Here is a 111339-nt window from a genome sequence, read left to right as displayed (position 1 = left end):
CGTGTCTCCTCCCTGAACCTTGGCCACTCCGTGCGATACCGCACGGGGTGGTTTTTTTATGCGCGCGCTATCACTCTGCTGCCGCGGCGATGGGCGGGCCGAGCGCCTCGTCGGTCAACGCCGCCAGCATTCGCCGCAACAGCGCGACGGTTGCGGCAAAACCGGTACCCGGCGCGTCGAGCCGTGCGTCGAGATAGAGCGACCGATCGAATTCCAGCTGGATCGCATGGATGTCCCCTTGCGGGTCGGCATGGCGCTCGAGGATATGCCCCCCGGCATAGGGCGCGTTGAGCGTGGTGGCATGGCCTGCCGCGAGCCCCTCGGCCTCCAGCCGCGACACGAAGCGCGCGTCCGCGGTGTGGCCGAAGCGATCGCCGAGCACGATCCGCGCGGCGTCTCCCGGCGGGCCCAGCGGCGGCATCGAATGCACGTCGAGCAGCACCGCCACCCCGAACCGCGCGCGTGCCGCGGCCAGCGCCTGCGACAGCGCCGCGTGATAGGGGCGATGGTCGTCGGCGATGCGGCGGACCATGTCGGCGTCGGCGAATCGTCGCCCCCACAGGTCGCCCGCGCCCGATGCGCGCCGCGGCACCAGCCCCAGCCCGCTGCGCAGCTTGGCCGACTGGTGGATCGCCGCGCGGAGCGGTGCGCCCTCGTCGACCTTCGGGTCGCGCTCGTCCTCTCCGCGGTTGAGATCGATCCAGGCGCGCGCGCGGTCCTGCACGATCATCGTCTGGACCGTGCGCGCGGCGGTCGCGACCGCGTCGATATGCCGGTCCTCCAGCGGCAGCACCGCCGCCATCGGCACGCGCAGCGCCTGGCGCAGCGCCGGCGGATAGTCGCGTCCGGCATGCGGCACCGACAGCACCACCGGGCTGGCCGGCGGCATAGTCCCGATCCGCGTGAAGGAGGGACTCGGATCGGGGCTCTGGGCGAGGCTCGGGGCGGGGGGAAATACCACGCGAACACGCTAGGCTGCCGGGCGCGAGCGGGCAATGCGCTGGAAATCTTAACCGCTTTCGGGGTAGTGCGACGGCCAGGAACGATAGGGTACCGACACGAAATGTTGCGAATTCTGCTGGCGGAAGACGATCAGGTGATGCGCGAATATCTTACGCGCGCGCTGGAGCGGTCGGGCTATGCCGTCACCGCGGTCGATCGCGGCACCGCGGCGATCCCCTTGCTCGAGACCGAGCGATTCGACCTGCTGCTGACCGACATCGTGATGCCCGAGATGGACGGGATCGAGCTGGCGCAGCGCGCGAGCGAAATGTGCGCCGACCTGCGCGTGATGTTCATCACCGGTTTCGCCGCGGTGACGCTCAAGGCCGGCCGCACGATGCCGCAGGCGCGCGTGCTGTCGAAGCCGTTCCACCTGCGCGACCTGGTGATGGAGGTCGATCGCATGTTCGAGACGGATAATGTGGGCGGGACGTACTAACCCGCTTGCGGTTTGCGGAAACGACGCTAGAGACGCTGCAACGTGGGCGTGTAGCTCAGTGGTAGAGCACTGTGTTGACATCGCAGGGGTCGCAAGTTCAATCCTTGCCACGCCCACCATGAAAAGCCCTGGTAGCCCGAGCGGTTTCCAGGGCTTTTTTGCGTCTTGGCCAACCGCGGGGCTGCGCGCTACTGCGGCGGCGGAGATTGGCTCATGGCACTGCAACACCCCGCCGCCGGCGAACGGCGGATCGATCGCACCGGATCTCGCGCGACAAGGGCGCTGCTGGTGGTCGCCTGCGCGATCGGCGTGTCCGCGCATGCGCGTGCGTCCGCACAGGAGTTTGCGGCCCGCGAGGTCGGCGACTGGACGGTCGCGGCGAGCAGCGACGACACTGGCTGCTTCCTGACCAGGGCATATGACCGGCCGGGCGGGACGACGCTGATCCTCGGGCTCGACGGCGACGGCACCAACCATCTGTCGGTGCTCAATGCCAACTGGTCGATTAAGCCCAAGGACCAGCTGAGCCTGGATTTCCGGTTCTCCAAGGGCGGCTATGCCAAGCATGGCGCGATCGGGATGGCGGCGGACGGCAAGCGCGGGTTCGTGACCACCTTCGAAGCGAAGTTTCCCGCCTATTTCGCCGCGTCGAAGGTCCTCGAGATCTTCCGCGGCGACGTGCCGGTCGAACAGCTCGGCCTGGAGCAGAGCGGCGCGGCGGTCGCAGCGTTGCGCGACTGTGTCGCCGTCCGCTCGGCGCCCCGCGCTGCCGAACCGCCGGCGAAGGCGCGCGGCACGCGCATCCCGGTGGATCCGTTCGCGTCCGATCCGCCGCGCAAGCGGAAGCGCTGATCCGCGGTCGATGACGGATACCGTCGCTGAAACCTGGCGCTGAAACCTACCGGTCCGCCGCGGATGGCATCTGCTGGCCCCGCCAGAGGCACAGCCGGACCGAATGCGGATTGTCGAACCCGCCGCGCTCGGCTTGGGTTTGGCCGCGTAATTAGTGATTGGAAGAAAACGATGGTCTCATTTGCCTCGAAATTTACCCCTGCGATCGTCCTCCTGGTCGGGGCCGTCGGCCTTGGTGGCTGCGCCACGAAGTCCTTCGTGCGCGAGCAGATCGCGCCGGTGAGCCAGCGCGTCGACACGCTCGAGACCCGGCTGCAGGAGACCGACGGCACCGCCAAGGCGGCGCTCGCCGAGGCCCAGGCGGCATCGGGCCAGCTGCAGAACAGCGGCCAGCGCCTCGACCAGCTCAACGGTCGCGTCGACGGCATCGATCAGCGGCTGCAGGCGCAGGAGCGCAAGCCGGCCAAGCGCCCGCGCAACTGATCGCACCCGCGGGATCGCACCGATCCCCATTTCTGATGAGTCTTTCGGCCGTTCCTTTCCGGGACGGCCGATTTACGTTGGGCGTCCTTCCATGATCCAGGTGTTTCCCGCGTTGGCGGCCGTCGCGCTGCTGGTCCCGACGGCCGCGGGTGCGCGTCCTGCTGTACAGACCGCGGTGCCGGCCGAACCGGCCGAATCGGTCGAAGCGGAGGTTGCACCCGGCCCGTCTGAAGCGGCGGTGCGCGTCGTGGACTGGGTGGCGGCGACGGGGGACAATCACGCGCTGCCCTATGTCATCGTCGACAAGACGACCGCGTCGATGCTGATGTTCGATGGCAAAGGCAAGCCGCTCGGCCAAGTCCCGGTGCTGATCGGGATTGCCGTCGGCGACGACGCCACGCCCGGGGTCGGCACCAAGAATCTCGCCGAGATCGGCCCCGCCGAGAAGACGACGCCTTCGGGCCGCTATCTCGCCAGGTTCGGGCGGCCGATCGGCAAGGAGCGGATCCTGTGGGTCGACTATGCCACGTCGGTCGCGATCCACCCGATTCCGCCGGGCGCCAGCAAGAAGGAACGCCGTCGCCAGCGGATGCTGTCGCCGAGCGCGAGCGACAACCGCATCACCTTTGGCTGCATCAACGTGCCGATCGCGGCCTATGGCAAGACGATCCGCCCGCTGTTCCAGCGCAAGGGCGGCTATGTCTACATATTGCCGGACACCAAGCCGCTGGAAGAGGTCTTCCCGCGCATCCGCGTCCAGCCCTACCTGCACGCGGGCGGCGGGCTGTAGCGCAGCGAGGCGGGGGGACTGCACAAGACCGTCCGGTCGTTTATGGAACGCGCATGACTCGGACAGCTCTCATCCCGCTCCTCCTGCTCGCATCGACCCCGGCGGCGGCCGGTCCTGCGGTGCCGCCGGGGCGATGGGACGTGACCACCACGGTCGTTGATGCGGTCTTGCCGGGCGTGCCGGGCTTCTTCGTCCGGATGATGCGCGGCAAGTCCAGGGCCGAGCACAAGCGGCTGTCGGCAGGGCAGGGCGTGGAGGCGCTGATTGCGCCCGATCCCAAGGCGAAATGCCGGATCGACAGTCAATCGATCGCGGACGGCCGATACGCGCAGACGCTGTCCTGTCCGCAGAAAAAGGGCGAGCCGCTGCGCATATCGCGGGTCGGCAGCTATGACGGGCAGGGGATCGTCGGCACCGCCGCGGTGACCGGCACCTCGACCAAGGGACCGATGCGCATGACGCTGAGCCAGCGCGCGCGGCGGATCGGCGACTAGGCGCCCCGTCCGGTCGCCCGGTCGCCCGATCGATGGCCGGACCGCGCGCGTTCTGGCGCTGCGACCGCGCCGCCCTATATCGGGCGACCACGACAGCCGGAGGAACGGGTTATGAAAGCGGTTCGGATCTATCACTATGGCGGCCCCGATACGCTGACATACGAGGAGGACGTTCCGGAACCCGCGGTCGGTCCGGACACCGTGCTGGTCGAGACGACCGCGACGAGCGTCAATCCGATCGACTGGAAGGTGCGGTCCGGCGCGCGGCAGAAGGACTTCCCGCTCGACCTGCCGGCGATCCTCGGCCGGGACGTCAGCGGCGTCGTGGTTGCGGTCGGACGCGACGTGCGGAGCTGCAAGCCGGGCGACCGGGTGATCGCGCTGGCGGACGCGACCTATGCGACGCACGTCGCGGTGCCGAGTGCGCTGGTGACGCAGCTGCCCGACGGAGTCGATCCGGTCGACGCCGCGGCGATCCCGCTCGTGGCGCTGACCGGGGACCAGCTCGTCCGGCGTGCGACGCGCGCGGAGGCGGGGCAGACGATCCTGGTCAGCGGTGCGCTCGGCAGCGTCGGGCGGGCTGCGGTGCATGCCGCGTTGAAGCTCGGCGCGAAAGTGATCGTCGGCGTACGCGGCCGGCAGCTGGCGGAAGCGGAGGCGCTGGGCGCGCACGCCGCGGTGGCGCTCGACGACGACGATGCCCTGGCGCAGCTCGAGCCTGTCGACGGCGTCGCGGATACGGTCGGTGGTGCTATTGCGGCGAAGCTGCTCGGCAAGGTGAAGCCCGGCGGCCGGTTCGGCTACGCCTCGGTGCTGCCGGAGGAGGCGAAGGCGCCGTCCGTCACGATCAGCCGCGTGTTCGCAGAACCCGACCCCGTCACGTTGCGCGCGTTTGCCGAGGACGTCCGTGACGGAAAGTTCGTCCTGCCGATCAGCCAGCGCCTGCCATTGCAGGAGACGGCGAGCGCGCACGAGCGGCTAGAGAAGGGCGGGGGCGGCAAGATCGTGCTGATCCCGTAAGCCCTGCGGGCCCGGGATATCAGCGATCGGTACCGAAGCGCGTGCCAGTGCGTTTCGAGCAGGCTTGCGGTGGAGTTGGAGTGATCGATGGCGCGTATCATCTATGTCGAGGACGACGATCTGGCGGGCGAACTGGTGCGCGACGTCCTCACCCAAGCCGGCCATCTGGTCGGCGTGATCGGCCACGGCACGCTGGCGTACGAGACGATCGCGTTCAAGAAGCCCGATCTCGTCATCCTCGACCGGTCACTGCCCGGCATGCCGGGAATGGAGATCCTCAGGCGCCTGCGACAGACGCCCGAGACCTATCTGACCCCCATCCTGATGCTGACCGCGAAACGCGGCAATTCGCTGGCCGACGAGGCGATCGAGGCGGGTGCGGACGATTATCTGGTCAAGCCGTTCCAGCCGGAAGATCTGGTCCAGCGCGTCGAGGCGGCGCTGGTGTCGAAGAAGTTCACGGCCGACCGGCGAGTGCGCCGGCCCTAGGGTATGGCGGCTAGCGGACCGCCGCCCGGGCCTTGTGCTTGGTGAGCAGCTCCTCGACGCGGAAGACGAATTCCTCCGGGTCGAAGGGCTTGCGCATATAGTCGTCGGCCCCTGCGAACATCGCCAGTTCCTCGTCCTTCGCGCCGCGGCGACCCGTGAGCATCATCACGGGCAGGTCGGCGAGCCCGATGGTATTGCGCAACTCGCGCAGCACCAGCACGCCCGACAGGCCCGGCATGTTGCAGTCGAGCACCAGCAGGTCGGGCCGCTTCGCCTTCACCACGCGCAACGCGTCGGTCCCGTCGCCGACCAGTCCTGCGCCATGGCCATGCGCGACCAGTGCGTCGCAGGCGATCTGGCCCATGATCTCGTCGTCGTCCGCTATGATAATCCGCGCCACAAGTTGTACCTTTGTCGTCGATAGTCGAGGGACGCCAAGGCCCCGCGACATCAACGCGTCGGATCACGCTGCGTTGCGTAACAGGGCCGCACCGGCCACGATGCGCGCGGATCGTTCGTCCTCGGGCCAGTCGGACATTCCGTCCTCGAGCTCGCTGGCCCGGTCGCCGAGCGCGGTCTCGCCGAACATGCCAGCCGTGCCGGCGAGCTTGTGAAGCAGGCCTGCGGCGTCCTCCAGTTCGGCGTCGGTGAAGGTGCCGCGCCGGACCAGCGTGTCGATATGTTCGAGCGTGCGGGCGCGGTGTTCGGCATATTTGTCGCGGACCGCCGCGCTCGGCTGGAACTTGGCGGCGGGCGGGCAGGTCGGCTGCGTCGTGGCGGGGCGCGACCAGCGATCCACCGCGGCCAGCAACGCCTCCATCGACACCGGCTTGGCGACATGGTCGTCCATCCCGGCGGCGCGGCAGCTGTCGAGGTCGGCGGCAAAGGCATTGGCGGTCAGTGCCACGATCGGCAGCCGGCGCTGCCCCGCGGGCTCGGCCGCCCGGATCGCGCGCGTCGCCGCCAGGCCGTCCATCACCGGCATCTGCATGTCCATCAGCACGAGGTCGAACGGCGTGCCGGCCGCGACGCTCTCGCGCACCGCATCGACCGCCGCCTGGCCGTCCTGGACCAGCACGACGCTGTGGCCGCCATGCGCGAGCATCGCTCGGACCAGCAGCTGGTTGACCTCGTGATCCTCGGCAAGCAGCACGCGGCTCGGTGCGGCGCTGGTGTGGGGGGGCGTGCTGCTGTCCGGCGTCGGCGTCGGCTGGGTCCGCGCGATCGCGGCCGGCAGCATCAGCGTGACGGCGGTGCCTTGCCCGACGACGCTGTCGACGAGGATGCGGCCGCCCATCAGCGTCGCCAGCCGGTTGCTGATCGCGAGTCCCAGCCCGGTGCCGCCATAGCGGCGCGTGATCGAATGATCCGCCTGGACGAATTCCTCGAAGATCGCGCTCTGGCGATCGGGCGCGATGCCGATGCCGGTGTCGCGCACGGTGATCGCCAGCCATGGCTCGCCATGATCCTCGGTCAGTTCGACGCACAGCGCGACCGAGCCCTGCGCGGTGAACTTGATCGCGTTGCCGACCAGGTTGAGCACGACCTGCCGCACGCGCAGCCCGTCGCCGATCACGAAGCGCGGCACGTCGTCCGCTACCGTCACGTCGAACGCGAGATGCTTCTGCGCGGCACCGGGGGCGAGCAGCTTGCCGCACGCGCGCACCGCATGCGGCAGGTCGAACGGCTCGGCGACGACGTCGAGCTGCCCGGCCTCGATCTTCGACAGGTCGAGGATGTCGTTGAGCAGCTTCATCATCGTCTTGCCGCTGTCGGCGATCAGCCCCGCGTCGCGGCGTTGCCCGGGCGTCAGGTCGCTGGCGAGCAGCAGCTCGGCAAAGCCAATGACGCCGTTCATGGGCGTCCGGATCTCGTGGCTCATATTGGCGAGGAACCCGGCCTTGGCGACCGACGCGGCTTCCGCGGCGGCCTTGGCGGCGGTGAGTTCGGCCTCGATCGCGACCTGGTCCGACACGTCGCGCCATACGGTGATGACGCACGGCGCCCCGTCGACATCGGTCAGGCGCGAACTCGCCTCGATCCAGGCATAGTTCCCGTCCGCGCGGCACAGCCGGAACCGGACGGACGTCGGTGATCGGCCTGCGCTGGCGTGCAGCTTGATTCGATAGGCATCGATCGCCTCCTTGTCGTCGGGATGCATGCGCTCCTTGGGCCGCGTGCCGACCATGTCCTCGGGTGAGGTGCCGAGGATCGCGGTCGAGGCGGGGGACATGAACAGGATGACGCCGTCCAGGTCGATCAGCGCGATCATGTCGCTGGCCTGTTCGGTGATCAGGCGGAACCGCGCCTCGCTGTCGCGCCGTGCCGCTTCCGACAGCGCACGCTCGGTCACGTCCTGGAACACGCCGAACATCGCGACCATCTCGCCGGCGTCGTCGAGCTCGACCTGACCCTGCGCGACGACGTGCCGGGTGCGGCCGTCGGCGCCGATCAACCGCGCCTCCCATTCGAAGCCACGCTTCTCTGCGATCGCGGCGTTCAGCTCCGCCTCGATCCGGGCGCGATCGTCGGGATGGTAGAAGTCCACTGCTGCGGCGAGCGGCGGCGGCGTACCGACCGGCAGCCCGTGGATGTTGAACACCTCGTCCGACCAGATCACGTTGCCGCTCGCGATCTCGAACCGCCAATGCCCGATCGAGGCGATCGCGCCGGCCATGCCGAACAGCCTATTGGCCTCGCGAACCTGCAGGAACGCGGCGGCGGTGCGGGCTTCCAGCCGCTTGCGCTCGGTGACGTCGCGGATCGTGCCGTAGCTGCCGACGACCCGGTTGTCGCCGTCGCGCAGGATGCCGACATTGACTGCGGCCCAGCGCACGCCGTCGGCGTTCGCGAACTGCACCTCGGCATGGCCGATGGCGTCGGCAGAGGTCTGCGCGTCGCGGGCCGCCGCCTCCAGCTTCGGCCGGTCCGCCTCCAGCACGGCGAGGTTCGAGGGCTGGCCGAGGCTGTCGGCGATTTCGCGGCCCGTCAGGCGGACCCAGGCGTCGCTCAGGAACGTCCAGTTGCCCCGAACGTCGGTCTCGAAGACGACGTCCTGCGACCGCTCGACGATCCGCCGGTGCCGCGCCTCGCTCGATTCGAGCGCGAGCAGCAGCTTGCGGGTCTGCCCCAGCGACCCGGCGACGGGCAGCGACATCAGCACGGTGGCGGCGAGGTAGAGCTGGAAGAACTGGAAGCGACCGGCCTTGGTCAGCGACGTCATCATCACCGGGCCATGGCCGCTGGTCGTCGCGGCCCAGCCGATGATCGCGACCATGCCGATCGACAGCGCGGCACCGCGGCGCCCCAGCTTGAACGTCGCGAGCAACACCGGCAGCGCGGGCAGGAAGAGCAGCGGCAGGCTTTCCTGCATGAACACCGCCGCCGTCGTGACCGCGACCGCCAGCAACAGGATGCCGCCTTCGCCGACGAGCTGGTCCCCGAGCGCCGCCCGGGTGCCGCGCCGCGTCCGTTCGGTGAGCATCGCGACGATCGGCATCGCGATCAGCATGCCGAGCCCGCGCCCGACGACCCAGTCGATATAGATCGGCGCCCATGCCCGCCCGAAGGCCAGCCAGGCGGTCGCCGCCGCGATGACCCCGCTGGCCATCGGCGCGGCGATCCCCGCCACCGCCGCAAAGATGAGCACCGACTTGGACGAGGCGAAATAATCAGGGTCGGGAAGCAGGTAGCGCAGCACCGCGGCGGCCAGCACCGCCTCCAGGATGCTGGCGATGCCGAATATCGGCGACGCCCAGAGCACGGGGCCGAACAGCACGCTCGCCGCCATCGACGCGACGGCGGTCCACAGCAGCGCGGCGGGCCAGCGTGCGTACCGCGTCCGGCACAGATATGCGAGCAACGGCGCGTTCGCGACCCAGAGCAGCGCGACGCCGCCGTTGAACCGGGTCAGCATGATCGCGGCGGACGCCAGCACGAAAAAGCCGATCGCCAACCTGAATTCCTTGGCGTTTCTCACCGTCGCATACTCCCGTCCACAGAGCCCGGCGGTACCCATTAATAGTTAATATCGTTCAACCGTCTCGCCATCCGCGCTCGCGGGACGGTATGGCGGATGCGAACCGCGCGGCTGTACTGGGGCCGACGCTGCGACACGAAAGGCCGAGGATGACAGTGTACACGCTCGACGGACGGACGCCCGAACTTGCCGACCCGGCCAGCGTCTATGTCGCGCCCGGCGCGCATGTGATCGGGCAGGTGCGGTTGGGGCGCGACGCGTCGGTCTGGTTCGGCGCGGTGCTGCGCGGCGACAACGACCTGATCGCGATCGGCGACCGCAGCAACGTGCAGGACAATGCGGTGGTGCACGCCGATGCCGGCGCGCCGGTGACGATCGGGTCCGACTGCACGATCGGGCACCGCGCGATCGTCCACGGCGCGACCGTCGGTGACGGGACGCTGGTCGGGATGGGCGCGACTCTTCTCAACGGCGCGGTGATCGGGCGGAATTGCCTGGTCGGCGCGAACGCGCTGGTGACCGAGGGGAAGAGCTTTCCGGACGGCGCGCTGATCGTGGGGGCGCCCGCGCGGCTGGTGCGCATGCTCACCGAGACCGAGATCGCGGGGCTGCAAGTCTCGGCGGATATCTATGTCGCCAACGGGAAGCGCTTTGCGGCGGGCCTCGATGCCCGGTAACGGCCTGGTCGCAGCGCTGCAGGGCATCGTCGGCGCACGCCATGTCTTGACCGGCGCGGATCGGACCCGCCGCTACGTCCATGGCTATCGCTTCGGCAGCGGCGAGGCGATCGCAGTGGTCCAGCCGGGCAGCCTGGTCGAGCAATGGCGCGTGCTGAAGGCGTGCGTCGCCGCCGACGTCATCGTCATCCTGCAGGCGGCGAACACCGGTCTGACGGGGGGCTCGACCCCGCATGGCGACTATGACCGCGACGTCGTGGTGATCAGCACGACGCGGATGGTCGGCGCGCACCTGATCGACGAGGGCCGTCAGGTCGTGTGCCTGCCGGGCGCGACGCTCTACGATCTCGAACGCCAGCTGAAGCCGCTCGGGCGCGAGCCGCATTCGGTGATCGGGTCGTCGTGTATCGGCGCATCGGTGTTCGGCGGGGTCTGCAACAATTCGGGGGGCGCGCTGGTACGGCGGGGCCCCGTGTTCACCGAACTCGCGCTGTTCGCGCGGGTCGATGCCGACGGCGTGCTACGGCTGGTCAATCATCTCGGCATCGACCTGCCAGACGATCCCGAGGCGGCGCTGGCGGCGGTCGAGGCGCGTGGCTTCAGCGACGCCGACGTGCGGCACGATCCGGCCAAGCGCGCGTCCGACCATGACTATGGCCGCCATGTCCGCTGCATCGACGAGCCGACGCCGGCGCGCTTCAACGCCGATGCCGGGCGGCTGCACGAGGCGTCGGGGAGTGCGGGGCATCTGGCGCTGTTCGCTGTCCGGCTCGACACGTTCGAGCGCGAGCCCGAGACCGCGGTGTTCTACATCGGTACCAACGATCCCGCCGAGCTGACCGCGATCCGCCGCGACATCCTTGGCGGGTTCGACAGCCTGCCGGTCGCGGGCGAATATATGCACCGCACCGCGTTCGACATCGCGGAGGTCTACGGCAAGGACACGTTCCTCGCGATCACGCATTTCGGCACCGACCGGCTGCCGCGCTTCTTCGACTTGAAGGCGCGGTTCGATGGCGCGGCGGGCAAGCTGCCCTGGGTCGGGCAGGGGCTCAGCGACCGCGTGCTGCAACGACTGTCGCGGCTGTTCCCCAGCCATCTGCCCAAGCGGATGACCGACTATCGCGACCGCTTCGCGCATCACCTGATGCTGCGGATGGCAGGCCCGGGGATCGAGGAGGCGCGGCACTATTTCGCGCGCTTCCCGTCGGCGACTGGCGACGTCTTCGAATGTACGCCGGAGGAGGGGACCAAGGCGTTCCTGCACCGCTTCGCCGCGGCAGGTGCGGCTGTCCGCTACCGCGCGGTGCATGCCGACACCGTCGAGGACATCGTCGCGCTCGACATCGCGCTGCCGCGCAACGACCGCGACTGGTTCGAGACTCTACCCGCGGAGATCGAGGCGCCGATCCTCCACGCGCTGTATTACGGGCATTTCTTCTGCCACGTGTTCCACCAGGATTATATCGTCGCGAAGGGGACCGACCCGGTCGACCTGGAGCACCGCATGTTGGCGCTGCTCGACGCGCGCGGCGCGGAATATCCGGCCGAACATAATGTCGGGCATCTCTACAAGGCGAAGCCCGTGCTGGTCGATTTCTACCGGACGCTCGATCCGTGCAACCAGCTAAACCCGGGGATCGGCCAGACATCGCGCAAGAAGGGCTGGGGCTAGGGGGCGAGCTGCACGCCGGATCCCGGATCGCGCGTACAGAATCTATCGAAACGCGATCCGGGCACCGGAGAATCCTCCGGTGCCCGGTGCGGTTGGCGTTACGCTACTGCGGGCGTGCCTCGGACATGGCCCGATGCCAGGTCGAAGCGGTCAGCGTTCATGACCTTGGTCCAGGCCCAGACGAAGTCCTTGACGAACTTCGGACCCGCATCGGCCGAGGCATAGACCTCCGCCAGCGCGCGAAGCTGCGAGTTTGCGCCGAACACCAGGTCGGTGCGCGAGGCTGTCCACTTTTCCTCGCCGGTTTCGCGCAGCGTGCCGAGATATTCCTCGTCGCTGTCGTCGCTGATCTGCTTCCACGCGGTCTGCATGTCGAGCAGGTTCACGAAGAAGTCGTTGGTCAACTGGCCCTTGCGGTCGGTGAATACGCCGTGCTTCTCGGCCTTGGGGTGGTTGGCGCCGAGGACACGCAGGCCCCCGACCAGCGCCGCCATCTCGGGCGGGCTGAGGCCGAGCAACTGGGCCCGATCGACCAGCAGTTCCTCGGTCGGAACGCTGAACTTGACCGAGAGATAGTTGCGGAAGCCGTCGGCCTTGGGCTCGAGCACGTCGAAGCTCTCGGCATCTGTCTGCTCGGCCGATGCGTCGGTGCGACCCGGCGTGAACGGCACCTCGACCGGATGGCCTGCTGCCTTGGCAGCCGCCTCGATGCCGACAGACCCACCGAGCACGATCAGATCGGCGATCGACACCTTCTTGCCGCCAGACGCGTCGACACCGCCGCCACCCTTGCCGTCGAACTCGGCCTTGATGCCTTCATAGATACCGAGGACCTTGGCGAGCTGCTCGGGCTGATTGACCTCCCAGTCCTTCTGCGGGGCCAGGCGGATGCGTGCACCGTTGGCGCCGCCCCGATGGTCCGACCGACGATAGGTCGAGGCCGAGGCCCAGGCTGTCGTCACCAGCTCGGCAACCGAAAGCCCCGAATTGGCGATCGCCTGCTTGAGGGCGGGGACGTCGCTCTCGTCGATCTGCGCATAGTCGGCAGCGGGGATCGGATCCTGCCAGATCAGGTCTTCGGCCGGAACCTCGGGTCCGAGATACCGGACCTTGGGACCCATGTCGCGGTGAGTAAGCTTGAACCAGGCGCGGGCGAAGGCATCGGCGAACGCCGCCGGGTCCTTCTGGAACCGCTTGCTGATCTCGAGATACTTGGCGTCCTTCTTGAGTGCCATGTCCGCGGTCGTCATCATCGTCGGGACCTTGACGCCGGGCGTATGGGCCTTGGGCGCAAGCGTTTCCTCGGGATTGCCGACCGGCTGCCACTGGTGCGCACCTGCCGGGCTCTTCACGAGCTCGTACTCGTGGTCGAGCAGCATGTCCCAATAGGTCTGGTCCCAGGTGATCGGCGTCGGCGTCCAGGCGCCTTCGATCCCCGAAGTGATCGTGTCGTCGCCAAGGCCGGTGCCGTGCGTCGAGACCCAGCCCATGCCCTGGGTCGCGATGTCCGCGCCTTCGGGCTCGACACCGACGAGTGACGCATCACCCGCACCGTGCGCCTTGCCGAAGGTATGGCCACCGGCGGTCAGCGCGACGGTCTCCTCGTCGTTCATGCCCATGCGGGCGAACGTCTCGCGCATGTCGCGTGCCGAGCCGAGCGGGTTCGGGCAGCCGCCGGGACCCTCGGGATTGACGTAGATGAGGCCGAGCTGGATCGCGGCGAGCGGGTTCTCGAGCGCCTTGCCCGCTTCCTCGTCGATGCGGGTCTGGCCGAGCCATTCTTCCTCGGTGCCCCAGTAGATGTCCTTCATCGGCTCGAACACGTCCTCGCGTCCGCCACCGAAGCCGAACACCGGGCCGCCCATCGATTCGATCGCGACGTTGCCCGCCATGATGAACAGATCGGCCCAGCTGAGCTTCTGGCCGTACTTCGACTTGATCGGCCACAACAGGCGGCGCGCCTTGTCGAGATTGCCGTTGTCCGGCCACGAGTTGAGCGGCGCGAAGCGCTGCGAGCCCGAGGACGAGCCGCCGCGACCATCGCCGGTGCGATAGGTGCCGGCCGAGTGCCAAGCCATGCGGATGAAGAACGGGCCGTAATGCCCGTAATCGGCCGGCCACCAGGGCTGGCTGTCGGTCATCAGCGCGACCAGGTCCTGCTTCACGGCGGCATAGTCGAGGCTGTTGAACGCCGCGGCATAATCGAAGTCGTCGCCCATCGGATTGCCCGACAGGCCGTTCTGCTGAAGAATTTCGAGGCTCAGCTGGTTCGGCCACCAATCGCGGTTGGTGCGGCCGAGCAGCGTGCGCATCGCAGCGGGCTCCTTGCCGGGGTCGCTGAGCGGACTGCCTTCGGTGATTGCGTCCATGATCCTGTCTCCTGTCGTTCTGAACCTTTGGTATGGGCCATCTGACGTGACCTAGGAAACGACTTAAACTCGTCGGTCTAAGCGATGCAATCGATCAAGCGTCGATATCTTCCGGTTCCGGCCGCGGCGGATGGAGGCGCAGGCGATTGACGCGGCGCTCGTCGGCGTCCGTCACTTCCAGCATCCAGCCGCTGGGATGCGCGACGCATTCGCCAACCTGCGGGACATGCCCGGCGAGCAGCGCGGCGAGGCCCCCCAGCGTGTCGATATCGCCATCGACCTCGGCCAGGCGCGCGTCGATCAGCTCGGCGGCATCCTCCAATTCGGCGCGCGCATCGGCCTCCCAGGCACCGCCGTCGAGCGGGGTCATCAACACCTGCGGCGCGTCGTCATGCTCGTCCTCGACCTCGCCGACGATTTCCTCGATCAGGTCCTCGAAGGTGACGAGGCCCTCGGTCCCCGAATATTCGTCGAGCACGATCGTCAGGTGGACATGCTTCTGGCGCATGTCGGCCAGCAGATCGAGCGCACCGCGCGACATCGGCGCGTAGAGCGGCTCGCGGATCAGCCCGGCGATCGACGCGGGATGCTCCGCGCCGGTGGCCAGGATGTTGAAGACGTCCTTGATGTGGACCATGCCGATGATCGTATCGAGATTGTCGCGGTAGACCGGCAGGCGGCTATGCCCGGCATCGGCGAACAGCGCGACGAGGTCGGCGAACGGCGTCGCTTCCTCGACCGCGACGATGTCGGCGCGGGGGACGCCGACGTCGCCCGCGTCGCGTTCGCTGAAGTGGAGCAGGTTGCGGACCATCTGCCGCTCGAGCGGGGTCAGGTCGCCCTTCGCGTCGGGGGCGGGGTCGCCTTCGTGGCGGTCGATCGCATCCTCGAGCTGGTCGCGCAGCGATTCGTCCTGCGCACCGAAGATCAGGCTCTTCAGCCCGCGCCAGATACTGTCGTTACTGTCGCCGGGCGCGGCGTTGGGGGCTTCGGCCATTGCGGTCGTTCAGTCCTCGCGAATGAGATACGGGTCGTGCAGGCCAAGAGCGTTGAGCGCATCGCGTTCGATCTGCTCCATGCCATCGGCCTCGTCGTCGTCGATGTGATCATAGCCTAGCAGATGCAGCACGCCGTGCACTATCAGATGTGTCGCGTGATCCTCGACCGAGATGCCGCGCTCGACAGCTTCGGCGACGCAGACCCCGTGCGCGAGGACGATGTCGCCGAGCAGCACCTCGCCGTCGTCCGAATTCTGCGTGATGGTTTCGAGCAGGTCGGCCTGGACCATCGGGAAGCTGAGGACGTTGGTCGGCTTGTCCTTCTGGCGATACTGGTTGTTGAGCGTATGGACCTCGTCGTCCGAGGTCAGCCGGATCGAGATTTCCACCGTCGAGGGCAGGGTGAGCAACTGGCCATGCGGCGTGCGCTCGATCGCGGCGGTGGCGGCACGGAGCGCGAGCGCGTCCCAGTCGGTCGCGTCGGACCAGGGTGGGTCGAAGGAGAGTTCGATGGCGAGCATGGGGTTCCTTCAGGCCAAGTCGGTCAGGGCGAAATCGTCGCCCTTGTAGAGAAGTTCCGCGCCGTTCGTCTTGGCGCAGGCATAGGCGAAGCAATCGCCCATGTTTAGACGGGCGGGGTGGCGGCCCTTGCCGTAGCGATCATGCGCGTCGAGGGCGGCCTTGCCCTGGGCACCACCGATCCCGACATTCCCGATCGCATAGGTTTGCAAGAAGTCCGCGACCAGGCCTCGCGCTTCATCGAGATCGACGCCTCGCACATTCATCATTCCGCGAGACGCTTCCCATACGGCAATGGCCGATGTTCGCGGTTCGGGCTCCCATTCCAGCCGGTCTAACAGCGATCCAGCTTCGGGCTCGCGGGCTATGATCGCGACGATCGCCGACGCGTCGAGAAGCAGGCTCACACGTCGCCCGACAGTTCATCATAAAACGCTTTGTCGGCCTTCAACCCCGTGGGCAGCGGCAACGGATGCTCCGCCCAGAACTTCACCATACGCTCTGGTGCCTTTTTCCCCAGATCAAGGCGCAGCTCATAATCCTCGATCGCGAGCGCGACGATCTCTGCCATCGGCGTGCCGCGTTCGTCGGCGATCCGGGCGATCTTGCGTACGACCTCCTCGTCCTCGACGAGGAAGGGGGCGGACAGGGCCTGCGCCTGCGCGCGGGTGGTCGGACGGGAGGGGGCGTTCATGGCTGCTCCTTCAGGCCTCGTTCCCCTCATACGCCGCGACAATCCGGCCGACAATGGGATGGCGGACCACGTCGCCCGCGGTGAAGCGGCAGATCGAGAGGGCCTCGACGCCTTCCAGTCGGGTCACCGCGTCGTTGAGTCCCGAGGCGCCGACGCCGCCGGGGATATCGACCTGCTTGGGATCGCCGCAGATGACCATGCGGCTGTTCTCGCCGAAACGGGTCAGGAACATCTTCATCTGCGCCGGCGTGGTGTTCTGCGCTTCGTCGAGGATGATGAACGCATCCGCCAGCGTGCGGCCGCGCATGAACGCGATCGGGGCGATCTCGATCTCGCCGCTTGCGATGCGGCGCTCGACCTGCTCGGCGGGCAGGCAGTCGTTGAGCGCGTCGTACAGGGGGCGGAGATAGGGATCGACCTTCTCCTTCATGTCGCCGGGCAGGAAGCCCAGTTTCTCGCCCGCCTCGACCGCGGGGCGCGACAGGATCAGCCGCTGGATGCTGCCGGTGATGAGCTGCTGCACCGCCTGCGCGACGGCGATGTAGGTCTTGCCGGTGCCCGCGGGTCCGAGCGCGAAGATGATGTCGTTGTTGACCAGCTCGCGCATATAGTGCGCCTGTGCGGGCGTCCGCGGGACGATCGTCTTCTTGCGCGTGCGGATCATGATCGGGGGGGCGCCACCGCCCCCCGCATCGGCGCGGATGATCCCGGTGAGCGTCGGCTCGGTCGCCATCGCGATCGAGGCGTCGACGAGGCCGGTGTCGACATCCTCGCCGCGCTGGATCCGTGCGTAGAGGTCGTGAAGCACGTCGCGCGCCATCGCGACCTGTTCGGCGGTGCCCTCGAGACCGATCTTGTTGCCGCGCGCGGTGATGTAGACGCCGAGCCGGTTTTCGAGCGCGACCAGGTTCTGGTCGTACTGGCCGAAGAGACGGGAGAGGATCTGCGGCTTGTCGAACAGGAGTTCGACGCGGCTGCGTTCGCCGGACTGGGCGGGGACGGGCTTGCGGCTCATGCGGTCCTTTCGGGAGACGGGCGCGAATGTCGAGAATGTCGAGACGATAGCGGGGTTTGTGCGTCTGAGATGAGGGGCGCGGGCGACGCGTTCAACCGGCGCCCGTGGGCGCGGTGAAAAAGCTCGGAGTCGCGCGGGCGCAGCTGCATCGTGTGCGAGTCTGGCAGGTGGAAGGGGCGGAGGACAGGAAATTCTCGGCTGAGCGCACGGGTGTTCAATCCTCCCCCGCAAGGGGGAGGTGGCACGCGCAGCGTGACGGAGGGGGCGGTAGGGAAACGTGCGTTACGTGTCCTCCCCCTCCGTCGCCTTTGGCGCCACCTCCCCCTGGCGGGTGAGGATTGGGTTCTCGCTCAGGCCGCAGCGCGCATCGCCAGCACGCCCGCCAGGCTGTTCGGATCGGCGCGCATCAGATCGACCGAAACCAGATCGCCGATCGCCGCGTCGGTGATCAGGTGGACCGACTGCAGCCAGGGCGACTTGCCGATCAGCTGGCCGGGCAGTTTCCCCGGCCGTTCGAGCAGCACGTCGCAGGTCCGCCCGACGCTGGCCGCGTTAAACGCCTGCTGGTCGCGGTTGAGCGCCGCCTGGAGGCGCTGGAGGCGGTCGTCCATGACCGCTTCCGAAATCTCGTCGGTCATGGTCGCGGCGGGGGTGCCAGGGCGCGCGCTGTACTTGAAGCTGTACGCCTGCGCGTAGCCGACCGCGTCGACCAGGCTCAGCGTATCGGCGAAATCCTCTTCGGTCTCGCCGGGGAAGCCGACGATGAAGTCGCCCGACAGCGCGATGTCGGGACGCACCGCGCGGACGCGGTCGAGCAGGCGCAGATAGTCGTCGCGGCCGTGGCTGCGGTTCATCGCTTTCAGGATGCGCGTGCTGCCCGACTGCACCGGCAAATGGAGGAACGGCATCAGACTCTCGACGTCGCCATGCGCGTCGATCAGGCCCTGGCGCATGTCGTTGGGGTGGCTGGTGGTGTAGCGGATCCGGGCGAGGCCGGGGATGTGGTCGAGCGTGCGGATCAGGTTGTGCAGGCCCTTTCCGTCATCGTCCCACGCGTTAACGTTCTGGCCGAGCAGCGTGATCTCGCGCGCGCCGGCATCGACCAAGGCTTTCGCCTCGTCGACGATCGCCGCGAACGGACGGCTGACCTCGGCACCGCGGGTGTAGGGGACGACGCAATAGGTGCAGAACTTGTCACAGCCTTCCTGCACGGTCAGGAACGCCGACGGGCTGACCTTCCGACGCGCCGGCAGCGCCCCGAACTTCGACAGCACCGGCATGTCGGTGTCGAGCGAGGGCGTACCCTCCGCGGCCTTTGCCACGAGCGCGGGGAGGTTGTGATAGGCCTGCGGGCCGACCACGACGTCGACCTTGGCGCGCGCGAAGATCTCGGGCCCCTCGGCCTGCGCGACGCAGCCGGCGACCGCGATCATCGGCGTCTTGCCGTGCTTCCGCAGCCGGCCGATGTCCGAATAGACCTTCTCTGTCGCGCGCTCGCGGATGTGACACGTGTTGAGAACGACGAGATCGGCGTCGGCGGCGTCGGCCTGGGTAAGGCCGTCGGCGGCCATGAGCTCGGCCATCCGCTCGCCGTCATAGACGTTCATCTGGCAGCCGAAGGATTTGACGTGAAATGTTTTGGGGGCGGACATGGGGCCCCCTCTATCAAATCCTCCCCTGCAAGGGGAGGGGGACCAGCGAAGCTGGTGGAGGGGTGTCTCGCCATCGATAGGGCGACACCCCTCCGTCATCGCTACGCGATGCCACCTCCCCTTGCAGGGGAGGATTTAGATGCCCTCGATCCGTCGGCGTGCCTCCACGGCGATCGCCTTGCGGCTGCCATAGTCCTCGGGCGCGAAGGGGTCGCAGAAGTGGAGCGTCGCTGCGAAGCTCCCTTTGCGTCCCAGTACGCGCAGCGCATGGTCCTTGCCGTGTTCGTCACCGACCCAGGCGAGGTCTGTCGTCGCATCGCCGTAGTCGATGCGGACCGGCTGGACGCGGATGCCGGGCGGCGGCGGATCGAGTGCGGCGAGCAGCGACGCCTTGAACGGGGCGAGCGCGAGTCCGTCGCCGGTCGTGCCTTCGGGGAACAGCGTCACCGGCCAGTCGGCAGCCAGCGTGTCGCGGATCTGCGCGATCTGGTCGGCGACGCCCAGCCGGTCGCCGCGGCTCACGAAGATCGTGTGGTTCATGCGGCAGAGCCAGCCGACCAGCGGTACGGTCGCAAGCTCCGACTTTGCGATGAACGCCGTGCCGGTGCTGCCTGCGAGCAGGAGGATGTCGATCCAGCTCAGATGATTGGACACGATCACGACGCGGTGCGTCAGCGGCGTACCGACGATCCGCGGGCGAGCCCCGACGATGCGCGCGACGAGGCCGAGGAAACGCCGCGGCCAGGGCGAGCGACGGCCGAACAGCCGCCAGGCGTAATGGAGCGGGAGCGCGGCCAGCAGTGTCGTGAGCAGCGCGGTCAGGCGGAGAGCGAGGCGGATGCGTGCCATCACGCCCAAACTACGTCACCCCAGCGCAGGCTGGGGTCTCCCGGTTCGGGCCACGGCGATCCTTAACGGGAAGACCCCAGCCTTCGCTGGGGTGACGGGGAAGGGAACGCGCGTGACGGATGGGGAAGCCCGGGTGCCCGCCGGGGGCGTTGGAATGGCGGCATCCGCTCGCCGCCAGCATCGGGCGTCAGTCCTTGCGCGCGAGGCTGACGCCGTACAATTCCATCCGGTGGTCGACCAGGCGGAAGCCGAGCTTCTCGGCGATCGCCTTTTGCAGCTGTTCGAGTTCGGGATCGACGAACTCGATCACCTTGCCCGTCTCGACATCGATCAGATGGTCGTGATGCGCCTCGGGCGCGGGCTCGTAGCGCGCGCGGCCGTCGCCGAAATCGTGGCGGTCGAGGATCCCGGCCTCCTCGAACAGGCGGACGGTGCGATAGACGGTGGCGATCGAGATGCCGCGGTCGATCGCGCTGGCGCGCTCGTACACCTTTTCGACATCGGGATGATCCTCCGCCTCGGACAGGACGCGCGCGATGACGCGACGCTGTTCGGTGATGCGCAAGCCCTTCTGATTGCAGAGCGCTTCGAGGTCGATTTTACGTGGCATGATATTCCCTAACCGCCCCCCCATGTAGGCGCGAACGGCTGTTGCGAAAAGGGATACCGACTCGCAATAAGCCGGTACCGGGACGGTCAGGTCTAAAGCGAGCGCGAATAGGTGTGCGCGTCGTGCGCCTGGCCCGTCTTGCTGCGATAATAGGCGCGGCGCTCGCCGACCTTGGCGAAGCCGTTGCCGGTGTAGAGCCGGACCGCCTCGTTTCCTGCGCGCACCTCGAGATGCAGCGTCGCGACGCCCGCAGCGCGGCAGTCCGCCTCGACGCTCCGAAGGAGAGCGGAACCGACCCCGCGGCGGCGAAAGTCGGGGGCGACGCCGAGCAGCAGCAATTCGGCCTCGTCGGCGACGCTGCGCGTCATCGCGAACCCCGCGGGCGCGTCGTCGACGAGCGCGAGCGTCAGCCGGACGCCGGGCATCGCCATGACGCCCAGGCACTGGCTGCGCGTCCACGCCTCGCCGAAGCGCGGGTCGAACGCCGCCTGCATCAGCACGTCGACGAGCGCGATGTCGCGCGCGTCTCCGGCACGCAGCATGATGGTCCGGGTCGCCATCAGCGTATGGCGGCGGGCTTTGGCAGCGACGGCTTGGCGTCGGGCGCGCGGCCATAGATCGGGCGCGCGGGCAGCGCGGTGAGCGCGGCCGGCAGCAGGATGGCATCCGCGGCGTCGGGCAGAGTCTCCGTCACGCCGGAATCGGGTTCGGACGAATCGGCCAGCCAGCGCAGGCCGTTGCCGACCGCGGGGAGCGATCCGACTGCCACGCGCGCCGCGTCGGGCTTCAGCGACGCGAGGTCCGCGTGCGGCGACAGATCGGCGGAGAAGGCCTGCATGAAGACCTCGCCATGCCCGCCTTCCATGACCACTGCAATATCGGGATTATACGTGTCGGGATCCGCGTCGGGGCGGTTGCGGAACGCGGCGGCGGCGACGAGCGGGAGGGAGGAGTAGCCGCTGACGCTGACCCCCCAGCCGAGCGCGAGGCCGCGCGCGGCGGCGATGCCGACGCGGACGCCGGTGAAGCTGCCGGGGCCGACATCGACCAGGACATGGTCGGCGCGACCGCCGTCCGGCAGCGCGGCGATCATCGGGATCAGCCGTTCGGCATGGCCGCGGCCGACGATCTCGTGCGCGCGCGCGACGACCCGGCCGGAGTCGATCAGCGCGACCGAGCAGGCGGCGGTGGCGGTTTCGATGACGAGCGTGCGCATGGTATTTCCGTCACAGCAAAATCGGCCGACCGCAATGGCCGTTGTTCCGGCCCTTCGTCGCCCCAGCGAAGGCTGGCGTCTTCCCGTGGCGGGTGCTGCGGCCCGAACCGGGAGACCCCAGCCTTCGCTGGGGTGACGACGAGAGGGGTGTGCCCGGCGGGTAGCGTAAGGCGGCGGCGTTATGCGATCGTGTTGAACTTCTCGAAGGCCGGCCGCGGCAGGCGGTCGTAGACGCTCGCCGGGTCGCCGTGGCCGAGCGTCGAGATGAAGTTCGTGCGCACCGCCGGGGTGTCGTGGAAGAACGCGGCGTCGACCACGCCTGCGTCGAACCCCGACATCGGACCGGTGTCTAGCCCGAGCATCCGTGCCGCGATGATGAAATACGCGCCCTGCAGCGTCGAGTTGCGGAACGCCGACGCCGCGCGGAGTTCGGCATTGCCGTCGAACCAGGCCTTGGCGTCGGTGTGCGGGAACAGCTCGGGCAGATGCTCGTGGAAATTGGTGTCCATGCCGATGATCACCGACACCGGCGCGCTGAGAATCTTCGGCTTGTTCTGCGCGCTGCACGCCTCGGCGAGCTTCTGCTTGGCGGCATCGGTGGTCACCCAGACGAGCCGCGCGGGCAGCTGGTTCGCCGAGGTGGGGCCCCATTTCATCAGGTCCCAGATCGCGTGCAGCTCGGACTCGGCGACGGGCTGGTCGGTATAGCCATTATAGCTGCGAGCGGTGCGGAAGACGGTGTCCAGTGCGGTATCGTCAAGCATCAGACGGCTCTCACTTCGGTGACTTCGGGGACATAGTATTTCAGCAGCTGCTCGATGCCGTTCTTGAGCGTCGCGCTCGACGACGGGCAGCCGGCGCACGCGCCCTGGAGCTGCAGGAACACCTTGCCCTTGTCGAAGCCGCGATAGACGATGTCGCCGCCGTCATTGGCGACCGCGGGGCGGACGCGCGTGTCGATCAGTTCGCGGATCTGCGCGACGATGTCGGCATCGGCCGGGTCGTCGGAGAGCACGGGTTCGTCGCTCGGCACCGAGAAGCCGGCGGTTGCAGGCCGGAACAGCGGCATGCCGGCGGAGAAATGATCGAGCAGGATCGCGAGGATGTCAGGCTTGAGGTCCGACCAGGCCACGCCGGGCGCTGCGGTGACCGAGACGAAGTCGCGGCCGAAGAACACGCCGGTGACGTCGCCCAGCCCGAAGATCGCATCGGCGAGCGAACTCGCCTCGGCCTCTTCGGGGGTCGCGAAGTCGCGCGTCCCCGACTCCATGACGGTGCGTCCGGGCAGGAACTTCAGCGTCTGCGGGTTCGGGGTGGATTCTGTTTCGATCAGCATGACGGTCATGTGGCGCGGGCGCGCGGGCGGATCAAGCGCGGAAGGGGAAACGGTTTCTTTCCGGAGGGCAACGGGGGGCGATGTCTTCGGAAGACTCGCTGTCCGTCGCCCCCCTCCGCCGCCCCCGCCGCCCGCCGCCGCCCGCCGCCCGCCGCCCCGCCCGTCGCCCCGTCCGTCGCCTTGGTCCGTCGCCCCCCCTCACTTCCGTCACCCCAGCGAAGGCTGGGGTCTCTGTGGGGCAGGTGCCGCGACCCGAACCGGGAGACCCCAGCCTTCGCTGGGGTGACGGGAAAAGGCAGGGGGGAAGAAGGGAAAGGGAAAGGGGTAGGGCAGCGGCGGTGGCGAAGGCAGGCGCGTCGGACGCGAGCCCGCAACGCTGGCGGTTCGACCGCGCGCCCGCTACACAGCGGCGCATGGTGTCTTTCCCCCGCGCGCTCGGCGCTCCGCTGCTGTTCCCCCTCCTGCTAGGCCTGGCGATCCCCGCCATCGGGCAATCGGGCGGGCAATCCGGCACGCAGCTCGCCCCCGCGCCGGCGCCGGCGCCCGCCGCTCCCGCGCCGGCATCGGCGCCTGCCGCCGCCGCGAAGGAAGCGCCGACGCTGCCCGAGCTGGCGGGCATCGACACGACCGCCTGGCTCTACAAGGGCAGCGACCTGACACGCGATGCGGACTGGAAGTTCGGCACGCTGCCCAACGGCCTGCGCTTCGCGGTGCGCAAGAACGGCGTGCCCCCCGGCCAGGTGTCGGTGCGCGTGCGGATCGACGCGGGGTCGCTCAACGAGACCGACGACGAGCGCGGCTATGCGCATTTCATCGAACATCTGTCGTTCCGCGGCTCGCTCTACGTCCCCGACGGCGAGGCCAAGCGGGTGTGGCAGCGGTTCGGCGCGACCTTCGGGTCGGACACCAACGCCCAGACCACGCCGACCGCGACGACGTTCAAGCTCGACCTGCCGTCCGCGACCGAAACCGGGCTCGACGAGAGCCTGAAGATCATGTCGGGGATGATGGAACAGCCGGTGATCACCGACGCCGCGGTCGCCGCCGAGCGCCCGGTGGTGCTCGCCGAGCAGCGCGAGCAGCCCGGACCCCAGGTCCGCTATGGCGACGCGATCCGCAAGACGCTGTTCACCGGGCAGCGACTCGCCGACCGTTCGCCGATCGGCAACATCTCGACGCTGCAGGCCGCGACCGGCGCCAGCGTGAAGGCGTTCCACGACCGCTGGTACCGCCCCGAAAACGCCGTCGTGATCATCTCGGGCGACATGGACCCGGCGCTGTTCGGGCGGCTGATCGTCAAGAATTTCGCGAACTGGAAGGGCATCGGTCCCAAGGTCCCCGCGCCCGATTTTGGCAAGCCCGATCCCAAGGCCCCGACCTCGGGGACGATCGCGGAGGCGGCGATCCCCGCGGTGGTGACGATGGCCGTCGTCCGCCCGTGGGAATACAAGGACGACACCGTCAAGATGAACCAGGAGCGACTGGTCGACACGCTGGCGACGCGGCTGATCAGCCGGCGGCTCGAGACACGCGCGCGTGCCGGGGGCAGCTTCCTGCAGGCGAGCGTCTCGATCGACGACGTGTCGCGCTCGGCGAACCTGACGAGCGTCAACATCGTGCCGATCGGCGACGACTGGGCGGCGGCGTTGAAGGACGTCCGCGCGGTGATCGCCGACGCCGAGACGACCGCGCCGAGCCAAGCCGAAGTCGACCGCGAATATGCCGATTTCGACACGATCATGCGCACGTCCGTCGAGACCGCGCGCGTCGAGGCCGGGTCGAAACAGGCCGACGACATGGTCGGCGCGCTCGACATCCGCGAGACGGTGGCGTCCCCGCAGACCTCGTACGAGGTGTTGACGAGCGCGAAGGCGAAGGGGATGTTCACCCCGGCGACCTTGCTCGCCTCGACCAAGCGAATCTTCGAGGAGGGCGTGACGCGCGCGCTGGTCAACACCCGCGTCCCCGACGACGGCGCCGCGGCCAAGCTCGCGACCGCGCTCAGCGTCGATGTAAAGGGGCTGGCCGGCAAGCGGCGCGCCCAGGCCTCGGTCGACTTCTCGAAGCTGCCGGCGCTCGGCAAGCCCGGAGCGGTCGCGTCGCGCACCCCGATCCCGCAGTTCGGGATGGAACAGGTGCAGTTCGCGAACGGCACCCGGTTGCTGCTGTTCCCCAACGAGGGCGAGACCGGCCGCGTCTATGTCCGCGTGCGGTTCGGCGGCGGTTATTCCGCGCTGCCGTCGAACCGGCAGACGCCGGCCTGGGCGGCCGACCTCGCGCTGGTCGCGGGCGGCATCGGCAAGCTCGACCAGGGCGATCTCGATCAGCTGACCGCAGGACGGCGGATGGGGCTCGATTTCGACATCGACGACGACGCGTTCGTGCTCGCGGGGATGACCTCGCCGAAGGATTACGCCGACCAGCTGCGGCTGATGGCGGCGAAGCTCGCGGTGCCTGGCTGGGATCCGGCACCGGTGGCGCGCGCGCGGGCGGCCGCGCTCGCCGGGTTCGCCGGCTATGACTCGTCGCCCGACGGCGTGCTGTCGCGCGATCTCGAAGGGTTGCTGCGCGCGGGCGATCCGCGCTGGAGCACGCCGTCCAAGGCGACGGTCGAAGCGCTGAACGCCAAGGACTTCCGCGCCTTCTGGGAACCGCTGCTCAAGACCGGTCCGATCGAGGTGTCGGTGTTCGGCGACATCAAGAGCGAGGACGCGGTCGCGGCTGTGGCGAAGAGCTTCGGCGCCATGAAGCCGCGCGCCGCGACGCCGCTGATCTCGGCCCCGGTCGGCTTCCCCGCGCACAACGCGGCGCCGGTGATGCGCACGCATACCGGCCCCGAAAACCAGGCGGCGGCGGTGATCGCCTGGCCGACCGCAGGCGGCATCGACCAGATCGCCGAGAGCCGCCGGCTCGACCTGTTGGCTCGGGTGTTCAGCGACCGGCTGTTCGAGCGACTGCGCCAGGCGGCGGGCGCGAGCTACAGCCCCAACGTGGCGAGCCAGTGGCCGGTGGGGATGACGACCGGCGGACGGCTGATCGCGATCGGCCAGATCGCGCCGGACAAGGTCGGCTTCTTCTTCGAGATCGCGCGCAAGATCGCCGCCGAACTGGCGTCGCAGCCGATCCCGGCGGACGAGCTCGACCGCATCCGCAAGCCGATGGGCCAGTATATCATGCGCGCCTCGACCGCGAGCCCGTTCTGGCTGCAGCAGCTGGGCGGCGCGACCTATGATCCCAAGCGCTTCGACGCGACGCAGCGGATCGCCAGCGACCTGATCGCGACGACGCCGGCGGACCTGCAGGCGACCGCGGCCAAGTGGCTGCGGCCGGACAAGGACTGGACGATGGCGGTGGTACCGGCGGCGGTGCCGAAGAAGTAGGGGTAGCGGGGCGGCGTCGCGCGCCGTCTTGGGAGACCCCAGCCTGCGCTGGGGTGACGGGGTGTTGAACCGTCATGCCAGCGTAGGCTGGCATCTCCCGTTGCAGCACGATAGCTTCCCCGCATGGTGCACGGCGGCTGGACCTATATCATGGCGAGCAAGCCGCACGGCCTGCTCTACATCGGCGTCACCAACCACCTGGCTGCACGGGTCGACCAGCATCGCCGCGACGAAGGCTCCGCGTTCTGCCGGCGCTACGGGATCAGGATGCTGGTGTTCGCCGAGGCGCACGAGACGATTCAGGCGGCGATCTGGCGCGAGAAGGCTCTGAAGGCGTGGAACCGGGCGTGGAAAATCCGGCTGATCGAGGAGCTCAATCCGGAATGGCGGGATTTGTACGATACGCTGGCGTAGGACGGCGTGACCACATCACCCCCGCCCGTCATGCCAGCGCAGGCTGGCATCTCTCCTTCGTATCGGGCCGGTCGCCCCGAACCGGGAGACCCCAGCCTACGCTGGGGTGACGGGTGGCTTGGGCGGACGACCTTTCCCGCGCGCCCCACTCGTCATGCCAACGTAGGCTGGCATCTTTCGCTTGTGTTGGGCCGGCTGCCCCGAACCGAGAGACCCCAGCCTTCGCTGGGGTGACGAAGGGGAATGGAAAGCCGGGTGCGCAAGAAGGGCGTCTACCCCTTGTACAATGCGTCCAGCCGCTCTCCGTACACCTGCCGGATCACATGCCGCCGGATCTTGAGACTCGGCGTCAGCTGTTCGTTCTCGATCCCGAACGGCGCGTCGGCCAGCACGAAGCGGCGGATCCGTTCGGTCACGGTCAGGTCCTTGTTCACCCGCTCGATCGCGGCGCCGATTGCGGTGCGGTATTCACTGTTCTCGGCGAGGCGCGCGAAGCTGCAGGCGTCGCCGTTGGCGGCGCACCATTCCTGCGTCCATTCGGGGTCGGGCACGATCAGCGCGACCATGTAGGGGCGGCGGTCGCCGGCGATCATCGCCTGGACGATCTCGGGCTGCAGCGTCAGCATCCCCTCGACCTTCTGGGGCGCGACGTTCTCGCCCTTGTCGTTGATGATCAGGTCCTTCTTGCGGTCGGTGATGCGAATCCGGCCCTTCTCGTCGATCTCGCCGATGTCGCCGGTGTGCAGCCAGCCGTCCTGCAGCACGCGCGCGGTCTCCGCCTCGTTGCGCCAGTAGCCATGCATGACGAGCTCGCCCTTCACCAGGATCTCGCCATCCTCGGCGATCCGCACCTCGGTGTTGGCGAGCGCCGGGCCGACCGAATCCATCCGGATGCCGACGCTCGGGCGGTTGCACGAGATCACCGGCGCGGCCTCGGTCTGGCCATAGCCCTGGAGGAAGGTGAGCCCCAGCGATTCGAAGAACAGCCCGACCTCGGGGTTGAGCGGCGCGCCGCCCGAGATCATCGCCTTCATCCGGCCGCCGAACTTCTTGGCGATCTTGGGCTTGAACAGCGTCGCGACCGCGGCCTGCATCGGGCGGTCGACCAGCCGCAGCCGGCCTTTGTACCGCTTCGCGCCGATATCGAGCGCCTGCCGCAGCAGATACGCCGACGCACCGCCCTGTTTCTCGATCGTCTTCGAGATGCGTGTGCGCAGGACCTCGAACAGGCGAGGGACGACGAACATGATCGTCGGCCGCGTCTCCTCGATATTGGCGGCGAGCTTGTCGAGGCCTTCGGCATAATAGATCTGGCCGCCGAGGCTGATCGGGAAATGCTGCCCGCCGGTATGTTCATAGGCATGGCTGAGCGGGAGGAACGAAAGGAACACCTCGTCGTCCCAGCCGAAATCCTCCGAGATCACGCTCGCGCACCCGGCGCAATTGTGGAGGATCGCGCCGTGATGCTGCATCACGCCGCGCGGCGCGCCGCCGGTACCGCTGGTGTAGATGATGCAGGCGAGGTCGTCGCGGGTGAAGTCGGCGGCCGCCGCGGCGACGTCGGGCGCGGTCGGGTTGGCACCGATCAGCGTGCGCCAGTCGTGGAAGTCGATGCTGGCCGGCGACACGCGCATCACGTCGATCCCGATCACGGTCTGCGCCTGGTTCGATTTGAGGACGGCGGGCAGCAGCGTCTTGGCGAGCTTGGCGGTCGAGACGATGATCGCGCAGGCGCCCGAATTCTCGATGACGTGCGCGTGGTCGCGCTCGGTGTTGGTGACATAGGCGGGGACCGTGACGCAGCCCGCGGCCATGATCGCAAGGTCGGAGATCGCCCATTCCGGGCGGTTCTCGCTGACCAGCATCACCCGGTCGCCGCGGTTCAGCCCGCACGCCTTCAGACCGGCGGCAAGGCTCGCGACCTGATGCGCCGCCTCGGCCCAGCTGGTCGCGACCCAGCTGCCGCTCGTCTTGGTCCACAGGAACGGCGCGTCGCCCCGTTCGCGGGCCCGCGCGAAGAACATCGCCACGAGGTTCGGGAAATATTCGAGTTGGCGGGCCATCGTCTCTCCTCCACGCGCCCTGTACGGACGTCGTCTGTCTTTATTCGGGTGCGCGCTGCAATGCGCCGAAGCGCTGGATCGGTGCAACGCTGCCGTCCTGCGCCATCGCGACGCCTTCGCTGCGTGGATCGGCGCCGCCGACCCAGCGGTTGCCGACGCGTTCGATCGCATTGGCCTTCAGGCCCAGCGCCGACACCTGCACGGTCTCGCCGAGTGCGCGCAGTGCCGGCACCATCGCCTCGCGCTCGGTGCCCTTCTCCGCCGCGGCGACATGGCCGGGTGCATAGAGCAGGCCCATCGCGATCGCATCCTGCGCGGGCAGCTTCCAGTCGACCACGCCGATGATCGCCTTGGCGACCTGCGCGATGATCGTCGACCCGCCCGCCGCACCGACCGCGAGCCGGACCTTGCCGTCGGGGCCGTAGACGATCGTCGGCGCCATCGAGCTGCGCGGCCGCTTGCCGCCCTCGACGCGGTTGGCGACGACATAGCCGTCCTTGTCGGGGACGATGTCGAAATCGGTCAGCTGGTTGTTGAGCACGGTGCCGTCGACGGTCAGGCCCGAACCGAAATAGCCTTCCACCGTGGTGGTCACCTGGACGACGTTGCCGCGTGCGTCGACGACCGAGAGACTCGTGGTGCCGGCGACCTCACTGACCGGCGCGCGCTGGCGCTTCGGTGCGCCGGGGGGCGTGCCCGCGGTGACGCTGGCCATGGTGGTCGCAGGCGAGATCAGCGCGGAGCGCGATGCGAGATAGCCGGGGTCGAGCATGCCCTTGACCGGCACCGAGACGTGATCCGGATCGCCGACATACAGGTCGCGGTCGGCATAGGTGAGCCGCGAGGATTCGGCGAACAGGTGCCAGGCCTGCGCGCTGTCCTTGCCGAGCTTGGCCATGTCGAAGCGCTCGAGCTGCTTGAGGATCATCAGCACGGCGAGGCCGCCCGACGAGGGCGGGCCCATCCCGCAGACGCGGTAGACGCGGTATTTGACGCAGACCGGCGCGCGCGGCTTTGCATCGTAGGTCGCGAGGTCGCCGAGCGTCATCTTCGACGGGTTGCGCGCGGCGCCGTTGACGGTCGCGACGATCTTCTGCGCCTCGGGGCCGACATAGAAGCTGTCGGGGCCGCGCTTGGCGATGCGCTCGAGCAGGGCGGCCTGGGCCGGGTTCCTGACGGTGGCGCCGATCGGAAGCGGGCTGCCGTCGGGCGCGGAGAACAGCGCGCGCGTCTCGGGCGTGATGTGCCCGCCATAGCGCGCCATGCCGTTGCCGAGCCGCGGCGAGACCTTGAAGCCGTCGCGGGCGAGGCGGATCGCGGGCAGGAACAGCGTCGCCCAGGGGAGCTTGCCGCCGCTGCGGTGCGCGAGCGCCATGCCGCGCAGCGATCCGGGGACGCCGACGCTGCGGCCGCCCGGGACCGCGTCCTGGTGGCTCAGCGGCGTGCCGTCGGGCGCGTAGAACCAGCGCTCGTCGGCAGCGGCGGGCGCCTTCTCGCGGAAGTCGATCGTGCCGAGCGCGCCGTTCACGCCTTGCGACAGCCAGAAGCCGCCGCCGCCGATCCCCGAGCTCTGCGGCTCGACGACGTTGAGCGCGAGCATCGTCGCGATCGCGGCGTCGGTCGCGGTGCCGCCGGCGCGGAGCATCTCGACGCCCGCCGCCGCGGCGCGCGGGTCGGCGGCGCTGACCATGCCCTGGGCATTCGAAGTGGTCCTGGAAGGAGCTGCGGCAGGTTCCCGCGCCTGGGCGGCGACGGGGAGCAGGAGAGCGAACGCTAGGAGAGTCTTCATCGAAACCGAACCTAACGGGGTTCGAGGGCGAGGCAACCCATTACGCCCGCCAATGACCCCGCCGTACCGTCATCCCGGGCGCGGCCCGGGATCCAGGGTTACGGGCGGCGGCGTTCGTGGCTCTGGGTCCTGACTTTCGTCAGGATGACGGGAAGGCGTTCAGTCGACCCCGACCGCGGCCGCGACGGTTGCAAAACCATCGCGCGCGAGCAGCGCCGAGAGATCGCGAAGGATGCGCGCGGGCAGGCCGGGGCCTTCGTAGACCAGCGCCGAATAGAGCTGGACCAGGCTCGCGCCTGCACGGATGCGGGCATAGGCCTCTGCGCCGCTGTCGATCCCGCCGACCGATATCAGCGGGATCGCCGCCCCCGTCGCGGTCCGGAAATCGGCGAGCCGCGCCCGGGCGAGCGGCGCGAGCGGTGCGCCCGACAGGCCGCCCGTCTCCTGGGCATTGGCCGAGCGCAGGCCCGGGCGGCTGATCGTCGTGTTGCTGACGATCAGCGCGTCGATCCGCGCGTCCATCGCCGCACGCGCGATGTCGTCGATCGCGGCGGGGTCGAGATCGGGCGCGACCTTGAGGAAAATCGGCGTGGCCCCCTTCGCCGCGGTGCACGCCGTAAGCAGGTGGCGCAGCGCGGCACCGTGCTGCAGGTCGCGCAGGCCCGGCGTGTTGGGGGAGCTGATGTTGATCGTGATGTAGTCGGCGAGCGGGGCTGCGTGGGTGATGCCGTGGACGTAATCGGCGATCCGGTCGCTCGCATCCTTGTTGGCGCCGACGTTGATGCCGAGCACGCCCTTGCGCGCTGCTGCCTTCGCGCGCGGCAGGGCGCCGTCGAGCCCGCCATTGTTGAACCCCAGGCGGTTGATGATCGCGCGGTCCTCGACCAACCGGAAGATGCGTGGGCGGGGGTTGCCGGGCTGGGGCAGGGGGGTGAGCGTGCCGATCTCGACGCTGCCGAAGCCCAATCCGAAGAATCCGTCGATCGCGCGCCCGTCCTTGTCGACGCCCGCGGCGAGCCCCAGCGGGTTGGCGAAGTCGACACCTGCCACGGTGATCGGCAGGCGCGGAACGGCAGGGGCGGCGGGCGCTCCCGCCTTCGCCCAGGCGCCGAGCGCCGCAATCGTCAGGCCATGCGCACGTTCGGCGTCGAGGCGGAAGAGCAGGGGGTGGTAGAAGGCCATGGCGATCTCGCTCCCCTCCCTGGAAGGGAGGGGCTGGGGGTGGGTTGGTATGGGGCTGGCGCCGCGTTCCCACGAGAGCGACCCACCCCCGACCCCTCCCTTCCAGGGAGGGGAGTGTCAAGCGCTGGGCTTGCGAGTCGTTCGCAGCCAAATCGGGTTGACGTACCCCGTGGCGCGCACCATTTGCAATCGGACGAATTCGTTCCGATTGGAAACCATGCGCCTCTCCAGCCTAGCCGATTACGCCGTCGTGATGATGAGCGCAGCCGCGCGTCATTGCGGCGGGGTGGCGCGGCTGAACGCAACGTTGCTGAGCGAGGAGACCGGCGTGCCGCTCCCCACCGCGCAGAAGCTCGTCAGCCGGCTGTCCGCGGCCGGCCTGCTGGAAAGCGCGCGGGGTACCGGTGGCGGGTTCCGCCTGTCGCGGCCGCCATCCTCGATCAGCCTGGCCGACATCATCGAGGCGGTCGAGGGTCCGATCGCGCTGACCGCATGCGTCGACGGCGCGACGCAGGATTGCTGCATCGACCAGACGTGCAAGGTGAAGCCGCACTGGAACATCGTCAACGGCGCCGTCCGCGGTGCGTTGGCGAACGTGAGCCTCGCATCGCTTTCCACCCACCCCGGCGAAGGCCGGGGCCCGGATGGGGCTCGCGACTTGGCTGAGCCCGGCACCCCGTTACTGCAACCGTCCCACCTGGACCCCGGCCTCCGCCGGGGAACGAGAGAAACAGTATAATGGCTACCCGCAACGCAGAGGCCTATGCGGCCGCGAACAAGACGTACGAGTGGGGTTTCTCCTCGGACATCGAACAGGAATTCGCGCCCAAGGGGCTGAGCGAAGACACCGTGCGCTTCATCTCCGCGAAGAAGGGCGAGCCGCAGTGGATGCTTGACTGGCGGCTGAAGGCGTTCGCGTTGTGGCAGACGATGGAGGCGCCCGACTGGGCCAAGCTCAACGTGCCCCCGATCGATTACCAGGACGCCTATTATTACGCGGAGCCCAAGGCGAAGCCGAAGCTTGGCAGCCTCGACGAGGTCGATCCTGAGATCCTGCGCGTCTACGAGAAGCTCGGCATCCCGATCGGCGAGCAGAAGATGCTCGCCGGCGTGGTCGAGGATCCGCTCGACGCCGATGGCAACCCGAAGCGCCGCGTCGCGGTCGACGCGGTGTTCGACAGCGTCTCGGTCGCGACGACGTTCCGCAAGGAGCTCGAAGCTGCGGGCGTGATCTTCCGGTCGATCTCAGAGGCGATCAAGGAATATCCCGACCTCGTGCGGAAGTGGCTCGGCAAGGTCGTGCCGCAGCGTGACAACTACTTCGCGACGCTGAACTCCGCGGTCTTCTCCGACGGCACGTTCGTCTACATCCCTGAAGGCGTCCGCTGCCCGATGGAGCTGTCGACCTATTTTCGGATCAATGCCGAGAACACCGGGCAGTTCGAACGCACGCTGATCGTCGCCGACAAGGGGGCGTACGTCTCCTATCTTGAAGGCTGCACCGCGCCGATGCGCGACGAGAACCAGCTGCACGCAGCGGTCGTCGAACTGGTCGCGCTCGACGATGCCGAGATCAAGTACTCGACGGTGCAGAACTGGTATCCGGGCGACGAGAACGGCGTCGGCGGGATCTACAATTTCGTCACCAAGCGCGCACTGTGCCAGGGCAAGAACTCGAAGGTCAGCTGGACGCAGGTCGAGACCGGCAGCGCGATCACGTGGAAATATCCGTCGTGCGTGCTCGCGGGCGATGGCTCGGTCGGCGAATTCTATTCGGTCGCGGTGACGAACAATCGCCAGCAGGCCGATACCGGCACGAAGATGATCCACCTCGGTAAGAACACGCGCTCGACGATCGTATCGAAGGGGATTTCGGCGGGGCGCTCGGACAACACCTACCGAGGTTTGGTGCGCGTCGCGCCGACCGCGGAGGGCGTGCGCAACTTCACCCAGTGCGACAGCCTGCTGCTCGGCGACCAGTGCGGCGCACATACCGTGCCGTATATCGAGGTCCGCAACCCGTCCGCGCAGATCGAGCATGAGGCGACGACGTCGAAGATCTCCGAGGACCAGCTGTTCTACGCGATGTCGCGCGGCCTGGACCAAGAGGCGGCGGTCGCGCTGATCGTCAACGGCTTCGCGCGCGAGGTGCTGCAGCAGCTCCCGATGGAGTTCGCGGTCGAGGCGCAGAAGCTGCTGGGGATTTCGCTCGAAGGCTCGGTGGGGTGACAAACCCCGCCCCCCGTCATGCTGAACTCGGTTCAGCATCCACCGATCGTCGGGCGACAGCGCCCGGGGCCAGGTGGACCCTGAAACGAGTTCAGGGTGACGAACATGACAATGACGCGGATCGTGAAGAGAACTGAAATGCTGAAAATTGAAAACCTCCACGCCGAGATCGACGGCAAGGAAATCCTTAAGGGCCTGTCGCTCACCGTCAACGCGGGCGAAGTGCACGCGATCATGGGGCCGAACGGCGCGGGCAAGTCGACGCTGGGCTATGTGCTCGGCGGGCGGCCCGGCTACGAGGTCACGGCGGGTTCGGTGACGTTCGACGGTGTCGACCTGCTCGAGCTCGAGGCGCATGAGCGCGCCGCGGCGGGGGTGTTCCTCGGTTTCCAGTATCCAGTCGAGATTCCCGGCGTGTCGAACGTCCAGTTCCTGCGCGAGGCCTTGAACGCCCAGCGCGCGACGCGGGACGAGAAGGCCTTGTCTGGCGGCGAGTTCCTAAAGCTCGCGCGCGGGCAGGCGGACCTGCTCGGCATGGACTACGACATGCTCAAGCGGCCGGTGAACGTCGGCTTTTCGGGCGGCGAGAAGAAGCGCAACGAGATGGTGCAGATGGGCATCGTCAACCCGAAGTTCGCGATCCTCGACGAGACCGATTCCGGCCTCGACATCGACGCGCTGCGCGTCGTCGGCGACGGCATCAACCGCATCATGCGCGCGCCCGACAAGGCGGTGCTGCTGATCACGCATTACCAGCGGCTGCTCGATTATGTGGAGCCCGATTTCGTCCACGTCCTGGCCGACGGCCGGATCGTGCGCAGCGGCGGGGCGGAGCTCGCCAAGCAGCTGGAGTCCGAGGGTTATGTGGGAATCGCAGCGTGAGCGTATCTCATCGTCATGCTGAAATCGTTTCAGCATCCACGGCGCCTCAAGCGCTTGCGTTCGTGGAGGGTTGGACCCTGAATCAAGTTCAGGGTGACGGGCTGTGAGCGACTTGCTCGACCTTCCCTCGACCCGCGAGGAATCCTGGCGCTGGGCGGATCTGCCCACGCTCGTCGCGGCGACGCAGCTGCCGAAGACGGCAGCCGATGGCTTAGACCATTTCCTCGATCTGCCCGGCGCGCGGCTGGTGTTCGTCGACGGCGTGCTTGACGATAGCCGCAGCGACCTGCAGCGCGCGACGCTCGCGCATATCGAAGGCGGCGACCACGTGCTCGGGCGCAAGGCGGGCGGCAAGGGCTGGGCGCTGAAGCTCGACGCCGATGCCGCGGCGGACCCGGTGCAGGTCGTGCATGTCGCGACCGGTGGTGCGAACCAGCTGCCGTGCGAGATATCCCTTGCCGACGACGCGGTCGCGCAGGTCGTCGAGACCTATGTCGGCAGCGGCTGGAGCAACCGGCTCGCGCGGATCACGCTCGGCAAGGCGGCGCGGCTGATGCGCGCGGTGCGGATCCTGCAGGTCGACGGCTTCGTGTCGCTGCGCGAGGAAGTCGCGCTTCACGCGGGCGCGAGCCTGATCGCGACGTTCCTCGCGCTCGGCGGCGCGGGCGCGCGGATCGATGGCGCGGTGAGCGTCAATGGCGACGACGGCTATGCCGAGCTCGGCGGCGCGCTGCTGACCCGCGGCGACGAGAACAAGGAATGCGCGGTGCGGCTGCGCCACGACGCGCTCAACGGGCAGAGCCACCAATTGTGGCGCGCGGTGGCGGCCGACCGGTCGACCGTCAGCCTGGCGGCGGCGGTCGAGGTCGCACGGCATGCGCAGAAAACCGATGGCGAGCAGAGCTTGCGCGGTCTGCTGTTGCAGCGGACCGCGACGGTGAACCTCAAGCCCGAGCTCGAGATCTTCGCCGACGACGTGAAGTGCGCGCACGGTGCGACGGTCGGCGAGTTGGATGCTAAGGCGCTGTTCTACATGCAAAGCCGCGGGATCCCGAAGGCGCGCGCGCAAGCACTGCTGACGCGGGCGTTCGTGGGCGATGCGCTCGACCGGATCGGGAATGAGACCGTGCGCGATGCGTTCGTCGCGGACGCGGATGCGTGGCTGGAGACGGCGTTGTGACACGCACCTTCCGTCATGCTGAACTTGGTTCAGCATCCACCGTGTCGCAGACGGTAGCGTTCGTGGGTCGGTGGACCCTGAACCAAGTTCAGGGTGACGCGAGATGAGCATCTTGACCGCCACCCGCCCGCTCGACCGCGTCGCGGATTTCCCAGCGATTCCCGACGGCTGGGCCTATCTCGACACCGCCGCGACCGCGCAGAAGCCGCAGCCCGTCATCGACGCGATCACCCGCGCCTACGACACCACCTACGCGACCGTGCACCGCGGCGTGTACCAGCGCTCCGCCGACATGACGCTCGCCTATGAGGCCGCGCGCCGCACCGTCGCGCGCTTCATCGGCGCGGGGTCCGAGAACGAGATCGTCTTCGTCCGCGGCGCCACCGAGGCGATCAACCTCGTTGCGCAATGCTGGGCGGGCACGCAGCTGAAGGCCGGCGACCGCATCCTGCTGTCAATGCTCGAGCATCATTCGAATATCGTGCCGTGGCAGATGGTCGCCGAGCGGATCGGCGTCGCGATCGACGTGCTGCCGCTCACCGACGACCACCGCATCGACCTCGACGCGATGGAGCGGATCATCACGCCGGCGCACAAGCTGGTCGCGCTGGCGCATGTTTCGAACGTGCTCGGCTCGGTGCTCGACGCCCGCCGCGCGACCGAGATCGCGCATGCGGTCGGCGCGAAGATCCTGATCGATGGCTGCCAGTCGGTGCCGCGGATCGCGGTCGACGTGGCAGCGATCGGGTGCGACTTCTACGTCTTTTCGGGGCACAAGCTTTACGGCCCGACCGGCATCGGCGTGCTGTGGGCACGGCCCGACCTGCTCGAGGCGATGCCGCCCTATCAGGGTGGCGGGTCGATGATCGACAAGGTTTCGTTCAAGCGGACGACGTACGCGCCGCCGCCGGGGCGGTTCGAGGCCGGGACGCCGCATATCGTCGGTGCGCTGGGGCTCGCGGCGGGGATCAACTATGTCGAGAGCATCGGGCTGGGCGCGATCCACGCGCACGAGACCGCGCTGGTGACAGCCACGCGGGAGGCATTGTCTGGGATCAATTCGGTGCGGCTGTACGGCCCGGCGGACTCGGCGGGGATCGTCTCCTTCACGATCGAGGGGGTTCATCCCCACGACATCGGCACCATATTGGACGAGGAGCGGGTCGCGATCCGCGCCGGCCATCACTGCGCACAGCCGCTGATGGAGTCGCTGGGCGTCGACGCCACCGCGCGCGCGAGCTTCGGCGTGTATAACGGCCCGGCGGACGTCGAGGCGCTGGTACGCGGTATCGAGCGAGTAACGCGAATTTTTGGTTAGGGATTTTCGGATGAGCGACGGATTTCGCATCGAGGAAGTGGACGCGGTCGAGGCACCGCCCAAGGCGCGCGTCGTGTTGGAGACGGACTCCAACGCCGAGCGCAAGCGCGACTATCTCGAAGGCTTCCTCGCGCAGAAGCCGCAGGCCGATGCCGTGGGCGAACCCGGCGGCGTGGTCTACGACGGCATCATCGAGGCGCTGAAGGAGATCTACGATCCCGAGATCCCGGTGAACATCTACGACCTCGGGCTGATCTACGGCGTCGAGGTCACCGAGGACGGGCACGCGGTGGTCACGATGACGCTGACCACGCCCAACTGCCCGGTCGCCGAATCGATGCCGATGGAAGTCGAGATGCGCGTCGGCGCAGTGCCGGGCGTCGGCGTCGCCGAGGTCAATCTGGTGTGGGACCCCGCCTGGGATCCGCAAAAGATGTCCGACGAGGCGAAGCTCGAGTTGGGCATGCTGTGACCAAAAAGCCCCCGCCCGCTTGCGGGAGGGGAGTATCGGATCGGTCATGCCCCCGGCATGACCTGAACAGCGCGGGGCGCTGTTCATCCGATACTGGGGTGGGCTCGCGCTATCCCCACTTATCGCAGTTCGAGTGGCTGGCCGGGAGCCCACCCCCGGCCCCTCCCGCATGCGGGAGGGGGAAGAAGGAGGAAGATGATGGCGACCACACTTCGCGAACGCCCCGCGGCGCTGAACCTGACTGCTACCGCGCACGCGCGCATTGCGGACCTGATGGCGCGCGCGCCGGCCGACGCGATCGGCGTCAAGCTGTCGACGCCGCGCCGCGGCTGTTCGGGGCTCGCCTATTCGGTCGATTACGTCACCGATGCGAAGCCGTTCGACGAGCGGATCGAGACCCCCGGGGGCACGCTGTTCGTCGATGGCGGGTCGATCCTGTACCTGATCGGGTCGACGATGGACTGGGTCGAGGACGATTTTACCGCGGGCTTCGTGTTCGCCAACCCCAACGCCAAGGGCGCGTGCGGGTGCGGGGAGAGCTTCACAGTCTGATCTTTCCGTCATGCCGGGCTCGTCCCGGCATCCAGAGCCACGAACGCTGCCGTTCGTAACCCTGGATCCCGGGACAAGCCCGGGATGACGATGTAGGGACCATTGCCCGGCCGTCCCGTCCTGTGCCACTCACGCCCCCAGTAAAGGGGAAATGATGGCCAGCCTGTTCCGCAAGAAGATCGTCACCGCGCAGCCAGCGGGCCAGCAGCTCGCGCGTACGCTGTCGTGGCCGCACCTCGTCGCGATGGGCGTCGGCGGGATCGTCGGGACCGGCATCCTCACCCTCATCGGCGTCGGCGCGGGGCTCGCCGGCCCGGCGGTCATCCTCTCCTTCGTCATCGCCGGCGGGATCTGCGCCTGTGCCGCGCTCGCCTATGCCGAGATGGCGACGATGATCCCCGCGTCGGGCAGTGCCTATACCTACAGCTATGTCGTGCTCGGCGAGATCATCGCCTGGGTGATCGGATGGAGCCTGATCCTCGAATATTCGCTGGTCGTGTCGACCGTCGCGGTCGGCTGGTCGGGCTATGCAGCCCCACTGCTCGGCGCAGTCGGCTTCCCTGAGGCGCTGGTGAAGAGCCCCGAACTCGGCGGCATCCTCAACGTGCCTGCGATCGCGATCATCGCGGTCGTCGCCGGACTGCTGTCGTTCGGGACGCGCGAGAGCGCGACGCTCAACGCGGTGCTGGTCGCAGTCAAGATGATCGCGCTCGCCGTGTTCGTGTTCATCGCGCTCCACTATTTCGACGCGGCGAACCTGCACCCGTTCATGCCCTACGGCTTCCCGAAGGCGGTCGCGCCTGACGGGGCCGAGCGCGGGGTGATGGCGGCGGCGGCGATCATCTTCTTCGCCTTTTACGGCTTCGACGCAATCTCGACCGCGGCGGAGGAGACCAAGAACCCCGCGCGCGACCTCGCGATCGGGATCGTCGGGTCGATGGTCGCGTGCATCGCGATCTACATCCTGGTCGCGGTCGCCGCGGTCGGCGCGCTGTCCTACACGCGGTTCGCGAGCTCGGCCGAGCCGCTCGCGCTGATCCTGCGCGAGATCGGGCGGCCGGGGTTCGCGACGTTCCTCGGCGCCTCCGCGGTGATCGCGCTGCCGACGGTTCTGCTCGCCTTCCTGTTCGGGCAGAGCCGGATCTTCTTCACCATGGCGCGCGACGGATTGCTGCCCGCCAGCCTGGCGACCGTGTCGAAGCGCGGCGCGCCCGTGCGGATCACCTGGATCACCGCCGCGATCGTCGCGGTGATCGCCGGGCTGCTGCCGCTCGCAGAGATCGCCGCGCTCGCCAATGCGGGGACGCTCGCGGCGTTCGTCGCGGTCTGCGCGTGCATGCTGGTGATGCGTCGCCGGGCGCCCGACGCGGTGCGGAGCTTCCGGACGCCCGCCGCGACGCTGGTGGGCACGATCGGTATCCTCGGTTGCCTGTACCTGTTCGTCAGCCTGCCATCGAAGACGCAAGTGTATTTCGCGGCGTGGAACGTGCTCGGGCTGCTGATCTACTTCGCCTATGCCCGGCCGCGGGCGCACGCCGAATGAGCTGGACGATCGGGATCATCGGCGGCTCGGGGCTCTACGCGGTCGACGGGATCGAGGATGGCCGCTGGCAGACGGTGGAGACGCCGTGGGGTGCGCCCTCCGACGCGATCTTCACCGGCCGCGTCGGGCATGTCGGCGTCGCGTTCCTGCCGCGTCACGGGCGCGGGCACCGGATTGCGCCGTCCGAACTCAACGCACGCGCCAATATCGACGCGTTGAAGCGGCTTGGGGTCACCGACGTGCTCGCGGTGTCGTCGGTGGGTTCGCTCGCCGAGGATCGCCCGCCCGGCAGCTTCACGGTGGTGGACCAGTTCATCGATCGCACCAGGGGGCGGCCGTCGAGCTTCTTCGGCACCGGCCTCGTCGCGCATGTCTCGATGGCGGATCCAGTCTGCCCGCGACTGTCGGCGCTGGCGGTCGAGGCCGCGCGGGCGGCCGGCGCGGACGTCAACGACGGCGGCACTTATCTGGCGATGGAGGGCCCGCAATTCTCGAGCCGTGCGGAAAGCCGGCTCTACCGGCAATGGGGCTGCGACGTGATCGGCATGACCGCGATGCCCGAGGCCAAGCTCGCGCGCGAGGCGGAGCTGCCCTACGCGCTGGTCGGGATGGTCACCGACTATGACAGCTGGCGCGAGGACGAGGCCGGCGTCGATGTCGCGCAGGTGATCGCGCAGCTCGGCGCGAATGCGGCCAAGGCGCGGGCGATGGTGATGCACCTACTCCGGTCGTTGCCTGCGGAGAGGGCAGCGTCGCCGATCGATACGTGCCTCGATGCGGCGCTGATCACCGCGCCGGGGGCGCGGGATCCGGCTTTGGTGGAAAAGCTGGACGCGGTGGCGGGCAGGGCCCTTACGCCGTCACCCTGAACTTGTTTCAGGGTCCACTCATCCCGGGGCGATATCGCCAGTGGCGCGGTAGATGCTAAAACAAGTTCAGCATGACGTGGGACGCTACCGCGCCATACTCAAACGAGTTCAGCATGACGGGGGACGCTACCGCGCCGCCACGAGCGCCAGCAGCCGGGTCATCAGCCCCGAAAAGCGCAGCTCGCTGACCTGGTCGTCCGCGCGGTGCCAGTTGCCCGTCGCGGCGTACCAGCGGCCGTCCCTGGCCTGCACGACGAAGTTCAGCGCGATCACGCCGGGCTCGGACCCGCCCTTGTAGCCGATATAGCGGAACCGCCCCGCGGTCGCGCTATCGACCCCGGCGTTGACGCCGAGGATTGCACGGACCGGATTGTCTGCCTTGCGCAACCGGTCGAGGACGCCCGCCATCGCCAGCGGGCTCGCGAACCATTCGACGCTGTCGATCGCGACCGGCTTGCCGCCGAACACGCTGGCGTCGAGCGGCGCCGCGGCGATCTCGGCCTTGCGCGACTCGAGCAGCGCACGCCGGGCAGGGGGTGTCGCGGCGGTCCAGGCAGTGGTGAGCGCCGGATCGCTCTTCACCGCGAACGCCTCGCGCGTGGTCAGTACCGGCGCGCTGCCGCCGTTCGCTACCGCGCGCGCATCGATCGCGGCGCGGCCCAGCACCGCCATCAGCGTATCGGTCGCGGTGTTGTCACTGATCGAGACCATCATCGTCGCCAGCGTCTGCAGCGTCACCGGCGTCCCCGCGGGCCACCCCTGCAGGACGCCCGAGGGCAACGACCGCGTGCCGAGCGGCACGACCTCGGCCCAGTGCCGCGTGCCTGCCGCGACCTGCCGCGCCGTCTCGTCGAGCACCCACAGCTTGAACGCCGATCCGATCGGCGCGGCGGCGTCGGCGCGGTAGCCTGCGATCGGCGTCGGCGCGGCCTCGCCCAGCGCATAGAGCCCGAATCCGCTGGCGCCCGGCAGCGCGCGGAACGCGGCGGTCACCTTGTCGAGGGTGTCGTCGCGCATGCCGGTGCCGGTGACCAGCAACCCGGTCGCGAGATGCGGCGCGGCGGGGTCGAGCGCGAGCGTCACGGCCGCGGTGCCGCGTTCATAGCCGATGACCAGGTCGGCGGACCAGGCGGTGGTCGCCTTGAGCGACTCGACCGTCTGCGGCGCGCCGAGCGCGGCCCTGAGCTGCCCGGCGAGCGTCGCCAGCTGCTCGCGCGGGACCTTGGTGCGGAAGCTTTCGGCGAAATAGCGGTCATAGTCCCCGCCGGTCGCGAGGATGCCGACCAGCGCGTCGGCGCGGCGGAGCAGGATCGGGTCGGCCGTCACGCCTGGCGCCTGCGCTGCTGCCGCGATCGGCAGGAGAGCGAGGAGCAGCGCAACCAGCCGCGCGATCAATTCTTGAGTTTCCAGCCGCTCCGCAGCAGCGCGTAGCAGGCGCCCGCCAGTACGACGTCGATCACCAGGATCACCACGCCGCCCAGCATCACCGGCGAATCGGCGACGCCGAGGAACCCGTAGCGGAAGCCCGAGATGATGTAGAAGAACGGGTTGGCATGGCTGAACGCGCGGAATGCGGGCGCCAGCCGGTCGACCGAGTAGAACGTGCCCGACAGCAGCGACAGCGGCGCGATGACGAAATTGGTGACCGCGGCGGCATGGTCGAACTTCTCCGCCCAGATCGAAGTCAGCACGCCGAGCAGCGCGAGGAACACCGCGCCGAGCAACCCGAACCACAGGATCGCGAGCGGCGCGTGCGGCGTGACGTGCACGCCGGGATACAGCGCCATCGCCGCCCAGACGACCGTGCCGACGATCAGCGCGCGCGTGACTGCACCACCGACCAAGGCGGCGAGCAGCTCGGCCGACGACAGCGGCGGCTGCAGATAGTCGACGATCGTACCCTGGATCTTGCCGACCAGCAGCGAGAAGCTCGCATTGGCGAAGGCGGGGCCCATCATCCCCTGGCTGATGATCAGCCCGGGCGCGATGAAATCGGCGAACGGGATGATCGTGCCGCCGACATGGACCGGGCTTTTCGCCCCCGTCGCGATCGTGAAGACGATCAGGAAAAGCAGCGTCGTCATCGCCGGCGCCCATACCGTCTGGAGCTGGACCTTGAAGAACCGGCGCACCTCCTTGATATAGAGGGTTGCAAGGCCGCCCCAGTTCACGTTCCGGATCACCGGGACACCCGGGGCGGACCTGATTGCTGGATGGATTTCACCGATTGGGGGCTGGCTGCTCATGGGGGTTGCGGGTAATCGCTGCCGCTGCCGCCCGCAACCCGGCTGAACACAAGGAACGACTATGTCCTGGACCGACGAGCGAATCGACACGCTCAAGACCATGTGGGAAGCGGGGCAGACCGCAAGCCAGATCGCCGAAGCGCTGGGCGGCGTCAGCCGCAACGCCGTGATCGGCAAGGCGCACCGCCTGGAGCTGCAGGCGCGCCCGTCGCCGGTGAAGCCGAACGATCCCGACGCGAAGATCGCCGCCGCCGCGGTCGAGCCTGCCGCCGCCGAACCGACGGTCGAGCCGATCGAAGTTGCGCCCGAGCCGGTCGTGGCGCCCGTCGTCGCGGCGCCTGCGCCTGCGCCGGTCAAGGCCGCACCGGTCGCGCCGCCCGTCGCCGAGTCGGTGGAGGACGATGAGGACGAAGACGAGGACGACGCGGTCGCTGCCCCCGTGGTCGCGACTCCGCGCCCGCCGCAGCCGATCATGCGGTCGGTCGGCCCCGGTGGCTTCCTGCGCCAGGCCCCCGGCGAGCAGCAGCCGCCGAGCACGCCCGCACCGCCGCGTCGTCTGGTCCCGGCCAAGCCGTCGGCCGAGATGGCAGGCAAGACCAGCCTGCTCGAGCTCAACGACCGCATCTGCAAATGGCCGCTCGGCCATCCCGGCGAGCCCGATTTCCACTTCTGCGGCGAGAAGGTGAACCCCGGCTTCCCCTATTGCGTCGACCATTGCGGCCACGCGTACCAAGCGCAGCTGCCGCGCCGCGATCGCCGCCCGACCCCACCGCTGCCGTTCGGCGGTCCGCGGGCGCGCTGAGGCGAGCGGGTGAGGCTGTGCTGGCCTCACCCGTAACCGCTCTTGGCGCTCTCCCTTTCCCGATTGGGGAGCGAAAAGGCACCGTCATGCTGAACTCGTTTCAGCATCCACCGAGCCACGATCGCTAAGGCCTGCGGCACCGTGGACCCTGAAACGAGTTCAGGGTGACGGAAGGGTCGGAGATGTCGCGCTAGGCCCCGCTACCCCGTCATCCGGTCGTCGAACAGCCCGTGGAACAGTGTCGACGCGTACATCGCGATCGCTCGCTCGCGCGGCATCGTGCCCGCCCATTTCCGCATGTCGAACGCCGCATTCTGCAGTGCCATCAGCATCTGTGCCGCGATCAGCGCGTCGACCGGCCGGATCGACGCCTCGGCGATGCCGTCCATGATCGTGCCCGCATAGCGCCGCGCGATGCGGTTCGACCGCTCGACCATCGCGTTGCGCTCGCCGGCGGGCAGGCCGCTGAGCGCGGTCGTGCGTAGCAAGGGACTTCGCTCGGCAAACTGCACGTCGAGCAACGTCGCGACCGCGCTCGACAGCCGGTGCCAGTGCGTCCCGCCCTTGGCGTCGCTCAGCGCCTGGGCCTGCGCGATCGTGTCGAAGCTGCGCCGGTAGCAGGCCAGGACCAGGTCGTCCTTGGCGTCGAGATGATGGTAGAAGCTGCCCTTGGTCACGTTCAGTTCGGACGCGATCTTCTGGACGCTGGCGCCGCGATAGCCGAGCTCGTTGATCAGCCGCGTCGCCGCGAGCAGGAACGCCGCACGACCCGGCTCGGCCTCGTCATGATCGAGATCTAGCAGCGCCGGGGTCCAGTCCACGCCCTTGCCGGCAAGGCCGTGCGCGAACACGTCCATCAGCCGCGCCTCGACCCGGTCATATTGATCGGGCTCGTACCGCGTCAGCCAGATAGGCAGCCAGAAGGTGTTTTCGAGCAGCACATGCGCGCGCGCGCTGTTGAGGTCGGTCTGCGCGCGCGTCTTGGTCGCGCCCCAGAGCAGGCGGGTCCGCCGGAACACCTCGCGCCAGCCGGCCATCAGCCGTCCGCGCAGCGGCTCCTCGGTCGCGCGCAGGTCCGACAGCACCGCGAACGCCTTTTCCTCGCCGCGCTCGATCCGCGCCAGCCGCGCCATGTTGAGCGCGACGTAGCAGCGGACCCGCGCCTCCGGGGTCGATTCCTCCAGCGCCGAGTCGAGCATGCCCAGCAGCGAGTCCAGCGTGTGCTCGAACGCCGCGGCGGCCAGGTCTTCCTTGCGCTTGAAATAATAGGTGACGCTGGTGGTGTTCAGCCCTACCCGGCGCGCGACGTCGGCGAACGTCATGCCCTTGGCGCTCTGTTCGTTGATCGCCTCGGCCGCAGCCGCCAGGATCGCGTCGCGTTTCGCCCGGAACCGCTTCGTACCCTGCTCGCCGTCTTCTTTTGCCGTCGCCGAACCCTGCATCCGCGCACCCTACCAGCTTGGTTTTGAAGATACAGTGTTTTTCTGCAGCCCGTCGCGGGGTCTGGAAAATGCACGGTTCGTTCGGCCGCGCGATGCTTTACCGAAAACGCGGTATGGTCTACCCGGTCTGTCGACGAGGCCCGCGAAGGGGCCCGACGGAGGAACCGATGGACTTCACGCTCAGCGAACGCGAAAGCTATTTCCGGGATCGCGTAAAGGCGTTCGTCGACGCCGAGATCCGTCCGCGGCAGGCGGACTATGACGCGCAGGCGCATGAGGGCGAGCGCTGGAAGGTGCTGCCGGTCATCGAGGAGGTGAAGGAAAAGGCCAAGGCTGCGGGGCTGTGGAATTTCTTCATGCCGCCGCATTCGGGCCAGCGGCATGTCGACGACAGCTTCGTGTTCGAAGGCACGCAGCTGACCAATCTCGAATATGCGTTATGTGCCGAGGAAATGGGCAAGGTCGGCTGGGCGAGCGAATGCTTCAACTGCTCGGCGCCCGACACCGGCAACATGGAGGTGTTCCACCGCTATGGCACGCGCGACCAGAAGGAAGCGTGGCTGGGGCCGCTGATGCGCGGCGAGGTCCGCTCCGCCTTCCTGATGACCGAGCCGGCGGTCGCGTCGTCGGATGCGACCAATATCGAGACGTCGATGGTCCGCGACGGCGACGACTATGTGATCAACGGCACGAAATGGTGGTCGAGCGGCGTCGGCGACCCGCGCTGCAGAATCGCCATCGTGATGGGCAAGACGAGTTTCGAAGGCTCGCGCCACCAGCAGCAGAGCATGATCCTGGTGCCGATGGACACGCCCGGCGTGACGATCAAGCGGATGCTGAGCGTCTATGGCTATGACCATGCGCCGCACGGCCACGGCGAGGTCGTGCTGGAGAATGTCCGCGTGCCGGTCGAGAACGTGCTGCTCGGCGAGGGCCGGGGGTTCGAGATCGCGCAGGGGCGGCTGGGGCCGGGCCGCATCCATCATTGCATGCGCACGATCGGCGTCGCCGAGACGGGTATCGAGGCGATGGCGAAGCGCCTGCTGACGCGCGTCGCGTTCGGCAAGCGGATCGCCGACTTCTCGGTCTGGGAGGAGCGCATCGCCACCGCGCGGATCGACATCGAGATGACCCGGCTGCTCTGCCTCAAGGCAGCCGACATGATGGACCGCGCGGGCAACAAGGCGGCGCAGATGGAAATCTCGATGATCAAGGTCGCCGCACCCAACATGGCGTTGCGCATCCTCGACGACGCGATCCAGGCGCATGGCGGCGGCGGCGTGTCGGGTGACTTCACGCTCGCGCACGACTGGGCGGCGCTGAGGACGCTGCGCTTCGCGGACGGCCCGGACGAGGTCCACAACCGCGCGATCGCGCGGGCGGAGTTCGGGAAATATGGCGACCTGGCCGCGACTGGTACGACCCGCTGACGCGCGCCCGAGCGGCCCGCCCGTCACCCCGTCACCGGGGGGCGCCCTCTCGTCATCCCAGCGCCCCCTCGTCACCCCAGCCCTGCTCGTCACCCCAGCGAAGGCTGGGGTCTCCCCGGGGCGGGTGCCGGGGCCCGAACCGGGAGATCCCAGCCTTCGCTGGGATGACGAATGGGGAGGACGTCCTTCTGCGTCATCCTGATGAAATCGAGAGTGGTTCGATGACCGACACGCAACCCAACACCATCCCCGCCGAAGGCCGCGACCGGCTCGACGTCGACACCCTCACCGCCTGGATGAGCGCGAACGTCCCCGGGTTCACCGGCCCGCTGACCTATGCCAAGTTCGCGGGCGGCCAGTCCAACCCGACCTACCGCATCGACAGCCCGTCGGGCGCCTATGTCCTGCGGCGCAAGCCGTTCGGCCCGCTTCTCCCGTCCGCTCACGCGGTCGACCGCGAATATCGCCTGATCGCGGGGCTGTACCCGACCGGTTTCCCGGTCGCGAAGCCGTACGGGCTGTGCACCGACGAGAGCGTCATCGGGTCGATGTTCTACGTGATGGGCCTCGCCGACGGTCGCAACCTGTGGAACGGCACGCTCCCCGACTATGCCCCGGCGGAGCGCACCGCGCTGTACGAGGCGATGTGCGACACGCTCGCCGCGCTCCATAATGCCGATTACGAGGCGGCCGGGCTCGGCGATTACGGCAAGCCCGGCAACTACTTCGAACGCCAGGTCGCGCGCTGGACCAAGCAGTACCGCGCCAGCGAGACCGAGACGATGCCCGCGGTCGAGCGCCTGATCGAATGGCTGCCGCGCACCATCCCGCCGCAGACGCGCACCTCGATCGTCCATGGCGACTACCGCATCGACAACATGATCTTCGCGCCCGCGGAACCCAGGGTCATCGCGGTGCTCGACTGGGAATTGTCGACGCTCGGCGATCCGCTCGCCGATTTCTCCTATTTCCTGATGAGCTGGGTGACCCCGCCCGAGGGCCGGTCGGGGCTGCTCGGCGTCGCCGGCGGCGACAGCGGCATCCCGACGATCGAGGCGATGACCGCGCGCTACTGCGCCGCGACCGGCCGCGACGGGGTGCCCGACCTCGACTGGTATTTCAGCTACAACCTCTTCCGCCTGACCGGCATCGTCCAGGGCATCAAGAAGCGGATCGTCGAGGGGACCGCGTCGAGCGCGCAGGCCGAGGCGTCGGCGGCGGGGGTGTACCGGCTGGCGGAGGCAAGCTGGCATTTCGCGGAGCGGGCGGGGGCATGATTTTATCTTCTCCCGTCATCCCAGCGAAGGCTGGGATCTCCCGGTTCGGGCCACAACGCCCGCCCCACAAAGACCCCAGCCTTCGCTGGTGTGACGAGTAGAAGGAGACCCCACCCATGCGCTTCACCGACCAGTCGATCATCGTCACCGGCGCCGGCTCGGGCATCGGCCGTGCCGCGGCGACCCTGTTCGCGGCCGAAGGGGGCAGGGTCGTCGTCGCCGACGTGACCGAGGGCGCCGACGACACCGCGCGGATGATCACGGACGCAGGTGGCACCGCGGTCGCGACTCGCATGGACGCTGGCGTCGAGGACGACGTGGTCCGCACCGTCGCGCTCGCCTGCGACCGGTTCGGCGGGCTCGACATCCTGTTCGCCAATGCCGGCATCTCGGGCGGCATGGCCAATATCTTCGACACCGATGTCGCGCTGATCACCGAGGTGCTGCGGATCAACCTCGTCGGGCCCTATCTCGCGATCAAGCACGGCGCGCCGGAGATCGCGAAGCGTGGGAAGGGGGCGATCGTCCTGACCGCGAGCGTCGCCGGGTTGCGCTCCGGCGCCGGGTCTCCCGCCTATTCCGCGTCGAAGGCCGGCGTCATCAACCTCGCCGCAGTCGCTGCGCAGCAGCTGTCGGGCTCGAACGTCCGCGTCAACGCGCTCTGCCCGGGGCTGACGGAGACCGGCATGACCAAGCCGACCTTCGATTATGCCCGGAGTGCGGACAAGATGGACCGACTCGGCCGCCTCAATCCCCTCCACCGCGGCGCGCAGCCGGACGAGCTGGCGAAGGTCGCGCTGTTCCTCGCCTCCGACGATGCGAGCTACGTCAACGGCCAGGCACTCGCGGTCGATGGCGGGCTGTCGTCGAGCCACCCGGTGACGCGACAGGATTACGGCAAGACCGCCGTCTGAAGGATCTTGCCGTTCGTGCTGAGTAGAGACCGAGTAGCCTCTCCTGGAGCGTATCGCGGGCTCGTATCGAAGCATGGGTTCCGCGCGACACGCTGTCCTTCGATGCGCGCCCTCGATACGGCTTCGCTTACTCGGTCGCTATTCAGGACGAACGGATTTCATCTTCAGCTCTTGGCGTGCAGGTCGCCGAAGCTCGTGAAATAGGCGCGCAGCGTGGGGTCCTCGATCGTCGCGGTGAGCGAGCGGATCACTTCGGGCAGTTCGGTGCCGCTGGGGTCGGCGCCGGCGCGATAGCCCATCGCCCAGTCGTCGAACCGGCGCCGCTCGATCGTCTCGCGGGCCAGCATCACCACCGCGAAGTGCCGCGGATCGGCGCAGATCCGCTGATAGACGCGCTCGACGGCCTCGGTCGGCCCTTCCAGCGCCTGCATGAACCGGCGTCCGCCGACGACCAGCAGGCCGGTGACCGCGACTGCAGCGTTGTTGCGCCGCGACGTGCGCAGGATGTCGTCGATCTCGGCTTGCGTCAGGGGTGTGCGTGCGGTGCTGATATAGAGAAGTCGCTGCAATGGGAGCTCCGGATAGTCGATCGCGCGCCGCGTGCGCATGATGTGATCGTACAGGTAAGTCGTTGGTCCGCCGGGATCAATCGCGCAGGCGGATCAATCCTTCCTGCGCCACGCTCGCCACCAGCCGCCCGTCGCGCGAGAAGATCTTGCCCCGGTTGAAGCCGCGTGCATGTCCCGCCCAGGGGCTATCGCACGCATAGAGCAACCAGTCGTCGGCGCGGAAATCCTCGTGCAGCCACAGCGCGTGGTCGAGGCTGGCGGTCTGGAACCCCGGCGTGATCCAGTTGACGCCGTGCGGCAGCGTCGCGGTGCCGAGCAGCAGCATGTCCGACGCATAGGCCAGGATCGCACGGTGCATCGCCGGGTCGTCGCCGATCGGCGCGACGATCCGGAACCAGCTTTCCTGGCGCGGCGCCCCGATCGCGGGCGACACCCAGTTGCGCGGCTCGACCGAGCGAATCTCGATCGTGCGCTGGCGCTCGAACGCCGCACGGAACGCCTCGGGAATCTGGTCCGCGGACGCCGCGCGCAGGTCGTGGTCGGATTGCAGGTCCTCGGGCGGCGGCACGTCGGGCATCGCATCCTGGTGCGTGAAGCCGTCCTCGGGCGTCTGCAGCGAACAGGCCATGTTAAGGATCGGCTTGCCCTTCTGCATCGCGATCACCCGCCGCGTCGCAAAGCTGCGCCCGTCGAAATCGCGCACCACGCGGAACAGGATGGGATGCTGCTCGTCGCCCGGCCGCATGAAATAGGCGTGGAGCGAGTGTGCGATCTTGGGCGCGTCGGTGGAGCGCTGCGCGGCCTGCAGCGCCTGCGCGATCACCTGTCCGCCGAACACGCGGCCGACCCCGCCGGGCAGCCGCGCGCCACGATAGAGATCGGTGTCGATCTCCTCGACATCGAGCAGGTCGACGAGCTTTTGCGCGAGGGCGGCTGAGGTGAGGTCGGTCAAGATGGGCTTTCCGCAGTGAGACGGGGATCACTTAGGCAGTTTGACCGTGCATCGCCACCTACGTCATCCCAGCGAAGGCTGGGATCTCCCGGTTCGGGCCACGGCACCCGCCACGGAGAGACCCCAGCCTTCGCTGGGGTGACGATGGAGGGATGGGGGCGGAGACAATCGGGGCGGCGGGTTTGGCTTCAGTACCCCGCCGTCAGTGCCAGCTTGTCGGCATGGAAGTTCGCATCGCCGAACGTCTCGGCCAGCACGCGCGCGCGCTTCATGTAGAAGCCGATATCGTATTCGTCGGTCATGCCGATGCCGCCGTGCATCTGAACGCCCTCCTGGACGCTGAGCGTCGTCGCCAGCGACGTCATCGCCTTGGCGACCGACACCGCGTCGTCGGCCTGCGGGCTGTTCGCATCGAGCAGCTGTTGCGCCTTCAGCACCGCGGCGCGCGCGACCTCCATTTCCGAATAGAGGTGCGCGGCGCGGTGCTGCAGCGCTTGGTAGCTGCCGATAATGGTGCCGAACTGCTTGCGCTGCTTGAGATAGGAGAGCGTCATGTCGGCCGCCGCGCCGCCGACGCCTAGCAACTCCGCCGCAGCGCCCACGCCGCCCGCGCGATTGAGCGTGCCGAGCAGGTCGAGCCCCTGGTTGACTTGGCACAGCAGCGCGTCGCCCGCGACCTCGACATCGTCGAAGGTGATCGTGGAGGCCAGCCCCGCATCGACCATCCGGACCGGCTCGACCGAGACGCCCTGCGTCTGCGGCGACACGAGGAACAGCGACATGAAATGCGCCTCCTCGCCGGGGCGCCCGCCGGTGACCGCCGATACGATCAGCATGTCGGCGACATGGCCGTGCACGACGAACTGCTTGCGCCCGTTCAGGCGGAAGCCGTTGCCCGACGGCTCTGCGCGGAGCGACGCATTGACCGGCTGGTGCTTGGGCCCGCCGTCCAGCGCCAGCGCGAACAGCGCGTCGCCGGCGGCGATCCGCGGCAGCCAGGTCCGCGCCTGGTCGGGATAGCCGCCGGTCAGCGCCGTGACCGCGGCGACGGCCGTCGTCAGGAAGGGCGACGGCGTCAGGTTGCGGCCGATTTCCTCGAGCACGATCCCCGCCTCGACATGCCCCATGCCGAGCCCGCCATGCTCCTCGCCGATCAGGATGCCGGTAAAGCCCATCTCGGCGAACTGCTTCCACAGGTCGCGCGAGAAGCCGGTGGGATCGTCGGCGTCGCGCAAGGCGCGCATGTGGCTGACCGGCGCATGCTCGGCGACGAAGTCGCGGATCGTGTCCTGCAGCGCGGTCTGGTCGTCGTTGAGGAAGAGGGGCATCGGTTTCTCTTTCGTCACCCCATCGCAGGCTGGGGTCTTTCGCCGCGAGGGCGCGCTTCGATAACGGGAGACCCCAGCCTTCGCTGGGGTGACGGGAAGGGCTGGCTCAGCTCGGCAGGTCGAGGATCCGCTTGGCGACGATGTTGAGCTGGATCTCGCTCGTCCCGCCCTCGATCGAATTCGCCTTGGTGCGCAGCCACGATCGCGCCGCCGCGCCGCCGTTCGAGCGGTCGCTGTCCCATTCGAGCGCGTCCGACCCGCCTGCGCTCATCATCAGCTCGTGGCGCGTCTTGTTCAGCTCGGTGCCGTAATATTTCATCATGCTCGGCTGCGCGGGGTGCGCCCGGCCGGCCTTCAGCTCGTCGATGAAGCGTTCGGACATCGCCCCGAACGCGCGCGCTCGCACCTCGAACAGCGCGATCCCCGCGCGCAACAGCGGATCGGCTAGCCGCCCGCCGCTGAGCCCGACGGTCGCGATCGCGCCGTCGATCAGCGGATTGCCGCCGCTCGACGCCAGGCCCATTCCCGAGATCATCTCGCGTTCGTGCCCGAGCAGATATTTGGCGACGTCCCAGCCCTTGTTCTCCTCGTGCACCAGGTTCGCCTTGGGCACCTGGACGTCGTCGAAGAAGGTCTCGCAGAACGGCGAATTGCCGCTGATCAGCAGGATCGGCTTGGTCGACACACCGGGCGAGGCCATGTCGAACAGCACGAAGCTGATCCCGCCCTGCTTGCTCGTCTTGTCGGTGCGGACGAGGCAGAAGATCCAGTCGGCCTGGTCGGCATAGGAGGTCCACACCTTCTGGCCGTTGATGAGGTAATGGTCGCCCTTGTCCTCGGCCGACGTCGCGAGGCTGGCGAGGTCGGAGCCGGCATTGGGCTCGCTATAGCCCTGGCACCAGCGGATCTGCCCCTTCGCGATCTTGGTCAGGTGATCGAGCTTCTGCTCTTCGGTGCCGTATTTCAGCAGCGCCGGCCCGAGCATCGAGATGCCGAACGAGTTGAGCGGATTGCGCGCGTTGATCGCCGCCATCTCCTCGCGCAGGATCTTGGTCTCGGCCGGCGACAGCCCGCCGCCGCCATAGGCCGTGGGCCAGTCGGGCACGGTCCAGCCGCGCGCCGCCATCCGGTCGAGCCAGTCCTTCTGCGCGGGGCTGGAGGGAACATAGTTGCGCCCGCCCCAGCACACGTCCTTGTCCGACCGCAGCGGCTCGCGCATTTCCGGCGGGCAGTTCTCGGCGAGCCAGGCGCGGGTTTCGATGCGGAATTGGTCGAGGTCGGTCATGTCACTCTCCGTTGGCATGGTGTTCGATCGTCCCCCGGCTTCCCCCCCTTCGTCACCCCAGCGAAGGCTGGGGTCTCCCGGTTCGGGTCGCGGCAACTGCCCCACAAAGACCCCAGCCTACGCTGGGGTGACGATAATGGGGGAGGGGAGAGGGAGTGCCTCGTCAGTTGAACCGGCCCCCGGCGGCCGCCTTGTCCTTCAGCGACGTCGCCACCGCGAACCCGTGTTTCTCGAGGCCCGCGACGACCTTCGCGAGGCCCTCGGTATCCGCCCAGAACATCGGTCCGCCGCGATAGACCGGCCAGCCATAGCCATAGATCCACACCACATCGATGTCGGACGCCCGCTGGGCCATGCCTTCCTCGAGGATCAGCGCGCCTTCGTTGACCATCGTGTAGAGCGTCTTCTCGACGATCTCCTCGTCGCTGATCTCGCGGACCGTGCTGCCTGCCTTGGCGCGGAACGATTCGATGATCTCGGCGACACGCGGCGACGGCGTGGGGGTCCGCTTGTCGTCGTAATCGTAGAAGCCCGCCTTGGTCTTCTGGCCCCAGCGGCCTTCGGCGGCGAGCGCGTCGCGGATGCTCTCGATGCGGTTCGGGTCGCGGTGCCAGCCGATGTCGACGCCCGCGAGGTCGCTCATCTGGAACGGGCCCATCGGCATGCCGAACGCGACGTGGACGCGGTCGATCTGCTCGGGCGTCGCGCCCTCCATCAGCAGCTTCATCGCCTCGACCTGCCGCGGCATCAGCATGCGGTTGCCGATGAAGCCGTCGCAGACGCCGGCCACGACCGCGACCTTCCGGATCGTCTTCGCCAGCGCCATCACGGTCGCGAGCACGTCGTCGGCGGTCTTCGCGCCGCGCACGACCTCGAGCAGCTTCATGACGTTGGCGGGCGAGAAGAAGTGCATGCCGACCACGTCCTGCGGACGCGACGTCACCGCGGCGATCTCGTCGACGTTCAGATACGACGTGTTGGACGCGAGGATCGCGCCCGGCTTGCAGATCGAATCGAGCCGGGTGAAGATGTCCTTCTTCACCGACATTTCCTCATACACCGCCTCGATCACGAGGTCGCAGTCGGCCAGCGCATCGAAGTCGAGCGTGGGGGTCAGCGCGCCCATCGCGGCCTCGACCTGCTCGGGCTTCAACCGGCCCTTGGCGGCCGATGCCTCGTAATTCTTGCGGATCACGCCGGTGCCGCGGTCGAGCGCGTCCTGCGCCATCTCGACGATCGTCACGGGGATGCCCGCCGACAGGAAGTTCATCGAGATGCCGCCGCCCATCGTGCCCGCACCGATCACGCCGACGCGCTTGACCGGCCGCAGCGCGGTGTCGGCGGCGATCCCGTCGATCTTCGATGCCTGGCGCTCGGCGAAGAAGATGTGACGCTGCGCCGCGGACTGCACGCCCATCATCAGCCGCATGAACTCGCGCTGCTCGAACGCGATGCCGTCGGCGTAGCTCGATCCGTCGGCCGCCTTTTCGACGCAGGCGATGTTGGCGTTGGGCGCGTCGAATCCGTGGAAGCGGCGGCCATTCTCCTTCTTGAACGCAGCGACCGCATCGGGATCGGCGGTCGCGGTCTTTTCGGACGCGCGGGGCAGGGGGCGTACCGCCGCCACCTCGCGCGCGAACGCGATCGCGTCCGCTTCCAGGCTGTCCTCGCCGGCGATCCGGTCGATCAATCCGGCGTCCGCGGCGCGCTTGGCCGATATCGGGTCGCCCTTCGCGGTCATCTCCAGTGCCAGCTTCACGCCGGCGATCCGCGGAATCCGCTGCGTCCCGCCGGCGCCGGGCAGCAGGCCCAGCTTCACCTCGGGCGTGCCGACCTTCGCGCTGGGCACTGCGATGCGATAATGGCAGCTGAGCGCGACCTCGCACCCGCCGCCGAGTGCGGTGCCGTGGATCGCGGCCACCACCGGCTTGGACGATGCCTCGATCCGGTCGACGAGAGTCGGCAGGCCCGGCTCCTGCATCGGCTTGCCGAATTCGGTGATGTCGGCCCCTGCGAAGAAGGTGCGCCCGTCGCAGCGAATCACCATCGCGGCGACCTCGGCGTCGGCATCGCCGTCCCTGATCGCCGAATCGAGGCCCTGGCGAACCGCCGCGCCCAGCGCGTTGACCGGCGGGTTGTCCGAAATGATGACCAGGACGTCGCCATGGCGTTCGGTGCGGATGGGGGACATCTTTGGAGCTCCTGCTATCGGTGCACGGGGGTTTTGTCAGCGTGGCGTTGGGTCGAATTTCGTGTCGGCGCGTGTCCTCCGAGGCGGAACGGCCGGTCGACGTCCGGTTCTCGATGCCAAGGCCCTGCGTCCATACCCTCGTTTCTAACGTTCGCCGATCTCTTGCCACAGGTCGCGCAGAAAGCAACGGCTTCGTGCGGTACGTGCAGCCGAATCCCAAACCCAATGTTCAACTGGCGGGGGGATAGCGCATGGGCGATCGCTTGATCAGGGTAATGGCGGTTATGGTAAATAATTGTTTTTGACGCATGATACATGCAAGGTGGATCAGTTTCGGGACGCTTCGTTACGCTGCGGCAGGTTAATTTGGTTGACCGTTGCTCAAAGCCGACTAGCGCAGAAACAGTTGTGTTGCCGGTGGCTTAGCCATCGGGGGGCGGCGTGACGTTTGGGGTGGCGGCGGTACATGAATGATGAAGTCGAACGGCGCGATGGCCCGATGGCCGCGCCAGTCGTCATGCCCGAAGGCATGGCGATCCGATACGACATGCCCGATCCGCGGCTGGCCGTCTTCGTCACTGGCTATACCGCCTACAGCGCGGAAAGCCGCGAGCCGCAGATCGACTGGTTCCTGCCCGCCCCGGTCATGCTCGGCGTCGCGCTCGACGCCGGGCCGATCCACCCGCGAATCGGCAGCCGAACCTTCCCGCCGATGGTACAGGCGAGCCTGATCGGCCCGACCAGCCGTCCGTTCAGCGTCACCACGCATGGCGGCACGATGGTCGGCATCGGCATCAGCGCGGCCGGATGGGCGGCGATGACGGGGCGCAGCGCGGTCGATTACCACAATCGCATCGTCCCGCTCGACACGGTGCTCGACCCGTCGGTCGTCGACCGTCTGATCACCGCGCTGACCGCGGCACCCGACAGGGCGGCGCTTCGGCCCGTGCTCGACGAGATCCTGTTGCCGCTGTTCGTCCGCCAGGATCCGCACGAGTCCGAGATCCGCGCGCTGATGAGCCTGGTGGTGCGCCCGGGGATGAGCGAGGTCGGCGAGCTCGCCGCCGAGCTCGGCATCACCGCCTCGACGCTGCGCCGCCTGTCGCAGCGCTATTTCGGCATGCCGTCCAAGCTGCTGTTGCGGCGTGCGCGCTTCCTGCGCTCGTTCGTGCAGCTGTTCGTCTCGGGCAATCCCACCGACGTGACCGCGATCGATCCGAGCTATCACGACATGCCGCACTTCCTGCGCGATGCGAACACCTTCCTCGGCACCACGCCGCGGCGCTTCATGCAACTCGCCAACCCGTTTCTGACCGCCAGCGTCCGCGCGCGGGCCGCCGTGCTGGGCGCTCCGACCCAGGCGCTGCATGCCCCTCCCGTCAATCGCGATTAGCACCGCGGACGCTTGAATGCCGCTGGCCTTTACTCGAAGGATGCGGACGGAGGATCAATGACATGACTGACGAGGACAGCGGCGTACGGACCGCCGCCGAGGCCCGCGATCCGGCCGCCGACGGCGCGTTCGGGATCCCGTTCGGGGTCGGCGCCGCCGAAGCGCTGCGAATCGCCCAGCGGCGCGACCGGCTGCTCGCCGCGCTGACGCTGACCGCAGGGATCGGGTTGGTGATCGCGCTGCCGTTCGCGTTGAAGGCAGGGGCCGAGTTCTTCCTGCCGCTGACCACGGCGCTGGTCATCGCGGTCGCGCTGGTGCCGGTGCTCGAATGGCTCGAGCGGCGCGGATTGCCGTCGCCGCTCGCGTCGCTGCTGTGCATCCTGGTCTTCCTGATCGCCGTGAATATCGCGATCGCCGCGATCCTGGTGCCCGCGACGGATTTCTTCCGGCTGCTGCCGACGCGGCTCGATCGTATCCAGCACAACCTCGCGCCGCTGCTCGATCTGTATTCGAGCCTCGAGAAATACGTGAACAGGACGCTGCGCCAGGTCGCCTCGACGCCGATTCGCCAGCCGGCGACCGCGGGCGTCGCCGCACCGGGGTCGATCCTCGAGGTCGCGGCGACCTCGGCCCCCGCGGTAATCGTCCAGTTCCTGTTCGGGACGCTGATCGTATTCTTCTTCCTGTCGGGCTGGACGGGTATGCGGCGGCAGACGATTACCGGGCGCACCAGCTTCGACGGCGCGATGGCGACCGCGCGGGTCATCCAGGACGTCGTCGACGACGTGTCGGCCTATCTGGGCACCATCACGGTCATCAACGTCATCCTCGGCGTCGTCACCGGCACCGCCTTGTGGGCGATCGGCATGCCCTATCCGGCGATGTGGGGCGGGGTCGTCGCGCTGCTGAACTACATCCCCTATTTCGGCCCGGTAATCGGCGCGTTCCTGCTCGCGCTGGGCGGACTGATGACGTTTTCCGATATCTGGATGGCGTTGCTGCCGCCGGCGCTGATGTACGGGCTGCACCTGGTCGAGGCGAACGCGATCACGCCGTTCGTGGTCGGGCACCGGCTGACGATCAGCCCGCTGCTCATCCTGATCTCCCTGAGCTTCTGGGGCTGGGTGTGGGGCACGCTGGGCGCGCTGCTCGCCGTGCCGCTGCTGATCATCCTGCAGACCGTGCTGGGCGCGGCGGGGAAGCCGGACATCGCCGGATTCCTGTTCGAGCACGGCACATTGGTCCAGCAGCGCGGAAGAAATCGCGGGAAAAGCGAACAACGCGAAACGGGGGGTTGACGGGTCGGAGCTCCCGACGTAGTTGCCCGCCACCACGCTTCATAAGCGGGTGTAGCTCAGTTGGTTAGAGCGCCGGCCTGTCACGCCGGAGGTCGCGGGTTCGAGTCCCGTCACTCGCGCCACCCTTCACAAGGGTTGGCGGATGTGGTCTCCATATTGTTGAAATTGCGCGGATTTACTCCGTATGCCCGTCATCCTGACGAACGTCAGGATCCAGGGTAACGGGACGCGACGCTGCTTGGCTCTGGATCCTGACTTGCGTCAGGATGACGGAAGGGGAGGGCCGTCCGCTACCGCCAGCTACCGACCTCCATCCAGCGCAGCATCGGCTTCAGCGGTGCGATCCAGATCAGGCCGGTGAACAGGTAGAAGAGCAGCTGGAACGCCCAGTGCCAGCCGCCCACCACGCCCGAAAGGCTGGCGATGGCGACGCACCACACGACGATCAGCAACAGGATGCCGAGCATCCCCACGGGTTTGCGCCAAGTCGGCGTCATGGCACAATCCAGTCCTGTTCGGTGGCGATGGCGTGCAGCGGCACGTCCCACGGGTCGGGGGTAAGCGTCGGCACCTGCTGCACCGACAGCGCGACGCCGATGCGCCAGGCGCGCGGATGCGCGGCAAAGGCGCGGTCGTAATAGCCGGCGCCCTGGCCGACCCTGTTGCCCACGAGGTCGAACCCGACGAGCGGCGTCAGGATGATGTCGGGCTCCAGCTCGGCCGCGTCGTAGGCGGGCTGGCTGAGCCCGTACGGGCCCGCCGCCAGCGCGGCCTCGGTATCCCAGCGGAGGAAGCGCATCGGCAACCGCGGCTCGACGACATGCGGCAGCGCGATGACGCAGCCGGCATCGACCGCGGCGCGCGCGAGCGGGGAGGGGTCGGCCTCGCTGCCGACCGGAACATAGGAGGCGACCGTCAGCCCGGCGGAGAGCCGCGCGAGGAACGCGTCGGGCACGATGATAGCGTGGCTGCCGAACCCATCGCGCGCGGCGCGCAACGCGGCCCGCAAGGCGCGCTTGTCGGTCACGCGGGGACCTGCAGGGTGGTGGAAGTGGCGGGCCCACCATGGCCGTATGCCGGGTTATCCACTGACGCACGGTACGTCAGGTGGGGACCATGTGCTTCGGACCAGGGTCCTAACAGGGACAGCCCCCTATGGATGATGAATAGCCTCAGGGATAATAAAGGCTCGCACCGGGCAGAACCCGCCGCGACCAATCTAGGCGCTCGGCGGGCTATGCTCAAGGGCTTCGGCCAGGCTTTCGAGACGGGCGGCGATCCGCGCGAGCGCGGTCTCGCTGACGGCGGCGCCTTCGGGCGGGCGCTGTTCGATCTCGTCGAGGTCGTCGGCGAGCATCAGCGCGACGAACAGCATCGCGCGCTCGGCGCTGAGGCCGCCGGCGGCGCGCTGCGCATTCGCCCAGCGCTCGTCGATCATCTTGCCGAGATGGCGGACGCGGTCCTCGTCGCCGTCGGCGCAGGCGATCGGGTGGTTACGCCCCCCGATGTTGAGCATGATCTCCGCCATCAGCCGGGGTTCCCGCGGGCTATGACGTCGTCGAGCGCCGCAACCGCTTCGGCCATGCGCGCCTTCAGCGCGGCATGGCGCCGGGCGAGCGCGTCGCCGCTTTTCGCGCGCGCATCGATCGCCGCCTCGATACGGGCGATCGCCCCATCGATGCGATCCACTGCGGAAGGAGTGTCTGCCATGTCCTCCGGATAGCACGCAACCGTCCCGCGGCAAGGCGGTTTCGGCCCGTTCGGAACGGTCCATGCGGTTGACAGGGCGGCCTGCCGCCCCGCAAAGGCTGCGCGCCTGCCCGCCGGACTCTGACCCGGACTCTGTGGGGCCGTGGCGCCGGAAATTTCAGGAGAGAGACATGACGGTCAAGGTTGCGATCAACGGCTTCGGACGCATCGGTCGCCTCGTCGCGCGCGCGCTGCTCGAGAAGCAGGGCGATCTCGAACTCGTGGCGATCAACGATCTCGCGGACGCCAAGTCCAACGCCTGGCTGTTCAGCCGCGACAGCGTGCACGGCCGCTATCCGGGCGAGGTCTCGGCCGAGGGCAACGACCTGGTCGTCGACGGCAAGCGCATCCGCGTCACCGCCGAGCGCGATCCCGCGAACCTGCCGCACAAGGAACTGGGCGTCGACATCGTGCTCGAATGCACCGGCTTCTTCACCGACAACGTGTCGTGCCAGAAGCATATCGATGCGGGCGCCAAGAAGGTGCTGATCTCGGCGCCGGGCAAGGGCGTCGACCTGACCGTCGTCTACGGCGTCAACAACCACAAGCTGACCGCCGAGCACAACATCGTCTCGAACGCGTCGTGCACGACCAACTGCCTGGCGCCGGTCGCCAAGGTGCTGAACGACGCGATCGGGATCGAGCGCGGGCTCATGACCACGGTCCACGCCTATACCAACGACCAGAAGATCCTCGACCAGATCCACCCCGACCTGCGCCGTGCGCGCGCCGCGGCGATGAACATGATCCCCACCACGACCGGTGCCGCCCGCGCAGTGGCCGAGGTGCTGCCGGAGCTGAAGGGCAAGCTGGACGGCTCGGCGATCCGCGTGCCGGTTCCCGACGTCTCGCTGATCGACCTGACCTTCACCCCCAAGCGCGACACCACGCGCGACGAGGTCAACGCGGTGTTGAAGGCGGCGGCCGAGAGCGGTCCGCTCAAGGGCATCCTCGTCTACACCGACGAGCCGCTCGTCTCGATCGACCTGATGCATTCGCCGCAGTCCTCGACCGTCGACAGCCTCGAGACCGCGGTCATCGACGGCAAGCTGGTGCGCGTGCTCAGCTGGTACGACAACGAATGGGGCTTCTCGAACCGCATGGTCGATACCGCCACCGCGATGGCGAAGTTCATCTAAGAGCGATGCCGGCAGCTGTCCGCCACGCCCAAATCCCGTCATGCCAGCGCAGGCTGGCATCTCCCGGTTCGGGCCACGGCGCTTCCCAACGGGAAGACCCCAGCCTGCGCTGGGGTGACGGACTCAGCGGGCGCGGATGCATGACCTCTTGACCGGCACTCTCACCGGAATCGCCCGCCACGCCCGCGCGAAGGCGCCGATGGAGACCATCGACCATGTCGAGGTCACCATCGCCGGCGGGCTGCACGGCGACCATCGCGGCGCGGTGAAGCCGGGCGGCAAAGGGCGGCGGCAGGTCACGCTGATCGAGCGGATCGACTGGGACGCGGCGATGGCCGAGGTTGGCCGCAACCTGCCCTGGTACGAGCGCCGCGCGAACCTGCTGGTCGAAGGGCTCGACCTGCCGCAGGTTCCCGGCATGCGGCTGCGGATCGGGCGCGACGTGCTGCTCGAGATCACGCGCCACACCGACCCGTGCGAGCGCATGGAGGCGCTGGCGCCGGGATTGTTCGCGGCCCTGACCCCCGATTGGCGGGGCGGGGCCTGTTCGCGCGTTTTGGCCGGTGGCGTGATTGCGATCGGCGATGCAATCAGGATCGAGACACCATGACCAAGGCCTTCAAGACGCTCGACGACATCGGCGAGGTGCGCGGCAAGCGCGTGCTGGTCCGCGAGGATCTCAACGTCCCGATGGCGGACGGCGCGGTGACCGACGACACCCGGCTGCGTGCGACCGTCGCTACGGTCGGCGAACTCGCCGACAAGGGCGCGATCGTCCTCGTCCTCGCGCATTTCGGTCGCCCCAAGGGCGTGCCGAGCCCCGACTTCTCGCTGTCGCAGGTGGTGAAGCCTTATAGCGAAGTGCTCGGCCGCCCGGTCCGCTATGTCGACTGGGAGGGCGCGACCAACGCGGTCGCCATGATGCAGCCGGGCGACGTCGCGGTGCTCGAGAACACGCGCTTCTTCGGCGGCGAGGAAAAGAACGATCCCGCCGTCGTCGCGCGTTTCGCCGCGCTCGGCGATCTCTACGTCAACGACGCCTTCTCCGCCGCGCACCGCGCGCATGCCTCGACCGAGGGCCTTGCCCACGTCCTGCCCGCCTTTGCCGGTCGTGCGATGGAAGCCGAGCTCGACGCGCTGGAAAAGGCACTCGGTGCCCCCGAGCATCCCGTCGCCGCGGTCGTCGGCGGCGCGAAGGTGTCGTCCAAGCTCGACGTGCTGCGCCACCTGGTCGGCAAGGTCGATCACCTGATCATCGGCGGCGGCATGGCCAACACCTTCCTCGCGGCGCGCGGCGTCGCGGTCGGCAAGAGCCTGTGCGAGCACGAACTGGCCAGCGTGTGCGAGCAGATCCTCGACGCGGCGGACAAGGCGAACTGCACCGTCCATCTCCCCTATGACGTGGTCGTCGCGAAGGAGTTCAAGCCGAACCCTGCGACGCGTACCGTCAACGTCCACGAGGTCGCTGCCGACGAGATGATCCTCGATGTCGGCCCCGCTGCGGTCGAATCGCTCGGCGACGTGCTCAAGAACTGCCGGACCCTTGTGTGGAACGGCCCGCTCGGCGCGTTCGAGACGCCGCCGTTCGACGCCGCCACCGTCGCACTGGCCCGCACCGCCGCTGCACTGACGCAGGACGGCAGTCTCGTCTCGGTCGCCGGTGGCGGCGACACCGTCGCGGCGCTCAATCACGCAGGCGTCGCCGACGCGTTCACCTTCGTCTCGACCGCGGGCGGTGCGTTCCTGGAATGGATGGAAGGCAAGGATCTACCCTGTGTAGCCGCACTTCGACGTTGATCGCGAGGTCCGACAATCCTATGTTCAACATGTTGAACAGGACATAATGATGCTTGGTGTACGGCTGGACGCAGAGACGGAATTGGCGCTCGACGCCATCGCCCGGCGTACGCGTCGGCCGAAAAGTCAGATCGCCCGAGAGGCGATCCGGTCCTATGTCCTGCGCAACGATGTCGAGGCCCGCGCGCGGGCGGAATGGCGCACGATCAGCGACGCCGAGCGCGACAATCCGGAGATCGAGGCGCTGCTGGGTTCGGCGTTCCGCGACCTGAGCGACGATCTTGCGGCGCGGTGATATCATCATTGCGAGCGAGAAGGGGCCCTATGCGGGCAAGCCGCGACCTTGGCTGGTGTTGCAGAATAGCGCGTTTCTCGACCGGCCGTCGTCGATCACGGTTTGCATGATCACGTCTGACGCCTTGCCGTCTGCCTTCCGGATCGCGGTCATGCCCGACGATCGGAACAACCTGCGCGACGCGTCGATCGTGCTGCTCGACAAAATCCTCACGATCCGCGACGTCGCGGTCGATACGGTCATCGGGTCGCTCGACGACGGCACCATGACCCGCGTCGACGACGCCGCGCGGCTCTGGCTGAATTTATAATTCTGTCTTGACCAAAGGAATGAAGATGACGGCGACCGTAAAGGCCATTCTCGACAAGTACGAAGCCACCAGCTCGGCGGTGAAGGCGAACCTGCACCGCATCCTGATGCAGGGCCATCTCGGCGGCACCGGCAAGCTGGTCATCCTCCCCGTCGACCAGGGCTTCGAGCACGGCCCGGCGCGCAGCTTTGCGATCAACCCGCCGGCCTATGACCCGCATTACCATTACCAGCTCGCGATCGACGCCGGGCTCAGCGCCTATGCCGCGCCGCTCGGCATGCTCGAGGCGGGCGCCGACACCTTCGCCGGCCAGATCCCGACGATCCTCAAGGTCAACAGCTCGAACAGCTGGGCGACGACCATCGACCAGGCGGTGACCGGCAGCGTGTCGGACGCGCTGCGGCTCGGGTGCGCCGCGATCGGCTTCACCATCTATCCGGGCGGCGACAACGTCTTCGAGCAGATGGAGGAAATCCGCGAGCTGTCCGAGGAGGCCAAGTCGGTCGGCATCGCGACCGTGATCTGGAGCTATCCGCGCGGTCCGAACCTGTCGAAGGACGCAGAGCTCGCGCTCGACGTCGGCGCCTATGCCGCGCACATGGCGGCGCTGCTCGGCGCGCACATCATCAAGGTCAAGCTGCCGACCGCGCATGTCGAACAGAAGGATGCGCAGAAGGCCTATGAGGGCACCGACTGGTCGAAGCAGTCCGACCGCGTGAAGCACGTCGTCCAGTCGAGCTTCGCCGGACGCCGGATCGTGGTGTTCTCGGGCGGTGCGGCCAAGGGGTCGGACGCGGTCTATCAGGACGCGCGCGACATCCGCGACGGCGGCGGCAACGGCTCGATCATCGGCCGCAACACCTTCCAGCGCCCGCGCGCCGAAGCGCTCGAGATGCTCGCGAAGATCGTCTCGATCTACAAGAACGAGGAATAAGCCACTCCGACGGGTGGGGGCGGCGGATGGTCCCGCCCCCAAATCCGTCATCCCAGCGAAGGCTGGGATCTCCCGTGGTAAACGCGGCACGTCACCGCGAGAGACCCCAGCCTTCGCTGAAGTGACGAAGCGGCGGGAGCGCCGGCGGGAAGCTGATCGCCACGCCACGTCCAACAAGACAGGTGCATCCGGGCCGCGAATTGCTTTAAGGCGCCCAGCATGACCGATATCGATCCGCTGGGTCCGCTGGACCCCAATTTCGCCGCCAACTTCACGCGCGACCTGCGCCGGCCGAAGTGCCAGCTCTACATAATCTCGCCGCTCGACGTCACCGGCGGCTTCCCCGATCGCTTGGCCCGCGCGCTCGATGCCGGCCCGGTCGCGGCGTTCCAGTTCCGCGTGAAGGACGTCGACCAGCACGCCGCCGCCGCGCTCGCCGAGCCGCTGCAGCGGATCTGCGCCGACCGCGACGTCGCGTTCATCGTCAACGACAGCATCGCGCTCGCCAAGCGGCTGGGTGCCGATGGCGTGCACCTGGGCCAGGACGACGGCGACCCGCGCGAGGCGCGCGCGGAGCTCGGCCCGGAGGCGCAGATCGGCGTCACCGCGCATGCCAGCCGCCATCTTGCGATGGACGCGGGCGAGGCGGGGGCGGACTATGTCGCGTTCGGCGCCTTCCACCCGACCACGACCAAGGCGACCGAGCATGTCGCCGAGCCGATCCTGCTGTCCTGGTGGTCGACGCTGTTCGAAATCCCGTGCGTCGCGATCGGCGGGATCACGATCGCCAACGCGCCGCCGCTGGTCGCGGCCGGTGCCGATTTCCTCGCCGTGTCGCACGGCGTGTGGGGCGGCGACGAGGCCGAGGCGGTCAGGGCGTTCGCCGATCTGCTCGGCGACCGGGCGTCGCTCTCGGCCGGCTGATCCCGAGGAAACAACCGCCTGCCCGACCGTTGATGCGCAAGCGTAACAGTCAAGGACACGACATGAAGGCGATAGCGGCAACGGTTCTGGGGTTCGCGTTCATGGGGGCAGGGGTATCGGCAGCGCCGACCCCGCCGCTCGATCGCGGCGTGCTCAAGGTCCAGGTGATCCTCGACAAGCTCGGCTTTTCGCCGGGCGTGCTCGACGGGCGGCGGGGCATGACGCTGACCGCGGCGATCAAGGGATTCCAGGAGAATCGCGGCTTGCCCGTCACCGGCGAGCTCGACCAGGCGACGACGGCGGCGCTGAAGCCCTATGCCGCGGTCGAGGCGACCAAGACGCTCACGTTGAACGCGCGGACGCTGGCCGGCCCGTATTTCGTGATCCCGAAGGGTGAGGACAAGCAGGCCGAACTCCCCGCGCTCGGCTATCGCTCGCCGATGGAGAAGCTCGCGGAGATGTTCCACACCACCCCGCAGGTGCTGATGGAACTGAACTCGCCGCAGACGGTGCTGAAGCCCGGTACGCAGGTGGTGTTACCCAACGCGCTGCCGACGTCGCGCGCCTATGACACGAAGCTGCGCCCCGACTGGATTGCCACGCTCGGCATGCTCAACGTCGACGCAAACCAGCCGCAGGCCGACAAGATCGTCGTCGACAAGTCGGAAAAGGTCCTGAAGGCCTATGACAATGCCGGCACGCTGATCGCGCTGTTCCAGGTGACGACGGGCAGCACGCACGACCCGCTGCCGATCGGCACGTGGAAGATCAACGGCGCCGACTATAACCCGAAATTCCACTACAATCCGGCGCTGTTCTGGGACGCGAAGAAGGACGACAAGAAGGCGATGTTGCCGCCCGGCCCGAATGGGCCCGTCGGAGTCGTCTGGCTCGACCTGTCGAAGCCGCATTACGGCATCCACGGCACCCCCGTGCCCGAGCTGATCGGACGGACCGCGAGCCATGGCTGCGTCCGCCTCGCCAACTGGAACGCCGCGCGGCTCGCGATGATGGTCAAGCCCGGGACGCCGGTGGTGTTCCAGGAATAGCGCCGTGACGCGGACCTTCTGGGTCATCCTGGCGCTGATCGTCGTGGTCGTCGGCGGGTTCGCCTCGATGCTGTCGTTCGGCGGCGGCAGTTCGCGGATCCCGTGGCGGCGGCCCGCGCCGGTCGCCGTCCCCGCCGCGGTGCCGCAGGGCGTGCTCGCGCTGCCCGTCGTCGGCGTCCGCCGCGACCAGATCGCGGACAGCTGGAACGATCCGCGCGGCGACGGCACCCGGGGGCATCACGGGGTCGATATCATGGCGCCTGCGGGGGCCTCGGTCGTCGCCGCCGCGCCGGGTCGGGTGGAAAAACTGTTCCAGAGCAACCTGGGTGGAACGACGCTCTATGTCCGGTCGATCGACGGCGCGACGACCTATTATTACGCGCATCTCGCCGCCTATGCGCCGGGCGTGCACGAAGGACAGGTCGTCAGGGCCGGCGACCCACTCGGCTATGTCGGCGACACCGGCGATGCGGGGGCGGGCAACTACCATTTGCATTTCGGGATCACGCGAATGGCGCCCGGCCAGCGCTGGTGGGAGGGCGAGAACGTCAACCCGTACCCCCTGCTTGCCGCTAGGGGCGCTGGCGGCTAAAGGGCGCGGCTATCGTTCTTTCCAGCAGGTATAGGTCATGAAGATCAACGCGGTCGAGATTCGTCCCGGCAACATTCTCGAATATGAGGGCGGCATCTGGCGTGCGGTCAAGATCCAGCACACGCAGCCCGGCAAGGGCGGCGCGTACATGCAGGTCGAGATGAAGAACCTGATCGACGGCCGGAAGAACAACGTCCGCTTCCGCTCCGCCGAGAGCATCGAGAAGGTCCGGCTCGACACCGTCGACTTCCAGTATCTGTTCCGCGAGGGCGACACGCTGACCTTCATGGACAAGGTCAACTACGAGCAGATCACGCTCGACGCCGACATCCTGGGCGATGCGGCTGCGTTCCTGCAGGACGGGATGGACGTGGTGATGGAGCTCTGGGAAGAACGCCCGATCTCGGTCCAGCTGCCCGACACGATCGAGGCGCTGATCGTCGAGGCCGATGCCGTGGTGAAGGGGCAGACCGCCTCGTCGAGCTACAAGCCCGCGATCCTCGAGAACGGCGTCCGCGTGATGGTGCCGCCGCATATCGGCGCAGGCACCCGGATCGTCGTCGACGTGTACGAACAGACCTACGTCCGCCGCGCGGACTGATCTTTGCTCCCCCTCCCGCTTGCGGGAGGGGGCTGGGGGGTGGGCTCGCGCCATCGCCGCCAGTTTCGGTTGAAAGCGCGAGCCCACCCCCAACCCCTCCCGCAAGCGGGAGGGGGGAGATAATCAATGCCCAGCCATTCCGGCATCATGACCGTCATCGAGCGCGCCGCCCGCAAGGCCGCGCCGCGTCTGCGTCGCGATTTCAACGAGGTCCAGCAGCTGCAGGTCAGCCGCAAGGGCCCCGCCGACTTCGTCAGCCAGGCCGACCAGCGTGCCGAGCAGACGCTGTACGAGGAACTCGTCCATGCGCGCCCCGACTGGGGCTTCCTGATGGAGGAGCGCGGCGAGATCCTCGGCGATCCGAACAAGCCGCGCTTTATCGTCGATCCTTTGGATGGCACCTCGAACTTCCTCCACGGCATCCCGCATTTCTGCATCTCGATCGCGGTCGAGGAGCCGATGCCGAACGGCAAGCGCGAGATCACCACCGCGCTCGTCTACCAGCCGCTGACCGACGAGAGCTTCTGGGCCGAGAAGGGCCGCGGCGCGTGGCTGACCGACCAGCGGCTGCGCGTGTCGTCGCGCCGCGACCTGTCCGAATCGCTGATCGCGACCGGCATCCCCTTCCTCGGACATGGCGACTTCGCGCAGTGGAGTCGGATCTTTGGCGCGGTCGCGCCCGAGGTTGCCGGCATCCGTCGCCTGGGCGCCGCGGCGCTCGATCTCGCGTGGCTCGCTGCCGGGCGGTTCGACGGGTTCTGGGAATCGGACCTGAAGCCGTGGGACGTCGCGGCCGGCATGCTGCTGGTCAAGGAAGCCGGTGGCTTCGTCACCGACTTCCGCGGCGGCGACCGTGCGATCGAGCGCAACGAGTTCCTGGCGGCCAACGACGCGCTCCATTCGCGCCTCCACAAGCTGGTGGCCGGCGCGCTGCGCTAAGCAGGCCGCCGCCCCTCCAAATCCTCCGTCATGCTGAACTCGGTTCAGCATCCACAGTGTTGCGAGCGCTGGTTACCCGATCCGGAGACCTGCGCCTGCCGCACGGTGGATCCTGAAACGAGTTCAGGATGACGCCTGTCTGTGGCGCGCCGACCCGGCATCCCGACCCCGCATCCCCACCCGCATATCTCGCACGTCCCTTTTGCGAGTGATTCTCACGGCCTCACCGCCTTGCCCCATTGGGCCCACCGGCCTAAAGCGGCCCCGTTCCGTTCGCACATGCGAGAAGCCCCTTGGTTGACCTGTCGCACTATCTTCCGATCCTGCTGTTCCTTGGGGTCGCGATCGCGCTTTCGAGTACGTTCGTGTTCCTGCCGATGGCGGTGTCGCGCCTGACCGGCTCGCACAAGCCGACGCCCGAGAAGCTCAGCGAATATGAATGCGGCTTCCCCGCGTTCGAGGATCCGCGCAGCCAGTTCGACGTGCGCTTCTATCTCATCGCCATCCTGTTCATCATCTTCGATCTCGAAGCGGCGTTCCTATATCCCTGGGCAGTCAGCGTTTTCACGCTCGGCTGGACCGCATGGATCTCGATGATGGTCTTTATCGCCGAGCTCGCGCTCGGCCTCGTCTATGCCTGGAAGAAGGGCGCGTTGGATTGGGAATGATCATGAACGCTGGGCACTCCGGCCCCGTCGAGCTCGACCGCAACCCCGGTAGCGGCGCGATCATCGCGCCCGACCAGGGGTTCTTCGACGGTCTCAATGGTGAACTGACCGACAAGGGCTTCCTCGTCACGTCGACCGAGGAGCTGTTCCAGTGGGCGCGTACCGGCTCGCTGTGGTGGATGACGTTCGGCCTCGCTTGCTGCGCGGTCGAGATGATCCATGTGAACATGCCGCGCTACGATCTCGAGCGCTTCGGCGCCGCGCCGCGCGCCTCGCCGCGCCAGTCGGACGTGATGATCGTCGCCGGCACGCTGTGCAACAAGATGGCCCCGGCGCTCCGCAAGGTCTACGACCAGATGTCGGAGCCGAAATACGTCATCTCGATGGGCTCGTGCGCCAATGGCGGCGGCTATTATCATTACAGCTACAGCGTCGTGCGCGGCTGCGACCGGATCGTGCCCGTGGACATCTACGTCCCCGGCTGCCCGCCGACCGCGGAGGCCCTGCTGTACGGGATCATGCAGCTGCAGCGTAAGATCCGGCGGTCCGGGAGCATCGAACGGTGAGGGCGCCCGCTCCCGCCTATGCGTCGAACGACGGCGTCGTCGACGCAGCGCGCGCCGCGCTCGGCGCCAGCCTGATCGACGCGGTCGAGCATGTCGGCGAAGTCGCGCTCCACGTGAAGCGCGAGGCGCTGTACGACGCGATGATCGTGCTGCGCGATACCCCGGGGCTTGCCTATCAGCAGCTCATGGAGATCGCCGGCGTCGACTATCCCGAGCGCGCCGAGCGGTTCGAGGTCGTCTATTGCCTGCTCTCGCTGACGCGCAACCACCGCATCCGCGTGCATGTCGCGACCGACGAGGAAAAGCCGGTGCCGTCGGTGACCGCGATCTGGCCGGTCGCGGGCTGGCTCGAGCGGGAGGTCTACGACATGTACGGCGTGCTGTTCAGCGGCAACGCCGACCTGCGCCGTATCCTCACCGACTATGGCTTTCGCGGCCATCCGCAGCGCAAGGACTTCCCGCTGACGGGCTATGTCGAGCTGCGCTATTCGGAAGAGGCCAAGCGCGTCGTGTACGAGCCGGTCCAGCTGGCGCAGGATTTCCGCACCTTCGACTTCCAGAGTCCCTGGGAAGGGGCGGCCTATGTGCTGCCCGGCGACGAGAAGGGCGCGCTGCCGCAGGCCAAGGGGGCGCCGACCCCGCTGAGCGCGGACGCGATCCAGAAGGCCGACGCCACGCAGAGCGCGACCAAGGCGCCGGCCGCGCCGAGCGAGCCCTATGCCAAGAAGGATGCGACCAGCACCGCGCAGAGCGGCGCGGGCGAGCCCGATCCCGGCAACCAGAAGCAGGACAAGCCCGTCGAGTCGGACGTCGTTCCGACCAAGGGTGGAGGACAGAATCAGTGAGCGACTATGTCGACGAACTGTTGCACGTTTCCGACGATGCCGATCCCACGACCGGCGACGTCGCGATCCAGAACTACACGATCAACTTCGGCCCGCAGCATCCGGCCGCGCACGGCGTGCTGCGGCTCGTCATGGAGCTGGATGGCGAGATCGTCGAGCGCGTCGACCCGCATGTCGGCCTGCTCCACCGCGGCACCGAAAAGCTGATCGAATACAAGACCTACACGCAGGCGCTGCCGTATTTCGACCGGCTCGATTACTGCTCGCCCTTGTGCATGGAGCATAGCTGGGTGCTCGCGGTCGAGAAGCTGCTCGACCTTGAGGTGCCGATCCGCGCGCAGTATCTGCGGGTGTTCTTCGCCGAGCTGACGCGCATCTCGAACCACATGCTGAACCTCGGTTCGCACGTCATGGACGTCGGCGCGATGACGCCGAACCTGTGGCTGTTCGAGATCCGCGAAGACTGCATGAACTTCTTCGAGCGCGTCTCGGGCGCGCGCATGCACGCGAACTATTTCCGCCCCGGCGGCGTCCACCAGGATGCGCCGCTGAAGCTGCTCGCCGACATCGGCGACTGGCTCGACACGCGCCTGCCGCGGCTGTTCGACGACGCGATCAGCCTCGTCGCCGACAACCGCATCTTCAAGCAGCGCAACGTCGACATCGCGACGGTCAGCCGCGACGACGCGATCAAATGGGGTTTCTCCGGCCCGATGATCCGCGGCTCGGGCATCGCCTGGGACCTGCGCAAGTCGCAGCCCTACGACGTGTATGCGAAGATGGACTTCGACGTCCCCGTCGGCACCCGCGGCGACTGCTACGACCGGTTCATGGTGCGCGTCGAAGAGGTCCGCCAGTCGGCGCGGATCATGAAGCAGTGCCTCGCCGAAATGCCCGAAGGCCCGATCGCCAGCCTCGACCGCAAGGTCGTGCCGCCGAAGCGCGCCGAGATGAAGCATTCGATGGAAGCGCTGATCCATCACTTCAAGCTCTACACCGAGGGTTTCCACGTCCCCGCGGGCGACGTCTATGTCGCGACCGAGAGCCCCAAGGGGGAGTTCGGCGTGTACCTGGTCGCCGACGGTTCGAACAAACCCTATCGCTGCAAGATCCGCCCGACCGCCTTCTCACATCTCCAGGCGATGGACTTCATGATGAAGGGCCACATGCTCGCGGATACGACCGCGGTGCTCGGCGCGATGGATATCGTGTTCGGGGAGTGCGACCGGTGAAGTTCATGCGCAGGCATATGTGGGTCGGCGGCGCGTTGCTGCTGATCGCGGCCGGCGGGTATCTGGCTTATTTCGCGAGCTATAGGCTCGGCTTTTTCATGGGCGCCAACTGATGGCTGAAGCACCAAAAATTCCCGACGAGGCCGAGACCCGCGCACGCTGGGGTTCGTTCGCCTGGACGGACGAAAACCAGGTCAAGGCGAACGAGATACTCGGTCGCTATCCCAAGGGCCGCGAGCAGTCGGCGTCGATCCCGTTCCTCGATCTCGCCCAGCGGCAGGTCGGCGCGGAGACGCAGACGCAGGGCTGGCTCCCCGTCCCGGTGATCGAGTTCGTCGCGCGTCAGATCGGCGTGCCGTACATGCGCGTGTACGAGGTCGTGACCTTCTACACGATGTTCAACCTGGCACCGGTCGGCCGGTTCCACGTCCAGGTGTGCGGCACGACGCCGTGCATGCTGCGCGGGAGCGACGACGTGCTGGCGGCGTGCAAGAACCGTGGCCTCGTCAAGGGCGGCACGACCCCCGACGGCATGTTCACGCTCACCGAGGTCGAGTGTCTCGGCACCTGCGCGAACGCGCCGATGGTGCAGATCAACGACGATAACTTCGAAGACCTCGATTACGACAAGACGACCGAGATCCTCGAGGCGCTCGCCAATGGCGGCACGCCGACGCCGGGGCCGCAGTTCGGTCGTCGCGCCAGCTGCCCAGAAGGCGGCCCGACCTCACTCACCGCGATGGTCGACGCGAACCACGATTACCGGGGGGAGTGGGCCTGATGCTCGCCGACAAGGACCGCATCTTCACCAACGTCTACGGCTTCCAGCCGTGGACCATCGACGCGGCCATGATGCGCGGCGATTGGGATAATACCAAGGACCTGATGGCGCTCGGCCAGGACGCGATCATCGACATCATGAAGGCCAGCGGCCTGCGTGGTCGCGGTGGCGCGGGCTTCCCGACCGGCACCAAATGGTCGTTCATGCCAAAGGAGCCGAAGCCCGACCGGCCGAACTTCCTCGTCATCAACGCCGATGAGTCGGAGCCGGGCAGCTGCAAGGATCGCGAGATCATCCGCCACGATCCGCACAAGCTGATCGAGGGCGCGCTGATCGCGGGGTTCGCGATGCGCGCGCGTGCCGCGTACATCTACATCCGCGGCGAATATATCCGCGAGGCCGAGACGCTGTTCGCGGCGGTCGCCGAGGCCTATGATCGCGGCTTCATCGGCAAGAACGCGTGCGGGTCGGGCTACGACTTCGACGTGTTCGTCCACCGTGGCGCGGGCGCCTATATCTGCGGCGAAGAGACCGCGATGCTCGAGAGCCTCGAGGGCAAGAAGGGCCAGCCGCGGTTGAAACCTCCGTTCCCGGCGGGTGCGGGACTTTATGGCTGCCCGACTACGGTCAACAATGTCGAATCGATCGCGGTCGCCCCGACGATCCTGCGGCGCGGTGCGGCCTGGTTCTCTAGCTTCGGCGCGGAGAACAACCGCGGCACCAAGCTGTTCCAGATCAGCGGCCATGTGAACAAGCCCTGCGTCGTCGAGGAAGAGATGAGCATCTCGTTCCGCGACCTGATCGAGACGCATTGCGGCGGTATCCGCGGCGGCTGGGACAATCTGCTCGCGGTAATCCCGGGCGGCTCTTCGGTGCCACTGGTTCCCGCCGCGCAGATCATGGACTGCGCGATGGATTTCGACGGCCTGAAGGCGGTCGGATCGGGCCTCGGCACTGCGGCGATCATCGTCATGGACAAGTCGACCGACATCGTCCGCGCGATCAGCCGCATCTCCTACTTCTACAAGCATGAAAGCTGCGGGCAGTGCACGCCGTGCCGCGAGGGCACTGGCTGGATGTGGCGCGTGATGGAGCGGATGCGCACCGGCGACGCCGAGCTGTCCGAGATCGACATGCTGCAGCAGGTCACCAAGCAGGTCGAGGGTCACTCGATCTGCGCGCTGGGCGACGCCGCGGCGTGGCCGATCCAGGGCCTGATCAAGCATTTCCGCCCCGAGATGGAACGCCGTATCCGCGAACGTGCCCACGTTTCTGGGAGCGACACCGCGCCGATGATGGAAGCTGCCGAATAATGCCGATAGTCAAAGTCGATGGCGTCGAGATCGAGGTGCCGCAGGGTGCCACCGTGCTGCAGGCGTGCGAGCTTGCCGGCAAGGAGATCCCGCGTTTCTGTTATCACGAACGGCTGAGCATCGCCGGCAACTGCCGGATGTGCCTGGTCGAGGTGAAGCCTGGTCCGCCCAAGCCGCAGGCGTCGTGCGCGCTGCCGGCGGCGGACAAGCAGGAAATCTTCACCAACTCGCCGATGGTCAAGAATGCCCGCGAGGGCATCATGGAATTCCTGCTGATCAACCATCCGCTCGATTGCCCGATCTGCGATCAGGGCGGCGAGTGCGACCTGCAGGACCAGTCGGTCGCCTATGGCCGGGGCCATTCGCGCTACGACGAGAACAAGCGCGCGGTCACCGAGAAGTATATGGGTCCGATCGTGAAGACGGTCATGACCCGCTGCATCCAGTGCACGCGCTGCATCCGCTTTGCCGAGGAAGTGTCGGGCGTCGAGGAGATCGGTGCGATCTTCCGCGGCGAGGACATGCAGATCACCTCGTATCTCGAAAACGCGGTCAAGAGCGAGCTGTCGGGCAACGTCGTCGATCTGTGCCCGGTCGGCGCGCTGACGTCGAAGCCCTATGCGTTCGAGGCGCGTCCGTGGGAACTGCGCAAGACGCTGACGATCGACGTCATGGACGCGGTCGGCACCAACATCCGGCTCGACAGCCGTGGTCGCCAGGTGCTGCGCTGCGTGCCGCGGATCAACGAGGATGTGAACGAGGAGTGGGCGACCGACAAGACGCGCCATGCGATCGACGGTCTCGTCCGTCGTCGTCTTGACAAGCCCTATGTCCGCGTGAACGGCAAGCTCGTGCCCGCGACCTGGGACGAGGCGTTCGCGGCGATCAAGGCGGTCGACGCGGGTAACAGCGTCGCTGCCGTCGCCGGCGACCTGGTCGATTGCGAGACGATGTTCGCCGCCAAGGCGCTGCTCGCCAAGATGGGCTCGACGATGCTGGAGGGCCGCCAGACCGGCATGGCGTACGACACGTCGAGCCTGGCTGCGGTCAACTTCAACACCACGATCGCCGGCACCGAGCGTGCGGATGCGATCCTGCTGGTCGGCACCAACCTGCGCTGGGAAGCGCCGCTGGTGAACACGCGGATCCGCAAGGCGATCAAGAAGGGCGCCAAGGTCTTCGCGATCGGGCCCGAGACCGACCTGACCTACAAGGTCGAATGGCTCGGCGACGATCTCGCGCTGCTCGGCAATCTGCCCGAGGCGGTCACCGAGGTGTTCGGCAAGGCCGAACGCCCGATGGTCATCGTCGGCGGCGGTGCGCTCAAGGGCGGCCACGGCGCAGCACTCGCGCTCGTCGACACGCTGGGTCTGGTGAAGGACGGCTGGAACGGCTTCAACGTCGTCCACATGGCAGCGTCGCGGATGGGCGGGCTGATGCTCGGCTATGCGCAGAAGGGCGGCATCGCCGACGTGATGGGGGCGAAGCTCGGCTTCTTCCTCGGCGCGGACGAGGTCGACTTCAGCCAGTTTGCCGGCTTCAAGGTGTTCGTCGGCCATCACGGCGACAAGGGCGCGGCGGCCGCCGACGTCATCCTGCCGGGCGTCACCTATGCCGAGAAGTCGGGCACCTGGGTGAACCTGGAAGGGCGCGTCCAGCAGGGCGAGCGCGCGGTGTTCGCCCCCGGCGACGCGCGCGACGACTGGTCGATCTTCCGCGCGCTCTCCGAAGTGCTGGGCCACACGTTGTCGTTCGACAGCCTCGCTGGCCTGCGCGAAGAGATGTACGCGGCGGTGCCTGCGCTGCGCCACCAGGCGCTCGCGACGTTCGACTGGCAGATGCCGTCGCTCGACACCAAGGGTGAGGGCGTCCTGGCCGGCTATCCGATCAAGGACTTCTACCTGACCAACGCGATCTGCCGCGCATCGCCGACGATGCAGCGCTGCTCGGCCGAACTCCTCCACGGCGAAGACTTCGCGGAGGCCGCGGAATGACCAGCTTCTTCCAGGATACCGTCGGCCTGTCCTATGGCTGGGCGTGGTTCGTCGCGACGATCATCGGCATCCTCGTGATCGCGCTGCCGCTGATGCTCGCGGTCGCGATGATCATCTATGCCGACCGCAAGATCTGGGCGGCGATGGCGCTGCGTCGCGGCCCCAACGTGGTCGGCCCGTTCGGTCTGCTGCAGAGCTTCGCCGACGGCTTGAAGGTGTTCCTGCAGGAGACGATCGTCCCTGCGGCCGCCAACCGGACTTTGTTCCTGCTCGCGCCGATCATCACCTTCACCGTCGCGCTGATCGTTTGGGCGGTGGTGCCGTTCCAGACCGGCGTCGTGCTCGCCGACATCAATGTCGGTCTGCTATACGTGCTCGCGGCCTCGTCGCTCGGCGTCTACGGCGTGATCCTGTCGGGCTGGGCGTCGAACTCGAAATACCCCTTCTACTCGGCGCTTCGTGCTGCCGCGCAGATGGTGTCCTACGAGGTCGCGATCGGCTTCATCCTGATCTCGGTCGTGCTGTGGTCGGGGACGTTCAACCTGTCGGGCATCGTGCTCGCGCAGACCAACGTCTATCTCCACCTGAACGGCAATGTCCTCAACCCGCTGCTGTTCCCGATGGCGGTGATGTTCTTCATCTCAAGTCTGGCCGAGACGCAGCGCGCGCCGTTCGATCTGACCGAGGCGGAGAGCGAGCTCGTCGCCGGGTACCAGACCGAATATTCGTCGATGTCGTTCGCGCTGTTCTGGCTCGGTGAGTACGCCAACGTCATCCTGATGTGCGCGCTCAACGCGATCCTGTTCTGGGGCGGCTATCTGCCCCCGGTCGACTGGGCGCCGCTCTACTACGTGCCCGGCATCATCTGGCTGTTCGCCAAGATGCTGTTCTTCTTCTTCCTGTTCAGCTGGGTGAAGGCGACCGTGCCGCGCTATCGTTACGACCAGCTGATGCGGCTGGGCTGGAAGATCTTCCTGCCGGTATCGCTGTTCTGGGTTTTCCTCGTGTCGGGCTATCTCATGCTGACGCGCGTTGGAGTGGGTTCATGAGCGTCGCTCAGATCATCAAGTCGTTCACCCTGTGGGAATTCGTGAAGGCGCACGCGCTGACGCTTCGCTATTTCTTCAAGGAAAAGGCGACGATCAACTATCCCTACGAGCGCAACCCGGTCAGCCCGCGGTTCCGCGGCGAGCATGCGCTGCGCCGCTATCCGAACGGTGAGGAACGCTGCATCGCGTGCAAGCTGTGCGAGGCGGTGTGCCCGGCCCAGGCGATCACGATCGAGGCCGAGCCGCGCGACGACGGCAGCCGCCGCACGACGCGCTACGACATCGACATGACCAAGTGCATCTATTGCGGGCTCTGTGCGGAAGCGTGCCCGGTCGATGCGATCGTCGAGGGGCCGAACTACGAATTCTCGACCGAGACGCGCGAAGAGCTGATCTACGACAAGTCGAAGCTGCTCGATAACGGCGACCGCTGGGAAAGCGCCATCGCGGCGAACCTTGCCGCCGATGCGCCGTACCGGTAGGCGACCCCGCATGAAGTCCCGACACTCCGTCATCCCAGCGCAGGCTGGGATCTCCCCGTTACAAAGCGCGCGCTTGCCGCACGAGACCCCAGCCTTCGCTGGGGTGACGAGGACACTATGATCCAGGCCATCGCCTTCTATCTCTTCGCCATCGTCGTCATCCTGTCGGCCGGCATGACGATCGCGTCGCGCAACCCGGTCCATTCGGTGATGTGGCTGATCCTGGCGTTCTTCAACGCCGCCGGGCTCATGATCCTCGTCGGTGCCGAGTTCATCGCGATGCTGCTCGTCATCGTCTATGTCGGTGCGGTCGCGGTGCTGTTCCTGTTCGTCGTGATGATGCTCGACATCGACTTCACCGAGTTGCGGGCAGGGGTCGCGCGCTATTTCGGCATCGGCCTTGCGCTTGCCGTAGCGCTTGCCGCCGAGGTGATGATCGCGGTCGGTGCCTGGAGCACCGGTCCGATCCAGCTCGCGCGGCGCGCGGCGCCGATCGATGATGCGGTCCCCAACATCCAGGCGATCGGCAACCTGCTCTACACGCGCTACCTGTTCGTGTTCGAAGGCGCCGGGCTCGTCCTGCTGGTCGCGATGATCGGTGCGATCGTGCTGACCCACCGCCAGCGTGGCGGCGTCAAGGCGCAGAACATCAGCCGCCAGAACGCGCGCCGTCCGCAGGACGCGACGCGCAACACCCAGCCTGTGGTTGGTGGGGGCGTCGAGATATGACGCACACACTCCGTCACCCCGGACTTGTTCCGGGGTCCATGCTTCCGCGCATCCAGTCGTCGGTGGAGTTCGCCGCACGATGGATGCCGGAACAAGTCCGGCATGACGAAATGGGAACTGCCTCGTGATCGGTCTCGTCCATTACCTCGTCGTCGCGGCGATCCTGTTCACCATGGGGGTGCTCGGCATCTTCCTGAACCGGAAGAACCTGATCGTCATCCTGATGGCCATCGAGCTCATCCTGCTCGCGGTGAACCTGAACCTCGTCGCCTTCTCGGCCTATCTGCACGATCTGGTCGGCCAGATTTTCGCGATGTTCGTGCTGACCGTCGCCGCGGGTGAAGCCGCGATCGGCCTCGCCATTCTCGTCATCTATTTCCGCGGTCGCGGCACCATTGCGGTCGACGACGTCAACCGGATGAAGGGGTAACTCGGTTGATCCTCCTAATCGTCTTCCTGCCGCTGCTGGCATCGATCGTCGCCGGGTTCGGCAACCGCGCCATCGGCGCGGGGCCCGCCAAGATCGTCACCACCGGCGCGCTGTTCGTCTCGGCCGCGCTGTCGTGGCCGATCTTCCTCGGCTATCTGTCGGGCGCGAGCGTGGCCACGGTCACGCCCGTACTCGACTTCATCCAGTCGGGGACGATGAACGTCGCCTGGTCGCTGCGGGTCGACTCGCTGACCGCGGTGATGCTGGTCGTGATCACCTCGGTGTCCGCACTCGTCCACCTCTATAGCTGGGGCTATATGAGCGAGGACCCGGACCAGCCGCGCTTCTTCGCCTATCTCTGCCTGTTCACCTTCGCGATGCTGATGCTCGTGACCGCGAACAACCTGGTGCAGATGTTCTTCGGCTGGGAAGGGGTGGGCCTCGCCTCGTACCTCCTCATCGGATTCTGGTTCCGCAAGCCCTCGGCCAACGCCGCCGCGATCAAGGCGTTCGTCGTGAACCGTGTGGGTGACTTGGGCTTCATGCTCGGCATCTTCGGCACGTACCTGGTGTTCGGCACGGTCTCGATCCCCGAGATCCTCGCCGCCGCACCCGGCATGACGGGCTCGACGATCGGCTTCCTCGGCTCGCGCTTCGACACGATGACGGTACTGTGCCTGCTGCTGTTCGTCGGTGCGATGGGCAAGTCGGCGCAGCTCGGCCTGCACACCTGGCTCCCCGACGCGATGGAAGGCCCGACCCCGGTGTCGGCGCTGATCCACGCCGCGACGATGGTGACGGCCGGCGTCTTCATGGTCTGCCGCCTGTCGCCGATGTTCGAACAGAGCCCGTTCGCGCTGCACCTGATCATGGGCATCGGCGCGGCGACCTGCCTGTTCGCGGCGACCGTCGCGCTCGTCCAGACCGACATCAAGCGCGTGATCGCCTATTCGACCTGTTCGCAGCTCGGCTACATGTTCTTCGCGGCCGGCGTCGGCGCGTACGGCGCGGCGATGTTCCACCTTTTCACGCACGCCTTCTTCAAGGCGCTGCTGTTCCTCGGTGCCGGCTCGGTGATCCATGCGATGCATCACGAGCAGGACATGCGCTTCTATGGCGGCCTGCGGAAGAAGATCCCGCTGACCTTCTGGGCGATGATGATGGGTACGCTCGCCATCACCGGCGTCGGCATCCCCGGCATCTTCGGCAATACGCCGTTCGGTTTTGCAGGCTTCCATTCGAAGGACGCGATCATCGAGGTGAGCTGGGCGGCCGGCGAGGGCGGCACCTGGTTCGTCGGCGTGCTCGTCGCGCTGCTCACCAGCTTCTATTCGTGGCGCCTGATGTTCCTCACCTTCTGGGGAACGCCGCGCTGGGCCGCGTCGGAGCATATCCAGCACGCGCTGCATGACGCGCACGGCCATGGTCATGACGACCACGCGCACGATCATGCACACGACGCGCACCATGCCGACGATCACCACGCGAACCCGGCCAAGGCCGAGGACGCCGGTGGTACGCCGTCGACGCATGCCGCCGGCCAGCATGATCTGCCTGCCGGCACGGGTGGCTATCATCCGCACGAGAGCCCGCTCCCGATGCTGATCCCGCTGCTTCTGCTGTCGATCGGTGCTGTCCTGGCCGGCTTCGTTTTCCACGGCTATTTCATCGAGCCGGAAGCAGGCGAACGCTACTGGAAGGGCGCGATCGCGTTCCGCGAGGAACTGATGCACCACATGCACGGTGTGCCGTTGATGGTGAAGCTGTCGGCGACGATCGCGATGCTGCTCGGCCTGTTCGGCGCATGGGTCGCGTACATCAGGTCGCCGAGCCTGCCGACGTCGGTCTCGGAGCATTTCCGGATCCTCTACCGGTTCCTGCTGCACAAATGGTATTTCGACGAGCTGTATCACCTGCTCTTCGTGCGCCCAGCCTTCGCGATCGGACGCCTCCTGTGGCACCGCGGCGACGAGCAGACGATCAACCGGTTCGGGCCCGACGGCTCGGCCTGGGCGGTCCAGCTCGGCAGCCGCGTCGCCAACCGCTTCCAGACCGGATATCTCTACACCTATGCCTTCGTCATGCTGATCGGCCTGACAGCCGCCGTAACCTGGGCGATCGGACTCTATAAATGAGCGACTTCCCCCTTCTTTCGCTGATGATCGCGGTTCCGGCGATCGCCGCGGTCGCGTGCCTGTTCGTGTCCGCACAGACCGCGCGCGCGATGGCGCTGTCGGCGACTCTGGTCGACCTCGTCCTCGGCGTCGTGCTGTGGTCGAGCTACGACATCGGCGGTGCGCAGTGGCAGTTCGTCGAGGCGCATCCCGGCGTGTTCGGTCCGTTCGGCTGGTCGCTCGGCATCGACGGCTTCGCGCTGATGCTGATCATGCTCAGCGTGTTCCTGATGCCGATCTGCATCGGCGCCAGCTGGCGCTCGATCACGACGCGCGTGCCGGAATACATGGCGGCGTTCCTGTTCACCGAGGTGCTGATGATCGGCACCTTCGCGGCGCAGGACCTGTTCCTGTTCTACGTGTTCTTCGAAGCCGGCCTGATCCCGATGTACCTGATCATCGGCATCTGGGGCGGGGCGAACCGCATCTACGCGTCGTACAAGTTCTTCCTCTACACGCTGCTCGGCTCGGTGCTGATGTTCGTCGCCATGCTCTACATGGCGAAGACCGCAGGCACGACGAGCATCCCGGCGCTGATGGCGTACGACTTCCCCGCCTCGGTTCAGACCTGGCTGTGGCTCGCTTTCTTCGCGTCGTTCGCGGTCAAGATGCCGATGTGGCCGGTCCACACCTGGTTGCCCGACGCGCACGTGCAGGCGCCGACCGCGGGCTCGGTGATCCTGGCGGGCGTGCTGCTGAAGCTCGGCGGCTACGGCTTCCTGCGCTTCCTGCTGCCGATGTTCCCCGAGGCGAGCGGCCAGCTCACCTGGCTGATCTTCGGCCTGTCGGCGGTCGCGGTGATCTACACCAGCCTTGTCGCGCTGGTGCAGTCGGACATGAAGAAGCTGATCGCCTATTCGTCCGTCGCGCACATGGCGATCGTCACGATCGGCCTGTTCGCGTTCAACCGGCAGGGCATCGAAGGCGCGATGATCATGATGCTCAGCCACGGGCTCGTATCGGGCGCGTTGTTCCTGTGCGTCGGCGTCATCTACGACCAGCTGCACACGCGTGAGATCGCGCGCTACGGCGGTCTCAGCATCAACATGCCGCGCTACGCCGTGTTCTTCCTGTTCTTCACCATGGCGTCGATCGGCCTGCCGGGTACCAGCGGCTTCGTCGCCGAGTTCCTGTCGCTGATGGGCACCTATCAGGTGTCGACCTGGACCGCGTTGCTCTGCACGACCAGCATCATCCTCGGTGCCGGCTACATGCTGTTCCTCTACCGCCGCGTCGCGTTCGGCGAGATCAAGTCGGACGACGTCCGCGCGATGGTCGACCTGTCGGGCCGCGAACTCTGGCTGCTCGCCCCGATCGCCGCCGTCGTGCTGTGGATGGGCGTGTACCCCGAGAGCTTCCTCGCGCCGATGCGCAAGGATGTCGGCGTGCTGCTCCAGCGCATCGACCGTGCCAAGCCCGCCAGCGATTCCCAGCCGACCAAGGGGCGCGTAGCCCCGATTGCAGCGCACGCGGAGGCGCACTGATGGACTATTCCGCAAATCTGGCGATGACCCTGCCGGAGATCGTGCTGTCGCTCGGCGCGATCGTGCTCATGCTCGTCTCGGCCTGGGGCGGTAGCGCGTCGACCAAAATGGTCTCGTGGACCGCGGTCGCGGTGCTCGCGGGCGCCGGCATCTCGCTGATGGGGCCTGCCTCCTATGGCGGCCTCGCGTTCGGCGGCCTCTACCGCGCCGATGCGTTCGCGGCGTTCGCCAAGGTCCTCATCTACATCGCCACCGCGGTCTCGATCGTGATTGCGCCGCGCTTCTTCCAGAAGACCGCCGGCGACGACCTGCGTCCCGAATATCCCGTGCTGATGCTGCTGTCCGCGGCGGGTATGGGGATCATGGTGTCGGCGGGTGACATGCTGACGCTGTATGTAGGTCTCGAACTGCAGAGCCTGGCCGCCTATGTGCTGGCCAGCTTCATGCGCCGCGACGGTCGTTCGGCCGAGGCGGGCCTGAAGTATTTCGTGCTCGGTGCGCTCGCGAGCGGCATCCTGCTCTACGGCATCAGCCTGGTCTACGGCTTCTCAGGGACGACGTTGTTCTCGGGCATCGCGCAGGCCTATGCGGGTACGCATTCGCTCGGCCTGCTGTTCGGGCTGGTGTTCGTGTTCGCGGGGCTAGCCTTCAAGATCAGCGCCGTGCCGTTCCACATGTGGACACCCGACGTGTACGAAGGCGCGCCCACCCCGGTCACTGCCTTCTTCGCCTCCGCACCCAAGGTCGCCGCGATGGCGCTCGCCGTCCGCGTCGCGGTCGAGGCGATGGGCCCGGCGACCGACGAGTGGCGCCAGATCGTGATCTTCGCGGCACTCGCCTCGATCATCCTCGGTGCGGTCGGCGCGATCGGCCAGACCAACGTCAAGCGCCTGCTTGCCTATTCGTCGATCAACAATGTCGGCTACGCGCTCGTCGGCCTCGCCGCGGGCACGCAGGAAGGCGTGTCGTCGGTGCTCATGTACCTGGTGATCTATATCGCGATGACTCTGGGCTCGTTCCTCGTCGTGCTGCAGATGCGCGGTGAGGACGGCCAGCCGATCGAGACCATCGCCAGCCTGTCGGGGCTGTCGCGCACGCGGCCGGCGCTGGCGGCGGCACTCGCGATCTTCATGTTCAGCCTTGCCGGCATCCCGCCGCTGTTCGGCTTCTATGCGAAGTTCGCGGTGTTCAACGCGGCGATCGGTGCCGGGCTCTTCCCGCTCGCGGTGATCGGCTATGTCGCCTCGGTGATCGGCGCCTACTATTATCTGCGCGTGGTCAAGACGATGTACTTCGACGATCCCGCACCCGCGTTCGCGCCGATGGAGAGCCGCGTCGAAGGCGGCCTGATCGCGGTCGCCGCGGTCTTCGTCTCGCCGCTCGGGTACCTCGCCATTCCGGTGCTCGCGGGCTGGACGATGGTGGCGGCACGGGCGCTCTTCTGAGTATCCGGACCGTCGCGGAGACGGGATCGACCAACGCCGACATGCTCGCGCTCGCGCGCAGCGGCGTTGCCGAAGGGGTGTGGCTGCGCGCCGAGCGACAGAGCTCGGGGCGGGGCCGGATGGGGCGGGAATGGTCCTCGCCGGTCGGCAATTTCTACGGGAGCACGGTGGTCCGGTTGCGACCGAGAGATCCGGCGCCTGCAACGCTAGCCCTGCTCGCAGCGGTGGCGCTGGAAGAGGCCGTTTCCACCTTCCTGCCGTTCCCCGGCGAAGGCCGGGGCCCAGGTGGGAAGGCTGTCGTAACGACGCGCGCCGTACGCCAAGTACCGACGTCGCAACTGGACCCCGGCCTTCGCCGGGGAACAGGGCAGGGCGGGGTTCGCCTCAAATGGCCGAACGATCTCCTCGTCGATGGCGCAAAACTCTCCGGCATCCTCCTCGAGCGCACGGACGACGCGGTCATCGTCGGGATCGGCGTCAACCTCGCGCATCACCCAGACCTCCCCGATCGCCCCACCACCAGCCTCGCCGCGCACGCCGCCCCCGTCGCCCCGGCCCAGTTCGCCGAAACGCTCGCCGAAACCTTCGCCCGCTGGCTGTCCCGCTGGCGCGGCGAGGGGCTAGCCCCCGTCCGCCAGCGCTGGCTCGACCGCGCGCACCCGATCGGCACCGCGCTCACCGCGCGGCTGCCCGACGGCACCGCGCATGACGGGCTGTTCGACGGGCTCGACGCGGACGGTGCGCTCATCCTCCGCTTGGCGGACGGCGGCCGGCGTGTCATTCACGCCGCCGACGTCTTCCTGATCTGAAAGCCAGCCCATGCTGCTCGCGATAGATGCCGGCAACACCAATGTCGTGTTCGCACTCGTCGAGGCGCGGCGCATCGTCGCGCGCTGGCGGATCGCGACGGATCCGCGCCGCACGGCTGACGAATATGCGGTGTGGCTCAGCCAGCTGCTCCAGCTCGAAGGCTTTGACCGCAGCCAGGTCCACGGCGTCATCGTGGCGACCGTCGTGCCGCGCGCGCTCCACAACCTCCAGGTGCTGGCGAGCAAGTATTTCGCGACCGAGGCCGTCATTGCCGGCTCGCCCGCCGCTCCCTGGGGCTTCTCGATCGACGTCGCCGAGCCGCAGTCGCTCGGTGCCGACCGCGCGGTCAACACGATCGCCGCGCACGCCCTGCACCGCGGCGACCTGATCGTGATCGACTTCGGCACCGCGACCACCTTCGACGTCAGCGACTTTTCGGGAGCGTACAAGGGCGGGATCATCGCGCCGGGGATCAACTTGTCCCTGGACGCGCTCGTCACCGCCGCCGCCAAGCTGCCGCGCATCGCGATCGAGGCGCCCGCGACGACCAGCGTGATCGGCCGCGACACGATCTCGCAGATGCACATCGGCATCTTCTGGGGCTATATCGCGATGATCGAAGGTCTCGTCACGCGGCTGAAGGCAGAGATCGGCCGGCCCTCGAAAGTGATCGCCACCGGCGGTCTTGCGACTTTATTCGAGAAACAAACCAACGTCTTCGACCATATCGAGCCCGACCTGACGATCCAGGGGCTGGCCATGATGTGGGAAAATACCCATATAGCAGCCTGAACGCTCGCGCCGCTGAGCCGCTGGGCACCATCCCGAAATCATTCCGACCGGCCGTTGGGCCATATTATCCGTATGTTTGAAAGCTTTTGAATGACTCCGAAGAACGAACTCCTTTTCTGCGCGCTGGGCGGTTCCGGCGAAATCGGCATGAACGTCAACCTCTATGGCTGTAACGGCAAGTGGGTGATGGTCGATCTCGGCATCACCTTCGCCGACCCGCAATATCCCGGCGTCGACGTGATCCTGCCCGACCTGTCCTTCATCGAGGAGCGCCTCGACGATCTCGTCGGCATCGTCATCACGCACGGGCACGAGGATCATATCGGCTCGCTGCCGTACCTCGCCGAGGACCTCGGCGTGCCGATCTACGCGACCCCGTTCACCATGGGGCTGATCCGCGGCAAGCTCGAGGAAGAGGGCATCGCCAACCGCGTGAAGCTCAAGACCATCCCGATGGGCGGCAGCTTCCAGCTGGGGCCCTTTGGCTTCACCTTCGTCGAGATGTCGCACTCGATCCCCGAAGCCAACGCGCTGCTGATCGACACACCGCATGGCCGCGTGTTCCACACCGGCGACTGGAAGCTCGACGCCAACCCCGTGATCGGCAACCCGACCAAGCCCGAGGGCTTCATCGCGATCGGCGACAAGGGCGTCGACGTGCTCGTCTGCGACTCGACCAACATCTTCAACACCACGGCGTCGGGCAGCGAGAGCACCGTCCGCCAGGGCCTGTTCGAGGAGGTCAGCAAGGCCAAGGGCCGCGTGATGATCACCAGCTTCGCGTCGAACGCGGCACGTCTGCACACCTTCGGCGAAGTGGCCAAGGAAACCGGGCGCAAGCTGTGCGTCACCGGGCGCTCGCTCGACCGGATCATCAAGGTCGCACGCGCGACCGGCTATCTGAAGGACTTTCCCGAGACGATCGATCCCGACACCGCGATGCGCCTGCCGCGCAACAAGGTGCTGATCATCGCGACGGGCGGGCAGGGCGAGGAACGCGCCGCGCTCGCTCGCGTCGCCAATGGCAGCCACACGATCCAGCTCCAGGCCGACGATACCGTAATCTTCTCGTCGAAGCAGATCCCCGGCAACGAAGTGCAGATCGGCCGCATCCAGAACACGCTGGCGGCCAAGGGCATCAAGATGGTGACCGAGCGCCAGGCGCACGTCCATGTCTCGGGCCATCCCGGCCAGCCCGAACTCGCGCAGATGTACGACTGGCTGCGGCCCGACGTGCTGATCCCGACGCACGGCGAGATGCGCCACATGATGGAGCATGCGCGCTTCGGCCTGGGCGAAGGCATTCCGCGCGCGCTCGTGCAGAGCAACGGCGACATCGTGCGTTTGGCACCCAAGGGCCCGGCCAAGATCGGCAACGCGACCGTCGGCCGCCTGGTCCTCGACGGCGACGTGATCCTGCCCGCCGACGGCGCGACGATTGCGGATCGTCGCAAGCTCGCGATCAACGGCCAGATCTCGGTCGGCGTCGCGATCGGCAAGGACGGCCGGATGATCGGCCAGCCGCAGGTCCGCGTGCAGGGCGTGCCGGTCGAGGAAGACCGCGCGGCGTTCGTCGCCGACGCGGTCCAGGCGACCGCCGACGCGGTGCGCGGCGGCAAGCGGGAGGCCGACAAGATGCGCGAGCAGATCCGTCTCGCGGTCCGGAAAGTCGCGAGCCGCTGGACCGGCAAGAAGCCGATCGTCGACGTCCTGCTGATCCAGGGCTGATCCCATGCGCTGGACCTCGGCACTGGCGATCTACATCCTGTTCTGGTCGCTGTCGGTGTTCCTGGTCCTGCCGTTCGGCGTCCGCACGACGCGGGAGGCCGGGGGCGATCTCGTCCCCGGCCAGGCCGAGAGTGCCCCGCATGAATTCCATGCGGGGCGGATCGCGTGGCGCGTGACGATCGTCGCGACCATCTTGTTCGTGCTGTTCCTGCTCAACTACACCTATGGCTGGGTCACGCCGCAGAGCGTCGACCTGTTCGGCCGCAAGTCCATGATTACGCGCTGACGCGGCCGGTCACGCTCGCCCGGCAACCCTAACGCCTGCGTAATGACTTGCCGCCCGCCGTAGGGCGCGTCAGGATGTGCGCATGCCAGACATCCTATCCCCGCCGCCCGAGCAGTTCCTGCGTGAAGACGCGATCCGGGGCGGGATGGATCTGATGCTGTTCGCGCACAGCCGCCACCTGCAGCACGCCGACGAGGAGCTCGCCAAGCTGAACCTCGGCCGGGCACACCACCGCGTTCTGTACTTCCTCGCGCGCAAGCCCGACATGCCGGTCAACGAAATCCTGACGATCCTCGCGATCACCAAGCAATCCTTCGGCCGCGTCGCCAATGCGCTGACCGAGCAGGGCCTGATGGAATCCCGCCCCGGCGATCGCGACCGTCGCCAGCGACTGTTGCGGCTGACGCCGGCGGGCGCGAAGCTGGAACAAGACCTGTTCATCGTCCTCCACGACAACATGGCGCGCGCCTATGGCGCGTCGGGCGGGCAGGCGGTCGCGGGCTTCTGGGTCGTGATGCAGCATCTGATGGGGACCGAGGCGCAGTCGATCTTCGCGCGCATCCAGCGGGCCTGACGCGCCCGGCGGCCAATGGGGGGGCGCTGACCGAAGGCACGGGCCCGCATGACACAGACGTCATGGAACGCACCGTCGCTGCGGGGCGTATCAAGGGTCTAACCTCCCGCAAAGGTGCGCTTGTGGCCACAGCCTATCCGACCCGCTCGACCCCGCCGCGGGTCGCACGCGCGCACCCGATCCACGGCATCCTGTCCGCCTATCCGCTGGCGTTCTTCACCGGCGCGCTCGCGACCGACATCACCTATCTCAATACCGCCAACATGCAGTGGGCGAACTTCTCGGTCTGGCTGATCGCGGGCGGTCTCGTCATGGGCGTGCTCGCGGCGATCGTCGGCATCGTCGACGCGATCGCCAACCGGGGCAGGGCGCGCGCACGACGACCCTGGCCGCACAGCGTCGGCACGTTGCTGATGATGGGCCTCGCGTTGCTCAACGCCTTCATCCACAGCCGCGACGCCTGGACCTCGGTGGTGCCGACCGGGATCATCCTGTCGGTGATCGTCTCGATCCTCGCGCTGGCGACGAGCTGGTCGGGCTATTCCCTCCAGGCACGGCAGGACGCATGATGCGCACGACCCTCACGCTCTCGCTCGCGACCGCCGCCATCCTCCTGTCGGGTTGCAGCGGCAAGGGCGGCGACGCCAGCGCACAGCTCGGCGCCAACCCCGGACTGCCCTCGCTCCAGCAATATCTGCTCCCGCCGATGAAGATCGCCAAGCCCGTGCCCTGGGGCACCGCGGTGCCGACGGTAGCGGCGGGGCTCAAGGTGTCAGCGTTCGCAACCGGCTTCAAGAATGTCCGCTCGCTCTACGTCCTGCCCAATGGCGACGTGCTGGCGGTCGAGCCCAAGGGACCGACCGAACCCGTCTCGCGGCCCAAGGATATCCTCGTCGGCCTGATCCAGGGCTTCGGCCACAGCAAGACCCAGGGCGGCGACCGGATCACGCTGCTGCGCGACACCGATGGCGACGGCAAGGCGGACGTCCGCACCGTGCTGCTCGATCACCTGGTCTCGCCGTTCGGCGTCGCACTGGTGGGCGGCGACCTGTACGTCGCCAACACCGACGCGATCGTCCGCTTCCCCTATGTGACCGGCCAGACCCGGATCACCGCGCCGGGCACGATCCTGACCCCGCTGCCGGGCGGGCCGATCAACCATCACTGGACCAAGAGCCTCGTCGCCAGCCCCGACGGATCGAAGCTCTATGTCGGCATCGGCTCGAACAGCAACATCACCGAGGCGGGGATCGAGGCCGAGCGCGACCGCGCCAAGATCTGGGAGGTCGACCGCGCGACCGGCGCGCACCGCGACTTCGCCACCGGATTGCGCAACCCCAACGGCCTCAGCTGGAACCCGCAATCGGGCCAGCTCTGGGCGGTGATCAACGAGCGCGACGAGATCGGGCCGGACCTGGTGCCCGATTACCTGACCTCGGTCCGCGACGGCGCCTTCTATGGCTGGCCGTACAGCTATTGGGGACAGCACGTCGATCCACGCGTGATGCCGAGGCGCCCCGACATGGTCGCGAAGGCGGTGATGCCCGACTACAGCCTCAGCAGCCACGTCGCGCCGCTGGGGCTCGCCTTCGGCACCGCGCAGACGCCCGCCGCCTATCGCCAGGGCGCGTTCGTTGGCGAGCATGGCAGCTGGGACCGCGGCCATCTCAACGGCTACAAGGTCGTCTGGGTACCGTTCGCGGGCGGCAAGCCCGCCGGCAAGGCACGCGATGTCGTCACCGGCTTCATCGACGCGCAGAACCACGCGCGCGGCCGGCCGGTGGGCTTGGCGATCGACCAGCGCGGCGGGTTGCTGATCGCGGACGACCTCGCGAACGTGGTGTGGCGCGTGACGGGGTCCTGATCCCCTCCGTCATGCTGAACTCGTTTCAGCATCCACCTCGCCCCGAGCGCTTGCGGCGAGGTGGACCCTGAACCGAGTTCAGGGTGACGGAATTACCGCCGAACCGGCGGCCGCCCCCCGGCCGCCGCGTCACCGGAACGCCGACAGGCCGTGGCGGCCGCGGGGTCGCCTGCGCCTCGGCAATCGCATAGCCTTCCTTGCGCAGCTTGCCGAACGCATCGCGCACGCTGGTCGCGACCGCGGTCTGGACCGCAGCGGGCAGGTCGGTGAACGCGGTATTGGCGTGCACCGCGTTCAGGTCGCGGAGCAGCGCGTTGGGCATCCCCTTGGCGCTGTCCTTGAGCGCGACGATCGCGTCCACGACGGCCGCGTTGATGATGTCCTGCATGAGGTCGGTGGCTGATTTCGGCATGGCGCCCCAAGCCACGAGATCGCGTGGCGGTCAAGGCGTTGAAGTTCCGGCTTGATCCGTCATGCGGCGGGGTTCTAGGCAACCGCGATGGTTTCCAGCCCGCCCGACGACGTGCCCGATTTCGTGGTCGTGGACGTCGAGACCGCCTGTTCGCGGGTCAGCAGCATCTGCCAGATCGGCATCGTCGGGTTTCGCGACGGCCGCGAGGCCTTCGCCTATGAAACGCTGGTCGACCCGCGCGACGAATTCCACCTGTTCAACACGCGGATCCACGGCATCGCGGCCGACCACGTCGTCGGACAGCCGCATTTCGGCGACATCCACAGCATCGTCGACGGCTATCTCGCCGGGCGGACGACGGTCGCGCATTCCTATTTCGACAAGGGCGCACTCGCCGCGGCGTGCCGGGTGCACGACCTGGACGCAATCCAGACGACCTGGCTCGACAGCGTCCGCGTCGCCAAACGCGCCTGGCCCGAACTCGCGAGCCACCGCCTCAACGTGCTCACCAGTCATCTGGGGATCGCGCATCGCCATCATGATGCGCTGAGCGACGCGCGCGCCGCGGGATGGGTGGTGGTCAAGGCGATCGAGCATACCGGCATCCCGCTCGCCGACTGGTTGCTGCCCGCGCCCAAGCCGCCGCGCCGCCCGTTGCCCAAGCCCGCGGCGCAGGGCCCCTTGAAAGGCGAACGTATCGCCGTGCTCGGCGAACCGCGCGACGGGCGGCTGGCGCAGGCGATCGCGGCGCAGGGCGGGCGCGTGGTCGCCTCGGTCGGGTTGACGACGACGATCCTCGCGATCGCGGGCGTCGCGCCCTATCCGGTCGACATCCGCTACAATGCACAGTTCCTGAAGGCCGACGGCCTGCGACGCGCCGGGCATCCGATCCGGATCCTTGCCGAAGCCGAGCTCTTCGCCTGACCGGTCAATCGGTCGGGGGCGCAACCCCGCGCCGGCTTCCGCGTCGCCCCCCGCCGGCGATCTCGTCGACGCGCTTGGCGAGGTCGAGCAGGTCGCGGTGCAGCCGCCCGATCGCGAAGGCGAGGCCGAAGATCCGGCCCGACTGGTCGAAGTCGAGCGTCTGCGCGTCGGGATCGCGGCGGAACGCATCGAAGCTCTCGGCGAACTGCGCCTGTCCCGCCACGACGGTGCCGCGATCCACGGTCTTCACCGCAGTCAGCGCCGTCGCGCATCGCCGTGCCAGCGCGCCTTCCGCGCGGAGCGACATCGCGGCCGCCGCCGCGAGCCCCGCCGCGGCGTTGCCCGGCAGCGCCTCGTCGATCGCGCGCCCGATCTGCGTCAGGTCGTTGCGGACGCGCCACAGCGTGCGCGGGATCGCTGACGGGATACCGTGGTTCGCCAGCCGCGACGCGCGCTCGCGGTCGGCATCCTTCATCGCCGCCTCGACCGCACCCAGTGCGTTGCGCAGCGCCCGGTGGTTGGGCGATGTCGGCAGCGCTTTTCCCGCCTCCAGCGCCTCGGCCTGTTCGTCGAGCATCGTACCGATCCGTTCGAGCACCGCGACGGTCCGCTCGACGACCAGGTCGCGCGACCGTGCGGGCAGGATCAGCAGTGCGGCGAGCACGCCGATCAGCCCGCCCAGGCCGATCTCGACGATCCGGTCCGCGACGAAGCTCTGCACCGGCAGCCCCGGCGGCGCGGTCAGCAGCATGATCGCCGCAGTCACCGGCGCGATCCTCAACTGCGGGCGCACGGCCGCGACGAGCCCACCGATCCCCGTCACCACGACCAAGATCGCGCACAGTTCGAGCGGCGCCTCGGGATGGAAGGCAAGCCCGATCCCGCCCAGCGCCGCACCGATCAGCGTGCCGAGCAACCGGTCGAGTGCCGCGCCCAGCGTGCTGCCGATCGAGCCCTGCATCACCACCAGCACGGTGAACACCGCCCAATAGCCCTGTTGCAGGCCGATCAGCTTGTAGGTCGCAAACGTCACCGCGACCGCGACCATGATCCGCACCGCCTGGCGCAGATGCGCATCGTTGGCGTGGACCCAAGTGCGGGCAAGCGAAGCGATCGGCGGCATGCGATGTCTGATAGGGCCCCTGGCAGGCAGGGCAAGCGGGGAGGGGGGCAAGCGGGCAGGGGGGGCAAGCGGGCTGACAGCACGGAAACGCTGCGCTACGTCGGGCACATGGCCCATCGATCCTCCCTCGCCGCGATCGCGCTCTGCATCGCTCCCGCCGTGTCCGCGCAGAACGGGATTCCGCTCGCTCCGGCCGTGCCGGCCTATGCGGTTCCCGTGCCCGCCGCTCCTGCGCCCACCGTTCCCGCAACCGCGATCCGCGTGGTGCTGACGACGAGCGAAGGGCCAATGACCTTCGCGCTCGACAAGGACCATGCGCCCAAGACGACCGCAAATTTCCTGCGCTATGTCGACCAGAAGCGGCTCGACGGCGTCACCTTCTACCGTGCGATGAAGCTCGGCAATGGCGTCGGGCTGATCCAGGGCGGCGCCAAGGGCGAACCCAAGCGCGTCCTGCCGCCGGTCGCGCACGAGCCGACGAGCCTGACCGGCCTGACGCACGACGACGCCACGATCTCGCTCGCCCGCTTCGCACCGGGGACGGGGACCGCCGATTTCTTCATCACCGTCGGCGCGATCCCGTATCTCGACGCCGATCCCAAGCGCGAAGGCGACAACCAGGGGTTCGCCGCGTTCGGCCACGTCGTCGAAGGCATGGACGTCGTCCGCCGCATCCTCGACGCGCCGACCTCGGCGACCGAGGGCGTGGGCGCGATGAAGGGCCAGATGCTCGCCGCGCCGGTGCGGATCCTGACGGTACGCCGCGCGAAGTAACCCGCGGCACCGCCCACCCCCGAACACCACCCCAGCGAAGGCCGGGGCCCAGTTGGAAAGGTCGCGGTAACGGAGCGCGCCCCTCTTCACGCATGTTCCCATCTGGGCCCCGGCCTCCGCCGGGGAAGGGGAGGGTTGGAAGGGCAGATGTATGCCGCGTCGGTGCGGATCTTGATGGAGCGGCGAACGGAGTAACAGGGACCACCCCGGCGAAGGCCGGGGCCCAATTGAGAAGGTTGCGGTAACGGCGCGCTGCCCGTCATCATGAACGCCCCCCATTTGGGCCCCGGCCTTCGCCGGGGAAGTGGAGGGGGGAAAGCCAGATGCTGGCGCCGCGCGTGCCGATCCTGACGGTGCGGCGAACGAAGTAATGCTTCTCCGTCATGCCGGACGTGTTCCGGCATCCATCGTGCCGCAAACCAACCGCTCTCGATTACGCGGCACCATGGACCCCGGAACGCGTCCGGGGTGACGAAGAGTTCTCCCGCGCAGGCGGGAGCCCAGGGTGACGGGGGCAGCGCTTGCGGCTCCTGGACCCCTGCGCGGGGGAACGAACCGCGGCGATGGCGCTCGCCCGGAAACTCAGGCCGCGATCGCGCCCGCCATCCAGGCTTCCGCCTTGGCCAGCGCCGCGGCGTCGTCCACGTCGATCCAGTCGAGATCGCTGCAATCGACCACCTGTGCCGACCCGTCCGCCATCAGCAACCGCACGCCCTCGGTCAGCGACGGCGCCTCCAGCGTCGCCAGCGCGTCCATCAGCGCCGGGCCGATCGCGAACACGCCGGTATCGTAGCAGTCGTGCGGCTCGAGTCCCTTGCCGATCGCGACGATCGCGTCGCCGTCGGTCGCGACGCAGGTCACGTCCTCGGGATCGACCCAGTCATGCCCCAGCCGCCGGTCGATTCCGAGCCGCAAGCCCGTTCCCGCACCAGCCCGCGCCATCCGCCCATAATGCGCCGGCGTGACGAGATGGTCGCACATCGCGAGTACCGCCTCGCCGCCGTCCAGCACCGGCGCGGCGGCGAGCACCGACACGCCGTTCGGCCGGCGCGGATCGCTCCGCACCGTCTCGACCGCGATATCCCAGCGCCGCGACGCCAGATGCGCCGCGATTCGCTCTTCGCCGTACCCGAGCACGACCACCACGCGCGTCAAACCCGCCGCGGCGAGGCCGTCGAGCGCATGGTCGATCAACGGCCGCCCCGCCACCGGGCAGAGCGGCTTGTACGGCGCCGACGCCCGCAGCCGGCTGCCTTCGCCGGCCGCGAGGATGACTGCCGTGTCGATCATCTCACGCCGCCTTGATGAAGTTCTCGACTTCGATCTGCGCGAGATCGTCGGTCATCTGCGTGCGCGGATGCTTGCAGAAGTAGGCCGAAGCCGGATCGATCACGCCCGCGATGCCGCGGTCCTTGGCGATCTTCGCGCAGCGGATCATGTCGATCGCGACACCCGCCGAGTTGGGCGAATCCTCGACCGACAGGCGCAGCTCGAGGTTCATCGGCACGCCGCCGAACAGCTGGCCTTCCATCCGCAGGAAGCAGACCTTGTTGTCGTTCTGCCACGGCACATAGTCCGACGGACCGATATGCACGTTGTCGTCGTCCATCCGCTCGGCCGCGACCGACTGCACGGCCTCGGTCTTCGAAATCTTCTTCGACTCGAGCCGGCGATGGTTCGACATGTTGAGGAAGTCGGTGTTGCCGCCGGTGTTGAGCTGGTAGGTACGATCCAGCTTCACGCCGCGCTTGGCGAACAGGTCGGTCAGCACGCGGTGGACGATCGTCGCGCCCAGCTGCGCCTTGATGTCGTCGCCGATGATCGCGACGCCCGCGTCCTCGAACTTCTTCGCCCAGACCGGGTTCGACGCGATGAACACGGGGATGTTGTTGACGAACGCCACGCCCGCCTCGATCGCGCAGTCGGCGTAGAACTCGGTCGCCTCCTGGCTGCCGACCGGCAGGTAGTTCATCAGCACGTCGGCGCCCGACGCCTTCAGCTCGGCAATGACCTCTTCACGGCTGGGCTCGGGAGCGTCCGCGACCAGGAAGGTGCGGTCGTCCTTGAAGTCGGCCATGTGGTCGGCGACGCCGTCCAGCTTGCGGCCCATCTTCACGACGGTGCCGGTGCTGCCGATGTTCGCGGCAAACACCGCGGTGCAGTTGGGCTTGGCGAAGATCGCCTCGGCGACGTCCTTGCCGACCTTACGCTTGTCGACGTCCCAGGCCGCGACGACCTTGATGTCGCTCGGCTTGTAACCGCCCATTTCCCAATGCATCAGGCCGACGCTGTCGTTCGTGCCCTCGCGGTAATGCTCGAGCCCCTGGACAAGCGAGCTCGCGCAGTTGCCGATGCCGACGACGGCGATCCGAATGCTATTCATTACTGACCCTGTTCCCTTACGATAAGTGCATGCGCGACGCGGCTTTGGGACGCGGCGTGGATTGGACGAAGGCGCGTTCGACACGGCGGTGCCAGACGAGCCCGATAATGGCGACGATCGTCAGAGCGACGATCTCGAACCACCAGAAGATGCGCGGATTACCCGCGAAACACGCCACGAAGATGGCAGCGACGCGGACGTTCGCGGTCAGCAGCGACAACAGCCGCAACGGCGGCGTCGCGCGCTCGCCATAGCGCGCGCCGCACGCGACCGGATCGCTGGCCTGGCCGAGCATCCGCTCGAACGGCATCGCGACGCTGTCGATGCTGGTCGCGAAGCTGTCGTAGAGGCGGACCAGCGCGTTACCCGTGGGCACTGCCGGCGCGGCGATCGCGACGCCCTTGACGCGGCGGTGGAAGCGCGCGCGCTCGCCCTCGTACAGGCTCGACTGCACCGCATGCGCGCCGCCCGCGGCAAAGGCGAGGACCCAGCCCTCGGCCGTGCCGACGGTGATCGCGAGCGCGACATAGATCATCGCGAACACGCCGTGGTCGACCAGCCCGTCGAGCATCCGTCCGAACGGGCTCGCGCTGCCCGTCGCGCGCGCGACCATGCCGTCCAGCCCGTCGGCGATCAGCCACCCCATCGACAGCAGCAACCCGAGGACCGCGAACCGCCAGTCGTGCCACTGCGCCCAGGCCAGCGCCGCGGCCGCCCCCAGGCACAGGCCGGCACCCGACACCGCGTTCGCGGAAATCCCGCGCGCGATGGCGAAAGGCACAAGGGCCCGGCTCGCTGGGTGGATCAGCCAGAGGTTCGATGGGTCCTCGATCCGGCGATCGCGCGATCCATCCGGTGGAGGCACTGTCATAGGATTTTCATAATGCGCCCGCGGTGGAACTTATGCAAGCAATCCCGCGGCCTCTGCGACCGGCGGAGGAGTGCGGTATCGAGTCTTGCAATCCTCCCCTGCAAGGGGAGGTGGCTGGCGCAGCCAGACGGAGGGGTGTCACCCTCCAATTGGCGTGGACACCCCTCCGTCAGTCCTTCGGACTGCCACCTCCCCTTGCAGGGGAGGATGGGACGCTAGGGCACCCCCGCCCGCAATTCGCGCAGCCATACGTCCGCGGTCCCGTCCGATGGCGCGCGCCAGTCGCCGCGCGGGGACAGCGACCCGCCTGCCGACACTTTCGGCCCATTGGGCATCGCCGACCGCTTGAACTGGCTCGTCGCGAAGAACCGGACGAGGAACTTCTCCAGCCAGTGCCGAATCGTCGGCAAATCGTACGCCACGCGCGCCGCGGCCGGGAAATCCTCCGGCCAGCGCCCCGCGTCGACATCGCGCCACGCATGCCACGCCAGAAACGCGATCTTCGACGGCGCCAGCCCATGGCGGATCACGTAATGCGCGAAGAAGTCGTTGAGCGCGTAGGGCCCGACCATCGACTCGGTGCTCTGCATCGCCCCGTCCGCGCCCACGGGCACCAGCTCGGGCGAAATCTCCTGGTCCAGAATCGCGGTCAGGATCGCATCGGTCGCCGCATCATACTGGTCGGTCCGGATGCACCAGCGGATCAGGAACTGGATCAGCGTCTTGGGCACGCCCGCATTGACCGCGTAATGACTCATCTGGTCGCCGACGCCGTAGGTACACCAGCCCAGCGCCATCTCGCTCAGGTCGCCCGTCCCGACCACGATCCCGCGCCGCTGGTTGGCCAGCCGGAACAGGTAGTCGGTCCGCAGCCCCGCCTGCACATTCTCGAACGTCACATCGTACACCCGCTCGCCGCGGCCGTAAGGGTGGCCCATGTTTGCCAGCATCCGCTCGGCGGCGGGACGGATGTCGATCTCCTCGGCGGTAATCCCCAGCGCGCGCATCAGCGCCCAGGCGTTCGCCTTGCTCGCATCGCCGGTCGCGAATCCGGGCATCGTGAACCCCAGGATATCGGTCCGCGGCCGACCCAGCCGGTCCATCGCCTTCGCCGCGACGATCAGCGCATGCGTCGAATCGAGCCCGCCCGACACCCCGATCACCAGCGTCTCGCTGCGCGACGCGACGAAGCGCTTGGCCAGTGCCTCGACCTGGATGTTGAACGCCTCGTAACAGTCCGCGTCGCGCTTCTCGGGCGTGTTGGGCACGAACGGGAAGCGGCGGATGGCGCGCTCGAGCCCGATATCCGCGACCGGCGCGGCCTGCTCGAAGGAGATCCGCCGGAACCGCGTCTCGGGATCGCCAGCCGCGCGCGCGGCGTCGTTGAACGTGCCGAACCGCATCCGCTCCTGTGCGATCCGCTCGACGTCGACATCGGCGACGACGAGGCCGGGCTCGGGTGCGAACCGCGTCGATTCGGCGATCAGCTCGCCCAGTTCGTGGATCATGCCTTGGCCGTCCCACGCCACCTCGGTGGTGCTCTCGCCGGGCCCCGCCGCCGAATAGACGTACGCGCACACGCCCCGCGCGCTCTGCGCCGCGCACAGCATCGCCCGCTCGCGCGCCTTGCCGACGACGATGTTAGACGCCGACAGGTTGCAGCAGATCAGCGCACCCGCCAGCGCGCCCGCGGTCGAGGGCGGGGTAGGGGCCCAGTAATCCTCGCAAATCTCGGCATGGACCACGAAGCCCGGCCGGTCGCGCGCGGCAAACACCAGGTCGGCCCCGAACGGTACGCTCCGCCCCGCGACGTCGATCGACAGTCCGGTCAGTCCCGCGCCACTCGCGAACCAGCGCTTCTCGTAATATTCGCGGTAGTTGGGCAGGAACGTCTTGGGCACCACGCCGAGGATTTCCCCGCGCGCAACCGCGACCGCGCAATTGTACAGCCGCCCGTTGCGCGGCAGCGCGACGCCGACGAGCAGCACCGTCCGCAGCTCTACGGTCGCCGCCGCCACCGCGCCCAGCGCCTCGTCCGCCGCGCGCTGCTGCGCGCTCTGCAGGTGCAGGTCGTCGATCGCATAGGAGCTGAGGTTGAGCTCGGGAAACACCAGGAGGTCGACGCCCTTGGCATCCGCGTCCACGGCAAGCGCGATGGTCTGCTCGGCATTGAACGCGGTATCGCCGACCGACCCCAGGGGCGTTGCCGCGGCAACGCGGATCAGGCCGTGGCGATGGATCGCGTAGAAGGGGTGCTCGCTCATGCCCGCACCGATACCCGCGCCACGCCCGCGGCGCCACCGGCTTCCCATTACCCCTCTCCCGCGAACGCGGGAGAGGGGTAATGGGCTAGGGACGCGACGGAAGGACTGGCATGACCTCTACCCTCTACGGAATCCGCAACTGCGACACGATGAAGAAGGCCCGCGCGTGGCTCGACGCGCACGGGGTCGACTACGCGTTCCACGACTACAAGGTCGCAGGCATCGACGCCGCCCGGCTCGCCGACTGGATCGGCCGTGTCGGCTGGGAGGTCCTGCTCAACCGCGCGGGCACGACGTTCCGCAAACTGCCCGAGGCGGATCGCGCCGATCTCCATGCGGCGAAAGCCACCGCGCTGATGCTGGCGCAGCCCTCGATGATCAAGCGCCCGGTGCTCGATACCGGCAACGCGCTGCTGGTCGGGTTCAAGCCCGAGCGCTATGAGGCCGCAGAGCTTACCCGCTGAGGAGAAGACCATGCCCGTCGCCACCTGGAACGGCACCGAAATCGCGCGCTCCGACGACACCGTCGTCGTCGAGCGCAACCATTATTTCCCCGCGGACAGCATCGACCCCGCGCTGCTCGAAGACAGCGCGACCACCACGCACTGCCCGTGGAAGGGCGACGCGCGGTACAAGACGCTCGTCGTCGACGGGCAACGCAACGTCGACGCAGTCTGGTACTATCCGGAACCCAAGGACGCCGCCGCCGAGATCAAGGGCCGCTACGCGTTCTGGAAGGGCGTGACGGTCGCGTGACCGCCAATCCTCCCCTGCAAGGGGAGGTGGCAGTCCGAAGGACTGACGGAGGGGGAGCGCCCTATCGAGAGCGGGTCACCCCTCCGTCTGGCTGCGCCAGCCACCTCCCCTTGCAGGGGAGGATCGGGGGCGGTGGATTGTACCCCGCCGCGCCCTCGCGCTAAGACCCGTCGCCATGTCCACGACCTTCCAGCTCGACACCGCGACGAGTCGCGCCACGCCCACCCCCGCGCCGATGAAGCGCCTGACCGTGCCCGCGATCCAGCGTCGCAAGGGCGGCGAGCCGCTGGTCATGCTCACCGCCTATACCGCGCGGATGGCGCAACTGCTCGACAGCCATTGCGACCTTTTGCTGGTCGGCGACAGCCTGGGGCAGGTGATCTACGGCCTCCCCTCGACGCTCGCCGTCACGCTCGACATGATGTGCGCGCACGGCGCCGCGGTGGTGCGCGGCAGCTATCACAGCGTCGTCGTCATCGACATGCCGTTCGGCAGCTACGAGGCGAGTCCCGAAGCTGCCTTCGCCGCCGCCTCGCGGATCATGGCGGAGACCGGCGCGGCGGCGGTGAAGCTGGAAGGCGGCGAGGCGATGGCGCCGACGATCGCGTTCCTCACCGCGCGCGGGATCCCGGTGATGGCGCATATCGGCCTCACGCCGCAGGCGGTGAACGTGCTCGGCGGCTATGGCGCACGCGGGCGGACCAACGCCGAGCACGCCAAGATCATCGGCGACGCCCGTGCGGTCGCCGAGGCCGGCGCATTTGCGATGGTGGTGGAGGGCGTACTCGAACCGCTCGCGCGCACCATCACCGCGGAGGTGTCGTGCCCGGTGATCGGCATCGGCGCGTCGGCCGACTGCGACGGGCAAGTGCTGGTGACCGAGGACATGCTCGGCCTGTTCGATCGCACCGCGCGGTTCGTGAAGCGCTATGACGACATGGCCGGCCGCATTTCCGCCGCGGTCGGCGACTATGCCGCCGAAGTCCGGGCGCGGACCTTCCCGACGTCCGAGCAGACCTACGCGGCGAAGGAGTGATCCGACTTTCGTTTCACCCGTGTCGCGGCTAAGGACCGTGCGTTCCCTTTCCAGATCCGGAGTTCTCCTTGGCCCTGCCGCCGAAAACCGATGAAGCATTCCTGCGCGAGGTCGACGAGGAACTGCGTCGCGACAAGCTCGCCGGATTCTGGACCAACTGGGGCATCTGGGTCGGGGTGGCGGTCGTCGCCGCGCTCGCAGCCCTGGGCTGTTTCCTCTACTGGCAGCACCGCCAGGCCGAGGCCGCGGGTATCGAGGGCGAACAGCTCCAGGCCGCCTATGATTCGCTCGGCGCCAGCAACGTGCCCGCCGCGTCCAAGTCGCTGGCCGAACTCGCCGGCTCGAACCGCGACGGCTACCGCGCGCTGGCAATGTTCACGCAGGCCGACATCCTGCTCCAGAAGAACGACCTGAAGGGCGCCGCCGCCAAGTTCGGCGCGGTCGCCGCCGATGCGTCGCTGGCAAAACCGTTCCGCGATCTCGCGCTCGTCCGCCAGACCTCGGCGGAATATGACACGCTCAAGCCTCAGGTCGTGGTCGAGCGCCTGCGGCCGCTCGCGGTCCCGGGCGGGCCGTGGCTCGGCAGCGCGGGCGAGATGGTCGGCGTCGCCTATATCCGTCTCAACCAGCGCGCCCAGGCCGGCACGCTGTTCGGCCAGATCGCACGCGATACCAATGTCCCCGACACGATCCGTCAACGCGCGGTTCAGATGGCGGGCGTACTGGGCGTCGACGCCGCGCCGAACGCGACCCCTACCGAGGTAACGAAATGAAGAACGCCTATCGTCTGAGCGTCGCGGTGGCCGCCCTTCTGGCGCTTGGCGGCTGCGGCATCTTCAAGGGCGGGGCCAAGAAGACCCCGACCGTCGGCGAGCGTGTGCCGATCCTGGTCTCGGAGAACGAGGTCGAGACCGACAAGACGATCGCCGACATCCAGGTCCTGCTCCCCGCCGCCGCGCCCAACGACGCCTGGGCCCAGCCCGGCGGCAACCCGACGCATTCGCTCGGCCAGCTGGCACTCGGCAACGCGCCGACGCGCGCGTGGCAAGTCGGGATAAACGGCGGCTCGAACCGCGAGCGGCTCGCCGCCGCGCCGGTCGTCGCCGAGAACAAGCTGTTCGTGTCCGACGTCGCAGCAGTCATCCACGCCTATGCCGCCGACACCGGCGCGCCGCTCTGGACCACCCCGCTCACCGAGGGCAAGCTCAACGCCAGCGCACGCTTCGGCGGCGGCGTCAGCTATGACGACGGCAAGGTCTATGCGACCGACGGCGTCGGGGACGTCGTCGCGCTCAACGCCGCCGACGGCAAGCAGCTGTGGCGGGTCAAGCCCGGCGGCCCGCTGCGCGGTTCGCCGACGGTCGCGAACGGGTCGGTCTACGTCCTCACGCAGGACAACCAGATCTTCTCGCTCGATCAGGGCGACGGCAAGGTCCAGTGGGTCCAGTCGGGCACGCTCGAGACGCAGGGCGTGTTCGGCGTCGCGGCGCCTGCGGTCGGGCAGGGCACTGTCGTCGCGGGCTTCTCGAGCGGCGAGCTCAGCGCCTATCGCTACGAGAATGGCCGCATCCTGTGGCAGGACGCGCTGTCGCGCACCTCGGTAACGACGTCGGTGTCGAGCCTGTCGGACATCGACGCCGCGCCGGTGATCGACAATGGCCGCGTCTATGCGGTCGGGCAGGGCGGGCGCATGGTCGCGCTCGAACTCGCGACCGGCCAGCGGCTGTGGGAGCAGAATTTCGCCGGCATCTCGACGCCGTGGATCGCGGGCGAATGGCTGTTCGTCGTCACCGACGACGCGCGCCTCGTCTGCCTGTCGCGCACCAACGGCAAGGCGCGCTGGATCGCGCAGCTCCAGCGCTTCCAGAACGAGAAGAAGCGCAGCAACGCGGTCACCTGGTACGGTCCGGTGCTCGCGGGCAACCACCTGATCCTGACCAACTCGCGCGGCGAGATCGTCTATATCAACCCCGGCGACGGTGCGGTCGCCTCGACCGTCGAGACCAAGGTGCCGTTCACGCTGCCGCCGATCGTCGCCAACTCCACGCTCTACACGCTCGACCAGAAGGGCAAGATCACCGCGTATAGGTGACCTGCAGTTCCCCGGCGAAGGCCGGGGCCCAGTTGGGGAACTACGGTAACGAAGCACTGGCTTCCGTTACATCTGCCTTCCCACCTGGGCCCCGGCCTTCGCCGGGGAGCACCTATGGAGAACGGTGTCCGCTAAAGTCGTTCCCCTATCGTTCCGCTTTTGCTACGTCACTCAGATGGCAAAACCGCAGAAACGTTACGTATGCCAGGCCTGCGGGTCGGTGGCCTCGCGCTGGGCCGGCCAATGCGCCGACTGCGCGGAATGGAACACGCTGGTCGAGGAGGCGAACACCGCCGCGACGCCGTTCCATTCGAAGCACAACCTCCAGACCGGCGGCCGCGCGATCCAGCTGGTCGGGCTCGACGCCGAGATCAAGCTGCCCGACCGCATGGCGACGGGGATCGCCGAACTCGACCGCGCACTGGGCGGCGGCTTCGTGGAAGGCTCAGCGACGCTGATCGGCGGCGACCCCGGCATCGGCAAGTCCACCCTGCTGCTCCAGGCCGCGGCCAAGATGGCACTCGCCGGGCAATCGGTCGCCTATGTCTCGGGCGAGGAAGCCGCCGACCAGGTCCGCCTCCGCGCGCGGCGCCTCGGCCTCGGCAACGCGCCCGTCCAGCTCGCCGCGGCGACCTCGACGCGCGACATCCTGACGACGCTGCAGACCCGGCCGCCCGCCTTGCTCGTGATCGATTCGATCCAGACGATGCACTCCGACCTGATCGAGGGCGCGCCCGGCACCGTCAGCCAGGTCCGCGCCTCCGCGCAGGAACTGATTCGCTTCGCCAAGGAACGCGGCACCGCGGTCGTGCTCGTCGGCCACGTCACCAAGGACGGCAGCATCGCCGGCCCCCGCGTGCTCGAACACATGGTCGACACGGTGCTGAGCTTCGAGGGTGAGCGCAGCCACCAGTACCGCATCCTGCGCGCGATCAAGAACCGCTTCGGCGGCACCGATGAGATCGGCGTGTTCTCGATGCAGACCGAGGGGCTGGCCGAGGTCGGCAACCCGTCGTCGCTGTTCCTGACGCACCGCGACGACGCGATGACCGGCGCCACCGTCTTCCCGGCGCTCGAGGGCACGCGCCCCGTGCTGGTCGAGATCCAGGCGCTGACCGTGCGGCTGGCGAGCGGCGCGACGCCCCGGCGTGCGGTGGTCGGCTGGGATTCGGGACGTCTCGCGATGATCCTCGCGGTGCTCGAGGCGCGGTGCGGGCTCAGCTTCTCCTCGGCCGAAGTCTATCTCAACATCGCCGGCGGCTACCGCGTGCAGGATCCCGCGGCCGACCTCGCGGTCGCGGCGGCGCTGATCTCGGCGATGTCCGAGCGCCCGGTCCCGGTCGACGCGGTCGCGTTCGGCGAGGTCGCGCTGTCGGGCGAGATCCGCCCGGTCGCGCACGGCCCGCTCAGGCTCAAGGAAGCGAGCAAACTCGGCTTCGAACGCGCGCTGGTGCCCGCGTCTATGACGGATGAGAAATCGGGGATGCGGCTGCAGGGGTTCAAGACGCTCGCGGCGTTCGTCGAGCATATGCTCGGGCGGGGATAGGGGGCCAACGCACCTTGCGAATCCTCCCCCGCCAGGGGGAGGTGGCGCCGAAGGCGACGGAGGGGGCGGACACGGAACGGAAGTGGCCGCCGCCCGCCCCCTCCGTCAGGCTTCGCCTGCCACCTCCCCCTGGCGGGGGAGGATTGCTGGCCACGCCATCGGCGGCGCCCCCTGGCAGGGGAGCATTGCCGGCCAAGCCATCGCTGTCGCCCCCTAGCCGTAGGCCCCCCGCATCCCTATTCCATCCTCCATGAACCTGACCGCGCTAGACATCGTCGTCCTCCTCGCCGTCGCGGGATCCGCGGTTCTCGGGCTGCTGCGCGGCTTCGTCACCGAAGTGCTGTCGCTGTTCGCGTGGATCGGAATCGTCGCCGCGCTCAAACTCTTCCACGTCCCGCTCGCCGCGATGCTGACGCCGGTCGTCGGGACGGTATCGGGGGCCGCCGTCCTCGCCTTCGCGATCATCGCAGGCGTCACCTATATCGGCGGCCGCCTCGTCGCCAACGCGATCGGCAAGCGGACGCGGACCTCGATCCTCGGACCCGTGGACCGCGCGCTCGGTCTCGGCTTCGGCGCGCTCAAGGGCCTGATTCTCGCCAGCCTCGCCTTCCTGCTGACGACGCTGGTGCTCGACACGCTCCACGGCGGCCCGTCGCGGCGGCCACTCTGGATGACCACCTCGCGCACCTATCCGCTGCTCAACGCGACCAGCGCGAGCATCGCCGATTTCGTCGACCGCCGCCGCCGCGGCCTGCCGGTGTTCGGCGCGCGGACGCCGCTTGCTCCCACCACCGAGAACGTAAGCGATCCAACATTATGACGATGGGTATCCCACCGGAAATTCTGCGACATACAGCGTATCAGTACCCTGGCCGGCTTACAGAACCGATGGGATCCGCTGAAAAGCGCTCACCAATTTGCGGCAGCCGAGTCATCGTAGATGTTAATCTGAACAATGAAGGCCGGGTCAGCGATATTGGCATGCGTGTGAACGCGTGCGCGTTTGGCCAAGCCGCTGCAACCGTCTTAGCTCAGAGCTTGGCAAATAGGACACCAGCAGAGTTGTCATCGCTGCGAGATAACATCGCGAATTGGATAGCTGGAAACGGAGACGTTCCTGACTGGCCTGGAATTTGGGATTTACGCCCGGAGCGCCTTAACTCAGTCCGAAAGGCATCAGTCCAACTTGCTTTTCAAGCGGCGGCCGATGCTGCCGAAGCCGCCGCGACCGCCAAGGCGGCGCGCTAATGCACGAAGGCACGACGTCCCTGCTGCGCGACGGTGTCGTCCTGCTCGGGGCGGGGCTCGTCTTCGTCCTGCTGTTTCGCAAGCTCGGGCTCGGCGCGACGCTCGGCTATCTCGTCGCGGGCGCGGTGGTCGGCCCGCACGTGCTCGGGCTGGTCGGCGATGCGGAGGCGAAGCTCGGGATCGCCGAGCTCGGCATCACCCTGCTCCTCTTCCTCGTCGGGCTCGAGCTCAATCCGTCGCGGCTGTGGCGGATGAAGGAGGAGATCTTCGGGCTCGGCCTGCTCCAGGTCGTGCTGTGCGGGCTCGCCATCACCGCGATCGTCTGGGTCGCGCATTTCTCGCCCACCGCAGCGCTCGCGCTCGGCCTGCCGCTCGCGCTGTCGTCGACCGCGCAGGTGCTGCCGATGCTGCAGAGCTCGGGGCGGATGCGCACCCCGTTCGGCGAGCGGGCCTTCTCGATCCTGCTCTTCCAGGACCTCTCGATCGTGCCCCTGATCACGATCGTCGCGGCGATGAGCCGCAACCCCGCCGATGCCAACGCGCCGCCGGGCTGGCTGCTCGCGATCTACACCGTGCTCGCGGTCGGCGGGCTGATCATCGCCGGCCGCTTCCTGCTGCGCCCGATGTTCCGTCTCATCGGCAATCTCGGCGAGCGCGAGATGTTCGTGTTCGCCGGCCTCTTCACCGTCATCGCCAGCGCCGCGATCATGGAGATGCTCGGCCTGTCGACCGCGCTCGGCGCGTTCATCGCCGGCGTGATGCTCGCCGACAGCCCGTACCGCCACGAACTGGAAGCGGACGTCGAGCCGTTCCGATCGATCCTGCTCGGGCTGTTCTTCCTCGCGGTCGGCATGCTGCTCAACCTGCAGGCGATCGCCGACCGCCCGCTGTTCGTGATCGCGATGGCGCTCGCGCTGATCGCGACCAAGACGGCGGTGATCACCGGCATCGGCATGGCGTTCAAGATGACGTGGCGCCAGGCGTTCGCGCTCGGGCTGCTGCTCAGCCAGGGCGGCGAGTTCGGCTTCGTGCTCTTCGCGCAGGCGCAGGCCGGCTATCTGATCGCGCCCGAGGCAGCGAGCCTGTTCGGCGCGATCATCACGCTGTCGATGGCGACCACGCCGTTCCTGATGGGCGTCACGCGCCGCTTCCGCGCCGAGCCGATCGTCGCGGGCGGCGAGCGCGCGGGCCCGCAGGCCGACGGCGCCAACGCGATCATCGTCGGCTATGGCCGGTTCGGGCAGACCGTCGGCCAGATGCTGCTGCTGCAGGGCATCCCGGTCACGCTGATCGACACCGATATCGTGATGATCGACATCGCGAGGGAATTCGGTGCGAAGGTCTATTACGGCGACGGCACGCGGCTCGACCTGCTGCGCCAGGCCGGCGCGGCGGATGCCGAACTCATCTGCTTCTGCATGGACGGCGACCAGATCGAGCCCGATACGCTCGACGGCATCCACAGCGCGTTCCCCAAGGCATCGATCTATGTCCGCGTGTTCGACCGCCGCGCGCTGGTGAAGCTCAAGAAGACCTCGGCCGATTTCGTCGTCCGCGAAGTGCTCGAATCCGCGGTCAAGATGGCGCGCCTCGCGCTGCGCGGGCTCGGCGTGTCGCCCGCCGACATCGACCGCGCGGAGGACAAATACCGGTCGAAGGACAAGGAACGCCTCGCGATCCAGATCGAGGCCGGCGACCTCCGCGCCGCGCGGTCCGAGACCGCCGAGCGCTTTCCCTGGGGGAATGAACCGCGATGATCTTGATCGTCCTCGCCGCGCTGTCGGGCGCCCTCGCGGTGGCCGCTGGCGCGTTCGGCGCGCACGGCGCCAGCGGGTCGGCCGCCGAATGGCTGCGGACCGGCGCGCAGTATCAGCTCGTCCACGTCGTCGCCGCCCTCGTCGCGGCGCGGATGGAGGCGCGCGGACCGGCTTGGCTGTTCGTGGTGGGCGCGGCGATCTTCGCGATCACGCTCTACGCGATGGCATTGGGCGCGCCGCGCTGGTTCGGCGCGATCACGCCCGTCGGCGGCGCGCTGCTGATCGGCGGGTGGCTATGGCTCGCGTGGAGTGCATCCCGCTAGACCCGTCACCCTGAACTCGGTTCAGGGTCCACCATTCCGCGAGCGTAGGCGCCCATGTCGCGGTGGATGCTGAAACAAGTTCAGCATGACGGTCGCTACCGCGCTGGTTCGGCGCGATCACCCCGATCGGCGGCGCGCTGCTGATCGGCGGGTGGCTGTGGCTCGCGTGGAGTGCATTCAACCTGCCGTCATCCTGACGAACGTCAGGATCCAGAGCCAAGCAGCGCTGCGGTCGTTACCCTGGATCCTGACGTTCGTCAGGATGACGGGGGGTGGCAAGGGCTACCGCGCCTTCCGGCACCGATCCGAGCAATAGACAACGCTCTCCCAGTCCCGCTCCCATTTCTTCCGCCACGAAAACGGCCGCTCGCACGCCGGGCAGATCTTGCTGGGCAAATTCTGCTTCTTGACCCCTGTCGGCATCAGCGCGGCTGCGCGTCGAGGAAACGCTCGACGTCGCCGAGGTCCACCGTCTTGTCGAGATAGGTCTGCCCGATCCCGCGCGCGAGCAGGAAGGGCAGGGTGCCCGCCGCCATCTTCTTGTCGTGCCGCATATGCTCGACCAAAGTCGCGCCGCTCGCATCGATCCGCGCGGAGGCCAGCCCGTCGGGCAGCCCGACGCTGTGCCAATGCGCGGCCACCCGCGCCGCATCCTGCCCCGCACACAGCCCCTGCGCAGCGGAGAAGCCGAACGCCAGCGCACAGCCTGCGGCGACGCCCTCGCCGTGAATCAGCGCCTGCGAGAACCCGGTTTCCGCCTCCAGCGCATGCCCGAACGTATGCCCCAGGTTGAGCAGCGCGCGCGTGCCGTTGGTCTCGTGCTCGTCCGCCGCGACGATCCGCGCCTTCGCCGCCACCGCGTGCGCGATCGCATGTTCGCGCAACGCGAGGTCGCCGGCCAGCAACGCCGCGCCGTTCGCCTCGCACCATTCGAAGAACGCGAAATCGTCGATCAGCCCGTATTTGACGACCTCGGCATAGCCCGCGCGCAGCTCGCGCGCCGGCAGCGTGTCGAGCACCGCAGGGTCGATCAGCACCATCGCCGGCTGGTGGAACGCGCCGATCAGGTTCTTGCCCGCGCGCGTGTTGATCGCGGTCTTGCCGCCGACCGAGCTGTCGACCTGCGCCAGCAGGCTGGTCGGGATCTGCACGAATTTGCACCCGCGCTTGAGGATCGCGCAGGCGAAGCCGACCAGGTCGCCGATCACCCCGCCGCCCAGCGCGATCACATGGTCGCCGCGCTCGATCCCCAGGTCGAGCAGCCGGTCGCACAGCGCCTCCAGCGTCGCCCAGCTCTTGCTGCCTTCGCCAGGCGTAAGCACGATCGCCTCGCTCTCGACCCCCGCGGCGGTCAGCGCGCCCTGCAGCGTCGCCAGATGCGGCGCGAGGTTCTCGTCGGTGACGATCGCCATCATCCGGCCCCGCGCCAGCGGCGCCAAATGATCGGCGGCGCGCGCGAGCAGCCCGGCCTCGATCAGGATCGGATAGGTCCGCGCGCCCAGATCCACGGTGATCGTCTTCATGCGCGGAGTGCCTTCAGGATGGCCGCCACGGTCGCCTCGTGCGGCGCCTTCTGGCTGGCGATGTGGATGTGCGCCTGCGCGTAGATCGGGTTGCGGACGCGCGCCAGTTCGGACAGCACTTCCTTCGCATTGCGGTTGCGCAGCAGCGGGCGGGTGTCGCGGCGGCCGACGCGCTCGGCGAGCACCTCGGGCCGCGCGCTCAGCCAGATCGCGGTCGAGGCGGACAGGATCAGCGCGCGCGTCGCATCGTCGATGAACGCGCCGCCGCCGGTCGCGATGACCTTGGGCGTGCCGTCGACCAGCCGTGCGATCACCCGGCGCTCGCCGTCGCGGAAATAGGGCTCGCCGAACCGCTCGAAGATTTCGGCGACCGTCATCCCCGCCGCGGCCTCGATCTCATGATCGGCGTCGACGAAGGGCAGCTTCAGGCGCTGCGCCAGGCGGCGGCCGACCGTGGTCTTGCCGACGCCCATCAGGCCCACCAGCACGATCGGGCGAGGGGCCCGTTGCCCCTTCGCGGGTCCGGTATCGGGGTTGTGGCTTTGCAACATGCTGGCACGCGCTATACAGCGGCGTCGCGCGGTGGGAAACGCCGTGCGCGTTTCCTCCGGTCGTTTAAGGTCCGCCATGTCCCGCCTGCTTCTTTCGGTCGTCGTCATCCTCGTCGTGATCGTGGGTGGGTTGTTCCTGCTCGCCGGTCGCGCGACCGAGCGTCCGCAGACCCGCGTCGAAAAGGCCGTGACGCTTGCGAACCTTTCCTAAGCTTTCGCTGGCGGCGGCCCTGGTCAGTGCAGGGGTAGCCGTCGGCGGGCTTGCCGCGCTGGCGCCCGCGATCGGGCAGGACAAGCCCGAATCGATCCTGCCGCCGGGGTTCGGCGATGCGCCCGCGCCGGCTCCTGCGCCGACGCCCGCTCCCAACGCGGCGCCGGCGCCACCGCGGCCCGGCACGCCGATTCCGCCGACCGCGACCATTCAGCCGCTGCCGCCGCAGACCGATACGCCGCCGGAAACGCCCGCGCCTGCGCCGATGGTCGACCCGGCCGTCCTCGCGCAATATGAGATGCCGGCGTCGGCACGGCGGTCGCTCGACAGCATCGGCCCGCTCGGTGCCGGGCAAGGCGGGATCGACGCGGACGCGTTCGGCACCGCGGACGGCCGCTATGTCGAGCGGCTGATGCGCCGCCTGACCGCGCCGCTGCCGTCGCGCTGGATGTCGATCCTGCTGCGCCGCGCTCTTGTGTCGCGCGTCGATACGCCACGGAACGTCAACGGCGCGGACTTTGCCGCCGAACGCGGCTGGCTGTTGCTGCGCATGGGCGAATCGGTCGCCGCACGCGCGGTCGTGCAGGGCGTCGACACCGACAACTACACGCCCAAACTCTATCAGGTCGCGATGAACACGTCGCTCGCGACCGGCGATCCGGGCGGGCTGTGCCCGCTGGTCGAGGGCGCGATGCGCGCGGTGCCGTCGCGGAGCTGGACGATGGCGCAGGCGATGTGTGCCGGCCTGTCGGGCTATCCCGCGCAGGCGGGACCGCTGCTCACCGCGGCGCGCCGCCGCAGCGTCGCGAGCGGGATCGACCTGCTGCTCGCACAGAAGGTGATCGGGGCGGGCGCCCAGGGGCGCCAGGCGGTGACGATCGAATGGGACGGCGTCGACGCGCTGACCAGCTGGCGGTTCGGGCTCGCGATGGCGACCGCGGTCCCGGTGCCCGATTCGCTCTACGCGACCGCCGGGCGCCAGGTCACCTATTGGCGCGCGCTGTCGCCGAGCATGACGATCGCCGACCGGATCGCCGCGGCGGAGGCGGCCGCGGCGCAGGGCGTACTGTCGAGCGCGGCGCTGGTCGATCTCTACGGTGCCGCTGCCGACGACGACAGCGTGCAGAGCATGACGACCGCGACCGCGCGCGACCTGCAGACTGCCTATGCCGATCGCGATCCCGATGCGCGGATGGCGGCGCTCCGCCAGCTCTGGGGCGATGCCAGCGCGCGTCCGCCCTATGGTCGCCTCGTGCTCACCGCGCGCGCCGCCGCGCGGATGCCGGGGGCCAAGGACAAGGCCGAGAACGACCGTCTGGTCGCGTCGATACTCTCGGCCGGGCTGGACCGGACCGCGGTGCGCTGGCGCGGCCGCGTCGAGACCGGCAGCGACGCCTGGGCGATGATCCTGCTCGCCGATCCCGACGCCTATGGTCGGGTCAGCTATGGCGACCTCGCCTCCTATACCGGTGGCGAAGGCGATTCGGCGCTCAAGCAGCGCATGCTGTTCGCGGGGCTCGCCGGCCTCGGCCGCCTGTCGCCGAACGACGTCGAACGCGCGGCCAAGTCGCTCGACGTGCGCGTCGGCGCCGAGAACAGCTGGACGCGCGCGCTCGATTCGGCCGCGCGCGCCGGTCAGGTCGGCACCGTCGTGTTGCTCGCCGCGACCGGGATCCAGACTTCCGCGTGGAAGGGCGTGCCCCCCGAGGCGCTGTACCGCATCGTCGGTGCGCTCCGTGCCGTTGGGCTCGACGGAGAGGCGCGGATGATCGCGGCGGAGGCGATCGCGCGCGCATGAGCCTGGTCGATCAC

113 protein-coding genes and 2 tRNA genes (1 of these 115 running past the window's edge) are annotated in these 111339 nt (G+C 68.0%); 75 read left to right on the top strand and 40 right to left on the bottom strand.

From position 1 onward, the window contains the following. Positions 1-70 precede the first annotated feature (70 nt). The gene (locus FSB78_RS12175) at positions 71-889 is read right to left on the bottom strand and encodes an N-formylglutamate amidohydrolase (protein ID WP_147084164.1); all 819 of its coding nucleotides are present in this window, start codon (positions 887-889) and stop codon (positions 71-73) included. Positions 890-1063: 174 nt separating this feature from the next. Here FSB78_RS12175 and cpdR point away from each other — a divergent pair, with 174 nt between their 5' ends. From cpdR to FSB78_RS12135, 8 genes are all read left to right on the top strand, one after another. Beyond that, the gene (gene cpdR, locus FSB78_RS12170; protein ID WP_147082896.1) at positions 1064-1441 is read left to right on the top strand and encodes a cell cycle two-component system response regulator CpdR; all 378 of its coding nucleotides are present in this window, start codon (positions 1064-1066) and stop codon (positions 1439-1441) included. A gap of 44 nt (positions 1442-1485) precedes the next feature. After that, positions 1486-1560: transfer RNA gene (locus tag FSB78_RS12165), tRNA-Val, on the top strand. Positions 1561-1654: 94 nt separating this feature from the next. After that, positions 1655-2293 carry a hypothetical protein gene (locus FSB78_RS12160; protein WP_242008243.1) on the top strand — a complete coding sequence of 213 codons (639 nt, stop codon included), beginning with the start codon at positions 1655-1657 and terminating at the stop codon, positions 2291-2293. Positions 2294-2464: 171 nt separating this feature from the next. Continuing rightward, positions 2465-2776 carry a hypothetical protein gene (locus FSB78_RS12155; protein ID WP_147082895.1) on the top strand — a complete coding sequence of 104 codons (312 nt, stop codon included), beginning with the start codon at positions 2465-2467 and terminating at the stop codon, positions 2774-2776. Between the two features lie 91 nt (positions 2777-2867). Then, positions 2868-3566, top strand: a complete 699-nt coding sequence (locus tag FSB78_RS12150; protein ID WP_147082894.1) for a hypothetical protein — start codon at positions 2868-2870, stop codon at positions 3564-3566. Positions 3567-3619: 53 nt separating this feature from the next. Further along, the gene (locus FSB78_RS12145; protein ID WP_147082893.1) at positions 3620-4060 is read left to right on the top strand and encodes a DUF3617 domain-containing protein; all 441 of its coding nucleotides are present in this window, start codon (positions 3620-3622) and stop codon (positions 4058-4060) included. 111 nt (positions 4061-4171) lie between these two features. Continuing rightward, complete coding sequence (locus FSB78_RS12140) at positions 4172-5080, top strand: NADP-dependent oxidoreductase (RefSeq protein WP_147082892.1); 909 nt, start codon at positions 4172-4174, stop codon at positions 5078-5080. Between the two features lie 87 nt (positions 5081-5167). Continuing rightward, entirely contained in the window at positions 5168-5569 is a 402-nt protein-coding gene (locus FSB78_RS12135) for a response regulator transcription factor (RefSeq protein WP_147082891.1), read from the top strand. Positions 5570-5579: 10 nt separating this feature from the next. Here the strand turns inward: FSB78_RS12135 and FSB78_RS12130 are convergent, their stop codons facing one another. Then, complete coding sequence (locus tag FSB78_RS12130) at positions 5580-5969, bottom strand: response regulator transcription factor (RefSeq protein ID WP_242008242.1); 390 nt, start codon at positions 5967-5969, stop codon at positions 5580-5582. A 63-nt stretch (positions 5970-6032) separates the two neighbouring features. Beyond that, entirely contained in the window at positions 6033-9524 is a 3492-nt protein-coding gene (locus FSB78_RS12125) for a PAS domain S-box protein (RefSeq protein ID WP_158638008.1), read from the bottom strand. 173 nt (positions 9525-9697) lie between these two features. Here FSB78_RS12125 and FSB78_RS12120 point away from each other — a divergent pair, with 173 nt between their 5' ends. After that, complete coding sequence (locus FSB78_RS12120) at positions 9698-10225, top strand: gamma carbonic anhydrase family protein (RefSeq protein WP_147082888.1); 528 nt, start codon at positions 9698-9700, stop codon at positions 10223-10225. After that, on the top strand, positions 10215-11900 hold the full coding sequence (gene dld / locus FSB78_RS12115) for a D-lactate dehydrogenase (protein WP_199743173.1): 1686 nt from the start codon (positions 10215-10217) through the stop codon (positions 11898-11900). The genes FSB78_RS12120 and dld overlap by 11 nt, the downstream gene beginning before the upstream one ends. A 98-nt stretch (positions 11901-11998) precedes the next feature. On the opposite strand, the gene katG is transcribed toward dld, so the two are convergent. From katG to FSB78_RS12050, 13 genes are all read right to left on the bottom strand, one after another. Next, on the bottom strand, positions 11999-14269 hold the full coding sequence (gene katG / locus FSB78_RS12110; RefSeq protein ID WP_147082886.1) for a catalase/peroxidase HPI: 2271 nt from the start codon (positions 14267-14269) through the stop codon (positions 11999-12001). Between the two features lie 94 nt (positions 14270-14363). After that, positions 14364-15266, bottom strand: coding sequence for a hemolysin family protein (locus tag FSB78_RS12105; RefSeq protein WP_147082885.1), 903 nt, complete (start codon positions 15264-15266; stop codon positions 14364-14366). Between the two features lie 9 nt (positions 15267-15275). After that, on the bottom strand, positions 15276-15788 hold the full coding sequence (ybeY, locus tag FSB78_RS12100) for an rRNA maturation RNase YbeY (protein ID WP_147082884.1): 513 nt from the start codon (positions 15786-15788) through the stop codon (positions 15276-15278). A gap of 9 nt (positions 15789-15797) precedes the next feature. Continuing rightward, entirely contained in the window at positions 15798-16193 is a 396-nt protein-coding gene (locus FSB78_RS12095) for a type II toxin-antitoxin system VapC family toxin (RefSeq protein WP_147082883.1), read from the bottom strand. Beyond that, the gene (locus FSB78_RS12090; RefSeq protein ID WP_147082882.1) at positions 16190-16480 is read right to left on the bottom strand and encodes a hypothetical protein; all 291 of its coding nucleotides are present in this window, start codon (positions 16478-16480) and stop codon (positions 16190-16192) included. The genes FSB78_RS12095 and FSB78_RS12090 overlap by 4 nt, the downstream gene beginning before the upstream one ends. Before the next feature lie 10 nt (positions 16481-16490). After that, entirely contained in the window at positions 16491-17495 is a 1005-nt protein-coding gene (locus FSB78_RS12085) for a PhoH family protein (RefSeq protein ID WP_147082881.1), read from the bottom strand. Between the two features lie 350 nt (positions 17496-17845). Continuing rightward, positions 17846-19147 (bottom strand): tRNA (N6-isopentenyl adenosine(37)-C2)-methylthiotransferase MiaB, encoded by a 1302-nt coding sequence (gene miaB, locus FSB78_RS12080; protein WP_147082880.1) that lies wholly within the window; start codon positions 19145-19147, stop codon positions 17846-17848. Positions 19148-19282: 135 nt separating this feature from the next. Next, on the bottom strand, positions 19283-19996 hold the full coding sequence (locus FSB78_RS12075; RefSeq protein ID WP_242008241.1) for a lysophospholipid acyltransferase family protein: 714 nt from the start codon (positions 19994-19996) through the stop codon (positions 19283-19285). 187 nt (positions 19997-20183) lie between these two features. Then, entirely contained in the window at positions 20184-20606 is a 423-nt protein-coding gene (locus FSB78_RS12070) for a Fur family transcriptional regulator (protein WP_147082878.1), read from the bottom strand. Between the two features lie 92 nt (positions 20607-20698). Beyond that, the gene (locus FSB78_RS12065) at positions 20699-21166 is read right to left on the bottom strand and encodes a GNAT family N-acetyltransferase (protein ID WP_147082877.1); all 468 of its coding nucleotides are present in this window, start codon (positions 21164-21166) and stop codon (positions 20699-20701) included. Then, positions 21166-21822 carry a tRNA (adenosine(37)-N6)-threonylcarbamoyltransferase complex dimerization subunit type 1 TsaB gene (gene tsaB, locus FSB78_RS12060; RefSeq protein WP_147082876.1) on the bottom strand — a complete coding sequence of 219 codons (657 nt, stop codon included), beginning with the start codon at positions 21820-21822 and terminating at the stop codon, positions 21166-21168. Before tsaB ends, FSB78_RS12065 begins: the two co-directional genes overlap by 1 nt. 179 nt (positions 21823-22001) lie before the next feature. After that, the gene (locus FSB78_RS12055) at positions 22002-22586 is read right to left on the bottom strand and encodes a malonic semialdehyde reductase (RefSeq protein ID WP_147082875.1); all 585 of its coding nucleotides are present in this window, start codon (positions 22584-22586) and stop codon (positions 22002-22004) included. Further along, positions 22586-23158, bottom strand: a complete 573-nt coding sequence (locus tag FSB78_RS12050) for a NifU family protein (protein WP_147082874.1) — start codon at positions 23156-23158, stop codon at positions 22586-22588. The genes FSB78_RS12055 and FSB78_RS12050 overlap by 1 nt, the downstream gene beginning before the upstream one ends. Before the next feature lie 413 nt (positions 23159-23571). Here FSB78_RS12050 and FSB78_RS12045 point away from each other — a divergent pair, with 413 nt between their 5' ends. Beyond that, entirely contained in the window at positions 23572-26538 is a 2967-nt protein-coding gene (locus FSB78_RS12045) for a M16 family metallopeptidase (RefSeq protein WP_147082873.1), read from the top strand. Between the two features lie 123 nt (positions 26539-26661). Then, a complete protein-coding gene (locus FSB78_RS12040) occupies positions 26662-26952 on the top strand; it encodes a GIY-YIG nuclease family protein (protein WP_147082872.1) in 291 nt (96 codons plus the stop codon). A 272-nt stretch (positions 26953-27224) separates the two neighbouring features. On the opposite strand, the gene FSB78_RS12035 is transcribed toward FSB78_RS12040, so the two are convergent. The 3 genes from FSB78_RS12035 to FSB78_RS12025 all read right to left on the bottom strand — a co-directional run bounded on the left by FSB78_RS12035 (position 27225) and on the right by FSB78_RS12025 (position 31986). Continuing rightward, positions 27225-29015, bottom strand: coding sequence for an AMP-dependent synthetase/ligase (locus FSB78_RS12035; RefSeq protein WP_147082871.1), 1791 nt, complete (start codon positions 29013-29015; stop codon positions 27225-27227). Between the two features lie 40 nt (positions 29016-29055). Further along, positions 29056-30804, bottom strand: coding sequence for a gamma-glutamyltransferase (gene ggt, locus FSB78_RS12030; RefSeq protein ID WP_199743172.1), 1749 nt, complete (start codon positions 30802-30804; stop codon positions 29056-29058). Between the two features lie 159 nt (positions 30805-30963). Further along, complete coding sequence (locus FSB78_RS12025; RefSeq protein ID WP_147082869.1) at positions 30964-31986, bottom strand: quinone-dependent dihydroorotate dehydrogenase; 1023 nt, start codon at positions 31984-31986, stop codon at positions 30964-30966. Between the two features lie 217 nt (positions 31987-32203). On the opposite strand from FSB78_RS12025, the gene FSB78_RS12020 reads away from it, so the two are divergent. The 9 genes from FSB78_RS12020 (at position 32204) to FSB78_RS11980 (ending at position 41031) form a co-directional block, all read left to right on the top strand. Continuing rightward, entirely contained in the window at positions 32204-32725 is a 522-nt protein-coding gene (locus FSB78_RS12020) for an SUF system Fe-S cluster assembly regulator (RefSeq protein WP_147084161.1), read from the top strand. Next, on the top strand, positions 32725-34215 hold the full coding sequence (sufB, locus tag FSB78_RS12015) for a Fe-S cluster assembly protein SufB (RefSeq protein ID WP_147082868.1): 1491 nt from the start codon (positions 32725-32727) through the stop codon (positions 34213-34215). Before FSB78_RS12020 ends, sufB begins: the two co-directional genes overlap by 1 nt. 138 nt (positions 34216-34353) lie before the next feature. After that, positions 34354-35097 (top strand): Fe-S cluster assembly ATPase SufC, encoded by a 744-nt coding sequence (gene sufC / locus FSB78_RS12010; protein WP_147082867.1) that lies wholly within the window; start codon positions 34354-34356, stop codon positions 35095-35097. A 103-nt stretch (positions 35098-35200) separates the two neighbouring features. Continuing rightward, positions 35201-36277 (top strand): SufD family Fe-S cluster assembly protein, encoded by a 1077-nt coding sequence (locus FSB78_RS12005; protein ID WP_147082866.1) that lies wholly within the window; start codon positions 35201-35203, stop codon positions 36275-36277. A 103-nt stretch (positions 36278-36380) separates the two neighbouring features. Then, a complete protein-coding gene (locus FSB78_RS12000) occupies positions 36381-37595 on the top strand; it encodes a cysteine desulfurase (protein WP_147082865.1) in 1215 nt (404 codons plus the stop codon). Positions 37596-37605: 10 nt separating this feature from the next. Further along, a complete protein-coding gene (locus tag FSB78_RS11995; RefSeq protein WP_147082864.1) occupies positions 37606-38067 on the top strand; it encodes an SUF system Fe-S cluster assembly protein in 462 nt (153 codons plus the stop codon). A gap of 198 nt (positions 38068-38265) precedes the next feature. Continuing rightward, a complete protein-coding gene (locus FSB78_RS11990) occupies positions 38266-38619 on the top strand; it encodes a HesB/IscA family protein (protein WP_147082863.1) in 354 nt (117 codons plus the stop codon). A 154-nt stretch (positions 38620-38773) separates the two neighbouring features. Then, complete coding sequence (locus FSB78_RS11985) at positions 38774-40162, top strand: amino acid permease (RefSeq protein ID WP_147082862.1); 1389 nt, start codon at positions 38774-38776, stop codon at positions 40160-40162. Next, positions 40159-41031 carry an S-methyl-5'-thioadenosine phosphorylase gene (locus FSB78_RS11980; protein WP_147082861.1) on the top strand — a complete coding sequence of 291 codons (873 nt, stop codon included), beginning with the start codon at positions 40159-40161 and terminating at the stop codon, positions 41029-41031. The genes FSB78_RS11985 and FSB78_RS11980 overlap by 4 nt, the downstream gene beginning before the upstream one ends. A 126-nt stretch (positions 41032-41157) precedes the next feature. On the opposite strand, the gene FSB78_RS11975 is transcribed toward FSB78_RS11980, so the two are convergent. Together FSB78_RS11975 and FSB78_RS11970 are read right to left on the bottom strand one after the other, a co-directional pair. Continuing rightward, on the bottom strand, positions 41158-42426 hold the full coding sequence (locus tag FSB78_RS11975) for a serine hydrolase (protein ID WP_242008239.1): 1269 nt from the start codon (positions 42424-42426) through the stop codon (positions 41158-41160). Beyond that, positions 42423-43277, bottom strand: a complete 855-nt coding sequence (locus FSB78_RS11970; RefSeq protein WP_147082860.1) for an ABC transporter permease — start codon at positions 43275-43277, stop codon at positions 42423-42425. The genes FSB78_RS11975 and FSB78_RS11970 overlap by 4 nt, the downstream gene beginning before the upstream one ends. A 61-nt stretch (positions 43278-43338) precedes the next feature. Between FSB78_RS11970 and FSB78_RS11965 the strand changes: the two genes are divergently transcribed. Next, entirely contained in the window at positions 43339-44079 is a 741-nt protein-coding gene (locus FSB78_RS11965; protein ID WP_147082859.1) for a GcrA family cell cycle regulator, read from the top strand. Positions 44080-44279: 200 nt separating this feature from the next. On the opposite strand, the gene FSB78_RS11960 is transcribed toward FSB78_RS11965, so the two are convergent. Beyond that, on the bottom strand, positions 44280-45521 hold the full coding sequence (locus FSB78_RS11960) for a TetR/AcrR family transcriptional regulator (protein ID WP_147082858.1): 1242 nt from the start codon (positions 45519-45521) through the stop codon (positions 44280-44282). Between the two features lie 167 nt (positions 45522-45688). Between FSB78_RS11960 and FSB78_RS11955 the strand changes: the two genes are divergently transcribed. The 3 genes from FSB78_RS11955 to FSB78_RS11945 all read left to right on the top strand — a co-directional run bounded on the left by FSB78_RS11955 (position 45689) and on the right by FSB78_RS11945 (position 49142). Continuing rightward, entirely contained in the window at positions 45689-46951 is a 1263-nt protein-coding gene (locus tag FSB78_RS11955; protein WP_147082857.1) for an acyl-CoA dehydrogenase family protein, read from the top strand. 221 nt (positions 46952-47172) lie between these two features. Then, the gene (locus FSB78_RS11950) at positions 47173-48228 is read left to right on the top strand and encodes a phosphotransferase family protein (RefSeq protein WP_147082856.1); all 1056 of its coding nucleotides are present in this window, start codon (positions 47173-47175) and stop codon (positions 48226-48228) included. Positions 48229-48344: 116 nt separating this feature from the next. Next, the gene (locus FSB78_RS11945) at positions 48345-49142 is read left to right on the top strand and encodes an SDR family NAD(P)-dependent oxidoreductase (protein WP_147082855.1); all 798 of its coding nucleotides are present in this window, start codon (positions 48345-48347) and stop codon (positions 49140-49142) included. Positions 49143-49306: 164 nt separating this feature from the next. On the opposite strand, the gene FSB78_RS11940 is transcribed toward FSB78_RS11945, so the two are convergent. From FSB78_RS11940 to FSB78_RS11920, 5 genes are all read right to left on the bottom strand, one after another. Beyond that, complete coding sequence (locus FSB78_RS11940; protein ID WP_242008237.1) at positions 49307-49750, bottom strand: BLUF domain-containing protein; 444 nt, start codon at positions 49748-49750, stop codon at positions 49307-49309. Positions 49751-49787: 37 nt separating this feature from the next. Beyond that, entirely contained in the window at positions 49788-50663 is an 876-nt protein-coding gene (locus FSB78_RS11935) for an acyl-CoA thioesterase (protein WP_147082854.1), read from the bottom strand. Between the two features lie 188 nt (positions 50664-50851). After that, positions 50852-51991, bottom strand: a complete 1140-nt coding sequence (locus tag FSB78_RS11930) for an acyl-CoA dehydrogenase family protein (RefSeq protein ID WP_147082853.1) — start codon at positions 51989-51991, stop codon at positions 50852-50854. Positions 51992-52097: 106 nt separating this feature from the next. After that, positions 52098-53276 (bottom strand): acyl-CoA dehydrogenase family protein, encoded by a 1179-nt coding sequence (locus FSB78_RS11925; RefSeq protein WP_147082852.1) that lies wholly within the window; start codon positions 53274-53276, stop codon positions 52098-52100. A 163-nt stretch (positions 53277-53439) separates the two neighbouring features. Further along, the gene (locus FSB78_RS11920) at positions 53440-55467 is read right to left on the bottom strand and encodes a 3-hydroxyacyl-CoA dehydrogenase NAD-binding domain-containing protein (RefSeq protein ID WP_147082851.1); all 2028 of its coding nucleotides are present in this window, start codon (positions 55465-55467) and stop codon (positions 53440-53442) included. A gap of 466 nt (positions 55468-55933) precedes the next feature. Here FSB78_RS11920 and FSB78_RS11915 point away from each other — a divergent pair, with 466 nt between their 5' ends. The 3 genes from FSB78_RS11915 to FSB78_RS11905 all read left to right on the top strand — a co-directional run bounded on the left by FSB78_RS11915 (position 55934) and on the right by FSB78_RS11905 (position 58280). After that, positions 55934-56860: a helix-turn-helix domain-containing protein gene (locus FSB78_RS11915; protein WP_147082850.1), complete on the top strand. Its 927-nt coding sequence runs from the start codon at positions 55934-55936 to the stop codon at positions 56858-56860. Between the two features lie 62 nt (positions 56861-56922). Next, on the top strand, positions 56923-58158 hold the full coding sequence (locus tag FSB78_RS11910; protein ID WP_147082849.1) for an AI-2E family transporter: 1236 nt from the start codon (positions 56923-56925) through the stop codon (positions 58156-58158). Positions 58159-58203: 45 nt separating this feature from the next. Then, positions 58204-58280, top strand: a tRNA-Asp gene (locus FSB78_RS11905). A gap of 168 nt (positions 58281-58448) precedes the next feature. On the opposite strand, the gene FSB78_RS11900 is transcribed toward FSB78_RS11905, so the two are convergent. From FSB78_RS11900 to FSB78_RS11885, 4 genes are all read right to left on the bottom strand, one after another. Beyond that, positions 58449-58655: a DUF2842 domain-containing protein gene (locus FSB78_RS11900; RefSeq protein WP_147082848.1), complete on the bottom strand. Its 207-nt coding sequence runs from the start codon at positions 58653-58655 to the stop codon at positions 58449-58451. Then, entirely contained in the window at positions 58652-59185 is a 534-nt protein-coding gene (locus FSB78_RS11895) for a 5-formyltetrahydrofolate cyclo-ligase (protein ID WP_147082847.1), read from the bottom strand. Before FSB78_RS11895 ends, FSB78_RS11900 begins: the two co-directional genes overlap by 4 nt. 192 nt (positions 59186-59377) lie before the next feature. After that, positions 59378-59686 carry a cell division protein ZapA gene (locus tag FSB78_RS11890; RefSeq protein ID WP_147082846.1) on the bottom strand — a complete coding sequence of 103 codons (309 nt, stop codon included), beginning with the start codon at positions 59684-59686 and terminating at the stop codon, positions 59378-59380. Then, positions 59686-59868 carry a hypothetical protein gene (locus tag FSB78_RS11885; protein ID WP_147082845.1) on the bottom strand — a complete coding sequence of 61 codons (183 nt, stop codon included), beginning with the start codon at positions 59866-59868 and terminating at the stop codon, positions 59686-59688. The genes FSB78_RS11890 and FSB78_RS11885 overlap by 1 nt, the downstream gene beginning before the upstream one ends. A 170-nt stretch (positions 59869-60038) precedes the next feature. Here FSB78_RS11885 and gap point away from each other — a divergent pair, with 170 nt between their 5' ends. The 32 genes from gap (at position 60039) to FSB78_RS11725 (ending at position 89733) form a co-directional block, all read left to right on the top strand. Next, positions 60039-61046, top strand: coding sequence for a type I glyceraldehyde-3-phosphate dehydrogenase (gene gap / locus FSB78_RS11880; protein WP_147082844.1), 1008 nt, complete (start codon positions 60039-60041; stop codon positions 61044-61046). A gap of 136 nt (positions 61047-61182) precedes the next feature. Continuing rightward, positions 61183-61656 (top strand): MOSC domain-containing protein, encoded by a 474-nt coding sequence (locus FSB78_RS11875; protein ID WP_147082843.1) that lies wholly within the window; start codon positions 61183-61185, stop codon positions 61654-61656. Beyond that, positions 61653-62843, top strand: a complete 1191-nt coding sequence (locus tag FSB78_RS11870; RefSeq protein WP_147082842.1) for a phosphoglycerate kinase — start codon at positions 61653-61655, stop codon at positions 62841-62843. The genes FSB78_RS11875 and FSB78_RS11870 overlap by 4 nt, the downstream gene beginning before the upstream one ends. Before the next feature lie 46 nt (positions 62844-62889). Then, positions 62890-63138: a ribbon-helix-helix protein, CopG family gene (locus FSB78_RS11865; RefSeq protein ID WP_277872715.1), complete on the top strand. Its 249-nt coding sequence runs from the start codon at positions 62890-62892 to the stop codon at positions 63136-63138. Then, on the top strand, positions 63125-63448 hold the full coding sequence (locus tag FSB78_RS11860; RefSeq protein WP_158638007.1) for a type II toxin-antitoxin system PemK/MazF family toxin: 324 nt from the start codon (positions 63125-63127) through the stop codon (positions 63446-63448). Before FSB78_RS11865 ends, FSB78_RS11860 begins: the two co-directional genes overlap by 14 nt. A 19-nt stretch (positions 63449-63467) precedes the next feature. Next, the gene (locus FSB78_RS11855; RefSeq protein WP_147084158.1) at positions 63468-64382 is read left to right on the top strand and encodes a class I fructose-bisphosphate aldolase; all 915 of its coding nucleotides are present in this window, start codon (positions 63468-63470) and stop codon (positions 64380-64382) included. A 219-nt stretch (positions 64383-64601) separates the two neighbouring features. Then, positions 64602-65306: a thiamine phosphate synthase gene (thiE, locus tag FSB78_RS11850; protein WP_147082839.1), complete on the top strand. Its 705-nt coding sequence runs from the start codon at positions 64602-64604 to the stop codon at positions 65304-65306. 62 nt (positions 65307-65368) lie between these two features. Beyond that, positions 65369-66355, top strand: a complete 987-nt coding sequence (locus tag FSB78_RS11845; RefSeq protein WP_147082838.1) for a L,D-transpeptidase family protein — start codon at positions 65369-65371, stop codon at positions 66353-66355. 4 nt (positions 66356-66359) lie between these two features. Then, positions 66360-66947 carry a murein hydrolase activator EnvC family protein gene (locus tag FSB78_RS11840; protein ID WP_147082837.1) on the top strand — a complete coding sequence of 196 codons (588 nt, stop codon included), beginning with the start codon at positions 66360-66362 and terminating at the stop codon, positions 66945-66947. Positions 66948-66984: 37 nt separating this feature from the next. Next, entirely contained in the window at positions 66985-67548 is a 564-nt protein-coding gene (gene efp / locus FSB78_RS11835; protein WP_147082836.1) for an elongation factor P, read from the top strand. A 126-nt stretch (positions 67549-67674) separates the two neighbouring features. Continuing rightward, positions 67675-68487, top strand: a complete 813-nt coding sequence (locus FSB78_RS11830) for an inositol monophosphatase family protein (RefSeq protein ID WP_147082835.1) — start codon at positions 67675-67677, stop codon at positions 68485-68487. A gap of 293 nt (positions 68488-68780) precedes the next feature. Further along, positions 68781-69155 carry an NADH-quinone oxidoreductase subunit A gene (locus FSB78_RS11825; RefSeq protein WP_147082834.1) on the top strand — a complete coding sequence of 125 codons (375 nt, stop codon included), beginning with the start codon at positions 68781-68783 and terminating at the stop codon, positions 69153-69155. A 2-nt stretch (positions 69156-69157) separates the two neighbouring features. Next, complete coding sequence (locus FSB78_RS11820; RefSeq protein WP_147082833.1) at positions 69158-69721, top strand: NuoB/complex I 20 kDa subunit family protein; 564 nt, start codon at positions 69158-69160, stop codon at positions 69719-69721. Then, entirely contained in the window at positions 69718-70566 is an 849-nt protein-coding gene (locus tag FSB78_RS11815) for an NADH-quinone oxidoreductase subunit C (RefSeq protein ID WP_147082832.1), read from the top strand. Before FSB78_RS11820 ends, FSB78_RS11815 begins: the two co-directional genes overlap by 4 nt. A 17-nt stretch (positions 70567-70583) precedes the next feature. Beyond that, positions 70584-71798: an NADH-quinone oxidoreductase subunit D gene (locus FSB78_RS11810; protein ID WP_422396730.1), complete on the top strand. Its 1215-nt coding sequence runs from the start codon at positions 70584-70586 to the stop codon at positions 71796-71798. A gap of 112 nt (positions 71799-71910) precedes the next feature. Further along, on the top strand, positions 71911-72579 hold the full coding sequence (locus FSB78_RS11805; RefSeq protein WP_147082830.1) for a complex I 24 kDa subunit family protein: 669 nt from the start codon (positions 71911-71913) through the stop codon (positions 72577-72579). Beyond that, positions 72579-73892 carry an NADH-quinone oxidoreductase subunit NuoF gene (nuoF, locus tag FSB78_RS11800; RefSeq protein WP_147082829.1) on the top strand — a complete coding sequence of 438 codons (1314 nt, stop codon included), beginning with the start codon at positions 72579-72581 and terminating at the stop codon, positions 73890-73892. Before FSB78_RS11805 ends, nuoF begins: the two co-directional genes overlap by 1 nt. Then, positions 73892-75886, top strand: a complete 1995-nt coding sequence (gene nuoG, locus FSB78_RS11795) for an NADH-quinone oxidoreductase subunit NuoG (RefSeq protein WP_147082828.1) — start codon at positions 73892-73894, stop codon at positions 75884-75886. Before nuoF ends, nuoG begins: the two co-directional genes overlap by 1 nt. Beyond that, the gene (nuoH, locus tag FSB78_RS11790; RefSeq protein WP_147082827.1) at positions 75883-76935 is read left to right on the top strand and encodes an NADH-quinone oxidoreductase subunit NuoH; all 1053 of its coding nucleotides are present in this window, start codon (positions 75883-75885) and stop codon (positions 76933-76935) included. The genes nuoG and nuoH overlap by 4 nt, the downstream gene beginning before the upstream one ends. Then, positions 76932-77417 (top strand): NADH-quinone oxidoreductase subunit NuoI, encoded by a 486-nt coding sequence (gene nuoI, locus FSB78_RS11785; protein ID WP_031393837.1) that lies wholly within the window; start codon positions 76932-76934, stop codon positions 77415-77417. The genes nuoH and nuoI overlap by 4 nt, the downstream gene beginning before the upstream one ends. 117 nt (positions 77418-77534) lie before the next feature. Next, positions 77535-78146, top strand: a complete 612-nt coding sequence (locus FSB78_RS11780) for an NADH-quinone oxidoreductase subunit J (RefSeq protein WP_147082826.1) — start codon at positions 77535-77537, stop codon at positions 78144-78146. A gap of 124 nt (positions 78147-78270) precedes the next feature. Continuing rightward, positions 78271-78576 carry an NADH-quinone oxidoreductase subunit NuoK gene (gene nuoK, locus FSB78_RS11775; RefSeq protein WP_147082825.1) on the top strand — a complete coding sequence of 102 codons (306 nt, stop codon included), beginning with the start codon at positions 78271-78273 and terminating at the stop codon, positions 78574-78576. Positions 78577-78581: 5 nt separating this feature from the next. Beyond that, positions 78582-80711, top strand: coding sequence for an NADH-quinone oxidoreductase subunit L (nuoL, locus tag FSB78_RS11770; protein ID WP_147082824.1), 2130 nt, complete (start codon positions 78582-78584; stop codon positions 80709-80711). Then, positions 80708-82234, top strand: a complete 1527-nt coding sequence (locus tag FSB78_RS11765; RefSeq protein WP_147082823.1) for an NADH-quinone oxidoreductase subunit M — start codon at positions 80708-80710, stop codon at positions 82232-82234. The genes nuoL and FSB78_RS11765 overlap by 4 nt, the downstream gene beginning before the upstream one ends. Then, positions 82234-83679: an NADH-quinone oxidoreductase subunit NuoN gene (gene nuoN, locus FSB78_RS11760; protein ID WP_147082822.1), complete on the top strand. Its 1446-nt coding sequence runs from the start codon at positions 82234-82236 to the stop codon at positions 83677-83679. Before FSB78_RS11765 ends, nuoN begins: the two co-directional genes overlap by 1 nt. A 41-nt stretch (positions 83680-83720) precedes the next feature. Further along, positions 83721-84488 (top strand): biotin--[acetyl-CoA-carboxylase] ligase, encoded by a 768-nt coding sequence (locus FSB78_RS11755; RefSeq protein ID WP_147082821.1) that lies wholly within the window; start codon positions 83721-83723, stop codon positions 84486-84488. A gap of 10 nt (positions 84489-84498) precedes the next feature. Beyond that, positions 84499-85281 carry a type III pantothenate kinase gene (locus tag FSB78_RS11750; RefSeq protein ID WP_147082820.1) on the top strand — a complete coding sequence of 261 codons (783 nt, stop codon included), beginning with the start codon at positions 84499-84501 and terminating at the stop codon, positions 85279-85281. A 90-nt stretch (positions 85282-85371) separates the two neighbouring features. After that, entirely contained in the window at positions 85372-87009 is a 1638-nt protein-coding gene (locus FSB78_RS11745) for a ribonuclease J (RefSeq protein WP_147082819.1), read from the top strand. 4 nt (positions 87010-87013) lie between these two features. After that, entirely contained in the window at positions 87014-87295 is a 282-nt protein-coding gene (locus tag FSB78_RS11740; protein WP_147082818.1) for a DUF1467 family protein, read from the top strand. An 82-nt stretch (positions 87296-87377) separates the two neighbouring features. Next, a complete protein-coding gene (locus FSB78_RS11735; protein WP_147082817.1) occupies positions 87378-87869 on the top strand; it encodes a MarR family transcriptional regulator in 492 nt (163 codons plus the stop codon). Positions 87870-87991: 122 nt separating this feature from the next. Continuing rightward, positions 87992-88438: a DUF2231 domain-containing protein gene (locus FSB78_RS11730; RefSeq protein WP_242008233.1), complete on the top strand. Its 447-nt coding sequence runs from the start codon at positions 87992-87994 to the stop codon at positions 88436-88438. Further along, on the top strand, positions 88438-89733 hold the full coding sequence (locus FSB78_RS11725; RefSeq protein WP_147082815.1) for a PQQ-dependent sugar dehydrogenase: 1296 nt from the start codon (positions 88438-88440) through the stop codon (positions 89731-89733). The genes FSB78_RS11730 and FSB78_RS11725 overlap by 1 nt, the downstream gene beginning before the upstream one ends. Positions 89734-89758: 25 nt before the next feature. On the opposite strand, the gene FSB78_RS11720 is transcribed toward FSB78_RS11725, so the two are convergent. Beyond that, complete coding sequence (locus tag FSB78_RS11720; RefSeq protein WP_147082814.1) at positions 89759-90145, bottom strand: hypothetical protein; 387 nt, start codon at positions 90143-90145, stop codon at positions 89759-89761. 87 nt (positions 90146-90232) lie between these two features. Between FSB78_RS11720 and FSB78_RS11715 the strand changes: the two genes are divergently transcribed. Continuing rightward, complete coding sequence (locus FSB78_RS11715; RefSeq protein WP_147082813.1) at positions 90233-91069, top strand: exonuclease domain-containing protein; 837 nt, start codon at positions 90233-90235, stop codon at positions 91067-91069. 4 nt (positions 91070-91073) lie between these two features. On the opposite strand, the gene FSB78_RS11710 is transcribed toward FSB78_RS11715, so the two are convergent. After that, positions 91074-92192 carry an FUSC family protein gene (locus FSB78_RS11710; RefSeq protein ID WP_147082812.1) on the bottom strand — a complete coding sequence of 373 codons (1119 nt, stop codon included), beginning with the start codon at positions 92190-92192 and terminating at the stop codon, positions 91074-91076. Positions 92193-92300: 108 nt separating this feature from the next. Between FSB78_RS11710 and FSB78_RS11705 the strand changes: the two genes are divergently transcribed. Then, positions 92301-92966, top strand: a complete 666-nt coding sequence (locus FSB78_RS11705) for a peptidylprolyl isomerase (protein WP_147082811.1) — start codon at positions 92301-92303, stop codon at positions 92964-92966. Positions 92967-93548: 582 nt separating this feature from the next. On the opposite strand, the gene FSB78_RS11700 is transcribed toward FSB78_RS11705, so the two are convergent. The 4 genes from FSB78_RS11700 to FSB78_RS11685 all read right to left on the bottom strand — a co-directional run bounded on the left by FSB78_RS11700 (position 93549) and on the right by FSB78_RS11685 (position 98484). Then, positions 93549-94256: a phosphocholine cytidylyltransferase family protein gene (locus tag FSB78_RS11700; RefSeq protein WP_147082810.1), complete on the bottom strand. Its 708-nt coding sequence runs from the start codon at positions 94254-94256 to the stop codon at positions 93549-93551. Between the two features lies 1 nt (position 94257). Then, the gene (locus tag FSB78_RS11695; RefSeq protein ID WP_147082809.1) at positions 94258-95349 is read right to left on the bottom strand and encodes an inositol-3-phosphate synthase; all 1092 of its coding nucleotides are present in this window, start codon (positions 95347-95349) and stop codon (positions 94258-94260) included. Between the two features lie 16 nt (positions 95350-95365). Further along, positions 95366-96130, bottom strand: coding sequence for a CDP-alcohol phosphatidyltransferase family protein (locus tag FSB78_RS11690; protein ID WP_242008230.1), 765 nt, complete (start codon positions 96128-96130; stop codon positions 95366-95368). A gap of 305 nt (positions 96131-96435) precedes the next feature. Continuing rightward, on the bottom strand, positions 96436-98484 hold the full coding sequence (locus tag FSB78_RS11685) for an NAD(+) synthase (protein ID WP_147082807.1): 2049 nt from the start codon (positions 98482-98484) through the stop codon (positions 96436-96438). Between the two features lie 110 nt (positions 98485-98594). On the opposite strand from FSB78_RS11685, the gene FSB78_RS11680 reads away from it, so the two are divergent. From FSB78_RS11680 to FSB78_RS11635, 10 genes are all read left to right on the top strand, one after another. Continuing rightward, positions 98595-98948: an ArsC family reductase gene (locus tag FSB78_RS11680; protein ID WP_147082806.1), complete on the top strand. Its 354-nt coding sequence runs from the start codon at positions 98595-98597 to the stop codon at positions 98946-98948. A gap of 10 nt (positions 98949-98958) precedes the next feature. Continuing rightward, on the top strand, positions 98959-99240 hold the full coding sequence (locus tag FSB78_RS11675) for a DUF427 domain-containing protein (RefSeq protein WP_147082805.1): 282 nt from the start codon (positions 98959-98961) through the stop codon (positions 99238-99240). 175 nt (positions 99241-99415) lie between these two features. After that, positions 99416-100276, top strand: a complete 861-nt coding sequence (gene panB / locus FSB78_RS11670) for a 3-methyl-2-oxobutanoate hydroxymethyltransferase (RefSeq protein ID WP_147082804.1) — start codon at positions 99416-99418, stop codon at positions 100274-100276. 68 nt (positions 100277-100344) lie between these two features. Continuing rightward, positions 100345-101049 (top strand): tetratricopeptide repeat protein, encoded by a 705-nt coding sequence (locus FSB78_RS11665; protein ID WP_147082803.1) that lies wholly within the window; start codon positions 100345-100347, stop codon positions 101047-101049. Next, positions 101046-102368 carry a PQQ-binding-like beta-propeller repeat protein gene (locus FSB78_RS11660; RefSeq protein WP_147082802.1) on the top strand — a complete coding sequence of 441 codons (1323 nt, stop codon included), beginning with the start codon at positions 101046-101048 and terminating at the stop codon, positions 102366-102368. The genes FSB78_RS11665 and FSB78_RS11660 overlap by 4 nt, the downstream gene beginning before the upstream one ends. A gap of 175 nt (positions 102369-102543) precedes the next feature. Further along, on the top strand, positions 102544-103914 hold the full coding sequence (gene radA, locus FSB78_RS11655; protein ID WP_147082801.1) for a DNA repair protein RadA: 1371 nt from the start codon (positions 102544-102546) through the stop codon (positions 103912-103914). Between the two features lie 250 nt (positions 103915-104164). Further along, a complete protein-coding gene (locus FSB78_RS11650) occupies positions 104165-104734 on the top strand; it encodes a CvpA family protein (protein ID WP_147082800.1) in 570 nt (189 codons plus the stop codon). Beyond that, positions 104731-105162, top strand: a complete 432-nt coding sequence (locus FSB78_RS11645; RefSeq protein WP_147082799.1) for an iron-sulfur cluster assembly scaffold protein — start codon at positions 104731-104733, stop codon at positions 105160-105162. Before FSB78_RS11650 ends, FSB78_RS11645 begins: the two co-directional genes overlap by 4 nt. Beyond that, positions 105162-106919 carry a cation:proton antiporter domain-containing protein gene (locus FSB78_RS11640; protein WP_147082798.1) on the top strand — a complete coding sequence of 586 codons (1758 nt, stop codon included), beginning with the start codon at positions 105162-105164 and terminating at the stop codon, positions 106917-106919. Before FSB78_RS11645 ends, FSB78_RS11640 begins: the two co-directional genes overlap by 1 nt. Next, on the top strand, positions 106916-107242 hold the full coding sequence (locus tag FSB78_RS11635) for a DUF423 domain-containing protein (protein WP_147082797.1): 327 nt from the start codon (positions 106916-106918) through the stop codon (positions 107240-107242). Before FSB78_RS11640 ends, FSB78_RS11635 begins: the two co-directional genes overlap by 4 nt. Positions 107243-107524: 282 nt before the next feature. Here FSB78_RS11635 and FSB78_RS11625 read toward each other — a convergent pair whose 3' ends face one another. Genes FSB78_RS11625 through FSB78_RS11615 form a run of 3 tightly spaced genes read right to left on the bottom strand, consistent with a single transcriptional unit; the run spans position 107525 to position 109316 of the window. After that, positions 107525-107665, bottom strand: a complete 141-nt coding sequence (locus FSB78_RS11625; protein WP_147082796.1) for a DUF2256 domain-containing protein — start codon at positions 107663-107665, stop codon at positions 107525-107527. After that, positions 107665-108765: a 3-dehydroquinate synthase gene (aroB, locus tag FSB78_RS11620; RefSeq protein ID WP_147082795.1), complete on the bottom strand. Its 1101-nt coding sequence runs from the start codon at positions 108763-108765 to the stop codon at positions 107665-107667. The genes FSB78_RS11625 and aroB overlap by 1 nt, the downstream gene beginning before the upstream one ends. After that, a complete protein-coding gene (locus FSB78_RS11615; protein ID WP_147082794.1) occupies positions 108762-109316 on the bottom strand; it encodes a shikimate kinase in 555 nt (184 codons plus the stop codon). Before FSB78_RS11615 ends, aroB begins: the two co-directional genes overlap by 4 nt. A 76-nt stretch (positions 109317-109392) precedes the next feature. Here FSB78_RS11615 and FSB78_RS19655 point away from each other — a divergent pair, with 76 nt between their 5' ends. The 3 genes in view from FSB78_RS19655 to FSB78_RS11600 are tightly spaced (each overlapping or abutting the next) and all read left to right on the top strand, a layout consistent with a single transcriptional unit that may run on beyond the window. After that, entirely contained in the window at positions 109393-109527 is a 135-nt protein-coding gene (locus FSB78_RS19655; protein ID WP_277872714.1) for a hypothetical protein, read from the top strand. Beyond that, positions 109511-111325, top strand: a complete 1815-nt coding sequence (locus tag FSB78_RS11605; RefSeq protein WP_338419975.1) for a hypothetical protein — start codon at positions 109511-109513, stop codon at positions 111323-111325. The genes FSB78_RS19655 and FSB78_RS11605 overlap by 17 nt, the downstream gene beginning before the upstream one ends. After that, positions 111322-111339 carry the 5' end (the start) of a tyrosine recombinase gene (locus FSB78_RS11600; protein WP_147082791.1) on the top strand. Its footprint extends 903 nt past the window's final position, so only the first 18 of its 921 coding nucleotides appear in the window; it begins with the start codon at positions 111322-111324; its stop codon lies beyond the right edge, outside the window. The genes FSB78_RS11605 and FSB78_RS11600 overlap by 4 nt, the downstream gene beginning before the upstream one ends.

The sequence above is a fragment of the Sphingomonas ginsenosidivorax genome (genome assembly GCF_007995065.1).
GTDB lineage: Bacteria > Pseudomonadota > Alphaproteobacteria > Sphingomonadales > Sphingomonadaceae > Sphingomonas > Sphingomonas ginsenosidivorax.
The sequence above is the reverse complement of the archived record's forward strand: the minus strand, read 5'-3'. Positions and strand labels throughout refer to the sequence as shown.

What these genes read in the sequence shown, in the direction of transcription:
- FSB78_RS12175 (WP_147084164.1), bottom strand. Translation starts at nt 889, where the DNA reads ATGCCGCCGGCCAGCCCGGTGGTGCTGTCGGTGCCGCATGCCGGACGC.
- cpdR (WP_147082896.1), top strand. Translation starts at nt 1,064, where the DNA reads ATGTTGCGAATTCTGCTGGCGGAAGACGATCAGGTGATGCGCGAATAT.
- FSB78_RS12160 (WP_242008243.1), top strand. Translation starts at nt 1,655, where the DNA reads ATGGCACTGCAACACCCCGCCGCCGGCGAACGGCGGATCGATCGCACC.
- FSB78_RS12155 (WP_147082895.1), top strand. Translation starts at nt 2,465, where the DNA reads ATGGTCTCATTTGCCTCGAAATTTACCCCTGCGATCGTCCTCCTGGTC.
- FSB78_RS12150 (WP_147082894.1), top strand. Translation starts at nt 2,868, where the DNA reads ATGATCCAGGTGTTTCCCGCGTTGGCGGCCGTCGCGCTGCTGGTCCCG.
- FSB78_RS12145 (WP_147082893.1), top strand. Translation starts at nt 3,620, where the DNA reads ATGACTCGGACAGCTCTCATCCCGCTCCTCCTGCTCGCATCGACCCCG.
- FSB78_RS12140 (WP_147082892.1), top strand. Translation starts at nt 4,172, where the DNA reads ATGAAAGCGGTTCGGATCTATCACTATGGCGGCCCCGATACGCTGACA.
- FSB78_RS12135 (WP_147082891.1), top strand. Translation starts at nt 5,168, where the DNA reads ATGGCGCGTATCATCTATGTCGAGGACGACGATCTGGCGGGCGAACTG.
- FSB78_RS12120 (WP_147082888.1), top strand. Translation starts at nt 9,698, where the DNA reads ATGACAGTGTACACGCTCGACGGACGGACGCCCGAACTTGCCGACCCG.
- dld (WP_199743173.1), top strand. Translation starts at nt 10,215, where the DNA reads ATGCCCGGTAACGGCCTGGTCGCAGCGCTGCAGGGCATCGTCGGCGCA.
- katG (WP_147082886.1), bottom strand. Translation starts at nt 14,269, where the DNA reads ATGGACGCAATCACCGAAGGCAGTCCGCTCAGCGACCCCGGCAAGGAG.
- FSB78_RS12105 (WP_147082885.1), bottom strand. Translation starts at nt 15,266, where the DNA reads ATGGCCGAAGCCCCCAACGCCGCGCCCGGCGACAGTAACGACAGTATC.
- ybeY (WP_147082884.1), bottom strand. Translation starts at nt 15,788, where the DNA reads ATGCTCGCCATCGAACTCTCCTTCGACCCACCCTGGTCCGACGCGACC.
- FSB78_RS12090 (WP_147082882.1), bottom strand. Translation starts at nt 16,480, where the DNA reads ATGAACGCCCCCTCCCGTCCGACCACCCGCGCGCAGGCGCAGGCCCTG.
- FSB78_RS12085 (WP_147082881.1), bottom strand. Translation starts at nt 17,495, where the DNA reads ATGAGCCGCAAGCCCGTCCCCGCCCAGTCCGGCGAACGCAGCCGCGTC.
- miaB (WP_147082880.1), bottom strand. Translation starts at nt 19,147, where the DNA reads ATGTCCGCCCCCAAAACATTTCACGTCAAATCCTTCGGCTGCCAGATG.
- FSB78_RS12075 (WP_242008241.1), bottom strand. Translation starts at nt 19,996, where the DNA reads ATGGCACGCATCCGCCTCGCTCTCCGCCTGACCGCGCTGCTCACGACA.
- FSB78_RS12070 (WP_147082878.1), bottom strand. Translation starts at nt 20,606, where the DNA reads ATGCCACGTAAAATCGACCTCGAAGCGCTCTGCAATCAGAAGGGCTTG.
- FSB78_RS12065 (WP_147082877.1), bottom strand. Translation starts at nt 21,166, where the DNA reads ATGGCGACCCGGACCATCATGCTGCGTGCCGGAGACGCGCGCGACATC.
- tsaB (WP_147082876.1), bottom strand. Translation starts at nt 21,822, where the DNA reads ATGCGCACGCTCGTCATCGAAACCGCCACCGCCGCCTGCTCGGTCGCG.
- FSB78_RS12055 (WP_147082875.1), bottom strand. Translation starts at nt 22,586, where the DNA reads ATGCTTGACGATACCGCACTGGACACCGTCTTCCGCACCGCTCGCAGC.
- FSB78_RS12050 (WP_147082874.1), bottom strand. Translation starts at nt 23,158, where the DNA reads ATGCTGATCGAAACAGAATCCACCCCGAACCCGCAGACGCTGAAGTTC.
- FSB78_RS12045 (WP_147082873.1), top strand. Translation starts at nt 23,572, where the DNA reads ATGGTGTCTTTCCCCCGCGCGCTCGGCGCTCCGCTGCTGTTCCCCCTC.
- FSB78_RS12040 (WP_147082872.1), top strand. Translation starts at nt 26,662, where the DNA reads ATGGTGCACGGCGGCTGGACCTATATCATGGCGAGCAAGCCGCACGGC.
- FSB78_RS12035 (WP_147082871.1), bottom strand. Translation starts at nt 29,015, where the DNA reads ATGGCCCGCCAACTCGAATATTTCCCGAACCTCGTGGCGATGTTCTTC.
- ggt (WP_199743172.1), bottom strand. Translation starts at nt 30,804, where the DNA reads ATGAAGACTCTCCTAGCGTTCGCTCTCCTGCTCCCCGTCGCCGCCCAG.
- FSB78_RS12025 (WP_147082869.1), bottom strand. Translation starts at nt 31,986, where the DNA reads ATGGCCTTCTACCACCCCCTGCTCTTCCGCCTCGACGCCGAACGTGCG.
- FSB78_RS12020 (WP_147084161.1), top strand. Translation starts at nt 32,204, where the DNA reads ATGCGCCTCTCCAGCCTAGCCGATTACGCCGTCGTGATGATGAGCGCA.
- sufB (WP_147082868.1), top strand. Translation starts at nt 32,725, where the DNA reads ATGGCTACCCGCAACGCAGAGGCCTATGCGGCCGCGAACAAGACGTAC.
- sufC (WP_147082867.1), top strand. Translation starts at nt 34,354, where the DNA reads ATGCTGAAAATTGAAAACCTCCACGCCGAGATCGACGGCAAGGAAATC.
- FSB78_RS12000 (WP_147082865.1), top strand. Translation starts at nt 36,381, where the DNA reads ATGAGCATCTTGACCGCCACCCGCCCGCTCGACCGCGTCGCGGATTTC.
- FSB78_RS11995 (WP_147082864.1), top strand. Translation starts at nt 37,606, where the DNA reads ATGAGCGACGGATTTCGCATCGAGGAAGTGGACGCGGTCGAGGCACCG.
- FSB78_RS11990 (WP_147082863.1), top strand. Translation starts at nt 38,266, where the DNA reads ATGGCGACCACACTTCGCGAACGCCCCGCGGCGCTGAACCTGACTGCT.
- FSB78_RS11985 (WP_147082862.1), top strand. Translation starts at nt 38,774, where the DNA reads ATGGCCAGCCTGTTCCGCAAGAAGATCGTCACCGCGCAGCCAGCGGGC.
- FSB78_RS11980 (WP_147082861.1), top strand. Translation starts at nt 40,159, where the DNA reads ATGAGCTGGACGATCGGGATCATCGGCGGCTCGGGGCTCTACGCGGTC.
- FSB78_RS11970 (WP_147082860.1), bottom strand. Translation starts at nt 43,277, where the DNA reads ATGAGCAGCCAGCCCCCAATCGGTGAAATCCATCCAGCAATCAGGTCC.
- FSB78_RS11965 (WP_147082859.1), top strand. Translation starts at nt 43,339, where the DNA reads ATGTCCTGGACCGACGAGCGAATCGACACGCTCAAGACCATGTGGGAA.
- FSB78_RS11960 (WP_147082858.1), bottom strand. Translation starts at nt 45,521, where the DNA reads ATGCAGGGTTCGGCGACGGCAAAAGAAGACGGCGAGCAGGGTACGAAG.
- FSB78_RS11955 (WP_147082857.1), top strand. Translation starts at nt 45,689, where the DNA reads ATGGACTTCACGCTCAGCGAACGCGAAAGCTATTTCCGGGATCGCGTA.
- FSB78_RS11950 (WP_147082856.1), top strand. Translation starts at nt 47,173, where the DNA reads ATGACCGACACGCAACCCAACACCATCCCCGCCGAAGGCCGCGACCGG.
- FSB78_RS11945 (WP_147082855.1), top strand. Translation starts at nt 48,345, where the DNA reads ATGCGCTTCACCGACCAGTCGATCATCGTCACCGGCGCCGGCTCGGGC.
- FSB78_RS11940 (WP_242008237.1), bottom strand. Translation starts at nt 49,750, where the DNA reads ATGCGCACGCGGCGCGCGATCGACTATCCGGAGCTCCCATTGCAGCGA.
- FSB78_RS11930 (WP_147082853.1), bottom strand. Translation starts at nt 51,991, where the DNA reads ATGCCCCTCTTCCTCAACGACGACCAGACCGCGCTGCAGGACACGATC.
- FSB78_RS11925 (WP_147082852.1), bottom strand. Translation starts at nt 53,276, where the DNA reads ATGACCGACCTCGACCAATTCCGCATCGAAACCCGCGCCTGGCTCGCC.
- FSB78_RS11920 (WP_147082851.1), bottom strand. Translation starts at nt 55,467, where the DNA reads ATGTCCCCCATCCGCACCGAACGCCATGGCGACGTCCTGGTCATCATT.
- FSB78_RS11915 (WP_147082850.1), top strand. Translation starts at nt 55,934, where the DNA reads ATGAATGATGAAGTCGAACGGCGCGATGGCCCGATGGCCGCGCCAGTC.
- FSB78_RS11910 (WP_147082849.1), top strand. Translation starts at nt 56,923, where the DNA reads ATGACTGACGAGGACAGCGGCGTACGGACCGCCGCCGAGGCCCGCGAT.
- FSB78_RS11900 (WP_147082848.1), bottom strand. Translation starts at nt 58,655, where the DNA reads ATGACGCCGACTTGGCGCAAACCCGTGGGGATGCTCGGCATCCTGTTG.
- FSB78_RS11890 (WP_147082846.1), bottom strand. Translation starts at nt 59,686, where the DNA reads ATGGCGGAGATCATGCTCAACATCGGGGGGCGTAACCACCCGATCGCC.
- FSB78_RS11885 (WP_147082845.1), bottom strand. Translation starts at nt 59,868, where the DNA reads ATGGCAGACACTCCTTCCGCAGTGGATCGCATCGATGGGGCGATCGCC.
- gap (WP_147082844.1), top strand. Translation starts at nt 60,039, where the DNA reads ATGACGGTCAAGGTTGCGATCAACGGCTTCGGACGCATCGGTCGCCTC.
- FSB78_RS11875 (WP_147082843.1), top strand. Translation starts at nt 61,183, where the DNA reads ATGCATGACCTCTTGACCGGCACTCTCACCGGAATCGCCCGCCACGCC.
- FSB78_RS11870 (WP_147082842.1), top strand. Translation starts at nt 61,653, where the DNA reads ATGACCAAGGCCTTCAAGACGCTCGACGACATCGGCGAGGTGCGCGGC.
- FSB78_RS11865 (WP_277872715.1), top strand. Translation starts at nt 62,890, where the DNA reads ATGATGCTTGGTGTACGGCTGGACGCAGAGACGGAATTGGCGCTCGAC.
- FSB78_RS11855 (WP_147084158.1), top strand. Translation starts at nt 63,468, where the DNA reads ATGAAGATGACGGCGACCGTAAAGGCCATTCTCGACAAGTACGAAGCC.
- thiE (WP_147082839.1), top strand. Translation starts at nt 64,602, where the DNA reads ATGACCGATATCGATCCGCTGGGTCCGCTGGACCCCAATTTCGCCGCC.
- FSB78_RS11845 (WP_147082838.1), top strand. Translation starts at nt 65,369, where the DNA reads ATGAAGGCGATAGCGGCAACGGTTCTGGGGTTCGCGTTCATGGGGGCA.
- efp (WP_147082836.1), top strand. Translation starts at nt 66,985, where the DNA reads ATGAAGATCAACGCGGTCGAGATTCGTCCCGGCAACATTCTCGAATAT.
- FSB78_RS11830 (WP_147082835.1), top strand. Translation starts at nt 67,675, where the DNA reads ATGCCCAGCCATTCCGGCATCATGACCGTCATCGAGCGCGCCGCCCGC.
- FSB78_RS11820 (WP_147082833.1), top strand. Translation starts at nt 69,158, where the DNA reads ATGAACGCTGGGCACTCCGGCCCCGTCGAGCTCGACCGCAACCCCGGT.
- FSB78_RS11805 (WP_147082830.1), top strand. Translation starts at nt 71,911, where the DNA reads ATGGCTGAAGCACCAAAAATTCCCGACGAGGCCGAGACCCGCGCACGC.
- nuoF (WP_147082829.1), top strand. Translation starts at nt 72,579, where the DNA reads ATGCTCGCCGACAAGGACCGCATCTTCACCAACGTCTACGGCTTCCAG.
- nuoG (WP_147082828.1), top strand. Translation starts at nt 73,892, where the DNA reads ATGCCGATAGTCAAAGTCGATGGCGTCGAGATCGAGGTGCCGCAGGGT.
- nuoH (WP_147082827.1), top strand. Translation starts at nt 75,883, where the DNA reads ATGACCAGCTTCTTCCAGGATACCGTCGGCCTGTCCTATGGCTGGGCG.
- nuoI (WP_031393837.1), top strand. Translation starts at nt 76,932, where the DNA reads ATGAGCGTCGCTCAGATCATCAAGTCGTTCACCCTGTGGGAATTCGTG.
- FSB78_RS11780 (WP_147082826.1), top strand. Translation starts at nt 77,535, where the DNA reads ATGATCCAGGCCATCGCCTTCTATCTCTTCGCCATCGTCGTCATCCTG.
- FSB78_RS11765 (WP_147082823.1), top strand. Translation starts at nt 80,708, where the DNA reads ATGAGCGACTTCCCCCTTCTTTCGCTGATGATCGCGGTTCCGGCGATC.
- nuoN (WP_147082822.1), top strand. Translation starts at nt 82,234, where the DNA reads ATGGACTATTCCGCAAATCTGGCGATGACCCTGCCGGAGATCGTGCTG.
- FSB78_RS11755 (WP_147082821.1), top strand. Translation starts at nt 83,721, where the DNA reads ATGCTCGCGCTCGCGCGCAGCGGCGTTGCCGAAGGGGTGTGGCTGCGC.
- FSB78_RS11750 (WP_147082820.1), top strand. Translation starts at nt 84,499, where the DNA reads ATGCTGCTCGCGATAGATGCCGGCAACACCAATGTCGTGTTCGCACTC.
- FSB78_RS11745 (WP_147082819.1), top strand. Translation starts at nt 85,372, where the DNA reads ATGACTCCGAAGAACGAACTCCTTTTCTGCGCGCTGGGCGGTTCCGGC.
- FSB78_RS11740 (WP_147082818.1), top strand. Translation starts at nt 87,014, where the DNA reads ATGCGCTGGACCTCGGCACTGGCGATCTACATCCTGTTCTGGTCGCTG.
- FSB78_RS11735 (WP_147082817.1), top strand. Translation starts at nt 87,378, where the DNA reads ATGCCAGACATCCTATCCCCGCCGCCCGAGCAGTTCCTGCGTGAAGAC.
- FSB78_RS11725 (WP_147082815.1), top strand. Translation starts at nt 88,438, where the DNA reads ATGCGCACGACCCTCACGCTCTCGCTCGCGACCGCCGCCATCCTCCTG.
- FSB78_RS11720 (WP_147082814.1), bottom strand. Translation starts at nt 90,145, where the DNA reads ATGCCGAAATCAGCCACCGACCTCATGCAGGACATCATCAACGCGGCC.
- FSB78_RS11715 (WP_147082813.1), top strand. Translation starts at nt 90,233, where the DNA reads ATGGTTTCCAGCCCGCCCGACGACGTGCCCGATTTCGTGGTCGTGGAC.
- FSB78_RS11710 (WP_147082812.1), bottom strand. Translation starts at nt 92,192, where the DNA reads ATGCCGCCGATCGCTTCGCTTGCCCGCACTTGGGTCCACGCCAACGAT.
- FSB78_RS11705 (WP_147082811.1), top strand. Translation starts at nt 92,301, where the DNA reads ATGGCCCATCGATCCTCCCTCGCCGCGATCGCGCTCTGCATCGCTCCC.
- FSB78_RS11700 (WP_147082810.1), bottom strand. Translation starts at nt 94,256, where the DNA reads ATGATCGACACGGCAGTCATCCTCGCGGCCGGCGAAGGCAGCCGGCTG.
- FSB78_RS11695 (WP_147082809.1), bottom strand. Translation starts at nt 95,349, where the DNA reads ATGAATAGCATTCGGATCGCCGTCGTCGGCATCGGCAACTGCGCGAGC.
- FSB78_RS11685 (WP_147082807.1), bottom strand. Translation starts at nt 98,484, where the DNA reads ATGAGCGAGCACCCCTTCTACGCGATCCATCGCCACGGCCTGATCCGC.
- FSB78_RS11680 (WP_147082806.1), top strand. Translation starts at nt 98,595, where the DNA reads ATGACCTCTACCCTCTACGGAATCCGCAACTGCGACACGATGAAGAAG.
- FSB78_RS11675 (WP_147082805.1), top strand. Translation starts at nt 98,959, where the DNA reads ATGCCCGTCGCCACCTGGAACGGCACCGAAATCGCGCGCTCCGACGAC.
- panB (WP_147082804.1), top strand. Translation starts at nt 99,416, where the DNA reads ATGTCCACGACCTTCCAGCTCGACACCGCGACGAGTCGCGCCACGCCC.
- FSB78_RS11660 (WP_147082802.1), top strand. Translation starts at nt 101,046, where the DNA reads ATGAAGAACGCCTATCGTCTGAGCGTCGCGGTGGCCGCCCTTCTGGCG.
- radA (WP_147082801.1), top strand. Translation starts at nt 102,544, where the DNA reads ATGGCAAAACCGCAGAAACGTTACGTATGCCAGGCCTGCGGGTCGGTG.
- FSB78_RS11650 (WP_147082800.1), top strand. Translation starts at nt 104,165, where the DNA reads ATGAACCTGACCGCGCTAGACATCGTCGTCCTCCTCGCCGTCGCGGGA.
- FSB78_RS11645 (WP_147082799.1), top strand. Translation starts at nt 104,731, where the DNA reads ATGACGATGGGTATCCCACCGGAAATTCTGCGACATACAGCGTATCAG.
- FSB78_RS11640 (WP_147082798.1), top strand. Translation starts at nt 105,162, where the DNA reads ATGCACGAAGGCACGACGTCCCTGCTGCGCGACGGTGTCGTCCTGCTC.
- FSB78_RS11635 (WP_147082797.1), top strand. Translation starts at nt 106,916, where the DNA reads ATGATCTTGATCGTCCTCGCCGCGCTGTCGGGCGCCCTCGCGGTGGCC.
- FSB78_RS11625 (WP_147082796.1), bottom strand. Translation starts at nt 107,665, where the DNA reads ATGCCGACAGGGGTCAAGAAGCAGAATTTGCCCAGCAAGATCTGCCCG.
- aroB (WP_147082795.1), bottom strand. Translation starts at nt 108,765, where the DNA reads ATGAAGACGATCACCGTGGATCTGGGCGCGCGGACCTATCCGATCCTG.
- FSB78_RS11615 (WP_147082794.1), bottom strand. Translation starts at nt 109,316, where the DNA reads ATGTTGCAAAGCCACAACCCCGATACCGGACCCGCGAAGGGGCAACGG.
- FSB78_RS19655 (WP_277872714.1), top strand. Translation starts at nt 109,393, where the DNA reads ATGTCCCGCCTGCTTCTTTCGGTCGTCGTCATCCTCGTCGTGATCGTG.